The organism is Streptomonospora mangrovi, assembly GCF_027604915.1.
Lineage (GTDB): Bacteria > Actinomycetota > Actinomycetes > Streptosporangiales > Streptosporangiaceae > Streptomonospora > Streptomonospora mangrovi.
Genome location: NZ_JAJAQC010000005.1, coordinates 1 through 115343 on the forward strand (window position 1 = coordinate 1; position 115343 = coordinate 115343).

Annotated in this window: 98 protein-coding genes and 2 tRNA genes (1 of these 100 running past the window's edge); 26 read left to right on the top strand and 74 right to left on the bottom strand. The window is 74.7% G+C overall.

All coding sequences use genetic code 11. The features are described from left to right. Nucleotides 1-15: 15 nt before the first annotated feature. On the bottom strand, nucleotides 16-798 hold the full coding sequence (locus LG943_RS04080) for an SDR family NAD(P)-dependent oxidoreductase (protein WP_270070815.1): 783 nt from the start codon (nucleotides 796-798) through the stop codon (nucleotides 16-18). Nucleotides 799-851: 53 nt separating this feature from the next. On the opposite strand from LG943_RS04080, the gene LG943_RS04085 reads away from it, so the two are divergent. Then, entirely contained in the window at nucleotides 852-1199 is a 348-nt protein-coding gene (locus tag LG943_RS04085; RefSeq protein WP_270070816.1) for an ArsR/SmtB family transcription factor, read from the top strand. A 513-nt stretch (nucleotides 1200-1712) separates the two neighbouring features. Here LG943_RS04085 and LG943_RS04090 read toward each other — a convergent pair. Beyond that, nucleotides 1713-2198: a DUF4229 domain-containing protein gene (locus LG943_RS04090; RefSeq protein WP_270070817.1), complete on the bottom strand. Its 486-nt coding sequence runs from the start codon at nucleotides 2196-2198 to the stop codon at nucleotides 1713-1715. A gap of 390 nt (nucleotides 2199-2588) precedes the next feature. Between LG943_RS04090 and LG943_RS04095 the strand changes: the two genes are divergently transcribed. Then, on the top strand, nucleotides 2589-2789 hold the full coding sequence (locus tag LG943_RS04095) for a BldC family transcriptional regulator (protein WP_040275033.1): 201 nt from the start codon (nucleotides 2589-2591) through the stop codon (nucleotides 2787-2789). A 177-nt stretch (nucleotides 2790-2966) separates the two neighbouring features. After that, a complete protein-coding gene (locus tag LG943_RS04100; RefSeq protein WP_270070818.1) occupies nucleotides 2967-3311 on the top strand; it encodes a PLD nuclease N-terminal domain-containing protein in 345 nt (114 codons plus the stop codon). Nucleotides 3312-3413: 102 nt separating this feature from the next. Here LG943_RS04100 and ccsB read toward each other — a convergent pair whose 3' ends face one another. From ccsB to LG943_RS04150, 10 genes are all read right to left on the bottom strand, one after another. Next, a complete protein-coding gene (gene ccsB / locus LG943_RS04105) occupies nucleotides 3414-4505 on the bottom strand; it encodes a c-type cytochrome biogenesis protein CcsB (protein WP_270070819.1) in 1092 nt (363 codons plus the stop codon). Between the two features lie 3 nt (nucleotides 4506-4508). Then, nucleotides 4509-6134, bottom strand: coding sequence for a cytochrome c biogenesis protein ResB (resB, locus tag LG943_RS04110; protein ID WP_408648543.1), 1626 nt, complete (start codon nucleotides 6132-6134; stop codon nucleotides 4509-4511). After that, nucleotides 6131-6937, bottom strand: a complete 807-nt coding sequence (locus LG943_RS04115; protein WP_270070820.1) for a cytochrome c biogenesis CcdA family protein — start codon at nucleotides 6935-6937, stop codon at nucleotides 6131-6133. Before LG943_RS04115 ends, resB begins: the two co-directional genes overlap by 4 nt. Further along, entirely contained in the window at nucleotides 6934-7581 is a 648-nt protein-coding gene (locus LG943_RS04120; RefSeq protein ID WP_270070821.1) for a TlpA family protein disulfide reductase, read from the bottom strand. The genes LG943_RS04115 and LG943_RS04120 overlap by 4 nt, the downstream gene beginning before the upstream one ends. Nucleotides 7582-7791: 210 nt before the next feature. Then, the gene (locus tag LG943_RS04125; protein WP_443729142.1) at nucleotides 7792-7986 is read right to left on the bottom strand and encodes a helix-turn-helix domain-containing protein; all 195 of its coding nucleotides are present in this window, start codon (nucleotides 7984-7986) and stop codon (nucleotides 7792-7794) included. 243 nt (nucleotides 7987-8229) lie between these two features. Continuing rightward, nucleotides 8230-9027: a phosphatase gene (locus LG943_RS04130; protein WP_270071008.1), complete on the bottom strand. Its 798-nt coding sequence runs from the start codon at nucleotides 9025-9027 to the stop codon at nucleotides 8230-8232. 337 nt (nucleotides 9028-9364) lie between these two features. Continuing rightward, on the bottom strand, nucleotides 9365-10546 hold the full coding sequence (locus LG943_RS04135) for an acetoin utilization protein AcuC (RefSeq protein ID WP_270070822.1): 1182 nt from the start codon (nucleotides 10544-10546) through the stop codon (nucleotides 9365-9367). Between the two features lie 130 nt (nucleotides 10547-10676). Further along, on the bottom strand, nucleotides 10677-11471 hold the full coding sequence (proC, locus tag LG943_RS04140) for a pyrroline-5-carboxylate reductase (protein ID WP_270070823.1): 795 nt from the start codon (nucleotides 11469-11471) through the stop codon (nucleotides 10677-10679). Nucleotides 11472-11661: 190 nt separating this feature from the next. After that, nucleotides 11662-12597: a proline dehydrogenase family protein gene (locus tag LG943_RS04145; RefSeq protein ID WP_270070824.1), complete on the bottom strand. Its 936-nt coding sequence runs from the start codon at nucleotides 12595-12597 to the stop codon at nucleotides 11662-11664. Nucleotides 12598-12761: 164 nt separating this feature from the next. Then, nucleotides 12762-13487: a TetR/AcrR family transcriptional regulator gene (locus LG943_RS04150; RefSeq protein WP_270070825.1), complete on the bottom strand. Its 726-nt coding sequence runs from the start codon at nucleotides 13485-13487 to the stop codon at nucleotides 12762-12764. Nucleotides 13488-14992: 1505 nt separating this feature from the next. On the opposite strand from LG943_RS04150, the gene LG943_RS04155 reads away from it, so the two are divergent. After that, nucleotides 14993-16402: a serine hydrolase domain-containing protein gene (locus tag LG943_RS04155; RefSeq protein WP_270070826.1), complete on the top strand. Its 1410-nt coding sequence runs from the start codon at nucleotides 14993-14995 to the stop codon at nucleotides 16400-16402. Nucleotides 16403-16460: 58 nt separating this feature from the next. On the opposite strand, the gene LG943_RS04160 is transcribed toward LG943_RS04155, so the two are convergent. After that, on the bottom strand, nucleotides 16461-17393 hold the full coding sequence (locus LG943_RS04160; RefSeq protein WP_270070827.1) for a sugar phosphate isomerase/epimerase family protein: 933 nt from the start codon (nucleotides 17391-17393) through the stop codon (nucleotides 16461-16463). A gap of 176 nt (nucleotides 17394-17569) precedes the next feature. Here LG943_RS04160 and LG943_RS04165 point away from each other — a divergent pair, with 176 nt between their 5' ends. Next, entirely contained in the window at nucleotides 17570-18163 is a 594-nt protein-coding gene (locus tag LG943_RS04165) for a class I SAM-dependent methyltransferase (protein WP_270071009.1), read from the top strand. Between the two features lie 81 nt (nucleotides 18164-18244). Here LG943_RS04165 and LG943_RS04170 read toward each other — a convergent pair whose 3' ends face one another. Next, entirely contained in the window at nucleotides 18245-19141 is an 897-nt protein-coding gene (locus tag LG943_RS04170; RefSeq protein WP_270070828.1) for an SGNH/GDSL hydrolase family protein, read from the bottom strand. Between the two features lie 338 nt (nucleotides 19142-19479). Between LG943_RS04170 and radA the strand changes: the two genes are divergently transcribed. Then, nucleotides 19480-20844 (top strand): DNA repair protein RadA, encoded by a 1365-nt coding sequence (radA, locus tag LG943_RS04175; protein ID WP_270070829.1) that lies wholly within the window; start codon nucleotides 19480-19482, stop codon nucleotides 20842-20844. A gap of 153 nt (nucleotides 20845-20997) precedes the next feature. Here radA and LG943_RS04180 read toward each other — a convergent pair whose 3' ends face one another. Next, on the bottom strand, nucleotides 20998-21726 hold the full coding sequence (locus tag LG943_RS04180; RefSeq protein WP_333486323.1) for a hypothetical protein: 729 nt from the start codon (nucleotides 21724-21726) through the stop codon (nucleotides 20998-21000). A gap of 134 nt (nucleotides 21727-21860) precedes the next feature. Here LG943_RS04180 and LG943_RS04185 point away from each other — a divergent pair, with 134 nt between their 5' ends. Continuing rightward, a complete protein-coding gene (locus tag LG943_RS04185; RefSeq protein WP_270070830.1) occupies nucleotides 21861-22736 on the top strand; it encodes an HhH-GPD family protein in 876 nt (291 codons plus the stop codon). A 121-nt stretch (nucleotides 22737-22857) separates the two neighbouring features. On the opposite strand, the gene LG943_RS04190 is transcribed toward LG943_RS04185, so the two are convergent. From LG943_RS04190 to LG943_RS04205, 4 genes are all read right to left on the bottom strand, one after another. Further along, nucleotides 22858-23841: a DUF3105 domain-containing protein gene (locus LG943_RS04190; RefSeq protein WP_270070831.1), complete on the bottom strand. Its 984-nt coding sequence runs from the start codon at nucleotides 23839-23841 to the stop codon at nucleotides 22858-22860. 150 nt (nucleotides 23842-23991) lie between these two features. Beyond that, nucleotides 23992-26502, bottom strand: coding sequence for an ATP-dependent Clp protease ATP-binding subunit (locus tag LG943_RS04195; protein WP_270070832.1), 2511 nt, complete (start codon nucleotides 26500-26502; stop codon nucleotides 23992-23994). A 510-nt stretch (nucleotides 26503-27012) separates the two neighbouring features. Further along, nucleotides 27013-27351 carry a histone-like nucleoid-structuring protein Lsr2 gene (locus LG943_RS04200; RefSeq protein WP_179767786.1) on the bottom strand — a complete coding sequence of 113 codons (339 nt, stop codon included), beginning with the start codon at nucleotides 27349-27351 and terminating at the stop codon, nucleotides 27013-27015. A gap of 227 nt (nucleotides 27352-27578) precedes the next feature. Then, a complete protein-coding gene (locus LG943_RS04205; protein WP_270071011.1) occupies nucleotides 27579-27854 on the bottom strand; it encodes a hypothetical protein in 276 nt (91 codons plus the stop codon). A gap of 624 nt (nucleotides 27855-28478) precedes the next feature. Here LG943_RS04205 and LG943_RS04210 point away from each other — a divergent pair. Next, entirely contained in the window at nucleotides 28479-31946 is a 3468-nt protein-coding gene (locus LG943_RS04210) for a UvrD-helicase domain-containing protein (RefSeq protein WP_270070833.1), read from the top strand. A gap of 16 nt (nucleotides 31947-31962) precedes the next feature. On the opposite strand, the gene LG943_RS04215 is transcribed toward LG943_RS04210, so the two are convergent. The 10 genes from LG943_RS04215 to LG943_RS04260 all read right to left on the bottom strand — a co-directional run bounded on the left by LG943_RS04215 (nucleotide 31963) and on the right by LG943_RS04260 (nucleotide 43037). After that, nucleotides 31963-32508, bottom strand: coding sequence for an amino-acid N-acetyltransferase (locus LG943_RS04215; RefSeq protein ID WP_408648544.1), 546 nt, complete (start codon nucleotides 32506-32508; stop codon nucleotides 31963-31965). A 13-nt stretch (nucleotides 32509-32521) separates the two neighbouring features. After that, nucleotides 32522-32881: a LuxR C-terminal-related transcriptional regulator gene (locus LG943_RS04220; protein WP_408648538.1), complete on the bottom strand. Its 360-nt coding sequence runs from the start codon at nucleotides 32879-32881 to the stop codon at nucleotides 32522-32524. 631 nt (nucleotides 32882-33512) lie between these two features. Continuing rightward, entirely contained in the window at nucleotides 33513-35009 is a 1497-nt protein-coding gene (lysX, locus tag LG943_RS04225) for a bifunctional lysylphosphatidylglycerol synthetase/lysine--tRNA ligase LysX (protein WP_270070835.1), read from the bottom strand. Between the two features lie 108 nt (nucleotides 35010-35117). Next, nucleotides 35118-35897, bottom strand: a complete 780-nt coding sequence (locus tag LG943_RS04230; protein ID WP_179767790.1) for a type III pantothenate kinase — start codon at nucleotides 35895-35897, stop codon at nucleotides 35118-35120. A gap of 34 nt (nucleotides 35898-35931) precedes the next feature. Continuing rightward, complete coding sequence (locus LG943_RS04235; RefSeq protein WP_270070836.1) at nucleotides 35932-38520, bottom strand: L-aspartate oxidase; 2589 nt, start codon at nucleotides 38518-38520, stop codon at nucleotides 35932-35934. Between the two features lie 37 nt (nucleotides 38521-38557). Next, nucleotides 38558-39418, bottom strand: a complete 861-nt coding sequence (gene panC / locus LG943_RS04240) for a pantoate--beta-alanine ligase (protein ID WP_270070837.1) — start codon at nucleotides 39416-39418, stop codon at nucleotides 38558-38560. Nucleotides 39419-39460: 42 nt separating this feature from the next. Beyond that, on the bottom strand, nucleotides 39461-40351 hold the full coding sequence (locus tag LG943_RS04245) for a Rossmann-like and DUF2520 domain-containing protein (RefSeq protein ID WP_270071013.1): 891 nt from the start codon (nucleotides 40349-40351) through the stop codon (nucleotides 39461-39463). 339 nt (nucleotides 40352-40690) lie between these two features. Further along, the gene (locus tag LG943_RS04250) at nucleotides 40691-40933 is read right to left on the bottom strand and encodes a chaplin family protein (RefSeq protein WP_270070838.1); all 243 of its coding nucleotides are present in this window, start codon (nucleotides 40931-40933) and stop codon (nucleotides 40691-40693) included. A 534-nt stretch (nucleotides 40934-41467) separates the two neighbouring features. After that, complete coding sequence (locus tag LG943_RS04255) at nucleotides 41468-41710, bottom strand: chaplin family protein (RefSeq protein ID WP_270070839.1); 243 nt, start codon at nucleotides 41708-41710, stop codon at nucleotides 41468-41470. Between the two features lie 340 nt (nucleotides 41711-42050). Further along, entirely contained in the window at nucleotides 42051-43037 is a 987-nt protein-coding gene (locus LG943_RS04260) for a helix-turn-helix transcriptional regulator (protein ID WP_270070840.1), read from the bottom strand. 62 nt (nucleotides 43038-43099) lie between these two features. Here LG943_RS04260 and LG943_RS04265 point away from each other — a divergent pair, with 62 nt between their 5' ends. Beyond that, nucleotides 43100-43516: a VOC family protein gene (locus LG943_RS04265; protein WP_270070841.1), complete on the top strand. Its 417-nt coding sequence runs from the start codon at nucleotides 43100-43102 to the stop codon at nucleotides 43514-43516. A 78-nt stretch (nucleotides 43517-43594) separates the two neighbouring features. Here LG943_RS04265 and LG943_RS04270 read toward each other — a convergent pair whose 3' ends face one another. From LG943_RS04270 to dacB, 14 genes are all read right to left on the bottom strand, one after another. After that, a complete protein-coding gene (locus LG943_RS04270; RefSeq protein WP_270070842.1) occupies nucleotides 43595-44989 on the bottom strand; it encodes a PH domain-containing protein in 1395 nt (464 codons plus the stop codon). 3387 nt (nucleotides 44990-48376) lie between these two features. Next, nucleotides 48377-48994, bottom strand: coding sequence for a PH domain-containing protein (locus LG943_RS04275; protein WP_333486324.1), 618 nt, complete (start codon nucleotides 48992-48994; stop codon nucleotides 48377-48379). A 188-nt stretch (nucleotides 48995-49182) separates the two neighbouring features. After that, the gene (locus LG943_RS04280; protein ID WP_270070843.1) at nucleotides 49183-49653 is read right to left on the bottom strand and encodes a DUF5946 family protein; all 471 of its coding nucleotides are present in this window, start codon (nucleotides 49651-49653) and stop codon (nucleotides 49183-49185) included. A gap of 353 nt (nucleotides 49654-50006) precedes the next feature. Beyond that, a complete protein-coding gene (locus LG943_RS04285; protein WP_333486325.1) occupies nucleotides 50007-50630 on the bottom strand; it encodes a DUF3180 domain-containing protein in 624 nt (207 codons plus the stop codon). A 5-nt stretch (nucleotides 50631-50635) separates the two neighbouring features. Further along, the gene (gene folK, locus LG943_RS04290; RefSeq protein ID WP_270071016.1) at nucleotides 50636-51094 is read right to left on the bottom strand and encodes a 2-amino-4-hydroxy-6-hydroxymethyldihydropteridine diphosphokinase; all 459 of its coding nucleotides are present in this window, start codon (nucleotides 51092-51094) and stop codon (nucleotides 50636-50638) included. Between the two features lie 89 nt (nucleotides 51095-51183). Then, a complete protein-coding gene (folB, locus tag LG943_RS04295; protein WP_270070844.1) occupies nucleotides 51184-51555 on the bottom strand; it encodes a dihydroneopterin aldolase in 372 nt (123 codons plus the stop codon). Beyond that, the gene (locus LG943_RS04300) at nucleotides 51552-51998 is read right to left on the bottom strand and encodes a nuclear transport factor 2 family protein (protein ID WP_270070845.1); all 447 of its coding nucleotides are present in this window, start codon (nucleotides 51996-51998) and stop codon (nucleotides 51552-51554) included. Before LG943_RS04300 ends, folB begins: the two co-directional genes overlap by 4 nt. Next, nucleotides 51995-52846, bottom strand: coding sequence for a dihydropteroate synthase (folP, locus tag LG943_RS04305; RefSeq protein WP_270071017.1), 852 nt, complete (start codon nucleotides 52844-52846; stop codon nucleotides 51995-51997). Before folP ends, LG943_RS04300 begins: the two co-directional genes overlap by 4 nt. 285 nt (nucleotides 52847-53131) lie before the next feature. After that, on the bottom strand, nucleotides 53132-53728 hold the full coding sequence (folE, locus tag LG943_RS04310; protein WP_270071018.1) for a GTP cyclohydrolase I FolE: 597 nt from the start codon (nucleotides 53726-53728) through the stop codon (nucleotides 53132-53134). 19 nt (nucleotides 53729-53747) lie between these two features. Then, the gene (gene ftsH / locus LG943_RS04315; protein ID WP_270070846.1) at nucleotides 53748-55856 is read right to left on the bottom strand and encodes an ATP-dependent zinc metalloprotease FtsH; all 2109 of its coding nucleotides are present in this window, start codon (nucleotides 55854-55856) and stop codon (nucleotides 53748-53750) included. 380 nt (nucleotides 55857-56236) lie between these two features. Further along, the gene (hpt, locus tag LG943_RS04320; protein WP_270070847.1) at nucleotides 56237-56791 is read right to left on the bottom strand and encodes a hypoxanthine phosphoribosyltransferase; all 555 of its coding nucleotides are present in this window, start codon (nucleotides 56789-56791) and stop codon (nucleotides 56237-56239) included. 380 nt (nucleotides 56792-57171) lie between these two features. Beyond that, complete coding sequence (gene tilS / locus LG943_RS04325; RefSeq protein ID WP_270070848.1) at nucleotides 57172-58164, bottom strand: tRNA lysidine(34) synthetase TilS; 993 nt, start codon at nucleotides 58162-58164, stop codon at nucleotides 57172-57174. A gap of 28 nt (nucleotides 58165-58192) precedes the next feature. Next, nucleotides 58193-59302, bottom strand: coding sequence for a zinc-dependent metalloprotease (locus tag LG943_RS04330; protein WP_270071019.1), 1110 nt, complete (start codon nucleotides 59300-59302; stop codon nucleotides 58193-58195). 102 nt (nucleotides 59303-59404) lie between these two features. Next, nucleotides 59405-60655 carry a D-alanyl-D-alanine carboxypeptidase/D-alanyl-D-alanine endopeptidase gene (gene dacB, locus LG943_RS04335; RefSeq protein WP_333486326.1) on the bottom strand — a complete coding sequence of 417 codons (1251 nt, stop codon included), beginning with the start codon at nucleotides 60653-60655 and terminating at the stop codon, nucleotides 59405-59407. Nucleotides 60656-60847: 192 nt separating this feature from the next. On the opposite strand from dacB, the gene LG943_RS04340 reads away from it, so the two are divergent. Continuing rightward, nucleotides 60848-61369 (top strand): inorganic diphosphatase, encoded by a 522-nt coding sequence (locus LG943_RS04340; protein ID WP_270070850.1) that lies wholly within the window; start codon nucleotides 60848-60850, stop codon nucleotides 61367-61369. A 194-nt stretch (nucleotides 61370-61563) separates the two neighbouring features. Here the strand turns inward: LG943_RS04340 and LG943_RS04345 are convergent, their stop codons facing one another. Both LG943_RS04345 and LG943_RS04350 read right to left on the bottom strand, forming a co-directional pair. Then, nucleotides 61564-62241: an RNA polymerase sigma factor gene (locus LG943_RS04345; RefSeq protein ID WP_270070851.1), complete on the bottom strand. Its 678-nt coding sequence runs from the start codon at nucleotides 62239-62241 to the stop codon at nucleotides 61564-61566. Between the two features lie 202 nt (nucleotides 62242-62443). Next, the gene (locus LG943_RS04350) at nucleotides 62444-62968 is read right to left on the bottom strand and encodes a hypothetical protein (protein WP_270070852.1); all 525 of its coding nucleotides are present in this window, start codon (nucleotides 62966-62968) and stop codon (nucleotides 62444-62446) included. Between the two features lie 751 nt (nucleotides 62969-63719). Here LG943_RS04350 and LG943_RS04355 point away from each other — a divergent pair. Then, nucleotides 63720-64412: a hypothetical protein gene (locus LG943_RS04355; protein ID WP_270070853.1), complete on the top strand. Its 693-nt coding sequence runs from the start codon at nucleotides 63720-63722 to the stop codon at nucleotides 64410-64412. 116 nt (nucleotides 64413-64528) lie between these two features. After that, nucleotides 64529-64918, top strand: coding sequence for a hypothetical protein (locus LG943_RS04360; protein ID WP_270070854.1), 390 nt, complete (start codon nucleotides 64529-64531; stop codon nucleotides 64916-64918). A 432-nt stretch (nucleotides 64919-65350) separates the two neighbouring features. Here the strand turns inward: LG943_RS04360 and LG943_RS04365 are convergent, their stop codons facing one another. After that, a complete protein-coding gene (locus tag LG943_RS04365) occupies nucleotides 65351-65608 on the bottom strand; it encodes a hypothetical protein (RefSeq protein WP_270070855.1) in 258 nt (85 codons plus the stop codon). Nucleotides 65609-66004: 396 nt separating this feature from the next. On the opposite strand from LG943_RS04365, the gene LG943_RS04370 reads away from it, so the two are divergent. After that, nucleotides 66005-66856, top strand: coding sequence for an exonuclease domain-containing protein (locus LG943_RS04370; RefSeq protein ID WP_270070856.1), 852 nt, complete (start codon nucleotides 66005-66007; stop codon nucleotides 66854-66856). Between the two features lie 169 nt (nucleotides 66857-67025). Further along, nucleotides 67026-67187 carry a hypothetical protein gene (locus tag LG943_RS04375; protein ID WP_270070857.1) on the top strand — a complete coding sequence of 54 codons (162 nt, stop codon included), beginning with the start codon at nucleotides 67026-67028 and terminating at the stop codon, nucleotides 67185-67187. Nucleotides 67188-67244: 57 nt separating this feature from the next. Here the strand turns inward: LG943_RS04375 and LG943_RS04380 are convergent, their stop codons facing one another. Next, nucleotides 67245-68525 carry a carbohydrate kinase family protein gene (locus LG943_RS04380; RefSeq protein ID WP_270070858.1) on the bottom strand — a complete coding sequence of 427 codons (1281 nt, stop codon included), beginning with the start codon at nucleotides 68523-68525 and terminating at the stop codon, nucleotides 67245-67247. A 91-nt stretch (nucleotides 68526-68616) separates the two neighbouring features. Between LG943_RS04380 and LG943_RS04385 the strand changes: the two genes are divergently transcribed. Then, nucleotides 68617-69996 (top strand): 6-phospho-beta-glucosidase, encoded by a 1380-nt coding sequence (locus tag LG943_RS04385; RefSeq protein WP_270070859.1) that lies wholly within the window; start codon nucleotides 68617-68619, stop codon nucleotides 69994-69996. A gap of 66 nt (nucleotides 69997-70062) precedes the next feature. Here the strand turns inward: LG943_RS04385 and LG943_RS04390 are convergent, their stop codons facing one another. The 8 genes from LG943_RS04390 to topA form a co-directional block, all read right to left on the bottom strand. After that, a complete protein-coding gene (locus LG943_RS04390) occupies nucleotides 70063-70251 on the bottom strand; it encodes a hypothetical protein (RefSeq protein WP_270070860.1) in 189 nt (62 codons plus the stop codon). A gap of 5 nt (nucleotides 70252-70256) precedes the next feature. Beyond that, complete coding sequence (locus tag LG943_RS04395; protein ID WP_270070861.1) at nucleotides 70257-70658, bottom strand: helix-turn-helix domain-containing protein; 402 nt, start codon at nucleotides 70656-70658, stop codon at nucleotides 70257-70259. Nucleotides 70659-71204: 546 nt separating this feature from the next. Further along, nucleotides 71205-71555, bottom strand: a complete 351-nt coding sequence (locus LG943_RS04400) for a hypothetical protein (protein WP_270070862.1) — start codon at nucleotides 71553-71555, stop codon at nucleotides 71205-71207. Between the two features lie 145 nt (nucleotides 71556-71700). Beyond that, nucleotides 71701-71773, bottom strand: a tRNA-Thr gene (locus LG943_RS04405). A gap of 93 nt (nucleotides 71774-71866) precedes the next feature. Beyond that, entirely contained in the window at nucleotides 71867-73393 is a 1527-nt protein-coding gene (locus LG943_RS04410) for an alpha/beta hydrolase (protein ID WP_408648545.1), read from the bottom strand. Between the two features lie 169 nt (nucleotides 73394-73562). Then, complete coding sequence (locus tag LG943_RS04415; protein WP_270070863.1) at nucleotides 73563-74744, bottom strand: DNA polymerase III subunit delta'; 1182 nt, start codon at nucleotides 74742-74744, stop codon at nucleotides 73563-73565. 194 nt (nucleotides 74745-74938) lie between these two features. Beyond that, nucleotides 74939-77359: a dTMP kinase gene (gene tmk, locus LG943_RS04420; RefSeq protein WP_270070864.1), complete on the bottom strand. Its 2421-nt coding sequence runs from the start codon at nucleotides 77357-77359 to the stop codon at nucleotides 74939-74941. A 618-nt stretch (nucleotides 77360-77977) separates the two neighbouring features. Further along, the gene (topA, locus tag LG943_RS04425) at nucleotides 77978-80800 is read right to left on the bottom strand and encodes a type I DNA topoisomerase (protein ID WP_270070865.1); all 2823 of its coding nucleotides are present in this window, start codon (nucleotides 80798-80800) and stop codon (nucleotides 77978-77980) included. Between the two features lie 233 nt (nucleotides 80801-81033). Here topA and LG943_RS04430 point away from each other — a divergent pair, with 233 nt between their 5' ends. Further along, entirely contained in the window at nucleotides 81034-81219 is a 186-nt protein-coding gene (locus LG943_RS04430; RefSeq protein WP_179767822.1) for a DUF5703 family protein, read from the top strand. A gap of 340 nt (nucleotides 81220-81559) precedes the next feature. Here LG943_RS04430 and LG943_RS04435 read toward each other — a convergent pair whose 3' ends face one another. From LG943_RS04435 to LG943_RS04450, 4 genes are all read right to left on the bottom strand, one after another. Then, nucleotides 81560-83038, bottom strand: a complete 1479-nt coding sequence (locus tag LG943_RS04435) for a chaplin family protein (RefSeq protein WP_270070866.1) — start codon at nucleotides 83036-83038, stop codon at nucleotides 81560-81562. A 316-nt stretch (nucleotides 83039-83354) separates the two neighbouring features. Beyond that, nucleotides 83355-84170 carry a chaplin family protein gene (locus tag LG943_RS04440; protein WP_270070867.1) on the bottom strand — a complete coding sequence of 272 codons (816 nt, stop codon included), beginning with the start codon at nucleotides 84168-84170 and terminating at the stop codon, nucleotides 83355-83357. A gap of 165 nt (nucleotides 84171-84335) precedes the next feature. After that, complete coding sequence (locus LG943_RS04445; protein WP_270070868.1) at nucleotides 84336-85502, bottom strand: hypothetical protein; 1167 nt, start codon at nucleotides 85500-85502, stop codon at nucleotides 84336-84338. 440 nt (nucleotides 85503-85942) lie between these two features. Next, on the bottom strand, nucleotides 85943-87265 hold the full coding sequence (locus LG943_RS04450; RefSeq protein WP_270070869.1) for a M20/M25/M40 family metallo-hydrolase: 1323 nt from the start codon (nucleotides 87263-87265) through the stop codon (nucleotides 85943-85945). 138 nt (nucleotides 87266-87403) lie between these two features. On the opposite strand from LG943_RS04450, the gene LG943_RS04455 reads away from it, so the two are divergent. Continuing rightward, nucleotides 87404-87488: transfer RNA gene (locus LG943_RS04455), tRNA-Leu, on the top strand. Nucleotides 87489-87728: 240 nt separating this feature from the next. Here LG943_RS04455 and LG943_RS04460 read toward each other — a convergent pair. The 8 genes from LG943_RS04460 to LG943_RS04495 form a co-directional block, all read right to left on the bottom strand. Continuing rightward, entirely contained in the window at nucleotides 87729-88595 is an 867-nt protein-coding gene (locus LG943_RS04460; RefSeq protein ID WP_270070870.1) for an ABC transporter ATP-binding protein, read from the bottom strand. Between the two features lie 6 nt (nucleotides 88596-88601). Continuing rightward, on the bottom strand, nucleotides 88602-89387 hold the full coding sequence (locus tag LG943_RS04465; RefSeq protein ID WP_270070871.1) for a hypothetical protein: 786 nt from the start codon (nucleotides 89385-89387) through the stop codon (nucleotides 88602-88604). Next, nucleotides 89384-89980 carry a hypothetical protein gene (locus LG943_RS04470; RefSeq protein ID WP_270070872.1) on the bottom strand — a complete coding sequence of 199 codons (597 nt, stop codon included), beginning with the start codon at nucleotides 89978-89980 and terminating at the stop codon, nucleotides 89384-89386. The genes LG943_RS04465 and LG943_RS04470 overlap by 4 nt, the downstream gene beginning before the upstream one ends. Further along, the gene (locus LG943_RS04475) at nucleotides 89977-90876 is read right to left on the bottom strand and encodes a hypothetical protein (RefSeq protein WP_270070873.1); all 900 of its coding nucleotides are present in this window, start codon (nucleotides 90874-90876) and stop codon (nucleotides 89977-89979) included. Before LG943_RS04475 ends, LG943_RS04470 begins: the two co-directional genes overlap by 4 nt. Continuing rightward, the gene (locus LG943_RS04480; protein WP_270070874.1) at nucleotides 90860-91423 is read right to left on the bottom strand and encodes an RNA polymerase sigma factor; all 564 of its coding nucleotides are present in this window, start codon (nucleotides 91421-91423) and stop codon (nucleotides 90860-90862) included. The genes LG943_RS04475 and LG943_RS04480 overlap by 17 nt, the downstream gene beginning before the upstream one ends. A gap of 77 nt (nucleotides 91424-91500) precedes the next feature. Further along, nucleotides 91501-92199: an ABC transporter ATP-binding protein gene (locus LG943_RS04485; protein ID WP_270070875.1), complete on the bottom strand. Its 699-nt coding sequence runs from the start codon at nucleotides 92197-92199 to the stop codon at nucleotides 91501-91503. Then, a complete protein-coding gene (locus tag LG943_RS04490; RefSeq protein ID WP_270070876.1) occupies nucleotides 92200-93003 on the bottom strand; it encodes an ABC-2 family transporter permease in 804 nt (267 codons plus the stop codon). A 354-nt stretch (nucleotides 93004-93357) separates the two neighbouring features. After that, nucleotides 93358-94842, bottom strand: coding sequence for a serine hydrolase domain-containing protein (locus tag LG943_RS04495; RefSeq protein ID WP_270070877.1), 1485 nt, complete (start codon nucleotides 94840-94842; stop codon nucleotides 93358-93360). 78 nt (nucleotides 94843-94920) lie between these two features. On the opposite strand from LG943_RS04495, the gene LG943_RS04500 reads away from it, so the two are divergent. Further along, a complete protein-coding gene (locus tag LG943_RS04500; RefSeq protein ID WP_270070878.1) occupies nucleotides 94921-95565 on the top strand; it encodes a TetR/AcrR family transcriptional regulator in 645 nt (214 codons plus the stop codon). Nucleotides 95566-95793: 228 nt separating this feature from the next. Here the strand turns inward: LG943_RS04500 and LG943_RS04505 are convergent, their stop codons facing one another. Beyond that, entirely contained in the window at nucleotides 95794-96825 is a 1032-nt protein-coding gene (locus LG943_RS04505; RefSeq protein WP_270070879.1) for an aldo/keto reductase, read from the bottom strand. A 94-nt stretch (nucleotides 96826-96919) separates the two neighbouring features. After that, nucleotides 96920-97342, bottom strand: a complete 423-nt coding sequence (locus LG943_RS04510) for a VOC family protein (protein WP_270070880.1) — start codon at nucleotides 97340-97342, stop codon at nucleotides 96920-96922. Nucleotides 97343-97693: 351 nt separating this feature from the next. Here LG943_RS04510 and LG943_RS04515 point away from each other — a divergent pair, with 351 nt between their 5' ends. Further along, complete coding sequence (locus tag LG943_RS04515) at nucleotides 97694-98095, top strand: hypothetical protein (RefSeq protein ID WP_270070881.1); 402 nt, start codon at nucleotides 97694-97696, stop codon at nucleotides 98093-98095. Next, entirely contained in the window at nucleotides 98095-101286 is a 3192-nt protein-coding gene (locus LG943_RS04520; protein WP_270070882.1) for a DUF4132 domain-containing protein, read from the top strand. The genes LG943_RS04515 and LG943_RS04520 overlap by 1 nt, the downstream gene beginning before the upstream one ends. A gap of 66 nt (nucleotides 101287-101352) precedes the next feature. On the opposite strand, the gene LG943_RS04525 is transcribed toward LG943_RS04520, so the two are convergent. Together LG943_RS04525 and LG943_RS04530 are read right to left on the bottom strand one after the other, a co-directional pair. Further along, nucleotides 101353-102012, bottom strand: a complete 660-nt coding sequence (locus tag LG943_RS04525; RefSeq protein ID WP_270070883.1) for a response regulator — start codon at nucleotides 102010-102012, stop codon at nucleotides 101353-101355. Next, on the bottom strand, nucleotides 102009-103160 hold the full coding sequence (locus tag LG943_RS04530; protein WP_270070884.1) for a sensor histidine kinase: 1152 nt from the start codon (nucleotides 103158-103160) through the stop codon (nucleotides 102009-102011). The genes LG943_RS04525 and LG943_RS04530 overlap by 4 nt, the downstream gene beginning before the upstream one ends. A gap of 120 nt (nucleotides 103161-103280) precedes the next feature. Here LG943_RS04530 and LG943_RS04535 point away from each other — a divergent pair, with 120 nt between their 5' ends. Further along, nucleotides 103281-104351 carry a DUF418 domain-containing protein gene (locus LG943_RS04535; protein WP_270070885.1) on the top strand — a complete coding sequence of 357 codons (1071 nt, stop codon included), beginning with the start codon at nucleotides 103281-103283 and terminating at the stop codon, nucleotides 104349-104351. Here LG943_RS04535 and LG943_RS04540 read toward each other — a convergent pair. The 3 genes from LG943_RS04540 to LG943_RS04550 all read right to left on the bottom strand — a co-directional run bounded on the left by LG943_RS04540 (nucleotide 104333) and on the right by LG943_RS04550 (nucleotide 107561). Further along, a complete protein-coding gene (locus LG943_RS04540) occupies nucleotides 104333-105562 on the bottom strand; it encodes an FAD-dependent monooxygenase (protein WP_270070886.1) in 1230 nt (409 codons plus the stop codon). The two genes, LG943_RS04535 and LG943_RS04540, sit on opposite strands and share 19 nt — an antisense overlap. A 285-nt stretch (nucleotides 105563-105847) precedes the next feature. Then, nucleotides 105848-106870 carry a hypothetical protein gene (locus LG943_RS04545; RefSeq protein ID WP_270070887.1) on the bottom strand — a complete coding sequence of 341 codons (1023 nt, stop codon included), beginning with the start codon at nucleotides 106868-106870 and terminating at the stop codon, nucleotides 105848-105850. 85 nt (nucleotides 106871-106955) lie between these two features. Next, nucleotides 106956-107561: a helix-turn-helix domain-containing protein gene (locus LG943_RS04550; protein ID WP_270070888.1), complete on the bottom strand. Its 606-nt coding sequence runs from the start codon at nucleotides 107559-107561 to the stop codon at nucleotides 106956-106958. Nucleotides 107562-107671: 110 nt separating this feature from the next. Here LG943_RS04550 and LG943_RS04555 point away from each other — a divergent pair, with 110 nt between their 5' ends. The 5 genes from LG943_RS04555 to LG943_RS04575 all read left to right on the top strand — a co-directional run. Beyond that, the gene (locus tag LG943_RS04555; protein ID WP_270070889.1) at nucleotides 107672-108301 is read left to right on the top strand and encodes a class I SAM-dependent methyltransferase; all 630 of its coding nucleotides are present in this window, start codon (nucleotides 107672-107674) and stop codon (nucleotides 108299-108301) included. 135 nt (nucleotides 108302-108436) lie between these two features. Further along, nucleotides 108437-109786 (top strand): TIGR01777 family oxidoreductase, encoded by a 1350-nt coding sequence (locus tag LG943_RS04560; RefSeq protein ID WP_270070890.1) that lies wholly within the window; start codon nucleotides 108437-108439, stop codon nucleotides 109784-109786. A 347-nt stretch (nucleotides 109787-110133) separates the two neighbouring features. Then, nucleotides 110134-110823, top strand: coding sequence for a TetR/AcrR family transcriptional regulator (locus LG943_RS04565; protein WP_270070891.1), 690 nt, complete (start codon nucleotides 110134-110136; stop codon nucleotides 110821-110823). A gap of 308 nt (nucleotides 110824-111131) precedes the next feature. After that, on the top strand, nucleotides 111132-113699 hold the full coding sequence (locus LG943_RS04570; RefSeq protein WP_270070892.1) for an MMPL family transporter: 2568 nt from the start codon (nucleotides 111132-111134) through the stop codon (nucleotides 113697-113699). A 246-nt stretch (nucleotides 113700-113945) separates the two neighbouring features. Further along, on the top strand, nucleotides 113946-115343 hold the 5' portion of the coding sequence (locus LG943_RS04575; protein ID WP_270070893.1) for a peptide chain release factor 3. The gene runs 231 nt beyond the window's last position; only the first 1398 of its 1629 coding nucleotides appear in the window; the start codon lies at nucleotides 113946-113948; the stop codon falls past the right edge of the window.

A 115343-nucleotide genomic window follows, 5' to 3' on the forward strand; every position in this document is an offset into this window, starting at 1 on the left:
GGGGCGCCGCGCCGTTCAGGTGAGGTCGAGGCCGCCGTCGACGGTGAGGACCTGGCCGGTGAGCCAGGTGGCGCCCGGGTCGGCGAGGCGGAGGACCCATGCGGCGACCTCCTCGGGCTCGCCCCGGCGGCCCAGCGGGATCTGGCGGGCTTCGGTCTCCTTGATGCGGCGCACGGTGGCCTCGGGCAGCCCGGCCGCCGACAGCGCCTCGCTCTCGGTGGGTCCCGGCGCCAGGGCGTTGACGCGCACGCCCTCGGGCGCGAGTTCCAGGGCCCAGCAGCGCGTCAGGTGCTCGACGGCGGCCTTGGAGGCGGCGTAGTGCGCGGCGCCGGGCAGCGGCCGGTGGCCGTAGGTGCTGGACACGTTGACGATCGCGCCGCGCCGTCGGCGGAGGTGCGGCAGGGCGGCGGCGGCCAGGAGGCTGGGCGCGGTGACGTTGAGCGCGAACAGGTCGTTGACGCGGGCCGCCTCGGTGTCGGCCAACGGCATCATCGCCGTGGCACCGGCGTTGTTGACGAGCAGGTCGATACGGCCCCAGGCGGCGACGGCTGCCTCGGCGACCTCGGCGGGGGCGTGGGCGGAGCGCAGGTCGGCCGGGTGGATCTCGATGCCGGGGTGCTGGGCGGCGGTGGCCTGCAACGCCTCGGGGCGGCGTCCCACACCCAGGACGCGGGCTCCGGCACGGGCCAGGGCTATCGCGGTGGCGCGGCCGATACCTGAACCGGCTCCGGTGACGATCGCGACGCGGCCGCCGAAGAGCCCCTGCCCGCGCTGATCGTGGTACGGCGGTGTGGTCAACACATCCCCCTTGTTCGATGTTCGTCGAATGTCGAACAAGCTAGCATGGCGGCATGAGACGAGCGCACCACCCGGCGACAGAGGACGTGGCCCTGACCGAGGTGATGGCGGCGCTCAGCGACCCCGTGCGCATCGGACTGCTGCGGGTGCTGGCCGACGGCGGCGAGCGCGGGTGGGGGGAACTCCGGGCGCCGGTGGCCAAGTCGACGCTCAGCCACCACCTGCGGGTACTGCGCGACGCGGGGGTGACCCGCACCCGCCAGGAGGGGACCCGCTGCTACGTGCGGCTGCGGCGCGCGGACCTGGAGGCGCGCTTCCCCGGCCTGATCAGCGCCGTCCTGGCGGCGGCCGACGCCGACGAGGTAGGCAGCGGCGTCGGGCTCGCCGCCGAGGCTTCCTGAGTCCGCGACCCGCCGAGCCCGACCGGCCCGATTCCCGTTGGCGCCCGGTGCGGATTCACCGGCGGCATGGATTCAGGGCGCACCCCGATGCCGCTTTCAGCCCCGCGCGGGAAAGGCCGTCGTCGGATGTATACGCGCGGCCCGGTTCAGTGCTTTGCCGATTCACAATGCCACATGAGGAATTTCCGCAGCTCAGCCGGACGGGGAATCCATCGCCGGAAGACGAACCGCGCACAGGACGTCCGCTCTGTTCGCTGCGCCCTTTTTCGTGAGTGAAGGACGCGCTTTTTCAGCACAGGGACGAATGGCAGGCGCCTGATGTGGACGGGGGTCCGCGTTTTCACCTCGCGCGATGGAACGCCTTCGCGGCAGAAGTCCGCGATCCGTACCGGTGAGCGCTTTCCGAACACTTGCGGCCGACGGAGTCGGCTCGTCGGTTCCGGCGGTCCGGGCGGTCTCCCCGGCGCTTCCGAGGCCGCCCAGGTGGTCCGGGCGACCGGGCGGCCCTGCGGGTCAGCGCTCGGCGGGCTCGGTCGCCGCTGCGGTCGCGCCCGGGGCGCTCGACGCGCTGGACGCGCTCTCAGGAGCGTCGGCGGCACCCTCCGCGCCGCCCCGGACGGCCGGGCCGTCCGCGAGGCGCTCCGGGCTCTCAGGGCGCTCCTGGACCCCCTGCTCCTCCTCCGCCCCACTGCCGCCGGCGGTCGCGCCGGGCTCCCCCGCCTCTGCTGCGGCGGCCTTCGCCGCCGCCTGGGCGGCGTCCTCCTTGGCGGCTCCGGCCTCCAGGCGGTCGCCGATTCCGCGCATGTTGGCGATGCCTCCGGCGATGACGGCCGACACGGCGTCCCGCTGGCGGGCCAGGAGCACGTAGCTCACCATGCCGCTGATCAGCACCGCGAGGGCGGCGGCCAGCAGGCCCCGGGCGCCCAGGAGGTACAGGACTCCGAAGGCCACCGCGAACAGCAGCAGCCGGGCTGCGGTGTAGGCGACGACGCTACGCATGAAAACCGCCTCACAACGGATCAATCGGCAATAGATTGAGACGTGGGCGCGGCGCGCGGCCGGCGATCACCGGTGTGCGACCGCCCGCTTGAGGTGGCGTGCGGGCGCCTCCGCCCCGTCCTTGCCAGGGTAAGGGCTGGTCGGCGGCGCCTGGATCCGCCCCCGGCGGGAGGACGTGGAGCCGCTGCGGTCGGAAGGGCCATACCGATGATGGGACCTCCGAATCCGGCACTCCGAAATGAAGGTTACGTTCCGGTCACATATCGCGCACTCGCCACCTGTTCCTCTCTGTTTTTACGAAAACTAGGGAGGAAACGGACTAACTCATGCACACTAGGGGAGCAAACGCCCGCCTCCCCCAAACACACTTGGCGGGCCCGAAGGGGGATTGTGAAGGTGGAAAGAGGAAGCGAACGCTTGCTGACCCCTGGAGAGGTGGCATCCCTCTTCCGAGTCGACCCCAAGACCGTGACTCGGTGGGCCGCCTCGGGACGGATCAGCAGCATCCGCACACCCGGCGGTCACCGCCGGTTCCGCGAGTCCGAAGTCCGCGCCCTACTCCATGGAGAGCCAACCGAGTCCACGCCCTGAACCGGGCACCCGTAGGCCGCCCGCTCGTCGGAGCCCCTCGCGGCGACGCGCCCGTCCACCGCCACCGGGATCCTCGTCTCGCGCATGCGCCGGGGCGACGGAGCATCCCGCTCCCGCGTGGCCACCGGGCCAATTCGTTCCGGCGCGTTCGGAAACGATCCCGGATAGGCTGAAACCATGGTGTGGCTCGCTGGCCTTATCACGCTGCTCACGATCGTGCTCTGGGTGTACGCGTTCTTCGACGCGCTCACCGCTCCCGCCGCCGAGGTGCGCAATCTGCCGAAGATCCTGTGGCTGATCATCATCGTGCTGTTCACGCCGGTCGGCCCGCTACTGTGGATCTTCCTCGGCCGGCCCCGGAACACCCCGGAGCCGCTGGACCCGCCCGTCGAGGACCCCTCGCTGGAGCACCTGGACCCGGCGGACTTCGAGGACACGTCACCGCGCGACATCCCGCGCGGCCCCGACGACGACCCGGAGTTCCTGCGCATGCTGAACCGGCGCATCAACCCCGAGGACTAGCGCCGCACACCGCGCACACACGTGCGGGCCGCCCCCGACCGGGGCGGCCCGCACGTTCGCTTTTGTAGGTGTCGACGCGCGCCCGGGGGCGCGGCGCCGGGCTCAGGCGTAGCTGTGCAGCCCGCTGAACAGGTAGTTCACCGCGAAGAAGTTGAACAGCAGGCAGCCAAACCCGATCAGCCCGATCCAGGTGGCCTTGCTGCCGCGCCACCCGGCGGTGGCGCGGGCGTGCAGGTAGGCGGCGTAGGCCACCCAGGTGATGAACGACCACACCTCCTTGGGGTCCCAGCCCCAGAACCGGCCCCACGCCTCGTCGGCCCACACCGCGCCCGCGATGATCGCGAACGTCCACAGCGGGAACGCCAGCACGATGAAGCGGTGGGAGACCCGGTCCAGCAGCTCGGAGTCGGGCAGCTTGGCGGCCACCCCGCTGACCCGCTCCCCCGCCGCTCGGCGGATCTCGGTGCGCCGCGCCATCAGGTAGGCGATGGCGCCCGCGCCCGCCACCATGAACCCGCCGGTGGCGATGATCGCGGCCGACACGTGGATGGCGATCCAGTAGGAGTGCAGCGCGGGGATGACCGGCCCGGCCTCGCTGTAGAGCCAGCGCGCGGCGATCCCCAGCAGCACCAGCACCGGCAGCAGCACGAACGTGCCCAGGAACCGCGCCTGGTAGCGGATCGCGGCGTAGAGGAACGCGGCGACGCTGCACAGGCAGATCGCCACCACGAACTCGAACATGTTGCCCCACGGCCAGCGGTCGGCCGCCATGCCGCGCGTGGCGATCTGGCCGGCGTTGAGCAGCAGGCCCAGCGCGGTCACCACCAGCGCGATACGCCCCACCACGTGCTGGGCGGCGCTGGGCTCGGGCTCCTCGCGGCGCATCCGCACCCGCATGTCGTCCTCGGCGTCGAGGTCGGCCATGCCGCCGGTGCCCGGCGCCGCGCCGGAGCCCGCGGCGCCCGCGGACCCGGCGGCGCCCACGGCGGCGGGCTCGGCCGCGCCCCGCGCCGCGGCGGCGCCCGCCGGCATCAGCCGGTTGGCGCGCAGGCGCCGGCGCCGCCCGTAGGCCGCCTCCACGGCGAACAGGAACAGCGCGATCGCGTAGGCCACGATCATCGCGATGATCAGCGAGTCGCTGACCGCGGCGAGGTTGGTGTCCACCGCTGTCTCGGCGGCGAGCGTGTGCTCCACCGGCTACTCCTTCGTGCCTGTGTCGGTGGCGGGGGTCTCCCGCAGTCGGTCTCTCAGCGAGGTGGCGAACCGGTGGAACTCGGCGGTCAGCGCCGCGTTCTCCGTCTTGCTCAGCCCGGCGACCTCGACCACCGTACGCCCGTCCTCACTCGGCCGGGCGCGCACCCAGGCGCGGCGCGGGCGCACGAACAGGGTGGCCAGCAGGCCCAGGACCGCCGTGGCGGCCGCCGCCAGCGCGGGCACCCGCGAGGGGTCGCTGTTGACCTGCATGCTGATGTAGTCGCGGTAGCCGGTGAAGGTCACCGTTCCGGCGCCGTCGGGCAGCTCCCAGGTGTCGCCGGGCGACAGCTCCGGCGACTCGCCCAGTTCGCGCATGTCGTCGGTGTAGAGCTGGTACACCGACTGCGACCGGCCGTCGTCCATGCCCAGGTCGCCCTGGTAGCCGGTGAGCGTGACGACCGGGTTGCGGGGGTCGGGGAAGGTCGAGACGAGTTCGCCGTCGGACCCTTCGGCGGCCGAGGGCAGGAACACCGCCGTGAAGCCCAACTGCTCCTCGCCGGCGTCGGGGACCTTGATCACGCCGTCGGAGGTGAACGCGGTCTCCTCGCGGGCGATGAAGGGCACCGGCTGGTCGAACACCACGTCGCCCTCGGCGTTGGTGACGCGGAACTCCGGCGCGTAGCCGTGGCCGAGGAGGTAGACCTGGGCGCCGTCCACCGACAGCGGGTGGTTGACCGCGAGGTGGTGGCGCTGCTCGGGCGCGTCGGGCGCGGCCCGGTAGGACAGGTCGGCGGAGAACGCGGCGGCCTGGCCGCTGAGGTCGCCCTCCTCGATGAAGCTGGCCTGGAACTCCTCGACGGTGAAGGAGAACGGCTGGAGGTCGCCCTCGTCCACGGCGGTGCCCGGGAAGAACGCGTCGTAGGAGGTCAGCGTGTTGGCGAAACCGTCGCCCTCGACCACCAGCATGTTGCCGCGGTAGCCCAGGAACGAGCCCGCGCCCAGGGCGATCAGCAGTGCCAGCAGGGCCAGGTGGAACAGCACGTTTCCGGTCTCGCGCAGGTAGCCGGTCTCGGCCGCCAGCGCCCGGGCGCCCCCCGGCTCCTCGGCGGTGTCGATCCGGTGGCGCCGCAGCAGCGCGCGGGCGGCCTCCACCACCCGCTCGGGCGGCGCGGCGGTGGTGAACGTCGCCGAGTAGGGCATGCGCTCCAGGTTGCGCGGGGTCCGGGGCGGGCGCGCCCGCATGGCGCGGTAGTGCGCGGCGGCGCGCGGCAGCACGCAGCCGGTCAGCGACACGAACAGCAGCAGGTAGATCGCCGCGTACCAGGGCGAGGAGTAGACGTCGAAGAGGTAGAACCGGTCCAGCCAGGGCGCGAGGTCGGGGTGCTCCAGGAAGTAGTTGCGCACCTGCTCGACGCTGACGCCGCGCTGGGGCAGCATCGAGCCGGGGATGGCGCCCACGGCCAGCAGGAACAGCAGGATCAGCGCCGTGCGCATCGAGGTGAGGATGCGCCAGGCCCAGCGCGCCCAGCCCAGGGCCGACAGGCGCGGCGCCTCGGGGCGGTCGCGGGGCGGGCGTGGCGCGGCGGTGCCGGGCGCGGTGGCGGATGCGGATTCGGTGGGCACTGCTATATCACCGTCGTGTAGTCGGCCACCCAGCCCTGGAGAAGGGCGGTGAGATCGGTCCAGAGTCCGGTCGCCAGCAGCAGCCCCACCGCGACCAGCATCGCGCCCCCGGCGGCGGTGATGGCGCGGTAGTGCCGCTTGAGGCGGGCGAACGCGCCCAGCGCGCGCCGGTACAGCAGCGCCGCGGCGACGAACGGCAGCCCCAGGCCCACGCAGTAGACCAGGGAGAGCAGGGCGCCGCGCGCGGCGCTGCCCTCGGTGAAGGCCAGCGTCTGCACGGCGGCCAGGGTGGGGCCGATGCAGGGCGTCCAGCCCAGCCCGAACACCACGCCCAGCAGCGGCGCGCCGGCCAGGCCCGCGCTGGGCAGCCGGTGGATGCGCAGGTCGCGGTTGAGGCCGGGCACGACCCCCATGAACATCAGGCCCAGCACCACCGTGACCACGCCCAGCACGCGGGTGAGGACGTCGGCGTGGTCCAGGAGCAGGCCGCCGATGCCGCCGACGAACACGCCGGCGGTGACGAACACCGCGCTGAACCCGGCGATGAACAGCAGGCTGCCCGCGAGCATGGTGCCGCGCCGGGCCGCCAGGACGTCGTCGGCGGTGGGTTCGGGGGCGCCTGGCCCCAGGGCGGCGGCGTGGGCGCGGCGGCGCGCGGCGAGGTCGGCGCCGGTCATGCCGGTGACGTAGGAGAGGTAGCCGGGCACCAGCGGCAGCACGCACGGCGACAGGAACGACGCCAGGCCGGCGGCCAGGGCGAGCGGGACGGCCAGGAGCAGGGAGCCGTGGAGGACGGTGTCGGCGATCATGCGGAGTCCGCGGAGTCGCCGGAGCCGGCGCCGCCGCCGTCCTCGGCCAGCACGGTCTCGACCAGGCCGGTCAGCTCGTTGTAGCCGGTCTCGCCGATGACGCGGGCGGCGATGCGGCCCTCGCGGTCCAGCACCAGGGTGGAGGGGATCGCGGCGGGCGGCACGGTGTCACGGAACGCCTGGGGCACCGCGCCCGGCTGGTCGAAGAGGCTGGGGTAGGCGACCTCCTGGTTCTCCTGGAAGGCCGCGGCGGCGGTGCTGTTGTCCTTGATGTTGACGCCGAGGAAGCGCAGGCCGTCGTCCTTGTGCTCGGTGTAGACCTCGTTGAGGACGGGGGTCTCCGAGCGGCACGGGCCGCACCAGCTCGCCCAGAAGTTGACGACCAGGACGTGGCCGCGGTAGTCGGCGAGGTCGACGGGGTCGCCTTCGAGGGTCTCGCCGCTGACCTCGGGCGCGGGCTCCCGGTCGGCGGGCGCGAAGGAGGTGCTGGAGCCGTCGCCCTCGATGTAGCGGTCGTCCTGGGAGCCGGAGCCGCCGGAGGAGCCGTCGCCGCTGAAGCCGCCGGCGCAGCCGGTCAGCAGGAGCAGCAGCGCCGTGGCCGCGGCGGCGGAGCGGACGCGCGCGGGCGTGGTCTTCCAGGGCATGGGCGTCAACCTAGAACGCGAGGTGGCAAGGGGCGGTAAGCGGCAACATGCGTCAACGACGAAGTGTAGTAGACGCATGGCCGCGGCCACCGGCGCCCCGAGGCGGAGGGGGGCGCGCCCGCTCCGCGCGCCCGCCGGTCCGACGCCTCGTGCCCACCCGAGGGGCGATGGGCGGGGTTTCACCGCCCCGATCGGGTGGCGCCGTTGTGACTACCCGGCCTCGACGAATGCCTCGCGGAGGTAGTCGTGCACGGCGCGTTCGGGCACGCGGTAGGAGCGACCCACGCGGATCGCGGGGAGCACACCGGAGTGCACCATTCGGTAGACGGTCATCTTGGAAACACGCATGATCGTGGCGACTTCGGCCACGGTCAGGAACCGGACCTCGTCAAGGGGTGCCTTCACGTTCATTCTCCGACGCCCTCACTTCCGGACGTGAGCGTAGATGTCCCAGCCTCTGTCATCCGGCGCCTTGACCCCAACGCCGCGCCGGAGTGTTCTTCGGTAACTGCTGACACGTCCGGTTTCAGAGTAGGTCCGGGCCCACCGCTTTGAAAGGGCGGTTTTGCTGTCCCTGTGGCTACATGAGAGTCGGGGGGCCGCGTGAGGTTTAGGAAGTGGGTACCCGGGTCGCGCCGCAGATGGCCGCTAGTCGAGGCCGGCGCGGTGCAGCACATATGCGGCCAATGGCCGGTATTCGCGGGGCGGGTATCCGTCGTCCAGGGGAACCGTTGTGAGCAGTTTTCCCTCGCATTCGGCCAGGAACAATGCGGGATCGTTGCAATCCGCAAATCCGATTGTGGGGACGCCGGCCTCGCCGGCGGCGCCGGCGAATCCGTGGTCGGCGACGACCAACTGCGGCCACTCCTGGCCTTTCTCGGCGAGGTCGGCCAGCGCCGCGCGCATGGCGAAGGGGTGGTGGCTGTGCCGGGGGGTGCCGCCGTCCATGACGAACCCGACACCGTCCTTCCAGACGAGCACCCGCCGGCTGGGCGGGTGCTCGGTGGCGACGTCGTAGGTGTAGCCGGCGCCGCCGGTGACCACCTCGCAGCCGCGGGCCTCCAGGGCGGACTTCCAGAGGCGGTAGGTGTCGGCGAGGCTCTTGGGGTGGCCGGTGGCGAACATCACCCGCTGGCGGCGGGCGGCGGCCTCGGCCAGGCGGTCGGCGACGGCGTCGAGCGCGTCGACGGTGCGGTCGGGGTCGATGGTGTCGATGCCCCACTGGTGCCCGTGGTCGGCCACCACCCCGCAGCGCTTGGCCATGAGGTCGAGCACCTCGGGGAACGACCACTCGTGGTCGAAGGTGAGGCCGAACTGGTAGTAGGGGTCCTTCTGGCACAGCCGCCGGTAGTGGCGCAGGTTGTTCTGCCGCGGTGTGTCGACGTGCCCGGCGATTCCGGTCCGCACGAGATAGGCGACGAGTTCGGCGCGCGAGGGCGGCTGCACCACGATCCCCTTCCCCTCCGATGCGACGGCGCGCCGCCCGCGACCCGGTGCGGCGCGGGACCCGTGGCGGCCACGGACGATCCAAAAGGGCGTCATACCCTCTTCATGACGAATTCAACTCGGAACACCGCTGTCCATCGGCTGAACGCGGGGGTACCGCGCGGGGCGGGCGCACGGTGCGCACGGGGCACAGGGTGCGCGCGGGACGGGTGCGGCGCGGTTGCGGACGGGTGCGGCGGATTGGGGACGCGCGGACGCCCGCGCGCCGGCGGACCGAAACCCGGAGCGGGTCCGTCGCCCGGCGGCGGAGCGCTGCGGCGCGCCGCCGGGCGGCGGATCACAGGCTGGGGTCCATGCCGTGGCTGGGGAACACCGCCCGGCGGGTGGCCTGGATGGCCTGGTCGACGGGGTCCTCGGGGTCGAAGCCGTCCTCGAACGGGGTGAACTCGGGGTCGCGGCCGTCGGTCATGTACAGCGGCGGGAGTTCGCCGGTGCGCTCGCGCACGAACGCCCGCCAGGAGTCGGGGGTGGCCAGGGCGGGGTCGACCTGGCCGCCGGAGGCTTCGGCCAGCAGGTGGGTCCAGGCGCGCGGCACGACCTGCACGAGTTCGTAGCCGCCGCCGCCCAGCAGCAGCCAGCGCCCGCCGGCGGTCTCGCGCGCCAGGCGGTGCAGGGCGGCGTAGGTGCGCCGCTGGCCGTCGAGGCTGAGGACGAGGTTGGCCAGGGGGTCCAGGGCGTGGGTGTCGGCGCCCTGCTGGGTGACCAGCACCTCGGGCTGGAACTCGCGCAGCACCGGCGGCACGACGGCCTCGAAGGCGCGCAGCCAGCGGGCGTCGTTGGTGCCGGCGGGCAGGGCGACGTTGACGGCGTAGCCCTCGGCGCCGGGGCCGCCGGTCTCGGTGGGGCGGCCGGTGCCGGGGAACAGGGTGACGGGCGACTCGTGGAGGCTGATGGTGAGGACGCGGGGGTCGTTGTAGAACATCGCCTGCACGCCGTCGCCGTGGTGGACGTCGACGTCGACGTAGGCCACGCGCTTGGCGCCCTGCTCCAGCAGCCAGGCGATGGCCAGGGCGGCGTCGTTGTAGACGCAGAAGCCCCACGCGTGGCGCGGCATGGCGTGGTGCAGCCCGCCGGCGATGTTGGCGGCGTGGGCGGACTCCCCGTTCCACACGGCGGCCGCGGCCCGCACCGACGCGCCGGCGACGAGCGCCGAGGCGTCGTGCATGTCGGGGAAGACGGGGTTGTCGGAGGTGCCCAGGCAGTAGGGGTCGTCGGGCTCCAAAGTCTTGCCGGCGCGCTTGACGGCCTCGATGTAGTCGGGGGCGTGGACGAGCTGGAGGAGGTCGTCGGAGGCGGGTTCGACGCCGTCGATCAGCGTGACACCGGGGCGGTCGAAGATGCCGAACTCGCGGCTGAGCGCCATGGTGAGTTCGACGCGCACCGGCGCCATCGGGTGGTCGGGGCCGAAGTTGTAGGAGGTCAGCCCGTCGTCCCAGGCGACGTGCAGTGAACAGGCCATGTGCCCTCCCGGCCGTTGGGTCGCGTGCGTGCCGAGCACGCGGGGTGGTGTGTGCGGCGTCACCCGCGGCTCCAGCCTAGTCAACGGGCGGCGGGCGCGCGGGCGTCGGGGCCGCGGCTCACCGCCCCCCTCACCCCTCGGACAGCCGGCGGCTGCGGTCGCGGGCGGCCTCAAGGGCCTCGGTGAAGGCGGTGCGCACGCCGTGGCGCTCCAGTTCCCGCACCGCCGCGGCGGTGGTGCCCCCCGGCGAGGTGACGGCCTCGCGCAGCACCACGGGATGGTTGTCGGGGTCGGCGAGCATCTCGGCGGCGCCGGTGATGGTCTGCGTGACCAGCTTCCGGGCGGCGGCGCGGGTCATGCCCATGGCGACGCCGGCCTCGATCATGGTCTCGGCGATGAAGTAGAAGTAAGCCGGGCCGCTGCCCGAGAGCGCGGTGACGGTGTCCATGTGGTGCTCGGGCACCCGCACGACGTCGCCGACCGAGCGCAGCAGGGACTCGGCGTGGTCGAGCTGGGCGTCGCCGGTGTGGGAGCCGGCCGCGATGGCGGTCATGCCCTTGCCCACCAGCGCCGGGGTGTTGGGCATGGCCCGCACCACGGGGATGTCGGCGGGCAGGTGCTTCTCCAGCAGCGCGGTGGTGATGCCGGCGGCGATGGAGACGACCAGGCAGTCGGCGCGCAGGTGGCCGGAGAGGTCGTTGAGGACGTCGACCATGTCCTGGGGCTTGATGGCCAGGACGAGGGTGGACGCGCGCGCCGCGGAGTCCGCGAGCGGCGCGAGGGCCACCCCGTAGCGCTCGCGGAGTTCGGCGGCGCGGTCGGGGTGGGGCTCGGTGACCAGCACCTGGGTGGGCTCGTAGCCGGTGGCCAGCAGGCCCGCGAGCAGCGCCTCGCCCATCTTGCCGCCGCCGATGATCGCGATCATGTCCTCACACCTTTCCCGTCACTTCAACGGTAGCGAGGTGGCGGGGGTGCCGCATCCATGGCCTGGGGCGCTGTGGACGGAGGGGTGAAGGGGCGGGTGAGGGTGTGGGCGGGTCAGGGTGTGGGCGAGTGCGGGCCGCGGACGCGGGGTCCGGGCGAGGGCGCGTGTACGAGTACGAATTCGAGCGCGGCTAGTACCGGGTGAGCACCTGGCGGGCGGCGAAGGCGGCGTTGGCGGGGCGCTCGGCCACGCGCCGCACCAGGTAGCCGTACCAGTCGGTGCCGTAGGGGACGTACACCCGCACCCGCGCACCCAGCGAGGCCAGGCGGCGCTGCTCGGTGGGCCGGGCGCCGTAGAGCATCTGGTACTCGAAGTCGTCGTAGGTGCGCCCGTAGCGGCGGGCCAGCGTGGTGGCGATGTCGATCAGCCGGGAGTCGTGGGTGGCCACCATGGGGTAGGCCCGGCTGGTCATCAGGCGGCGCAGCGAGCGCACGAACGCGGCGTCGACCTCGCGCCGGTCGGTGTAGGCGCTGCCGCGCTCGGCCGCGTAGGCGCCCTTGCACAGCCGCACGCGCGCGCCCGGCTCGGCGGCCACGGCGGCGGTGTCTCCCTCGGTGCGGTGCAGGTAGGACTGGAGCACGCAGCCCACCCACGGGTAGCGGGCGCGCAGCCGGGCGACCACGCGCAGGGTCGCGGGGACGTTCCGGGCGGCCTCCATGTCGACGGTGACGGTGGTGCCGACCTCGGCGGCGGCGGCGCAGATGCGGCCCAGGTTCTCGACGGCCAGGGTCTCGCCCTCCTCGCCCAGCCCCAGGCCCATGGCGGTGGGCTTGACCGACACCTCGGCCCAGGAGGTCAGCCCGGAGTCGTCCAGCAGCCGCAGCAGCCGGAGGTAGCCCTTGGTGACGTCCTCGGTGCGGGCCGGGTGGTCGGCGTCCTCGCCGAGGTGGTCGATGGAGGACAGCAGGTCGTACTCCGCCAGCTCGCCCGCCGCGCGCACGGCGTCCTCGGCGCGCTCGCCCGCCACGAACCGGTCCACGACGCCGCGGGTGACCCGGGTGCCCGCCACTAGGGTGCGCAGCCGGTCGCTTCCCGATGCCGCCAGGAGAGTCTGCCGAAGGACCATGTCGCGCTCCTCGTTCACCGTCGTCCGGCGCCGCCCGCCGGATCCGCGTCCGATGAGTGCTACCCGCCTATCGGCCGCGGATGCCGCCCGCCCGCCGCTGTCCCCGCCGCATCCCCTATGAGGCTACGCCGAGCCGAGCTCGGCGGGCAGGGGCGCGCGGGGCGTCAGTCGGCGCAACCGCCGGGGCGGGCGGGTTCGGCACGCTCGGCGGGCTCGGCGGGCTCGGCGGGTCCGGTGGACTGGGCCGGGTCGGCGGGCAGCCGCGCCGCCAGGCCGTCCAGGAGCCGGTCGAGGCCGTAGTCGAAGTAGGCGTCGACGACCCGGCCGCTGTCGGTGCCGCGCTGGCCCGCGTAGACGGCGAGCAGGCGGGGGTGGTCGCGCATGGCCTCCTGGGTGACGGCCCACAGCCGGTCGGCCGCCGCCTTCTCGTCCATCCCGCCGCGCCGGACCACCGACAGCCAGGCTGCCTCGCTGGAGACCATGCCGATGACGAAGGGCAGCACCACGCTCATCGCGCGGTCGGCCTCCTCCAGGTCGAACCCGGCCGCCTCGAAGACCGCGAGCACGCCTTCGGAGAAGCGCGCGAGGTTGGGGCCGAGCTGGGACAGCCCCGCCTGGCCGTGCACGGCGACCACCCACGGGTGCCGCAGCGCGGCGGCGCGCAGGTCGCGCGCGCAGGCGGTGATGGCGTCGCGCCAGTGCGCGCCGTCGGCGGGGTCGGGCACCGCCAGTTCGCCGTAGAAGCGGTCCACGACCAGTTCGATCAGCTCGTCCTTGCCCGCAACATGCCGGTAGAGGGAGGCGGCCCCGGCGCCCAGGGCGGTGCCCAGTCGGCGCATGCTCAGCGCCTCGACGCCTTCGGCGTCGAGCAGCTCCACGGCGGCGGACACGATCTGGTCCCGACTCAGACCGGGCTGGGCGCGTCCCCGTCGTGGGCGTGCCCACACCGAGGGAATCGGCGGCTCCTGGCCTGACATGGCACTCCCTTCCGGCGGCGGCGCCACCCACCCTAGATCTTCGAGGAGGTTCGAGGGGCGAGAAGTGTCGCAGGGTGGCCAGCCACCCAGCGCAGCTCACCGGCGGCGGCGGATGGCTGGGGCGGGCGATCACCGGACAGCGCCTCGGCGGCTCGGGTGGGCAACGAGGCGCCGAGGGCGGGCGCGGGTCCGGGCGCGCGGTCATCGGCCAGCGAGGCGACGGGTTGGCGTGGTGACGGGGCAGCGACGGCGGCGGGTGGCCAGGGCGGGCGATCACCGGGCCGCGCCTCGGCGGCTGGGGTGGGCAACGGGGGCAGCAACGGCGGCCAGGGACGCGGGCAAGCGGTTCCCGTGCAGCGCGGCGGATGGTTGGGGTAGGCGACGGGGCGGCGACGGCAGCGGATGGCCAGTCCGGGCGGGACCGGCCCGGCGTGGCGGCGGCCGCGCGGCGGACGGGGCGACAGAGAGCGGGGGCCCGGGGCTCCTGGCCGCAGCTCCCGCCGTTGGTGTGCGATTGGCAGAGACCTCCTCGCCCCCAAACCGGACAGAACGGTCACCAACCCCTTGAGCTCTCACATGGTGAGACGAAAACGGCCTCTTTCGCCACGAGATGCGCCTACGCTTCGCCATTTTGAAGGGAAGAGCACTTTCGTCGGCCAGGAAAACCGGCATAACAGTCAAAACGGCTTGGCACGCGTCCCCGCGTCTCACCATGTGATCATTTGGGCCTCCGCGCACGCCTTCGAGCACCCCTGGGACGGCGCCGCGGAAGGATGAAAAGGACAAGACTCCACAAAGCACCTCCTTGTATACCGTCGACATGCGAGTTTCCTTCTCGGCCTCGAATCGACCGCCTCGCTGAGCCGCCTGGGGCGAGCCCAGCCCTTCTCGCAGCGCGACCCACTCCCGGCCGCGCCGACCGACGACCGCCCGCCCGCCCGGACCACCGGTCGCGTCGCCGCCCGTCGCCCACTCCAACCACCGCCGGGCGGCCCGATGATCGCGCACCTAGGCCACCGGCCGCCCTCGCCGCCCCGTCGCGACCCCGGCCACCCGCCCCGCCGACCGACCACCGCCCGCCCGGACCCACGCCTGGCCTCGGTGCCCCGTCGCCCGCCCCGCCACTGGTGAGCGGCCCGGTGATCACCCGCCCGGACCACCGGCCGCCCTCGCCGCTCCCGACGCCGCCCCCGCCACCGAGGCGCGGCCCGGTGATCACCCGCCCGGACCACCCGCTGCCGTCGCCGCCCCATCGCCACCTCGACCATCCGTCCCGCTGGACGACGCCCCTCCCCTTCCCCCTTGCCCCCTCGCCCCTCGCCCCTCGCCCCTCGCCCCTCGCCAACGAGCGTTGCGAACAACGTTCGCAACGGGTACGGTGTTCGCACCAACGGAACACTGTTCGCATAGGAGCGACCATGGCCTTCGATCCCGCCCACTGGCAGGCCCGCCTTGACGATCTGCGCGCGGCCCATCGCGTGCCCGGTGCCACCCTCGGGGTCCTCGCCGAGGGCCGTGTGCACGAACTGGCGTCGGGGGTGCTGCACCGCGACACCGGGGTGGCCGTCACCCCCGGCTCGGTCTTCCAGCTCGGCTCGGTGGCGAAGGTCTACACCGCGACCCTGGTCGTGCGGCTGGCCGAGGAAGGCGCGCTGGACCTCGACGCCCCCGTGGCCGACGTGCTGCCCGGCTTCGCGGTGGCCGACCCCCGGGCGAGCGCCGCCGTCACCCCGCGCCAGCTCCTCAGCCACACCAGCGGCATCAGCGGCGACTTCACCCTCGACACCGGGCGCGGCGACGACTGCCTGGCCCGCTACGTGGCGGCCTGCGCCGACGTGGGCCAGGACTGCCCGCCCGGCACCGCCGTGTCCTACAGCAGCACCGGCTACGCGGTGCTCGGCCGACTCACCGAGGCGGTCACCGGGCAGGTGTGGGACCAGGCGCTGCGGGACCGGCTGCTGGACCCCCTCGGCGCGCACCACACCCTCACCCTCCCCGAGGAGGTGCTGCGGTTCCCCGCCGCCATGAGCCACCTGGGCGCGCCCGGCGAGGATCCCGAGCCCGCGCCGGAGTGGACCGCCATGCCGCGCTCCGCCGGACCCTACGGCGGCGTGTGCGCCACGGCCGCCGACGTGCTGCTGCTCGCCCGGATGCACCTGGACGGCGGCACCGCCGCCGACGGCACCCGCCTGCTCTCCCCCGAGGCCGTCGCCGCGATGCGGCGGCCGGTCGCCGCCACCCCCGACCGCTGGACCGTCCACTCCTCGGCCTGGGGGCTGGGCTGGACCCTCTACGACTGGGCCGGGGTGCCCGGCTTCGGGCACGACGGCGCCACGCTCGGCCAGTACTCCTACCTGCGGGTCCTCCCCGACGCGGGGGTGGCGGCGGTGCTGCTGACCAACGGCGGCGGCGCGCGGCGGATGTACGAGGAACTGTTCGCCGAACTGCTCGGCGACCTGGCCGGGGTACGCCCGCCCGCGCCCTTCGGCCCGCCCGCGCCATCCGCCGACCCCGGCACCGGCACCGGCACCCACCCCGACACGTTCGACACCGCTCAGATCACCGGCGACTACCGGCGCGAAGGCGTGGAGATCTCGGTCACCCGCACGCCCGAGGGCACCGCGCGCATGCGCTACGCGTTCGTGGACGGCATGGCCGGTTTCGCGCCGCCGTTCGAGACCGACCTCGTGCCGGTGGAGCCGGGCGTGTTCGCGGTGCCCGGCATGGGCGCGTTCGCGGGCGAGTGGATGCCCGTGGTGTTCTCGACGCTGCCCGACGGCACCGGGTGCGTCTACATCGGCATGCGGGCCGCACCCCGGGTGCGCTGAGGCACGGGGTGCGGCGGGGACAGCGGGTTGAGACGGGCTGAGACGGGCTCAGCCGCCCTCAGGCGCGGCGGTCGACCGTGCCCTCGGAGCTGACCGCGAAGGTGCGCGGGGGCGGGGACTCGGCGTCGCGGCGGCGCAGGGCGATGCGCTCGCGGCGGTCGCCCCGGGGGTCGGCGGCGGGGTCGGTGTGGATTCCGGCGAAGTGCAGCCGGGTGAAGGCCAGCGCCTCGGCGAGTTCGAGGTGGCGGGTCTCGCGGTCGGCGGCCTTGCGGGTGCTGACCTCCAGCACGATCTGGCCCCGGTAGCCGGTGGTGGCCAGGTGCTCCAGCAGCTCGGCGCAGGGCTGGGTGCCCCGGCCCGGGATCAGGTGCTCGTCGAGGGTCTGGGTGCCGGTGCCGTCGGCCATGTGGACGTGGGAGAGCCGGTCGCCCAACTGCTTGGCCATCTCCATGCCGTCGGAGTGCGACATGGCGGTGTGCGACAGGTCGAGGGTGACGTCGGGGTAGTCGCGGTCGAGGGGGTTCCAACTGGGCGCGTAGGGCACGACCTCGCGGTCGCGCATGCGCACCGGGTACATGTTCTCGACCGCGAAGACGACGTCGGTCTCCTCCTGCATGCGCTGGACGCCCAGCTCGAACTCGCGGGCGTACTCCCGCTGCCAGCGAAAGGCCGGGTGGACGACGATGGTCTTGGCGCCCAGCGCCTCGGCCATCTCCTTGGACTTCACCAGCTTGCCCCAGGGGTCGCGCCCCCAGACGCGCTGGGTGAAGATCAGGCACGGCGAGTGGACGGCGAGGATCGGCACACCGTGGTAGTCCGACAGCCGGCGCAGCATGTCGATGTCCTGGCTCACGGGGTCGGAGGAGACCAGGACCTCCACACCGTCATAGCCGAGCTTGGCGGCGGTCTCGAACGCCGCCGGTGTTTTCTCCGGGTAGACCGACGCCGTGGAGAGGACAACCGGCGCGTCTGGAACCTGGATAGCGCTCACTCCACCAAGAGTATGCGCTGTTCGCCGATCGCGGCTCCCCGCCCGTCCCTATCCTTCCTCGGGTGAGAGCAGCAGCGTTGGCGGGCGCGATACCGAGCCCCAACATCTGGAACAGCCCCGGCACCTACGAGCTGGAGAACGACGCCGTCGACCCCGACGGCGTGATCGACGCCGCGATGCGCGCCGTGCGCGGCCCCGCCGGCGCGCACGTCCTCGACATCGGCTGCGGCACTGGCTACCACCTGCCGCGCTTCGCCCGCGAGGCCGAACGGGTGACCGGGGTCGAGCCGCACGCGGAACTGGCGGCGGTGGCGCGGGCGCGGGCGGCCGCCGCCGGGCTGGCCAACGTCGAGGTCCGCACGGGCGTGGCGCAGAACCTGCCGGTACCCGACGCCCGGATCGACCTCGCCCACGCCCGCTGGGCCTACTTCTTCGGCCCCGGCTGCGAACCCGGCCTGGCCGAGCTGCGCCGCGTGATGCGCCGGGGCGGTGTGGCGTTCGTCATCGACAACGACGCCACCCGCAGCACCTTCGGCGGGTGGTTCCGCCGCTTCCTGCCGCGCTACGACCCCGAGGCCGTGGAGCGGTTCTGGGCGCGGCAGGGCTTCGCGCGCACCCCGCTGACCATGCGCTGGAGGTTCGAGCGCCGCGCCGACTTCGAGGCGGTGGTGCGGATCGAGTTCGACCGCGCCCTCGCCGAGGAGATCATCGCCGAGCACCCCGGCCTGGAGGTGGACTACGCCGTCAACCTGTGGTGGCGCGAGTACTGAGGTGCCGGCGGTGATGCGGCCGCCGGTGCCGCCCCGGCCCCCGGCGCGCGGCTCCCCCGGCCCCTGCGCCCCGTCGCGCGCTCACACCAGCGGGCTGTCCGTGCGCACCCCCAGCGACGTGAGCACCCGGTCGCCGACCTCGGCCATGCCGTCGGCGTTGGGGTGCACCGGCGCGGTCGGGCGGGTGGGGAAGATCCCCTCGACCCAGCGCTGCGAACGCGGCGCGCACATGTCGTGGCCGGGGCCGGAGGCGTCCACGAACACCGTGCCCGCCTCGGCGGCCTCCTTCTCGATCACGGCGTTGAGGTCCTCCCACACGCCGTAGAGGTAGGGGATGTCGCCGGTGGCGTAGGGCACCTGGAGGCACCCCTTGTCGGCGGGCAGGAGTTCGAGGTAGCCCACGACCGCCACGGTGGCCTCGGGGCTGCGCTCGCGGATGCCCGCCAGGACCTCGCCGACCGCGTCGCCGGTCTCGGGGATGCGCCGGGCGAGTTCGTCGCGGCCCTGGGCGTCGGTGTAGTGGTCGCGGCACGGGTCGCCGGTGAGGTCGGTCACGCTCACCGCCAGGCACGTCAGCGCGATGTCGACGAAGCCGAGGTCGTTGCCGCCGATCCCGACCGTGACCAGGGTGGTGTCGGGGGTGAGCGCGTCGAACTGCGGCGGCGCGGTGTCCAGCGCGAGGGTCTGCGGCTCGGTCATGTGCCGGGTCTCGGCGCCCGAGCAACTGGCGTCCACGAACTCCGCCGCGCCCAGCGCCTCGGCGACCACGTTGGGGTAGTTGTTCCGCGAGCGCAGGCACAGCGCGGGGTCGCCGTACTGCTGGGGGATGAACGGCCCGGCGGTGAAGGAGTCGCCGAGCGCGACGTAGCGGGCGGAGAGGTCCTCGGCGTGCGCGGCGGCGGGACCCAGGAGGGCGCCGGCTCCGGCGAGCGCGGCGAGGGCGGCGGCGGTGCGGCGGCGGGCGGACGGTGCGGACACGCGGTACTCCTCGTGCTGGGCGCGCCGGTCCGGCGCGCGGATGCGAAGGACGCATGCGGGGATGCGAGGGGTCTGCGGCACCGGGATCGCGGCGGGGTGCCGCACCGAATGTCAGCGCGCGCGTGCGGGCGGTCAACCGCGCGGACCGCATCCGGCCAACGACTTGACGCGACCACGCTACTACGCAGGGTGTCCGCGGGCGGGCGGCACGCCGGAGCCGGACACGCGCCGCCGCCGGCGGGCGGCGCCGGTCCCCGCGACGGCCCCGCCGCTCCCCGCGCCGAGCCCCGCGACGGCGGCGGCGCGGAATGTCACCGCCAGCCGCTACCGTGCAGACCATGGCCAAGGCTGCGAAGACCACGTTCCGCTGCGCCGAATGCGGCTGGACCACGTTCAAGTGGGTCGGCCGCTGCGGCGAGTGCCAGGCATGGGGCACCGTCGAGGAGGCCGGCGCCCCCGCCACCACCGTGATCGCCCCGGCCCGGGTCACCGCCCCGGCCCAGCCCATCACCGACATCAGCGTCGAGGCCGCGCACGCCACCCCCACCGGTCTGGACGAACTCGACCGCGTGCTGGGCGGCGGCGTGGTGCCCGGCGGCGTCATGCTGCTCGCCGGCGAACCCGGCGTGGGCAAGTCCACCCTGCTGCTGGAGGTCGCCGCGCTGTGCGCCGAGGCCGGCCCGGTGCTCTACGTCACCGGCGAGGAGTCCACCGGCCAGGTCCGGCTGCGCGCCGAACGCCTCGGCGCGCTCTCGCCCAAGCTCTACCTCGCGGCCGAGACCTCGGTCGCGGCGCTGGTCAGCCACGTCGACGCGGTCGCGCCCGCCCTGCTCATCGTCGACTCCGTGCAGACCATGGTCTCCCCCGACGTCACGGGGGTGCCCGGCGGCGTCACCCAGGTCCGCGAGGTCGCCGGCGCGCTGATCCGGCTGGCCAAGGAGCGCGGCATCGCCACCGTGCTGGTGGGCCACGTCACCAAGGACGGCTCCATCGCCGGCCCCCGGCTGCTGGAGCACCTGGTCGACGTCGTGCTCCAGTTCGAGGGCGACCGCCACTCCCAGTTGCGCATGCTGCGCGCCGTGAAGAACCGCTACGGCCCCACCGACGAGATCGGCTGCTTCGAGCTGACCGACTCCGGCATCATCGGCCTGCCCGACCCCAGCGGCCTGTTCCTCACCCGCCGCAACGAACCCGTGCCCGGCACCTGCGTCACCGTCACCCTTGAGGGCCGCCGGCCGCTGATCGCCGAGGTCCAGGCTCTGGTGGCGTCGTCCAACCTCCCCCAGCCGCGCCGCGCCACCTCCGGCCTCGACACCGCGCGGGTGAACATGGTCATGGCGGTGCTGGAGCGCCGCGCGCGGGTGCGCATCGCCAACGCCGACGTCTACGCCTCCACCGTGGGCGGGGTGCGGCTGGGCGAGCCCTCGGTCGACCTCGCGCTCGCGCTGGCCGTTGCGAGTTCGGTACGCGACGAACCCCTGCCGCGCGGCCTGGTGGCCATCGGCGAGGTCGGCCTGGCCGGCGACGTCCGCGCGGTCAGCGCCGTGCAGCGGCGCCTGGCCGAGGCCCAGCGGCTGGGGTTCACCCGCGCCATCGTGCCCCGGCACAGCGAGGAGCCGGTGGAGGGCATCGAGACCGTGGGGGTCGACGACGTCGCGGCGGCGCTGCGCGCGGCCTTCCCCGCCCGCCAGCGCCAGGACTGAGCCGCCCGCACACCGCCCGCCTGGCCGGGCCGGCCCGGCCGGGCCGGCCGGCCCGGGGCCGCGCACACCCGCGCCCCCGGCGCCGGGGCGGTGACCCGGGCGGCGGGGGCGCGGTGAATCCTTCGGGGGCGGGGGACGACGGGGGACGGCGCGTCAGTTGAGCCGGAACACCTGGGGTTCGGCGCCCTCGTCGTAGTCGCTGTGCAGCGTGGCCACGTAGGTGCCGGGCCGCTTGGCGTTGACCTCGTCGTCGCGGCAGTCCTTCCACGAGCGGGTGCGGTCCCAGGTGAACGTGGTGGTGTAGGGCACCCCGCGCCGCAACTGCTGGCGCTCGGCGCCCGAGCCCTCCACGCAGTCGGCCGTCGAGAACACCCGGTCCTCGCCCGAGGTGATCCGGATCTCCATGGCCTTGCGGCCGGTGTCCACCGTGCACGTCTGCTCGGCGGTGTTGACCAGGGTCAGCTCGAACTTCGGCCGGTCGTTCCAGTCGTGGTCGGACTTGGTGACCTCCATGGTGACCACGATGTCGGAGGGCCGGCAGGGGTCCTCGGCGCGCACCGGGACGGCCACCGACCCGCCGCCGGATCCGCCGCCGTCCGAGCCGCCGCCGGAGTCGTCACCGGAACCCCCGGCGCCGCCGCCGGCGCCACCGGAGCCGGCCGCGCCGCCGGAGCCGCCGCCTTCGGCGTCCTCGCCGGCGCTCGGGGACGCGCTGGGCGAGGCGCTGGGAGAGGCCGAAGGTGAGACACTGGGGGACGGCGACTCCTCGGGTGACGCGCTGGGTTCGCCGCCGCCGGCCGCGCCGCCGTCGTTCTCCTCCGACGACGCGCGGGTGCACGCGTAGGTGATCAGCGCCACGACGACGAGGACACCCACCAGCACGAAGACACGCCTTCTCCAATACGTTTCGGGACTCACCGGTCCCGGATGTCCAGCACTTGACGCCATGGCGCGTAGTATTCCGGGTTTCCCCGCGCCGCACCTACTCAACCCGCCGAACCCCACACCGATTGCGCATGTTCGACAACCCTTACAGCACAGCGGTTCTCGCCTGGTACGAGACCAACGCCCGCGACCTCCCCTGGCGCCGCCCCGACGCCTCCCCCTGGTCGGTGCTGGTCAGCGAGATCATGCTCCAGCAGACCCCCGTCGTGCGGGTGCTGCCCGCCTGGGAGGCGTGGATGGCGCGCTGGCCCACCCCCGCCGACCTGGCCGCCGAGCCCTCGGGCGAGGCGGTGCGCATGTGGAACCGGCTGGGCTACCCCCGCCGCGCGCTCAACCTGCACGCCTGCGCCCGCACCATCGTGGAGCGCCACGGCGGCGAGGTCCCCGACTCCCACGCCGACCTGCTCGCGCTGCCGGGCGTGGGCCCCTACACGGCGGCGGCGGTGGCCAGCTTCGCCTTCGGCCAGCGCCACGCCGTGCTCGACACCAACGTGCGGCGGGTCCTGGCCCGCGCGAGCACCGGGGTGGAGTACCCGCCCAAGACCCAGACCCGGGCCGAGGTCGCGCTCGCCGAGTCGCTGGTGCCGCCCGAGCCGGCGGTGGCCGCCCGGTGGGCGGTGGCGGTCATGGAGCTGGGCGCCCTGGTGTGCACGGCCCGCTCGCCGGCCTGCGCCGACTGCCCCATCGCCGGGCTGTGCGCCTGGCGGCTGGCCGGCAAGCCGCCCTACGACGGCCCGCCCCGGCGCGGCCAGACCTACGCCGGGACCGACCGCCAGGTGCGCGGCCGGCTGCTGGCGGTGCTGCGCGAGGCCACCACCCCGGTGCCCAAGGCGGCGCTGGACGTGGTGTGGGACGAGCCGATCCAGCGGGAGCGCGCGCTGGACGCGCTGGTCGCCGACGGCCTGGTGGACCCCCTGGAGGACGGCACCTACGCGCTGCCCGGCTGAGCCGCGGTGCCCGGTGCGCCGGGCACGGAGGACACGATGAAGGGGGGCGGGCGCCTGGGCGCCCGCCCCCCTTCATCGTGGCTCCCGCCCCCGCGACCGGGGGGTGGACCGCCTAACCCGCCTAGACCGGCTCGCCGGTGATCCCGGTGCCGCCGCTGCACGGCGCGCCGGGCTCCAGGGTCTGGGGGCCCTGCACGTAGGTGTTGAGGAACTCGGTCAGCCGGGGGTCGTCCGCGGAGTCCAGGACGAGCTGCTTGCCCCAGGCCGAGGCGACGATCCGGCCGGGCAGGTCGTCCATCGGGCTGACCACCAGGTAGTCGCCGTCGCGGTAGAGCCCTTCGAGCGTGGCGAGGTCGGTGGCGGACACCGAGCCGCTGTTGTAGGTGATCCACACGGCGCCGTGCTCCAGCGAGTGCACGGCGTTCTCGTCGGGCACGGGCTGGGTGTAGACGCCGCAGTCCAGCCAGATCGGCGAGTGCGGGCCGCCCACCGGCGGGTGCACCGGGTACTCCACCGGCTCCTCGGTGTGGGTGGGGTCCAGGTTGTCGAAGGTGCGCACGCCCTCGATGTCGCCGGGCTCGACACTGCCGGAATCCGCGCCCGGGGGAGGGCCGGGCGGGCCGCTCATGGACATGTAGACGACCGCGCCGCCGCCGGCGACCACCAGCACGAGCACGACCGCCGCCGCGCCGAGGACCCACCACAGGGCGCCGCCGCCGGAGCGGCGCCGCGCGCCGCCCTGCTGCGGGGGACCGCCGTAGGGCGGTCCTCCGGGCGGTCCGCCGTAGCCGGGCGCGCCGGGGGGCGGTCCGTACTGGCCGGGCGCGCCCGGTCCGCTCGGCCCGCCCGCGGGTCCGTACTGGCCGGGGGCGCCGGGAGCGCTGGGGCCGCCGTGGGCGGCGTGCTCGCCCTGCTGCCCGGGGTGTCCCTGCGGGCCGGGCTGGCCGGGGTGGCCCTGCCGGCCGAACTGCCCGGGGTGCGGGCCGGTCGGCCCCTGGGCGCCCTGCTGCGCACCGGGAGCGCCGGCGTCGGGGGCGCCCTGCTGGTGCGGCCCCGGCGGTTGGGGCCGGTCGGGCTGCTGCGGGAGGTTGTCGGGAGAAACCACGGGCAAACCCTATCGGGCCGCGCCGCCGATCCGGGTCCCCGCCCGCCTGTCCCGCCCCACGCACGCGAAAGGGGCGGTCCCGTAGGACCGCCCCCTGGCCGCTCGCTCGGGAGCGCGGGCCGGAGCGTGCTCCGGCCGGTGCGCGCCGGGCTACTCGCCCTTGCCCGCCGCGGTCTCCTGCACCTGCGGGGTGTCGGGGACCGACTCGGGCTTGGGCACGCCCTGGAAGGTGAACTTGGCCTCGGTGCCTTCGCCCTCGACGTCGATCACGACGATCTGGCCGGCCTTGAGGTCGCCGAACAGGATCTTCTCCGACAGGGCGTCCTCGATCTCGCGCTGGATGGTGCGGCGCAGCGGCCGGGCGCCCAGCACGGGGTCGTACCCGCGCTCGGCCAGCACGTTCTTGGCCGCCGGGCGCAGCTCCAGACCCATGTCGCGGTCCTTGAGGCGCTCGTCCAGCTTCTCGACCATGAGGTCGACGATGTCGATGATCTCGGCCTGGGTGAGCTGGTGGAAGACGATGACGTCGTCCACGCGGTTGAGGAACTCGGGCCGGAAGTTCTGCTTCAGCTCCTCCTGGACCTTGGCCTTCATCCGGTCGTAGTTGGTCTTGGCGTCGTCCTCCTTGGCGAAGCCCATGGCCGCGCCCTTGGAGATGTCCCGGGTGCCCAGGTTGGTGGTCATGATGATGACCGTGTTCTTGAAGTCGACGTTGCGGCCCTGGGCGTCGGTGAGGCGCCCTTCCTCAAGAACCTGGAGCAGGGAGTTGAAGATGTCGTTGTGGGCCTTCTCGATCTCGTCGAACAGGACCACGGAGAACGGCTTGCGGCGCACCTTCTCGGTGAGCTGGCCGCCCTCCTCGTAGCCGACGTAGCCGGGAGGCGAGCCGAACAGCCGCGAGACGGTGTGCTTCTCCATGAACTCGCTCATGTCGAGCTGGATCAGCGCGTCCTCGTCGCCGAACAGGAACTCCGCCAGCGTCTTGGACAGCTCGGTCTTGCCGACGCCCGAGGGGCCGGCGAAGATGAACGAGCCGCCGGGGCGCTTGGGGTCCTTCAGGCCGGCGCGGGTGCGCCGGATCGCCTGGGAGAGCGCCTTGATGGCGTCCTCCTGGCCGATGACCCGCTTGTGGAGCTCGTCCTCCATGCGCAGCAGGCGGGAGCTCTCCTCCTCGGTGAGCTTGAAGACCGGGATGCCAGTGGCCGTGGCCAGGACCTCGGCAATCAGCTCCTCGGTGACCTCGGCGACGACGTCCATGTCGCCGGCCTTCCACTCCTTCTCGCGCTGGGCCTTCTTGGCGAGCAGGCTCTTCTCGTCGTCGCGCAGCGAGGCGGCCTTCTCGAAGTCCTGCGCGTCGATCGCGGACTCCTTGTCGCGGCGCACCGCGGCGATCTTCTCGTCGTACTCGCGCAGGTCCGGCGGCGCGGTCATGCGGCGGATGCGCATGCGCGAACCGGCCTCGTCGATGAGGTCGATCGCCTTGTCGGGCAGGAACCGGTCGCTGATGTAGCGGTCGGCAAGCTGCGCGGAGGCCACCAGGGCGGAGTCGGTGATGGAGACGCGGTGGTGCGCCTCGTAGCGGTCCCGCAGGCCCTTGAGGATCTCGATGGTGTGGGAGATCGTGGGCTCGTCCACCTGGATGGGCTGGAAGCGCCGCTCCAGGGCGGCGTCCTTCTCCAGGTACTTGCGGTACTCGTCCAGCGTGGTGGCGCCGATGGTCTGGAGTTCGCCGCGCGCCAGCATCGGCTTGAGGATGGAGGCGGCGTCGATCGCGCCCTCGGCGGCGCCCGCGCCCACGAGCGTGTGCAGCTCGTCGATGAACAGGATGATGTCGCCGCGGGTGCGGATCTCCTTGAGGACCTTCTTCAGCCGCTCCTCGAAGTCGCCGCGGTAGCGGCTGCCCGCCACCAGCGCACCGAGGTCGAGGGTGTAGAGCTGCTTGTCCTTGAGGGTCTCGGGGATCTCGCCCTTGACGATCTTCTGCGCCAGCCCCTCGACCACGGCGGTCTTGCCGACGCCGGGTTCGCCGATGAGGACCGGGTTGTTCTTGGTCCGGCGCGACAGCACCTGCATGACGCGCTCGATTTCCTTGTTCCGGCCGATGACCGGGTCGAGCTTGCTCTCGCGCGCCGCCTGGGTGAGGTTGCGGCCGAACTGGTCCAGCACCAGGGAGGTGGACGGCGTGGACTCCGAAGAGGCGCCGGTGGCCTGGGGCTCCTTGCCCTGGTAGCCGTGGAGCAGTTGGATGACCTGCTGGCGCACGCGGTTGAGGTCGGCGCCCAGCTTCACCAGCACCTGGGCCGCGACGCCCTCGCCCTCGCGGATGAGGCCGAGCAGGATGTGCTCGGTGCCGATGTAGTTGTGGCCGAGCTGCAACGCCTCGCGCAGGGACAGCTCCAGAACCTTCTTCGCGCGGGGGGTGAAGGGGATGTGGCCGGAGGGCGCCTGCTGGCCCTGGCCGATGATCTCCTCCACCTGCTGCCGAACCGCTTCGAGGCTGATTCCCAGGCTCTCCAGAGCCTTCGCGGCGACGCCCTCACCCTCGTGGATAAGGCCGAGCAGGATGTGCTCTGTACCAATGTAGTTGTGGTTGAGCATCCTGGCCTCTTCCTGGGCCAGGACCACCACGCGCCGTGCGCGGTCGGTAAACCTCTCGAACATGTCTCGTCGCTCCTCACAGAGCGGTCAGGCAGGGACGGAAGCTCCGACCCTCGCTTTCCGCATTTCGGCCCCAAGGGGAAAGTTCCAGGAGGCGCATCCGCACCCCGTCCGACCCGGCGGCCGGCACGCCGACGCGCCCGACGGACACACCGTGCACGGAGGCTGCTGAATCCAACCGCCCGTGCAAGAGACTTTCCCCGACGATAGGGCGTTCACCCTCATCCAACTACCGATCGGGGCCTTCGTGTTCCAAGTACGCCGCAAGCGAACGGCCCGCGCGCCCTCGTTGAACGGGGGCACGCGGGCCGTGGTGCGCATTCGCGCGGCGCTTTGCTTTCAGCGAACACGATCGGACGCGAGCGGGCGAGCGTGAGCGGGCACCGCGAGCACCGTGCCCCGGGAGAGCACGGTGCCGGCGGGGCGGGCCCGGCAGGTAATGGCCTTGCGCGGGTCTCTCGGGTCCGGAGGGCTCCGCGCAACCGCCACTCGTCAGCGGGCGGCGCCGCGCGCTCAGCGCTGGGCGGCCTCGTACTCGGCCACGATGGCGGCCGGGATGCGGCCGCGCTCGTTGACCTGCTTGCCGGCGGCCTTCGCCCACGCGCGGATCTCGGCGCTGCGCTCACGGCTGGGCGCGCTGCGCTGCTGGCGGCGGTTGGCCCGTCCCCCGCTCTTGGCCGGCGCCTTGCGGGCGGCCTCGACGTAGGGAGCCAGCGCGTCGCGCAGCTTGCTCGCGTTGGCGGCGCTGAGGTCGATTTCGTAAGAGGAGCCGTCGACTCCGAACGAAACGGTCTCCTCGGCCTCGCCGCCGTCGAGATCGTCGACGAGAAGCACCTGAACCTTTTGTGCCATAGATACAAACCTTTCCAGCAGAGCGGTGCGAGGGCACCTGAATGTAAAGCTAGCCGGAGAGAAGCGGAAAGACAATTCTCGGCGCGGCGGAAACCCGGCGGAGGTATGCCCTGGGACGGCTCCCGGTGCAAATGACCGGTCAACGGCTGATACGACTCCGGTCCCCTGCCCGGGGACCGGAGTCGTTAACGCGCGGGGCGGCCGGGCCCCTTTCCCATGCGTTGCCGTTAGCGGTCGGCGGAGTCGGGGGCATCGGCGGGGAGTTCCGTACGGGAACTCACCGAACCCTTTGCCCCGTCATCCGCTGCAACACCATCGGTCGCGGACGCGGTCGCCGTTGTGGCGCCCGCGGGCGCGCGGCCGGATGCGGTGTCGGTCTCGCTGACGAGGCGGCCGTCCGAAGTTCTCGGCGCCATCTCCTTACGGAGCAGCTTGATGACGAACGTGCAGAAGACCGTCGCGACAACAGCAGGGGGGATCAGCGCCGACAAAACTTCTTCCATCGAGCGCACACCCCTTCCTTGTTGTTACTTTATGCAGCAATTACCCCACGGAGGGACGCCGCGCGACACGGTTCGCCCGGAGGTGCGGCGCCCTCGCCCATACACGGGCGCGGGCAACAGCGGACATCGTCAAACACCAGCAGGCATCAGCAAACACAGCCATCATAGACACCGTGCGCACCGGTTCGGACCCCGCCCCGAAGAAGGCTTAGGAACGCACCAAAAGCCCGCCGTATAAGGCGTTCCGGGGCGGCCCGGCGGGTGTGCCCGGCCCGGGCGGCCGGCGACCGCAACCGAATCGCCGTTGAAATGACGGCGGTTCGCGACCGCGCGCGCCCGCGGATTGGCCCGCGCGGCGCGCGGACGGTTATGGGCCGCCGGTGCGCCGCCCGGTGGAGCGCCTTGGCCGGGGTGGTCCGAGCGGTGCGCGGACTTCCCCGTCCAATGCCCAGATTACCTGCTGCTATGTCCCGATCCCGCACCGCCTCCCGCCCCCGGGATAACCGGTGTGCGGGCCGTGGGGGTTGCCGGAACGTGGCACCCTGACTCGGGGCGAGTCCGACATCCGCGAGTTAGCACCGCCCCGCCGGAGACGGCGACCGTGGGCATTGGGAGGTCCTCATCGTGGAGTTCCACGCAGATCTGCATATTCACTCCAAGTACTCACGGGCCTGTAGCAGGGATTGCGACCTTGAGCACCTGGCGTGGTGGGCCGCGCGCAAGGGTATTCAGGTGGTGGGTACGGGTGATTTCACTCACCCTGCCTGGCGCGAGGAGTTGCGCACCAAACTCGTGCCGGCCGAACCCGGGCTGTTCCGCCTGGCGCCCGATATCGAGGCCGAGGTGCTGCGCACTCTGCCGCCCTCGTGCCGGAATCCGTGCCGGTTCCTGCTGTCAGTGGAGATCTCCACCATCTATAAACGGGGCGAACGCACCCGAAAGGTGCATCATTTGCTCTACGCCCCCACCATGGAGGCGGCCGAGGCGATCACGGCGGATTTGGCGCGCATCGGCAATCTCGCCTCCGACGGCCGCCCTATCCTGGGCCTGGATTCGCGCGACCTGCTGGAGATCACACTCGCCAGCGACCCGGCGAGCTACCTCGTGCCCGCGCACGTGTGGACCCCGTGGTTCGCCGTTCTCGGCTCGAAATCCGGATTCGACGCCGTGGCCGACTGCTATGGCGACCTCGCCGACCACATCTTCGCGGTCGAGACCGGGCTCTCCAGTGACCCCGAGATGAACTGGACGGTGTCCTCACTGGACGCCTACACCCTGGTCAGCAATTCCGACGCGCACTCCCCGCCCATGCTCGCCCGCGAGGCCACCCGGTTCGACACCGACCTGGATTACCACGCCATCCGCCGCGCGCTGGAGACCGGCGACGGATTCCGCGGCACCGTCGAGTTCTTCCCCGAGGAAGGCAAATACCATCTCGACGGGCACCGCAAATGCGGCGTGCGCCTGGAGCCCCACACCACCCGCGAGCACGGCGGGCGCTGCCCGGTGTGCGGGCGGCCGGTGACCGTGGGGGTGTCCCACCGCATCTACGACCTCGCCGACCGCCCGCTGGGCCACCGGCCCGAGGGCGCCGCCGGGTTCGCCAACCTGGTGCCGCTGCCCGAGATCGTCAGCGAGATCGTGGGCGTGGGGCCCAAGAGCAAGCGGGTCCAGGGCGAGGTCGGCCGGCTGGTGGCCGAACTGGGCTCGGAGCTGGACATCCTCGCGGCGCTTCCGGTGGAGGACGTCGCCCGTGCCGGCGGCACGCTGCTGGGCGAGGCGATCACCCGGCTGCGCGCCGGGCGGGTGGTGCGCGACGCCGGCTACGACGGCGAGTACGGCACCATCCACGTGTTCGAGCCGGGCGAGCTGGCGGCCGCCGCCGCGTCCGCGCCGGCGCTCTTCGACGAGTCCGAGCTGCGGCCGGCCGCGCCCCGCACCCCGCGCGCCGCCAAGTCGTCCCGCCGTACGCCCTCGGGCGGCGGCGCGGGCGGCACCGGCGGGTCCGGCGGGTCCGGCGCCACGCCGAAGGCGCCGCGCGCGGGTGCGGCCGGCACCACCCGCCCGGCCGCCGCCGAGGACGCCGCCCCCGCCGAGGGCGGCTCGGCACCCCGCCGCCCGCGCGGACCCCGCGCCGACACCGCCGGCACCGGCACCCAGACGCTCCTCGCCGACACCGACACCCTCCTGGTGGAGTCACCGGCCGCCGCCACCGCCGGGGCGCTGGCGGCCGCCTCAGCGCCGCCTAGGGCAAACCCGGCCGCCGCGCCAGAGGCCGAGGTCCCCGATGCGCCGGCCGAGGGTCCCGACGCGCCGGCGCTGTTCCCCGAGGCGGCGCCGCCGGCCCCCTCCGCACACGGCGTCCTCGACGGCCTCGACCCCGAGCAGCGCGCCGCCGCCGAGTCCCCCGGCGGTCCCCTGCTGATCGTCGCCGGGCCGGGCACCGGCAAGACCCGCACGGTCACCCGGCGCATCGCCCACCTGGTCGCCGAGCGCGGGGTGCCCGCCGAGCGGTTCCTGGCGATCACCTTCACCCGGCGCGCCGCCGAGGAGCTGGCCGAGCGCCTGGCCGACCTGCTCGGCCCGGCCGCCGCCGGCGTCACCGTCGCCACGTTCCACCGGCTGGGCCTGCTGATCCTGCGCGAGCACCACGAGCGCGCCGGCCTGTCCCCCGCCTTCCAGATCGCCGACGCCGCGCGGGCGCTGGAGGTCGCCGCCGAGGTCGCCGGCTCCGAGCGCGAGGGCCGCCGGCTGCTGGCGCGCCGCGACGCCCCCGGCGCGGCTCCCGAGGGCGCCGAGGGCCTTGACCCCGCGCTCGCCGCCTACGAGGCGCGGCTGCGCGAGCTGGACCTGGTCGACTTCGCCGGTCTGGTCGCCCACGCGGTGCGGCTGCTGGAGGAGGACCCCGAGCTGGCCGCCGCCTACCGCGCGCGCTGGCCGTGGGTGAGCGTGGACGAGTACCAGGACGTGGACGAGCGGCAGTACGCCCTGCTGCGGCTGCTGACCGGCCCCGAGGGCAACGTCACCGCCATCGGCGACCCCGACCAGGCCATCTACGGTTTCCGCGGCGCCGACGTGGGGTTCTTCCTGCGCTTCACCGCCGACTACCCCACCGCCGCCACGGTGCGGCTGTCCCGCAACTACCGGTCCAACGCCACCATCGTCACCGCCGCCGCCCAGGCCATCGCGCCGTCGTCGCTGGTGCCCGGCCGGGAGCTGCGGGCCGTCGGCGACTTCCTCGACCCGCCCCGCATCGGCCTGCACGCCGCCGCCGACGAGCGCGCCGAGGCGTCGTTCGTGGCGCGCGCCATCGACCGGCTGCTGGGCGGGACCTCCTGGCACTCCCTGGACAGCGGCCGGGTCACCGGCGAGGGCGACGGCGGGCTGTCCTTCAGCGACATCTGCGTGCTCTACCGCACCGACGCCCAGAGCCAGGCCGTCATGAGCGCGTTCAACACCGCCGGCGTGCCCTACCAGAAGCGGTCCCACGACCGGCTGCTGGCGCGGCCGGGCGTGCGGGCGCTGGCCGCCGAGCTGGCGCACCACCCCGGCGGGGCGGTGGCCGAGCGGGTGCGCACGGCGGTGGCGGCGCTGTGCGAGCGGCACTCCGGCGACCCCGACACCGTCGCCGACCTGCGCACCGCCGGCGAACTGGTGCTGCCGCTGGCCCGCCAGTGCGGCGACGACCTGCCGGAGTTCCTGTCGGCGCTGGCCCTGGGCGCCGAGGTCGACGCCCTGGACCCCCGGGCCGACCGGGTGGCGCTGCTCACCCTGCACGCCGCCAAGGGCCTGGAGTTCCCGGTGGTGTTCCTGGTGGGCTGCGAGGACGGGCTGCTGCCGCACCGCCTGCCCGGCGCGGCACCGCAGGACACCGACGAGGCCGAGGAGCGGCGGCTGTTCTTCGTCGGCATGACGCGGGCCCAGCAGCGGCTGTATTTGTCGCGGGCGCGGCGGCGCACCCGGCGCGGCGCGACGGCCGACGCGGCGCCCTCGGCGTTCCTGGACGCGATCGACCCCGCGCTGACGATGCCGGTGGACGAGGAGTCGGCCGCGCGCCGGCGGCCCCGCGACCGCCAGATGCGGCTGCTGTAGGGGCGGCGGGACCGGGTCAGCCCTCGCGGGTGTCGGCGGGCTGCGCCAGGTGGACCAGCATGCGGGTGTTGCCAAGCGTGTTGGGCTTGACCCGGTCCAGGTCGAGGAACTCCGCCACGCCTTCGTCGTAGGAGCGCAGCAGTTCCTCGTAGACGCGGGGGGAGACCGGGGTGCCCTGGATCGGCCGGAAGCCGTGCCGGGCGAAGAACGCGGTCTCGAAGGTCAGGCAGAACACGCGGCGCACGCCCAGGTCGCGGGCGCGGTCCAGCAGGACCGAGACGATGCGGTGGCCCACCCCGCGCCCCTGGACGGCGGGGTCGACCGCCACCGTGCGGACCTCGGCGAGGTCCTCCCACAGCACGTGCAGCGCGCCGCAGCCCACCACCGCGCGGTGCTCGCCTTCGCCGAGTTCGGCGACGCAGAACTCCTGGATGTCCTCATACAGGGTGACCGTGGTCTTGGCGAGCACCCGGCGTTCGCCGGTGAAGGAGTCGACCAGCCGCCGGATGTGGGGGACGTCGCCGGTGCGGGCGCGGCGGACGGTGACCTGGGTGGCGTGCATGACGCGCATCAGCTTACTTGAGCCCGCCCGGCCGGACCGGGCGCGCCGACGCGGACGGGCTGACGCGGACGGGCTGACGCGGACGGGCCGCCCAGACGACGGCCTCGATGGGGGTGTTCACGCCCAGTTGGTCGCAGATCGCGCGCAGGCGCCGCCGCAGGGTGCGGGCGCTCAACTCCAGCCGGCGCGCCGCGACGTCGGTGGTGACGCCGGTGGCGATCTCCGCCAGCAGTTGGAGTTCGTCGTCGGTCAGGCTGACCGGAAGGGGCTGGGCCCCCTCGGGTGCCGGCACCGGTGCCGGCACGATGCCCTCGCGCATCAGGGACACGCCGGGGTCCTTCACGGCACGACGTACGAGTGTGGCCTGTTCCACTCCGTCCTCCCTCATCCGTGGTGAGTGCGGAACATCAACTCGTCGCCGCAGCGGCCTGCACGGGGCGGAGGCGCGAGCCTCTTGGCGCGCGGGCGCCGACGTTCCCCGCGACCGGGTCCCGGCCTCCGGCAGGACCGCTTCTCTGGCACAGAAGCGGACACCGGCGGGCGCGAGGGCGCGCGGTCGCGGTCGGCGCGATCTGGGACGGACAGATCGCGCGCGGGCGCTCACGGCAAAGGACGACGGGAACGCGCCGAAGCCGTGCCCAGCCATCCTCACTCACCGTCAAGTCGATCCACTACGGCAAACCAGCGGAGGAATACTCCGCTTGCCTCGAAACGCTAAGCCGAGGAGCACAACCCGTCAAGGTGCCGGTGACTACACAAAGTGACGAGACGATCATCGCAGGTCACAGGCACATTTACGAGAAAATCTCAGAGCTGAGAATGACCTGCGAAAAGAACCTTCACTACCGGGGATTTCACGCGCTTTCGGGCCGCGGACCGGTATTCACAACATGGCCTGAAGGACAGCCCCCGCAGGCAGGGACTTTCGGAGACAACCGAATATCACGATCCCGCAACGAGGCGGCGCGGGGCGCCCGGAGCGTGCCGCCGGGCGCCCCGCGCGCTCACTCGGGCTTGACGAGCGGGAAGAGGATGGTCTCGCGGATGTTGCGCCCCGTAAGCGCCATCAGCACCCGGTCGATGCCCACGCCCACCCCGCCGCTGGGCGGCATGCCGTACTCCAGCGCGCGCAGGAAGTCCTCGTCGAGCTGCATGGCCTCGGGGTCGCCGCCGGCGGCCAGCAGCGACTGCTCGGTGAGGCGGCGCCGCTGCTCGACGGGGTCGACCAGCTCGGAGTAGCCGGTGCCCAGCTCCATGCCGAACCCGATGAGGTCCCACTTCTCGGTGAGCAGGGGGTCGTCGCGGTGCTGGCGGGTCAGCGGGCTGGTCTCGACGGGGAAGTCGCGGACGAAGACCGGCTCCTGGATGGTGTGCTCGACCAGCTCCTCGAAGAGGTGCTCGATGAGCTTGCCCTGGCCCCAGGCGGGGTCCCACTCCACGCCGCGCGCGTCGGCGAGCTTGCGCACGGTCTCCACCGGCGTGCGCGGGGTGACCTCCTCGCCCAGGGCCTCGGAGACCGTGCCGTAGAGGGTCACCGAGCCCCAGGTGCCGCCGAGGTCGTACTCGCGGTCGCCGCGCCGCACCACCGTGGTGCCGAACACCGCGCGGACCGCCTCCTGGAGGAGTTCGCGGGTGAGGTCGGCCATGGAGTCGTAGTCGCCGTAGGCCTGGTAGAACTCCAGCATCGTGAACTCGGGGTTGTGCGTGGAGTCCGCGCCCTCGTTGCGGAAGTTGCGGTTGATCTCGAAGACCTTCTCGATGCCGCCCACAACCAGCCGCTTGAGGTACAGCTCGGGCGCGATCCGCAGGTAGAGGTCGAGGTCGTAGGCGTTGATGTGGGTGGTGAACGGCCGCGCGGTGGCGCCGCCGTGCACCCGCTGGAGCATCGGGGTCTCGACCTCCAGGAAGCCCCGGGCGTCCAGGCCGTTGCGCAGCGCGCGGACGGCGGCCGAGCGGCTGCGCACCATGGAGCGGGCCTCGGGGTTGACGATGAGGTCGACGTAGCGCTGGCGCACCCGGGCCTCGGGGTCGGTCAGCCCCTTGTGCTTCTCGGGCAGGGGGCGCAGGCACTTGGCGGTCAGCGCCCAGGAGTCGACCATGATCGACAGCTCGCCGCGGCGGGAGGTGATGACCTCGCCCTCGACGCCGACGTGGTCGCCCAGGTCGATGTCGGACTTCCACGCGGCCAGGGACTCGGGCCCCAGCTTGTCCAGCGACAGCATGACCTGGAGGTCGCCGGTGGAGTCGCGCAGGGTGGCGAAGCACAGCTTGCCGCCGGTGCGGTAGAGCATGACGCGACCGGTGACGCCGACGCGCTCGCCGGTGGCCGAATCGGGCGCGAGGTCGCCGTGTTTGTCCCGGACGGCACCGATGGTGGTGGTCCGGGGGAACCCGAGCGGGAAGGGGTCGGTGCCCTCCGCGCGGATGCGGTCCAGTTTCTCGCGCCGGACCCGCATCTGTTCGGGCAGGTCGTCGTACGATTCGTCCAGCACTCCAGTCACGCCCCCGATCCTATCCGCGCCCGGAGGCCCGCTCGGCACACCGGGCGGGGCCGGGACCGGCCGGGCGGGACCGGGCGCGCGCGGTGCCCGCGCCCCGCCCCGCGCGGCTCAGGTGTTGCGCTGGAACACCAGCCGCAGCCCGATCAGGGTCAGCCAGGGCTCGTGCACGTCGACGGTCTCGCACTCGTCGACCACCATCGGCGCCAGCCCGCCGGTGGCCACCACGGTGACCTCGTCGGCGTCGTCGGTCAGCTCCTGGGCCATGCGGTCCACGATCCCGTCGACCTGCCCGGCGAACCCGAACACGATCCCCGAGCGCAGCGCCTCGGTGGTGTTCTTGGCGATGACGGTGCGCGGCTTGACCAGCTCGACCATGTGCAACTGGGCGCCGCGCCGCGACAGCGCCTCCACCGAGATGTCGATGCCCGGGGCGATGGCGCCGCCCACGTACTCGCCCTTGGCGCTGACGGCGTCGAAGGTGGTGGCGGTGCCGAAGTCGACCACCACCGCCGGGCCGCCGTAGAGCTGCACGGCGGCCAGCGCGTTGACGATCCGGTCGCTGCCGACCTCCTTGGGGTTGTCCATGCGCACCGGGACGCCGGTCTTGACGCCGGGCTCCACGATCACCGCCGGGACGTCGCCGAAGTGGCGGCGGAACATCTCGCGCATCTCGTGCTGCACCGAGGGCACCGAGCAGCACAGCGAGATGCCGTCGACGGCCCCGGCGCCGATCATCGAGCTGCCGCCGATCAGCCCCTGGAGCACCACCGCCCACTCGTCGGCGGTGCGCCGCGCCTCGGTGGAGACGCGCCAGTGCTCCAGCAGGTCCTCGTCGTCGAAGAGCCCGAGAACCGTGTGCGAGTTGCCGACGTCGATCGCGAGCAGCATCAGTGGGGCCTCTCCTGGTCCGTTCCGGAGGATCTCAGTGAATGTCCCGAAGATCGAGCGCAATGTCCAGAGCTGGGCTGGAATGGGTCAGCGCGCCCACCGCGAGGAAGTCCACACCGGTGGCCGCCACGGCGGCGGCGTCGGCGAGGGTGAGGCCGCCGCTGGCCTCCAGGCGGGCCCGCCCGGCCACCAGTTCCACGGCCTCGCGCAGCCGCTCCACGGTGAAGTTGTCCAGCAGGATCTCCTCGGCGCCGGCCGCCAGCGCGGGCTCGACCTGGTCGATCCGGTCGACCTCGACCTCCAGCGGCACGCCCGGGTCGGCCCGGCGCACGGCGCGCACGGCCTCGGCCACGCCCCCGGCGGCGAGCACGTGGTTGTCCTTGATGAGGGCGGCATCGGCCAGACCGAAACGGTGGTTCACGCCGCCCCCGCAGCGCACCGCGTACTTCTCCAGCGCGCGCAGCCCCAGGTGGGTCTTGCGGCTGTCGCGGACGCGGGCGCCGGTACCGGCCACGGCGTCGACCCAGGCGGCGGTGGCGGTGGCGATCCCCGACAGGTGGGTGAGGACGTTGAGGGCGGTCCGCTCGGCGGTGAGCAGGTGGCGGGTGCGGGCGGTGACGGTCATCAGCACGTCGCCCCGGCGGACACGGTCGCCGTCGGCCACGTGCCGGCGGACCTCCATGACGCCCTCGGTGACCTGGTGGAACACCAGCTCGGCCACGGGCAGACCGGCCACGACGCCCTCAGCACGGGCCACCACGTCGGCGGTGCGGATCTGGGCGGCGGGGATGGTGGCGGCGGTGGTGACGTCCACGCCCACACCCCCGCCGGGCAGCAGCAGGTCCTCGCGCAGCGCGGCCGCGACCCGGTCGGCCAGCGCCCGCGCCCCGCCCCCGGAGTGGTTGCCCGAGCGGACCACGTCGGCCAGCTCGGCGAGGGCCTCGGTCGGGGCGCCCACGGGGCCGCGCCGCTTCAGGGCGGTCCCCAGCGCCAGCCCCACCCGCACGTGGCCGCGCGCCGGCGTGCCCGCCGCCGCGCCGGCGGCCTCGGCGTCGGCGCGCAGGCGCCGCAGCGCCGCGCTCACCAGCAGGGTCGCCACGGTCAGCAGGTTGGCGGCCTCCCACGCGGGCGTGCCGGGCACGGCGTCGGCGTTGCGGGGGTCGGCGGCCACGGCCCGCAGCTCGGCCAGCGCGGCCTCCAGCCCGGCCTCGTCGCGGACGACCCCGGCGTGGCGGGACATCACCGCGCGCACGCGCGGCACCAGCTCGGGGGCGACCAGCCCGCCGGGGCCGTCGGGGGCGGCGGCCGGGCGGGCGCTGGCGGGCTCCCCGCCGGCGGCCAGGTCCTCGGCGACCCGGTGGGCGAACACCACGCTCTCCAGCAGCGAGTTGGAGGCCAGCCGGTTGGCGCCGTGCACGCCGGTGCGCGCGACCTCGCCCACGGCGTAGAGCCCGGCCACCGTGGTGCGCCCGCGCAGGTCGGTGCGCAGCCCGCCCGAGGCGTAGTGGGCGGCCGGCGCGACGGGGATCGGCTCGGTCACCGGGTCGATGCCGTGCTTGCGGCACGCCGCCAGGATGGTGGGGAAGCGCTCCTCCCACATGGCGGCGCCGAAGTGGCGGGCGTCCAGCAGCACGTGGTCGGCGCCGGTGTCGGCCATGGCCGCGGCGATGCCCTGGGCCACCACGTCGCGCGGCGCGAGGTCGGCCAGCTCGTGGCGGTCAGCCATGAAGCGGCGGCCCCGGGTGTCCAGCAGGAACGCGCCCTCGCCGCGCACCGCCTCGGAGATCAGCGGCTGCTGGCCGCGCGCGTGGGCGCCCAGCCACAGCACGGTGGGGTGGAACTGGACGAACTCCAGGTCCTCGGCCTCGGCGCCCGCGCGCAGGCCGGCGGCCAGGCCGTCGCCGGTGGAGACCTCGGGGTTGGTGGTGGCGGCGAACACCTGGCCGATGCCGCCGGTGGCCAGCACCACGGCGCGCGCGGCGACTCGCCCCACGCCGTCGCGCTCGCCCTCGCCCATCACGTGCACGGTGACCCCGGCGGCGCCGGCGCGGGGGCCGCCCGCCTCGGAGGCGGGGGCGACCGGCAGCAGGTCGGGCACGAAGGCGTGCTCGATGACCTCGATGCGGGGTTCGGCGGCGACGGCGGCGATCAGCGCGCGCTCGATCTCGGCGCCGGTGGCGTCGCCGCCGGCGTGGGCGATGCGGCGGGCGCGGTGGCCCCCCTCGCGGGTCAGCGCCAGGCTGCCGTCGGCGGCGCGGTCGAAGGCGGTGCCGCGCTCCACCAGCCAGCGCAGCGCCTGCGGGCCGGCGGTGACCAGGGTGCGCACCGCCGCGACGTCGCACAGCTCGCGCCCGGCCACCACGGTGTCGACCATGTGGGCCAGCGGGGCGTCGGAGGGGTCGGTGACGGCGGCGATCCCGCCCTGGGCCCAGCGGGTGGAGCCGGTGGAGAGCAGGTCCTTGGTGACCAGCACCACGCGCCCGTCCGGGGACAGCTCGGTGTAGCGCAGCGCGGTGCTCAGCCCGGCGATGCCGGAGCCCACCACGACCACGTCGGTCTCGACGGTCCAGCCCGGCGCGGGCGCCGCGAGTCTTCGCGGCAGGGCGAAGGGGTTGTCCGGCACCGGGGTCCTCCTTGTCCGCCGCCGCCCCTCGCCGAGGTCACAGGGTGAGCGGCACGTTGTCGATCAGCCGGGTGCGGCCCACCCGCGCCGCCACGAGCAGCACGGCGTCGCCCCGGTGGTCGCCGGCCACCTCGGTGAAGGTGGCGGCGTCGACCAGGGCCAGGTAGTCCACCGTCACCGGCGGAGTGGCCTGAGCTGCCTCGTCGAGGACCGCGCGGGCCGCACTGAGGATACCCACCGGTCCGGTGACCGAGGCGTCCGCCCCGGCCAGCAGCGCGCGGGACAGGGCCAGGGCGCTGCGCCGCTCCTCGGGGCTGAGGTAGGCGTTGCGGCTGGAGGAGGCGAGGTTGTCGGGGTCGCGCATGGTGGGCGCCGCCACGACGGTGACGGGCATGTTGAGGTCGCGCACCATGCGGCGGACCAGGGCGAGCTGCTGGGCGTCCTTCTGGCCGAAGACCGCGATGTCGGGGCGCACCAGGTTGAACAGCTTGTTGACGACGGTGAGGACCCCGCCGAAGAACCCGGGGCGGAACGCCCCCTCCAGCACGGCGCCCATGGGGCCGGGGTCGACCCGCACGATCTGCTCGCCGGGGTACATGTCCTCGACCGAGGGGGCGAAGACCAGGGCCACGCCCTCCTCGGCGCACACGGCGAGGTCGGCGTCGAGGTCGCGGGGGTAGCGCTCGTAGTCCTCGCCGGGGCCGAACTGGAGCGGGTTGACGAACACGCTGACGACCACGGCGTCGGCGTGCTCGCGCGCGGCGGCGATGAGGGAGCGGTGCCCGCTGTGCAGGGCGCCCATGGTGGGCACCAGGGCGACCCGTCCGAGCCGGGAGCGCAGCCGGCGGAGCTCCTCGGGGGTGCGGGCGAGCGCGGGGGCGGGGATGGGGTCGGTCATCGGGGGCTCTTTCGTGGGGTTCCGGGTGCGGGGCCGGCCGCCTCAGTCCTGGAGCACGTCCAGCAGGCGCTCGGCGTCGTGCGGCTTGAGCAGTCCGGCGGCCAGCGCGCGGTCGGCGGTCAGCCGGGCGAGCGCGATGTAGGCGGGCACGCTCTCGGGCGAGTGCCGCCGCAGCTCGCCGATGTGGGCGGCGACGGTGGCGGTGTCGCCGCGCAGCACCGGCCCGCTCAGCCCGTCCATGCCCAGGCGCAGCGCGTTGTCCAGCGCGGCGCCCAGCAGCGGGCCCAGCAGGCGGGCGGGGTTGTCCACCCCGGCGGCGCCCAGCAGGGCGGCGCTCTCAGCGACCAGGGTGACCAGGTGGTTGGCGCCGCCGGCGAGGGCGGTGTGGTAGAGGGTGCGGTGCTCCTCGGGGATCCACACGGGTTCGGCGCCCATCTCGACCACCAGGGCCTCGGCGATGGGGCGCAGGGTGTCGGGGGCGGTGACGCCGAAGGAGGCGCTGGCCAGCCGTTCGACGTCCTCGTCGCGGCCGGTGAAGGTCATGACGGGGTGCAGGGCCAGCGGCAGCGCGCCGACGGCGGTGGCGGGCGCCAGCACCTGGTAGCCGTGGGCGCCGCTGGTGTGCACCAGGAATGTGCCGGTGACGTCGGCGCCGGTCTCGACCAGGCCGCGCACGAGGGGTTCCAGGTCGTCGTCGGGGACGGTGAGCAGGACCAGGTCGGCGGAGTCCACGACGTCGGAGGGGTCGGTGATGCGGGCGTCGGGCAGCCGGGTCTCGGCCAGGCGGCGGGAGCGCTCGGACACCCCCGAGGCGGCCACCACCTCGTGTCCGGCCCGCGCCAGGGCCGCGCCCAGCGCGGAGCCGACCCGGCCGGCGCCGACGACGCCGACGCGCAGCCGCGCCGGGCGTTCGGTGTTCTCCTGGGGCCGCATCGGCATCGCACCTCGTTCCAGTCCACTCGGGTACCGGACATTGTGCGGCCAGCTTACTGAGCGTCCTCAACCGCCGGGGCCGCGCCACCCCGGTGCGGCGCGCGGGGCCGGGCGGTGCCGGGCGCTGTCCGGGGGGCGGTGCCGCGCGGGCGACCGCGCGGTGATGGGGCCGGCAGCGTGCCCGGTCGGGCGCCCTGTCGGCGGCGGGGCGGGGGCGGCGGGCCTGGCCCGGGGACGCGGCCGGCGCCGGCCCCGCTGAGGGGGCCGGCGCCGAAGCCCGCGTGCGGGCACGGATTCCGCGCGCGGGCGCCCGAGGCGCGCGCTGCGCCGCGCGGCGGCTTACTGGTTGCTGATGATGACGCCGGAGTTCCAGCAGTTGGCGCCGGCGTTGCCCAGCACGGCCACCGCGTTGCCGCAGCCGTTGACCGGGATGTCGGCGTTGACGACGGCCTGGTTGCCGGCGACGACGCCGCCGTTGCCGGCGCTCTGCACGTAGTCGGAGGCGAACGCGGGGGTGCCCATCAGGAGGACGCCGGCGGAGGCGGCGGTGACGATACCGGCGGCGAAAGTCTTCTTCAGCACGTGGATTCCCCTATTCCAGGCCGGACTGGGGTGGACCGGCCGTCGCGGTTGGTTCCTGAGCACGCGCTGTGCTCGCCACCCATCTACGCACACCGGGGGCGGTTCGCGCCGCCGCCCACCAGCAAGAATCACATTAAGGAACGATGATGCGACGCAGCGTCGCCGAACATTTCCGGATTCGACGCCGTGTACCCGGCGGTGTCCACGGTGACATGTGAGCCAGGACACATGCGGTGTGCCCGGTTTCGCCCGCCGCTTATCCGGCTTTCCGGCGGGAAGAGTACCGACCCGGTTCCGGCCGGGGCGAAAACCGCACAGGCGGACGCGCCTTGCGAATCCACAGCAACCTGGAACCGATGACCGCAGGATCGGACACATGTCGCGGGTCGCGGCTGTGGGAGCGGCGCCGGGGGCGGCCGACGCCAAGGGGCCGGCGCGCGGGGGCCGGCAACGCGAAGGGACCGGTGCCGCCGTGCGGCACCGGTCCCGACCGGGCGGCGGCTCACCGGGAGGGTAAGCCGCGGCTGACGTCGCTCAGTTCTTGACGACGGCGCCGGAGTGGTCACAGTCGGCGCCGGCGACACCGATGATGGCGACGCTGTTGCCGCACACGTTGACGGGCACGTTCAGGTCCAGGCCGAGCTGGTTGCCGCCGAGGATGCTGCCGTTGCCGGAGGTCTCCTGCTCGACCTCGGCGGAGGCGGCGGGCGCTCCGGCGATGAACGCACCGGCAGCGGCGGCGGCGATGGCGCTGGCGACCAGGGTCTTCTTCAGCACGTGGTTTCCCCTCCAGGCCGGTCGGACACGACCGGCCGGCGTCGTTGACTATGCGTAGGAACACGATCACACATCGCGTCCAAAACTCAATCTAGTCACACGCGGTTACGCGTGTCCCGGATTTCCACCAAACCCGCGAATGTGAATAACCAGGGGGAATCATTCGGCCACGTGCCTTGCCCGAGTTTGTCCGGACATTCCCTCCGATAACTCTGCGTGCTGACGGGGCCGCGCCTCCTCGCGCGTGATACACGCCACACCGAGCCGTGCCGCCGTGTGTCGGCGCTCCCCCGGCGGGCGGCGCTGTAGGGGTGCGGCCAGAGAGGTTCGCGCCGGCGGGTCACCTCCGCCCCGCGCCCTCGGGCTCCTCGGGCTCTTCGGCGTTGGCGGCGTACAGCTCACCGAGTCGACGCACCAGGGCCTCGCGCACGCTCTCGGGCGACAGGACGCGCAGCGGGACGCCCAGGCGCAGGAGATAGCAGGCCAGCCCGTCGGCGTCGGGGCCGCCGACCTCCACGACCGTGGCGTCGGGGCCGTCCGCGCGGCGGGTGCCGACCGAGTCCGGAACCAGCCGCGCGGCCCGCTCCGGCGGCACCGCCAGGCGCGCCACCGCGTGCACCGGGTAGGTGGCGGCGGCCCGCGCGCGCGAGACCAGCAGGCCGGGGTCGGGCGGTTCGGCCGGCGTCGCGGGCCGGCCGGTCGGCTCCACGACCTGGACCCGGTCGCCCCGGAAGGTCCGCCACTCGTCCTTGGCCGCGTCGCGGGCGACGAGGTACCAGCGCCGCCCGGCACGCACCAGGCGGTAGGGGTCGACCTCGCGGACCGTGGCGCGGCCCGCGCGGTCGCGGTAGGACAGGCGTGCCCGCTCGCCCCGGCGGCACGCGGCGGCCAGGTCCAGCAGCATGCCGGGGGCGATCTGCGGCTCGGCGATCCCGGGCACGTGCACCAGCGCGGCGTCCATCGCGCCCAGCCGCTCGGCCACGACCCCCGGCAGCACCTGGCGCAGCTTCAGCAGAGCCGACAGCGCCGCCTGGTCGCCGCCGAGGACACCGCTGAACGCGGCCTCGCGCAGGGCCACGGCCACCGCCAGCGCCTCCTCCTCGTCCAGCGCCAAGGGCGGCATCCGCCGGCCGACGCCGAGGCGGTAGCCGCCCCACGGCCCGGGTTCGGACTCCACCCCGTAGCCCAACTCCCGCAGCCGGGCGATGTCGCGGCGCACGGTGCGCTCGGTGACGGCCAGCCGCGCGGCGAGTTCGCCGCACGTCCACGACGGGCGCGCGGCCAGCAGCGCGACGAGGTGGAGCAGGCGGGCGGAGGTGCTGATCACGTTACGAGTGTGCGGCACGACCAGGACAGACGCCGTCCGGGTCGGCTTCTAGGGTCCCTCCCATGAGCATCGAAGCCGTATCCGCGTCCGTGTCCGCACCCACTCCCGCGCCCGCACCCGCCTTCCGCTACGCCGCCGTAACGTTCGACTGCGCCGACCCCGCCGAGATGGCCCGCTTCTACGGCGGTCTCCTCGGCCTGCCGGTCGTCTACACCAGCGACCACTTCGTCATGCTGGGCCGGGAAGGCGCGCCGGGGCTGGGGTTCAACCGCCTCGCGGACTACCGGCGCCCGACCTGGCCCGACCCGGCCCAGGAGAAGCAGGCCCACATCGAACTGGGCGTGGACGATCTGGACGCCGCGCAGTCCCACCTGGTCGCCAACGGCGCCGCCGCACCCCCGTTCCAGCCCGACCCGGATCGCTGGCGGGTGCTGCTCGATCCGGCCGGGCACCCGTTCTGCATCTCGACCATGGTCTGAGGGCGCGCCGTCGGCCGTCCGCGCCGGGGCGGGGACGGCGGACAGCCGGAGACGGCAGTCGGCGTCGGCCGGCGGCGGTCAGTCCCCGGAGGTGTCCGCGTCGCTGCGCGTGGCCCAGCGCTCGGGGCCGGGCGTGGTGCGCCTGGCCTCGTGGCCGTAGGCGGCCATGCCGTCCACCACGCGGCGCGCCTCGGTGATCTCGCGCCCGGTGGCGCGCGCCCGGATGGGCCCCGGCGGGGTGTCGACGTCGACCTCGGCCACCCCGCGCCGCCGGGCGAGCGGCCCGGCGCTCATCCGGATCGTCTGGGTGCGCGCGTGCGGCACGATCTCGGTCACCTCGCAGAACCGGCCGCGCCGGGCGACGTAGAGGTGCTCGTCCACGCCAAGGGCGCCGTCGCGGGGGCGGCCGGTCAGCGCCGGGTGCAGCGCCACGCTCCGGGCGTCGGTGCCGGGGAAGAGTTCGTCGACCAGGGCGTAGGCCAGTTCGCGCGGGGCCACCGGCAGCAGCGTGGAGGAGTCCATCTGGCGCTCGCCGACGTAGCCGGCGACGTTTGCCTCGACCCGCACCACCCCCAGCGAGCGCCACAGCAGCGGCTCCACGATCCGCACCGCCTGCACGCGGTCCGGCGGGACGGTCTGCATGCGCGCCTGGAACACGCCGTAGCGCAGGCGCAGGCCGTCCGGCGACAGGGACGCGTAGAAGTCGGTGTAGCGGGTGAGGGGCCCCAGGAAGCCGCGCATGAGGCCCAGCATCAGCGGGATGGCGCCGCCGAGCACCCCGGGTTCGGCCATGGCGAATCCGGTCACCACCAGGACGAGGAACAGCATGGAGGCGCCCAGGACCGGCAGCCGGAACGTCATGGCGGCCAGCAGCAGCCCGAACGGGAGCTTGTAGAAGGGCGACTCGGGCGCCTCGGGCGTGCTGCCGGACAGCCCGGCGGCGTGGGCGAGCAGCGCGGCGCGGAAGCGCTCGGCGGTCTCCCAGCGCAGGTAGCGCAGCCGGATCTCGCTGGCGTCGCCCCCGGCCAACTCGACCCGGAGTTCGGCCAGGCCGAGGACCTGCATCAGCAGCGGGCGGACGACGTCGACCGCCTGGAGGCGGCTCAGCGGGATCTCGCGCGAGGAGCGGCGCACCAGCCCGGAGTGGACCACGAGGTGGTCCTCGCGCAGGCCGAACGAGGACTGCCACCAGGACAGCAGCGCGAAGGCGGTGGTGCCGCAGGCCAGGGCGAGGGTGGCCAGGAACAGCCAGGTCAGGCCCAGTTCGCTGAGCAGCGGGCCGGGCAGGGCGAGGAACACCGTCGTCACCAGGACCACCTGGAAGGGGACGGCGGCCCAGTGGGTGCGGTGCGCGCCCCGGGTGACGTCGGGCTCGGGTCGGCGCGGCCGGTCGGGCTGGTGGGGCTGCCCCGGCCCGCCGGGACGGCCGTGGGGCGGCGTCGGCCCTCCGGCCGTGGGCGGCAGGAACCGCACGGGCCCACCGCCGTAGGCCCCGCCCGGGCCGCCGCCCGGCCCACCGGGCCGCGCGGCGGCGAACCCCGCCGGACTCGCGGGGTGGGCGACGGGGTGAGAGGGACCGTACGCGGCGGCGGAAGCCCCAAGGGGGTACGGCGAGCCGAGCGGGTGCGGGGTACCGGGCGGCGTGGGCGGCACGGGACCTGCTGGGCGCGGGGCCGGACCGGTCCGCCAGGAACCGGTGCCTATGGGGGCCGGTCCGGCGCCGCCGCCCGACGGCGTGGAAGGTGTGGGGTGCGCGGAAGGCGCGGAGTGCGTGGAGTCCCCCGACGACCGCCCCGCCCGCGGAGACCCGGCGGCCCAGGTGCCACCGGCGCCCGCAGGGCCACCGGAGGCAGGCGGTTCGCCGGAGAGGTCGGAACCCCCAGAGCCGGTCGTCCCCCCGGAACGCCCGATATCGGACGGCGAGCCGGGGCGTCCAGTGGCCACCGGGTTCCCGGCGTCAGGAGTGGTACCGCCGTGCCCGGAAGCCGGAGGGGAGCCGGGCCGCCCAGGGGCCACCGGACTCCCCTGGCCAGGCGTGGTGCCGGAGCGCCCGGAAGCGGGCGGATGACCGTGGCCGGTCCACGGCCCGCCGGGAACGGAGGGATAGCCGTGCGGCGAGGGGAAGCCGTAGGGCGTCGGCCCTTCCGGCGCGCCGGAAGGGCCGTTGGACGCCGGTTGCCCGGCCGCCGCCGGGCCGGTCCACGTGCCGGTGGCCTCCCCCGCTCCCGGACCACCCGGCGGCCGCACGCCCGGAGCGCCGGGCGGCCGCCCGGAGGGTTCGCCGGACGCGGGGTACGGTCCCGCGTACGCGGCGGGCACCGGGTAGGGACCTGCGATGGGGGGTCCGCCGGCGGCGGGCACCAGCCGGGGCCGCCGGGGCGCACCGGGCTTCGACGGACCGGCGCGGTCGAAGTCGTCGGCGGCCCACAGCCCGCCCGCGGCGTCGGCGGGACCACCCCCCGGGGTGCCCCGGTACCAGGTCACCTCGGCGCCGCCCTCGCCGCCGTCGTCGGCACCCCCGGCGGCCGCCCGGCCCGCCCGGGCGCCCTGGGCGGCGCGCGCACCGGCGTCCGCGTCTTCAGCGGGCACCCCGCGACCGCCGCCCGGCTCCGCCTCCGGAACGCCTCCGCCCGACGACGAGGAGGAGGTCCGACCCGCCCGCGGCCCTCCGGCCGCACGGGCGCCGCCATCAGCCGCGCCCGACGCGGGCTTCTCCCCCGAGGCCCCGCCGGCGGCACCACCGGAACCGCGCGGACCCCGCGACGCGGCGTCCGCCTTCCCGTCCCGGCGCCGCGCGTACGGACCGACCCCTTCATCTGAAGGGTCGGCACCGCTCTGCATGAACGCCTCAGCCGCCGGGGAGTAGAACGGCCGATCCACCACCGGCGGCGGCGCGGCCAGATCATCACCGTCCGCGCCGCTCTCCACGGCTCCAATCGGGCCGCCCTCGGCGTCCGCCGACGCAGCGGTCCGCTCGCCCGGAGCACCGCCGGTGCGACCACCCGGCGCGGATCTCAGCCCTTCGGCTGTGCCTCGCGCAGCGGTCTCAGCGGTCGGCGCCGACGGACCGTCAACGTCCCCCGCGCGGACCTTCCCCGCGCGGTCCTCCGCGTCCGCCACCTCGCGCGCTGGGACGGAACCGCGCCCCGACCGCTGATCGGCGCAAGCCCGATCGGCGGCCGACCCTGCGGCACCGCCGCCGGCGCCGTCCGCCCGCTCCTCGGCGAGCCCTTCGGCTGCGCCGGAGCCACGTCGGCGCTGCGCGCCCTCGGCGCCGGAAGGCGAAGACACCTCTCCACCTGGTGGCGCGGACCGGGCAGGCAGCCCTGTCCGCGACTCCTCGGGATCGGGGCCGCTCTGCATGAACGCCTCAGCCGCCGGAGAGTAGTACGGCCGATCCACGACCGGCGGCGGCGCGGCCAGATCGTCGCCGTCCGCGTCTCCAGCCGGGCCGGCCTCGGCGTCCGGCACCGGGAAGTCTTCAGCGGCCCCCGTGCGGCCCTGCCCCTCGCCGCCCTTCTCGTCCACCGCCTCGGGCGCTGGAACGGAACCGCGCCCAGCCGACCGGTCGGTGGAACGTCCGTCGCTCGCCCCGCAGGACGATCCCGTCCGTGGCTCATCGGGGTCGGGACCGCTCTGCATGAACGCCTCGGCCGCCGGTGAGTAGTAGGGCCGGTCAACGGCCGGAGGGCGGGCGATGTTCTCGGAGCGGTGGGTGTCGGTGGGTGCGGTGACCGGGCGCAGGCCCGAGGGGTCGGGCGAGCCCGGGCGGTCGGTGAACCATGCCAGGGATCCACCGCCGGGGCGGCCCTTCGCGTCGTTCCAGTCCGGGGCTTCGCCTCCGTCTCCGGCACGCCGCGCGCGGACGCCGCCCCCTGCCTCGTCCGTGGGGGCGGGCTCGGCCGCGTGTGCGGCGGCCGAGGGCTCGGCGCCGCCGGGAGCGTCCGGTGGCTCCACCTCCTCGGCGGCCGGGCCGGGCGCGGCGGTGTCCGGCGGACTACCGGGTTCACCCGGCGCCGACGCGCCCGGAGGGGTGGCCCGCGACTCGGCGCCGCGCCCGGTACCCGGACCGTCGGGCGCAGCCGCCTCCGCCCCGGCTCGCACCGCGCTCGGGTCGCCGGGGTCTGCGGCCTTCGTCGTGTTGCCGGACCGGGGGCTCTCGGGGCGCTCAGAACTCTCGGGCTTCGCCGGTGCCGCTTGCGGTTGCGCGGCCGGTGCCGCCTGGTCGGGCGCCTCCGGGGCGGCCGGGGCGGGCTCCTCCGCTCGCTCCTGGTTTCGGACACCAGGATCGCCCGGTTCCGGTTCGCCGGATACGCGGGCTCCGGTGGGGTCCGCCGGTTGTTCGCCGACGCCACCGCCGACGCCCTCGGGGTCGCCGAACCAGCGCGCGTCGGGCGAAGGCTCCGGCTCCCGCCCGCGTCCGCGCCCGCGCTCGTCGTCGGGTTCGCGCGGGTCGGACGCGGCGTTGTCCTTGGCGTCGCTCACCGTGGGCTTCCTCCCCGTACTGGCGGGCCTGCTCGGCGGCCGCTGGTCCTACCGGTCGGCGGCATCGGCGAGGCCGCTCCGCTCGCGCCGCGTCCGGGCCGACCGGCCCGGCGCGTGCCCGGGCACCTCTACCCGACCTGCCGCCCCGGCGGTGCCCCGCCCCTTCCGGACGGGAACGCGCGGCACCCCGCCCACGGTGCCCGATGAGGCGCCGCGATCCGGCGCGGCACGCCGCTCGGCCCCGCGCTCCCCGCCGCGACCGGCGGTCCCGCCCCCGTCCCCGTCCCCGGGTACGGCGGCGGGTTCGGCGCCCGCACGCGCCGTCGGCGCGGCGGCGCGTGCGCGGCGCGGCGACCCGGCGGCGGGCGGCACCGGCTACAGCCCCGTCGAAAAGGTCTCGCTGCGCGCCGCGAGGCGGTCGCGCAGGCGGACGGCGTCGTCCAGCGGCAGTCCGGGGATGCGGGTGTCGGCCGTGGTGGCGGCCGTGCGCACCCGCACCGTGGCCAACCCCAGCGACTGTTCCAGCAGGTTGGAGGTCACGTCCACGACCTGCATCCGACCGTAGGGGATGACGACGAGCTGGCGCGTGACCACGCCGTAGGTCAGGTAGAAGTCGGTCCCGCCCTCGGCGTAGCCCCACGACGCGCACACCCGCTCGGCGAGCACCCAGCCCCCGGCCGAGGCGCCCGCGACCAGACCGATCCACACCAGGCCCCAGGGCCAGCTCCAGACCCACAGCGCGGCGCCGCCCAGCAGGAGCGCGGGCACGGCCACGGCGAGGAGCACGATGCGCCGGTAGAGCGTCAGCGCGGCCGACACGCGGTTCCACGAGGTGCCCTCGGGGGCCGCGAAGGCGGTCTCCAGCGCGGCGCGCGCGGCGGCGGCGCCGTCGGGCTCCTCGGCGGACGCGGCCGCCGGGGACGCCGACGCGTCCTCGGAGCGCGGCTCGGATTCGGTCCGCTGCGATGCTGGCTCAGACGCGGCAAAGTCCACGATTCCAGTCAATCATCCCGATGCGTCTCCGTGGCGGCACGGCGCACATACGCCGCCGGACGGGCGTGTTCCGCCCGTGTCGCCGCCGTCCACGGCAGGCGACCCGGGTATGCGCACGCACCGCGTTGGCGGACGGGGAGCCGCGCGCGGGCGCGCGGGCGACGGCTCCCCATGGTCCGCCGCCGGGGTCAGCGGGGACCGGGGGCGAGCGCGCGCCACGCGGTGAGTGTGGCCCGTGCCCAGTCCGCCACCCGGTCCGCGTAGCCCTCGGCCGGGAACGTGCCGTCGCGGGCGACGTCGGCGATGGTGACGTCGAACGACGTGGGCGGCGCGGCCGCCACGGGCACGCTCGCACCCGGGTTCAGGGCCGGAAGCGCCGCGTCGCGGTTGCGGTGGGAGTTGGCGCGGCGGGCGCGCTCGGTGATCCGCGCGGCGGCGTCGAGGCCGCCGTCCAGGTAGGCCGTCAGGACCGCCCAGGCCCGGTTCCGCTCGGTGGCGGGCCACTGTCCAGAGTGCTGGAGCAGGTAGCAGGACACCGTGACACCGTGCAGCGGTCCCCAGGGCGGCCGACGCGCGTGGTCCAGGGCGAGCACGGCGTGGAACAGCTCCTCGCACGAGTGCGGCCGCGCCGGGGCGCCGCAGTGGGGGCACCGCGCCATGAGACACCGCCTCCGATCATCCGCCACGGGCTGCGCCGCCCCGCAAGCCCGGCCGCGCTGCCCGCCAGGCTAGAGCCTCCCCTCGCTGGAGGCTCAACCGGCGCAGGGGGCCGGACGGCCGGGGCCGATGGTCGGAGCCGACGGCGTGGGCGGGCGGTCAACGCGCCGCATCGCGGATGGCGGCGGTTGTGCCGGGGCGGCGACGGCGGCGGGCGGTCAACGCGCCGCATCGCGGATGGCGGCGGTTGTGCCGGGGCGGCGAAGGCGGCGGGCGGTTCAGGTCCGCGGCCGACGAGTCGCGGGGCGGACAGGTGTCGCCCCGCCTCGGCGCCCCGGCGCCTCCGCCGAGCCCCTTACGTCCGGGGGCCGCCCGGGGGCTTCTCGCCGGGGACTCGGCAGGCGTGCTCCAGGAACAGTGCCGCACCCAGCAGCAGCACGCCCGACGCCAGGGTGCCCGACGCCGTGATGGCGTCGGCGCGGACGTCGGTGGCGGTGAGGCGGTCGGCCAGGACCACCAGCATGCCGCCGAAGGCGCCGACCACCACCGAGGCGAACACGGCGCTGGCCTTGGCCAGCGCCACCAGGCGGGCCGCGCTCAGCGGGTCCATCGGCTCGGTGCCGGGGACGCGGCGGATGCGGCGGCGGGTGTGCACCGCCGTGATGCCCTCGCCCACGGCGAGCAGGCCCAGCGTGGGGATCGCCGTCCAGGGCAGCAGCGGGATGTCGCCGTAGAACCGGTCCACCAGCAGGTACCCGGCCAGCGCGCTGAGCACGATCACCACCACCGGCATGCGCCACCCCGTGGGCCGCACCCGGCCGCCGCCCGGCGGCTCGCCTCCCGCGCCGCCGCGCTCGGCGTCTGTGGACCCCGGCCCGCCCGGCTGCCCGGGCCCGCCCGGCTCGCCCGGCTCCCACGCGCCGCCGTGCATCGCGTGCCAGTGCCCGCGCGCGGCGCGCCGGTCGTCATCGTGGTACATACGCCTCAGTCCGGAAGCCGCAGTTCAAGGTCGTCGCGCCGCCGCAGCTCCTGGTCGGCGACGGCGGCCAGCAGGTCGCGCACCGCGCCGCGCCCGGGGATCTCGGCGGCGGGGTCGACGTCGGCCCACGGCGCCAGCACGAACGCCCGCTCGTGCGCCCGGGGGTGCGGCAGGGTCAACCGGGGGTCGTCGCTGCGCTCCCCCGCCACAGCGATGATGTCGATGTCCAGCGTGCGCGGCCCCCAGCGGACCTCGCGCACCCGCTGGAACGCCTCCTCCACCGCCAGCGCCCGCTCCAGCACCGCCTCGGCGGGCAGCGCGGTGTCGGCGGCCACGACCGCGTTCAGAAACGGCCCCTGCTCGGGCCCGCCCACCGGCGCGGTCTCGTAGACGGGCGACACCGCGCGCGGCACCAGCGGCCGCGCCTCGAACAGCGCGTCGACCCCGCCCTGGAGGGCCGCCATGCGGTCGCCCAGGTTGCTGCCCAGCGCCAGCACCACCCGCCGCACCGCCGGCCGCCCCACCGCGCCCCGGGCCGCCGCCGGCCCCGCGCTCACGCCGCGCTCCGCACGACCGTGACCGCCACGTCGTCGAAGGGGTGCGCGATGGGCGCGTGCGGCTTGTGCACGGTGACCTCGGCCTCGCGCACGCGCGCATCGGCCAGGCACACCTGCGCCAGCCGCTCGGCCAGCGTCTCGATCAGGTCCACCGGCTCGCCGCCGACCACCGCCACCAACCGGTCGGCGAGTTCGCCGTAGTGCACGGTGGCGGCGAGGTCGTCGGTGCGCCCCGCCTCGCGCAGGTCCAGGGCGAGCGCCACGTCAACCGTGAACTCCTGGCCCTCGGCCCGCTCCTGTGGCAGCACCCCGTGGCGGCCGAACGCCCGCAGCCCGGTGAGCCGGATGCGGTCGCCGCCCGCGCTCACGCGGGCTCCTCGTCGGCGTCCTCGTCGTCCAGCAGCACCGGAGAGGCGTGGTGGGACCACATCCGCCACCCCTGGGGGGTGCGCACGAACATGTTGGTGGTGACCACCTGGCCGCCCGCGACGAACCCCGGGGTGTCGTCCTCGGCGGTGAGGACGTTCTCCTCGCAGGTCACCATGGCGACCTCGCCGCTGACGCCGATGTGGGTCTCGGTCAGCACGTACTGGATGTAGGGGACGTTGGCCATGATCAGCGCCCAGGCGCGCATGATCTCGGCGCGCCCGCGCAGCAGCGGCCAGCCGGGGTTGACGCACACCAGGTCGGGGGCCTCGTCCTCCTCGGCCCACACCCGGCGCATCAGGTCGATGTCGCCGTTCTCGATGGCCTCGTAGAACTGCGCGTTGGCCTCGGCGACGCGCTCCATGACCTCCTGCCGCGATCTCACAGGCCGCCCCGGCCCACGAGTTCGCCGCGCCCGGCGTCGAGGTCGGCGCCGCCGCTGCGCCAGGCCGCCGCGACCCGCACCGCGTCGGCGTTGGGCCGCACGTCGTGGACGCGCACGCACCAGGCGCCCCGGTCGGCCGCCAGCGTGGTCAGCGCGACGGTGGCGTCGTCGCAGGCGGTGAAGTCGCGCGGGCGGTCCTCGGCGTCGCTGAGCAGCCGACCCAGGAAGCGCTTGCGGGACCCGGCGACGAGCAGCGGCCGGCCCAGGTCGGCGAAGCGGTCGAGGTGGGCCAGCAGCGCCCAGTTGTGCGCGTGCTCGGGCCGCTTGGCGAACCCGAGCCCGGGGTCCAGGACGATCTGGGCGGGGTCGACGCCCGCGTCCACCACGGCGGCCATGCGGTCGCGCAGCTCGTCGTGGACCTCCCGGACCACGTCGGCGTAGACCGCGCGGTCCTCCATGCGGTGGCTGTGGCCGCGCCAGTGCATCAGCACGTAGGCGACCCCGGTGGCGGCGACCAGCCGCGCCATGGCGGGGTCGGCCAGCCCCCCGCTGACGTCGTTGACCAGGCGCGCCCCGGCCGCCACGGCGCGGTCGGCGACCTCGGCGCGCATGGTGTCGACGCTGACGGCCACCCCCTGCCGGGAGAGTTCGCGGACCACCGGCTCGACGCGGCGCAGCTCCTCCTCGCCGGAGACGCGCTGCGCGCCGGGGCGGGTGGACTCCCCGCCCACGTCGACGATGTCGGCGCCCTGCTCGGCGAGTTGCAGGCCGCGCTCGACGGCCTTGCCGGTGTCGAACCACGCGCCGCCGTCGGAGAAGGAGTCGGGGGTGACGTTGACGACCCCCATGACCAGGCACCGCCGCCGCTCGGGCAGCCCGGGCAGGCCGCGGCCCGGCGGAAGCGGGGCGGCCGGGCCCCGCTCGGCCTCGCCGCGGTCCGGTGTGCGCCGTCCGTGCGCTTCCATAGCCGTGATGGTGTTCCCCTCCGCTCGTGCCGCGCCGCGTGACCGGCCGACCCCCTGCCGCGCCGAGGGGATCTTGCCGATCAGCCTACGAGACGCCCCCGCGCCGCTGCGACCCGCCCGGACGGTGATCTTGCGGAAAACGCGGCCGCGGCCCGGCGCCGGCCGGGGTCAGCCGCGCCCCAGGATGAGGCTCATGGCCTCGGCCCGGGTGCGGTCGCGGTTGCGGAAGTCGCCGCGTACCGCCGAGGTGACGGTCTTGGCGCCGGGCTTGCGCACTCCGCGCATGGTCATGCACAGGTGCTCGGCCTCGATGACGACGATGACCCCGCGCGGGTCCAGGTGCGTCATGATCGCGTCGGCCACCTGCGTGGTCAGCCGCTCCTGCACCTGCGGCCGGCGGGCGAAGACGTCGACCAGCCGCGCGATCTTGGACAGCCCGGTGATCTGGCCGGTGCTGTTGGGGATGTAGCCCACGTGCGCGCTGCCGTAGAACGGCACCAGGTGGTGCTCGCAGGTGGAGTACAGCTCGATGTCGCGGACCAGCACCATCTCCTCGTGGCCGGCCTCGAACACGGTGGTGAGGACGTCCTCGGGGTTCTGGTGCAGGCCGGCGAACTGCTCCTCATAGGCGCGCGCGACCCGCGCCGGGGTGTCGCGCAGGCCGTCGCGGTCCGGGTCCTCACCGATGGCCAGCAGGATCTCCCGGACCGCCTTCTCGATCCGCGGCTGGTCCACCGCCTTGTGGGTGGGGACCACCAGCGGGATCTCGTCGGGGCCTGGTCCCTCAGCGCTCACGCGGGTCTCCGGGGCCGTCCTCGGACTCGCCGACCTGGCGGCCGTTGAGGCCGCCAGCGGACCCGAGGTCGGTGTCGGTGCGCTCGGCCGGCTCGGCGGCGCGCTCGCCGCCGGGCCAGGAGCCGCCGGTCCAGCCGCTCTGGCCGTTGCCCGCCGCCAGTTCCTCGACGTCGCGCGGACCCAGCAGCGCCAGCTCCTTGGGCGTCTTGACCGGCGGCTGGGTGGAGGGCTGCCGCTTGCCGTAGCCGGTGTAGGACCCGCGCGCGGGGCGCTTGACCACCGGCGCGAAGACCTCCAGCACCTCCTCCTTGGACAAAGTCTCCTTGTCCAGCAGGCGCAGCACGAGGTCGTCCAGCACCTCGCGGTACTCCAGCAGGATCTCCCACGCCTCGTCGTGCGCGGACTCGATGAGGCGGCGGACCTCCTCGTCGATGACCGAGGCGATCTCCTCGGAGTACTCGCGGCTGTGCGACATCTCGCGGCCCAGGAACGGCTCGGTGTTGCCGCTGCCGAACTTGCGGGCGCCCAGCCGCTCGCTCATGCCGTACTCGGTGACCATGTTGCGGGCCAGGCTGGTGGCCTTGTCGATGTCGTTGGCCGCGCCCGTGGTGGGCTCGTGGAAGACCATCTCCTCGGCGGCGCGCCCGCCCAGCATCATGGCGAGCTGGTCCATCATCTGCGACCGCGAGGTGAGGAACTTGTCCTCCAGCGGCACAGACATGGTGTAGCCCAGGGCGCGCCCGCGCGGCAGGATCGTGATCTTGTGCACGGGGTCGGCGTTGGGCAGCGCGTGGCCCACCAGGGCGTGGCCGCCCTCGTGGTAGGCGATGACCTTCTTCTCGGCGTCGGACATGACCCGGGTCTTGCGCTCGGGGCCGGCCATGACGCGGTCGATGGCCTCCTCAAGGGTGGCCATGTCGATCTGGGAGCGCCCGGCGCGGGCCGACAGCAGCGCGCCCTCGTTGATGACGTTGGCGAGGTCGGCGCCGGTCATGCCGGAGGTGCGGCGGGCGATGACGTCGAGGTCGACGTCGTCGGCCACCGGCTTGCCCTTGACGTGCACCTGGAGGATGCCCTTGCGGCCCTCCATGTCGGGCCGGTCCACGACGATCTGGCGGTCGAAGCGGCCGGGCCGCAGCAGCGCGGGGTCGAGGATGTCGGGCCGGTTGGTGGCCGCGATGAGGATGACCCCGCCCTTGATGTCGAAGCCGTCCATCTCGACCAGCATCTGGTTGAGGGTCTGCTCGCGCTCGTCGTGGCCGCCGCCCATGCCGGCGCCGCGGTGGCGGCCCACGGCGTCGATCTCGTCGATGAAGATGATCGCGGGGGCGTTGGCCTTGGCCTGCTCGAACAGGTCGCGGACGCGGGAGGCGCCCACACCGACGAACATCTCGACGAAGTCGGAGCCGGAGATGGAGTAGAAGGGGACCCCGGCCTCGCCCGCCACGGCGCGGGCCAGCAGGGTCTTGCCGGTGCCGGGCGGGCCGAACAGCAGCACGCCCTTGGGGATCTTGGCGCCCATGGCCTGGAACTTGGCCGGGTTCTGGAGGAACTCCTTGATCTCCTGGAGTTCCTCGATGGCCTCGTCGGCGCCGGCGACGTCGGCGAAGGTGCTCTTGGGGGTGTCCTTGGTGATCAGCTTGGCCTTGGACTTGCCGAAGTTCATCACCCGGCCGCCGCCGCCCTGCATCTGGTTCATGATGAACAGGAAGATGACGATGATGATGACCAGCGGCAGGAAGCTGAACAGCAGCGACACGAACATGCTGTCCTGGGGGACCTCGACGTCGTAGGACTTGAGGTTGCCGTCCTGCTCCAGGTCCTCGAGCTGCTGGGCGAGCTGCTGCCCCTGGCCGGCGACCCAGTACGCTTCGTACACCTGGCCGTCGGTGGTGGTCAGCTCGATCCGCTGTTCCTTGTCGATCAGCCTGGCGTTGTCGATCTCGTCCTGGGCGATGAGGTCATAGACCCTGGAGGTGTCGACCTTCTCCGGCTCGGAGCCCGAGCCCAGCTCGGTGAACTGGAAGACGGCGAAGAGCAAGAGGCCGATGGCCAGGATCCACAGCCACGGCCCGCGGTACAAGCGCTTGAGATTCATCTATCCGGAACCCCGCTGGGTCCGTCCCTCCTGACCAGGCGGCCCGCGCACCGTGGAGCGCACGGGTGCGGCGGGGCCGCGGCTCCCGGCCCGGCGCGCGCGCCTTGCCGGACTCCACCGCCCCACCGGCGGGCCCATGCGGCCACCGGAAAGCGGAACCTATCGGACACTTCCTGTGCGGTCGGCCGCGGTGGACCCGCGCTCCGTCCGCAGTCTCCCTACTGCAACGCCGGGATATTCGACGGTACACCCCGTTCGTGACCGGGTGCACTCGCGCACCCCCGCGTTCGCTGCCGGTGTACAGCCGTTCGCCAGACCAACGCGCGGGACGGGTCGGGTTGTTCCCCGGACGCCCCGGGACGGGTCGCGCGCCGTCCGCCTCAGCGCTGGTAGACGTGCTGGGCGAGGGTGCCGATGAAGGGGAGGTTGCGGTACTTCTCGGCGTAGTCCAGGCCGTAGCCGACGATGAACTCGTTGGGCAGGTCGAAGCCGACGTAGCGCACCCGCAGGTCGACGTCCAGGGCGAGCGGCTTGCGCACCATGGTGCAGATTTCGACCGAGGCCGGACCGCGCGAGCGGAGGTTGCCCACCAGCCACGACAGGGTTAGGCCGGAGTCGATGACGTCCTCGACGATGAGGACGTTGCGGTCCTTGATGTCGGTTTCGAGGTCCTTGAGGATGCGCACCACGCCCGAGGAGGTGGTGCCGGCGCCGTAGGAGGACACCGCCATCCAGTCCATGGAGCAGGGGTGGTGCAGGGCGCGGGCGAGGTCGGCCATCACCATGACCGCGCCCTTGAGCACGCCGACCAGCAGCAGGTCGCGGCCCGCGTAGTCGGCGTCGATCTCGGCGGCGACCTCCGCCAGCCTGGCGCTGATCTGGTCTTCGGTGACCAGGATCTTCTCCAGGTCCGCGCCCATGTCTTTCGCGTCCACGCTGACTGACCTCGCTGATCGCACTCCGGGTTGGCAGAACGCCCCCAGAATAGACGCGCGCGGCGCCCGGCCCGCGCCTGGCCGCCCCCTCGGGCGGGGCGCGGTCGGGGGCGGGGTGCCCGGCTCGCCCTGCGGCGCCGGGGCCGAGCGCGCCGCGTCGCCCGTTCGCCGGTGGGCGCGGGTGTGAGCGCGATCATGCCCGCGCGGGCGCGGCGGGGCGGAGGCGAGGCGGCGCCGGAGCGGAGGCGGGGCGGGCCGGATGACCCGGGGCATGCGTTCGTCGGGGATGCGGAGGGCGGGCGCCCGCCGGGAGTCCGGGGTGCGCGCGCCCGGAGCGGGTGCGGGGTGCGCGCTTGCCGGGCAGCGGGGCGCGGCCCGAATCAGCCCTCGGGTTCAGGGGCGGGGGCGTCGATGAGCACCCGGCCCCCGGCGCGGCGCCCGCGCCGTCCACCCGGCAGGTCGACGTGGGCCTGGCCGCGCCACGCGGTGACCAGCCGGTCGAGTCCGGCCACGTGCACCGCGCCCAGCGCGCCCGCCGGGCAGCCCGCCGCGACGGCGGCGCGGCGCAGCAGCCGGGTGCGGACCGCGCGCGGCAGCCGGGCCAGCGCGGCGGCGTCCAGGCCGGGGCCGTCGGCGCGCGCCTCCGCCTCGGCGCGGTCGGCCCACTCCTCCAGGGCGTCGGCGTCGTCGCGCAGCAGGTCGGCGGTGCGGGCCAGGGACTCGGCGATGCCGGGGCCCAGCGCCTCCTCGAGCGCGGGCAGGGCCGCGTGGCGCACCCGCGACCGGGCGTAGGCGAAGTCGGCGTTGTGCGGGTCCGACCACGGGGTGAGCCCCATGTCGGCGCAGGCGGTGTGCACCTGGGCGCGCGGCAGCCCCAGCAGGGGCCGCAGGTAGCGCCCGCTGGCGGCGGGCATGCCCGCCAGCGAGCGGGCGCCCGAGCCGCGGGCCAGCCGCAGCAGCACGGTCTCGGCCTGGTCGTCGCGGGTGTGGCCGAGCAGGACGGCGGCGGCGCCGTGGCGGCGGGCGGCGGCCTCCAGCGCGGTGTAGCGGGCGGTGCGCGCGGCGCCCTCGGGGCCGCCTTCGGCGCCCACGCGCACGGCCACGTGGTCGGCGGGGTCCAGGCCGAGGTCGCGGAGGGTGGCGGCGACGGCGGCGGCGCGCTCGGCCGAGCCGGGCTGGAGCCCGTGGTCGACGGTGACGCCGCCGGCGCGCAGCCCCATGCGGGGTGCGGCGAACGCGGTGGCCCCGGCCAGGGCGAGGGAGTCGGCGCCGCCGCTGCACGCCACCAGCACGAGGTCGCCGGGGGCCAGCCCGGCCAGGGCGTGGCGCACGGCGCGGCGCACCGCCGCCACCGCGGGCGGGGGGCCGGTCACGGCCGGGCCCCCGCCGCAGCGGCGGGGCTCACTCCTGCGCGGATCCGCCCGCCGGCCCGGCGTCGGGCAGCGCGGCGGGCCGCACGACCCGGTCGATCCAGGCGCCGGGGTCGCGGATCTCCTTGAGGGTGGGCAGGTTCTCGGGGGACTCCCACACGCGGTTGAAGTCGGCCATGCCGACCTGGGCGACCACGTGGCGGACGAACGCCGAGCCTTCCTCGTACTGCTTCATCTTCAGCTCGATGCCCAGGAGCTGGCGGATGACCTTCTCGATGGGGTTGGCGCCCTCGCGGCGGCGCTGGAAGCGGCGCCGGATCTCGGTGACCGTGGGCACGACCTCGGGTCCGACGGCGTCCATGACGTAGTCGCCGTGGCCCTCGGCCAGGCTCATGACCGCGGTGATGCGGTCCATGATCTCGGTCTGCTCCGGGCTCTGGAACGCCTGGATGAGGTTGGAGTCGCCGCCGCGGACGGCGTCGGCCACCGCCTCGCCGGCCGCGCGCAGCCGGGTGAGCAGCTCGCCGGCGTCGACGTTGGCGGTGAGCAGCATCTCCTGCATCTGGGTCTGCACGTAGTCGCGCAGCCAGGGGCTGGCGGTGAACTGGACGCGGTGGGTCTCCTCGTGGAGGCACACCCACAGCCGGAAGTCGTGCGGGTCGACGTCGAGTTCGCGTTCGGCGTGCACGATGTTGGGCGCGACCAGGGTCAGCCGGCCGGTGGGCGCGGCGCCGCTGGGGTCGGGCGGAAGGAACAGCTCGTACTGGCCGAGGACGCGCCCGGCCAGGTAGGACAGCACGGCGCCGAGCTGGACCCCGGTGACGCGGGAGCCCACGGCCGTGGTGAGGTTGGCGGCGGTGCCGTTGCCGGCGCGCTCGCGGCTGAGTCGGTCGAGGATGGGTTCCAGCACGACCCGGAACCCGTCGACGTTGGCCTTGATCCAGCCCGGACGGTCCACGATGACCGCTGGTCCGGCCGGTTCAAGGGGTTGCAGACGGGTGAACTCGCGCACGTGCCCCTGGGCCACGGCGGACAGCTCACGGAGCTGGGCGACGGCCTGGCGCGCGTCGGCGAGGTCCACCTGCGGCCCGGGCCGCACGAGGCGGACACCGGTGTTGACGGCTACGTCCCAGTCGATCAGATTCACGACTTCACCGTACCCACTGATGTCGCCGGGGCGCGGGTGCGCGCGGCGAATTCCGGGATTCCTCAGGGATCGGCCCGAGGGGGGCGCCCGGGGCGGCTAGGAGCAGCCGCACTCGGCGAGGACGCTGGTGAAGGTGTCCAAAGTGCTGGCCATGGCGGCGGGGTCGTTGGCCATGAAGGCGAACGCCAGCAGCCGGCCGTCGGCGGTCTGGGCGGTGCCGGCCAGCGTGCTGACGCCGTTGAGCGTGCCGGTCTTGGCGTGCACCACGCCGGCGCCGGCGTAGCTGCCGCTCTCGGGGGAGTAGCGGCTGTCGAGGGTGCCGGTGAAGTGGGCGGTGGGCAGGCCGGAGAGGGTGGCGTGCAGGCCGGGGTGCTCGGGGTCGGCGGCCAGCAGGACGAGGTCGACCAAAGCCTTGGGGGTGATGCGGTTGTTCACCGACAGGCCGCTGCCGTCCTCGATGTGGACGTCGTCGACCTTCAGCTCGGTCATGATCTCGTCCACGGCCTCGGTGCCGCCCGCGGAGGAGGCGTCGTGGCCCTGGGCCAGGGCGACCTGGCGGAACAGCGCCTCGGCGATGTTGTTGTCGCTCTCCAGCAGCATCCACTCCACCAGCTCCGACAGCGGCGGGGACTGCACCGAGGCGATGGGGTCGGCGTTGTCGGGGGCCTCGCCGGGGGCGGGGTCGCCGGTGACCTCGATACCGGCCTCCTCCAACTGCTCGGCGAAGGCGTCGGCGGCAACCGAGGGCGGGTCCTCGACGCGCTCGCTGTAGTGCTGCTCGGGGTGGACGCGGCCGCCGTCGAGCATCAGGGCGTGCACGGTGGCGGCGCTGCCCTCGGTGACGTAGGTGGGCTTCCAGCCGGGGGGCATGTCGGAGCCGCTGTAGAGGGACTCGTCGTAGGCGAGGCTGACGGAGTCGGTCCCGGACTCGCGCAGCGCGGCGGCGGTCTCGATGGCGAGGTTTTCCATCGTGGCGGGCCGCGGGTAGTGCTCGAAGGTACCGTCGGTGGAGATGGTGGGGTCGCCGCCGCCCACGAGGACGATCCCGCCGTTGTCGTCGCGCACGACGTCGGTGGACAACCGCGCGGAGGGGCCCATGGCGTGCAGGGCCGCCACGGCGGTCACGATCTTGGTGGTGGAGGCGGGGACGGCGGTCTCGTCGCCGTCGCGGGCGAAGAGGCGGTCGCCGGTCTGGGCGTCGGCGACAAAGGCCGTGAGCCCGTCGGCGAAGCCCGAATCCGACATGGGATCATCGAGCTTGTCTGCGAGCCGCTCGGGGTCCACCCGGGGGGCGTCCTGCGGTGCCGCGTCGGGCGCGTCCTCGGCGAAGGCGACAGGGTAGGGCATGGTCGCCGGTGGCCGTGATCGCACCACGTCAAGGGCGACAAACCCCGCGACCAGCACGAATATGTTGAGGACGGCCAAGCAGAGCAGCGCTCGGGCCCGTACCTGCCGCACCCTGGACCTGCCTTCCATTGGCATGCGACGACCTTTGAGACTGATGTAGCGACACTAGCCGTAGAGGAAGCCGAGATCAGCATGGAATTCGACGTCACCATCGAGATCCCCAAGGGCGAGCGTAATAAATATGAGATGGATCACGAAACAGGGCGGATCCGTCTCGACCGGATGCTGTTCACGTCGACGAGCTACCCGGCGGACTACGGGTTCATCGAGGGCACGCTCGGCGACGACGGCGACCCGCTCGACGCGCTCGTCCTGCTGAAGCACCCGACGTTCCCGGGGTGCCTCATCCGGTGCCGCGCCATCGGCATGTTCCGCATGCGCGACGAGGCGGGGGGCGACGACAAGCTGCTGTGCGTGCCGGCGACCGACCCGCGCATGGAGCACCTGCGTGACATTCACCACGTCAACGAGTTCGAGCGGCTGGAGATCGAGCACTTCTTCACCGTCTACAAGGACCTGGAGCCCGGCAAGTCCGTGGAGGGCGCCACCTGGGTGGGCCGCCACGACGCCGAGCAGGAGGTCATCGCCTCGGTGAAGCGCGCCGAGGAGGCCGGGGTCCACGGCGACACCTCGCACATCAAGGTGGACGAGTAGCGGACCCCGACGACGCGGGCGACGGGGGCGAGCGGCACGACGGCCGAGCGCCTCCGGCACGCGGGAGGGGGCACGGCGCGAAGCCGCGCGCGCCGGCGCCGTCAGCCGGGTGGCCTCGGGCGTGTCGCAGCTCGACGCCGCCTCGGGCGGCCCGGTGGGCGCTCGGTTGGGTACCGCCTCGGGGCCGTCGCGGCTCAGTAGACGAGCGGCTGCGCGGGCGGCTGGTCGGTGCCGCGCCGGGACAGGTCGGCCCCGGTCAGGTGGACGAGGCCGATCAGGAGCAGGACCGCCAGGGTCACGGCCAGGGCGGGCGCGAGTTGGCGCAGCGCCCCGCGCGGGCCGGAGCAGGCGTGCCGGCGGGGGAACCCGTGGCGGTCGAGGTCGGCGGCGCGCGCCGCGACATGCCGGCGGTAGCCGTCGGTCCCGGGGCCGGTGACGGCGCTGAGGACGCGGACCCGCAGGGAGGCCGGGGGCACGGGGGGCACGGGAGCGGTGCGGGTCGGGGCGGATCCGCTGTGCACCGGCCGGCCGGGACGGCCGGGGTGTCCGAGGTTTTCGTTGCGGCCGGAGAGCGCCTTGCCGCCGGAGGCGGGGGCGTCGGCGGGGGCAGGGCCGTGGGCCGTGGGCACCCGGCGGCACTCGGCGCGGGCGATGGCCAGCAGCCACTCGCGCAGCAGGTCGGGGTCGGCGAGCCGGTCGGCGTGGGCGGCGGCGACCACCAGCGTGTCGCGCAGCGCCGCCTGGGCGGCCTCGGCGTCGCCGAGCAGCCGCAGGCACTCGGCGTGGACGTCGCGGCCGTAGGCGTCGAAGAGCCGTGCGCAGGCGCCGTCGGCGCGCGCACGGAGTGCGGCCACCAGCTCCCGATCGGTCATGTCCCCATGGTCGCGCGCCCGCCCCGCCGATGGCGGTGTTCCGCCGAAACACGTGTCCGCGCGGCGGTCGGGGGAGCCGTCCGGCGGCCGGGCCGGGGTCGGGCGCCCGATAGCGGGATGGTCGGACGTCCTTCGCCCGGGGGCGGTGCGGGAACGCGGGCCGGGCGGCGGGGCCGGCCCGGCGCCAGGGCCGGGTGCGGGGTCAGGAGCGGTGGCGCTCCACGAGTCTTCGGACGTCGGCGTCGTCCAGGGCCTCGGGTCTGCCCAGGATGTGCCGCACGGCGTCGCGCGGGCGCGCCACCAGCACGCGGCCCAGCCGCACCACCGGCTCCGGCAGGCGGCCGGTGACCAGGACCACCGGGACCACCTCGGTGCCCAGGACGCGCTCCTGGCGGGCGGCGTGGGCGGCGGCGCGTTCGGCGACCCGCTCGGCGGGGACTCCCCCGATGCGGCGGCTCGGCGACACGGGGTCGAGCCGCGCGAAGACGAGGTAGACGCCGCCGGGGCCGACCGCCAGGTAGCGGTGGGGGCCGTCGCGCAGCAGGCGGTAGCCGGCGCCGCGCAGCGACCGCAGGGAGCGGGCGCCGTCGGCGCGGGGGACGGTGTCCAGCAGCACATAGGTCAGCAGGGTCAAGCCCGCCACGAGCACGCCGGCCCGCCAGTCGAGGAAGCCCGCCGCCATCACCCCCAAGGCGGCCGCGACGGCGCCCCGGACGGCGAACCGCACCACCCGGGCGCCGGGCGCGGCGGAGGATGCCCCGGTTGACCCGGGCCGGCTGTGGCCCCCGCCCCCCAACGATCACCTCCGGCGCGATCCTCATCGGCAGACGCCCGCTCAGACCTGTGTTCAGCGCGCGGTTTTGGTCCCTGGCGGTTTCTTATGCCATCACCGAAACCCTCGGTATCGCAACGCGTTTGCCGAAATTTGGTCCGGACAGATCCCTGTATTCCGGGCACCGACCGAGGCCCTCGACCTCCACTCCCACCCGGTGCCACGACGATCGGGTGGCAGCGCCGGACCGGTGCCTGCAACGGGCGGGTGGGTGAGGGCGGTCTCGGGCGGAGGGGTTGGCTTGACATGGGGCGGCGGGGCTGATCTGCTGTGACGCATGCATCCGCGCACCCTTTCGGTTCGATCCACCATGGCTCGCAGCGCCGTCGGCGCTCGCCGTGTGGTCGGTGCGCCGTGCCTGTGTTGCTGTCCGCGCTGCCGCGACTGCCGCTGATCCCAGCGGTGCGCTAGGCGCCGCGCCCTCGGGGCGTGGGCGCGTGCACCGCGTCCCGCTTCCTTTTTTCCGGGTCCCCGGCTTCCGCGCCGCCGCGTCGTCTGCCTCCGGCCGCCCCGCTTTGTGCGCTCTGCTTCACGGTGGCCGGTGCCGACGCGCTGATGCGCGGACCCGAGCCGGTCGGCCCTTCTCCGACTCCGCGCCGCCGGTTCCCGCGTGTCCGGCGCCGCCCAGCCTGAAGGACCTCGACTCATGTCCTACGACGCCGCCACCGCGACCGCCGCCGCGAGCACCACGGCCACCTCCACCGCGACCGCCACCGCGACCGCCGCCGCGACGAGCACGCTCGGCCGCTCCTCACGCGCCCTCGACCGCACCGCTCTCACGGTCGTGGTGCCGATGGTGCCCAGCCTGCCCGTCACCGACCCCGCGCCGACCCCGGCGCCCGCGTCCCCGGCCGCGCGGCCCGCCCCCGCCGCGCCGTCGCCCGATGGCATCGGCGACATCGTCTCGGCCGGGGAGGCGTCGCCCTACCCCCACCTGCGCACCCGCCCCGCGCCCACGGTCGGGCGCCTGGTCTCCGCCGCGCGAGCGGCGGCCGACGCGCTGGAGCGGCACGCGCTGTGGCCGCAGCGGCACGGGCGCTGGCAGCCGGGGCCGCGTCCGGCGCGGCGCGGGGCGACCGGGCCGATGCGGGTGACCTCGCTCGTCCTGGCGCCGGGGGCCGCCGCCGACCTGCCCGCCCGGGGCGCGCGGCACGGGTCCGCCCTGCGGATCGCGCGCGGCCGGGTGCGCGTGGAGGCGCCGGGCGGCCGCGCGGCGGCATCGGCACCGGCCCGCGACCTGGAGTCCGGCCGCACCCGCGTGCTCGGCTCGACCGGCCGGTACCGGGTGGTCAACACCGGGAGCGAACCCGCGCTGCTCGTCCGCGTCAGCGGCCGCTGACACCCACGCGCCCTCGCCCGCGAACCCGCTTCGCCGCCGCGCCGACCGAGAGCCCGGGGAGCGACTGGGGACGATTCAGACCTTCGCCCCATCGAACGTTTGTACTACTGTCGGGTATGCTGGATTGCATGCCTGACCAGCAGTTATCTCCGGATTGGCCGGAGAGCGTGCATCCGCCGGGCTCGGAGTCGTTCGAGCAGACCGCCACCGTGTGGCTGTTCGACCAGGTGCCCGCCGACTACCGGCTGCACGGCGTTCTGCGCCGACACCCGGTCGCGCTCTCGCGGCTGGCGCGGCAGCATGTGGCGTCCACTCTGGAGGGCGCCCGCCAGGGGTACCGCACCGCACGCGTGGACCTGCGCGACCACCTTCCGCCGCACGCCCTCGACCAGGTGATGAACGCCTACCAGGCCGAGGGCAAGCGGATGGCGGCCGTCCTCCGGGCGATCGAGGCGGTCGACGACGCCCTGCGGGCGGCGGCGGGAGGCCCGGCGGCCTCGGCCTGAGCGGCTCCCCTCCGCCCGGTGCTGCTGGGCGGCGGCCGCCGACGGCACCCCGCCGACCACCACCTGGCAGCGCCGACGCCGCCACGCACGCGCGGGGCGCGCCCGCCCCTCTCGGCGCGGACACGCCCCGCGATGAACTCGCGACGACCCCCTTCGCAGACGGCCCGCCGCCAACGACCGCCGCAGGCGGCCCCTCGCGCGCGAACCGCCCCAGCGCGGCACCGGCGCGGACGGCCTCCCCGCCCGGGTGCGCCACCCTCGGGATACAGGGATACCGGGGTACAGATGTCGGCGGCGGCGCCGCTCCGGCGCCGTCCGCCTCGGGCGGTCTCGGCGATCTCAACGGTCTCGGGCGGCCTCAGCTAGACCCGGCTGGTCCCGGGCGGTGGGGCGGTGCCCCGCGCCCGCCGTCCCGTTCCCCGCGTGCCGCCCCTACTCGACCTGGCCCTCCGGTGAGGGCGCCTCGACCGGCCCCGGGGTGACGTCGTCGGTGGCGACCGGGCTCTCCCCCTCCTGCCTGAGGCGCTCGACCTCGACGCGGATCGCGTACTCGGCGGCGTCCACCGCCGCGCGGGCGGTGATGGCGTTGGTGTGCGCCCGTTCCAGCTCGCCCAGGGCGATGCAGTCGAACGACACGCGGGCGTCGTGGATGGCGGCCTCCAGTTGGCGTCCCGCTTCATCCAGGCTCATGGTCTCCCCTTCTCTGCGTTCGCGTCCGCTCGGCCGCGACGTTCGGGTTCCGGGTGCTCCATGCGCGAATCCACCGGGAGGAACCGCGCGTTACGGGTGTCTACCCACGTGACGGGGGCTCATGTCGCCGTCCTCCGCCCCGCCCGCTCCGCCGAACCCCTGACCTGCGTTTTCACCCCTCACGCGCTCCCCACACGCCCCCCGCACAGCGCGCACCGCCCCCGCGCCGCCGTCCCCGCCCCTTCCCCTTCCCCTCCCCCGCGCCTCCGCCTCTCCCGCGCCCGGCGCGGCGACCCGCCGCCACCCCCTCCGGCGTGCGGGAATCCCCTGAGCTGCGCGGGATCGTCAGTGCCCGCCGCTAGCATGACCGGGACTCGTAGAAAGCAGGGGGACACCATGCGCAACCGCTACCCGGGCACCTGTACCAACTGCGGCGCCTCCGTCGAGGCCGAGGCCGGGGTCGTCCTCAAGCAGGACGGCCGGTGGCGCACCTACTGCGCCGAGCACGAGCCGCGCCCCACTCCCCCTCCGCGCGCCGACCACCTCGGCTGGCACACCGGCGCCCTCGCCGGCTTCGACTGCGAGACCTCCTCCCGCGACCCCCGCGAGGCGTTCCTCGTCTCGGCCGCCATGGTCGACTCCTCCGGCACCGCGCGCACCTGGCTGGTCGACCCCGGCGACCGCCGCATCCCCGACGACGCCATCGCCGTCCACGGCATCACCAACGAACGCGCCCGCGCCGAGGGCATGCCCGCCGTCAAAGCGCTGGAGGAGATCGCCGAGGCCGTCTGCACCCACCTGCTCGCCCAGCGCGGGCTCGTCATCTTCAACGCCCCCTTCGACCTCCGGGTCCTGGCGGGCGAACTCCAGCGGCACGACCTCCCGCCGCTGACCGAGCGGCTCAGCGGCGCCGCGCCGGCGCCGATCATCGACCCCCTGGTCATCGACCGCGGCGCCGACCCCTACCGCCGGGGGCCGCGCAACCTCTCGGCCATGTGCGAGTTCTACGGGGTCGACCTCCACGACGCCCACACCGCCCACGGCGACGCCTCGGCGTGCCTGGCCCTGGCGTGCGAGATCGGCGCCCGCCGCCCCGAGATCGCCGCGTTGGACCTGCCCGTGCTGCACCAGCGCCAGGTCGAGTGGGCCGCGGCCTACGCGCGCGACCGCCAGGAGTGGCTCGACAGACGCCGCCCCGGCCACGGCACGGTCGTGGACGGCACCTGGCCCTACTCCCACACCGACTGACCCGCCCACCGGCCCGCCGCCGCGCCCGCCCGGAACCCCCGCCGGGCGCGTGCCCCGGCGGCGACGCGGAAAGCCGCCAACGCCCAGGTGGCGGGCGTCTTCCGCATGCGCGGCGGGGCGCGGGGTAGCGGATGCGGGGTCCGTACCCCGAGTGGTGAAGGAGTCCGCCGTGCTCCGCCTGGTCCTCATCCTGCTGGCGATCTGGCTCGTCCTGGCGATCCTGGGCGCGGTCGTCCGGGGCCTCATCTGGCTGACCGTGCTGGCGGCCGTCCTCTTCGTCGTCACCGCCGCGTGGGGCTGGTGGCAGCGCCGCCGCGGCGCGGCCCGCTGACTCCCGGCCGGGCACCCGCCGGCGGCCGGCCGCGCGGGCAGCCGGCGGCGCCGGCGGCTAGTTGCGCAGGCCGATGGTGGCGCTGGCGCGGCGGCGGTCGGTGGGCAGCCACGGCAGCGGCACCAGGTCGGCCAGGAACCCGTAGTCGCGCGCCAGCCGCCGGTCGGCCTCGCCGCGACCGGCGTGGACGCTGCCCCACCAGGCGGCGATGTCGGCCCAGCCCGGCGCCGACAGCGAACCGCCGGTGTGCTGGAGCGACAGCGCCGCCGCCAGGTTGGCGAAGCGCAGCCGCCGTTCCAGCGGCCAGTTCGCCAGCGTGCCGACGATGAACGCCGCGCCGAACACGTCGCCGGCGCCGGTGGTGTCGATGGCCTCCAGCACCAGCCCCTCGACCTCGGCCGACTCCCCCGTGCACTGGTCCACCGCGAGCGCGCCGCGCGGGCCGTCGGTGACCACCGCCACCGGCACGTACTCCGCCAGCGCCGACAGCGCCGAGGCGGGGCTGCCGGTGCGGGTGTAGGACATCGCCTCGATCGCGTTGGGCATGAACGCGTGGCAGTGCCGCAGTTGCTCCAGCACCGAACCGCTCCAGGCCCCGCTGTCGTCCCAGCCGACGTCGGCGAAGATCCGCGCCCCGTGCTCGGCCTGCTCCCGCGCCCACGCCGGCACCCCGTGGTCCTCGTCCAGGCTGACGAAGGCCGCGCGCGCCCGGGGCAGCGCGCATGCCATCTCCTCCTGCGGCACCGGCGAGGGGTGCTCGTGGGTCACCATGCTGCGGTCGCCCCGGTAGGCCAGGGAGACGGTGAACGGCGAGTGCCAGTGCGGGATGCGCCGCGACGCCGACAGGTCCACCCGCTCCTGGGTCTCCAGGGTCTCCCACACGAAGTCGCCGTAGACGTCCTCGCCGAAGGCGGCGGCGACCGCCGTGCGCAGGCCCAGCCGCGAGGCCGCCACCGCGAGGTTGGCCACCCCGCCCGGGCAGGAGCCCATGCCCTCGGCGCCGACCTCGGTGCCCGAGGCGGGCGGCGCGGCCAGGCCGGTGAGCACGATGTCGAAGAAGACCGTGCCGCTGAGCGCGAGGTCGATCGCGGGGTCGTCGGCCTCGCGGTTGCCGGCGAGGACGTCGTGGGGCTTGCCCACCAGCGGCGTCGACTCCAGCTTGCCGCTGGCCTTCCCCGAGGGGTGCGGCTTGCCCGGCCGGTGCGCCGTGCCCGCCCGGCGGGCCCGGCCCGCCTCGCCGCCCGCCTGCCCGTCCACGGGTGTGTGCGCGTCCACCGCCATGGTCATCCCCGCAATCGCCGGCCCCGGTACCTGTGTCCAGGTGTGCAGGTTACGCAAGTCGGACCCTCCTGGCACACCCGCGCCGCCCGCACCCGTGGGCACACTACGGTGATCATGACGGCGCCACCGGCGGAAAGGAGACACGAAGGTGCGGCTGGCGATTCTGGGCGGCGGCGGGTTCCGGGTGCCCCTGGTGCACCGCGCGCTGCTGGCCGACACCCTGCGGGGCGGCGCCGTGGTGACCGAGGTGGTGCTGCACGACACCGACGGGCACCGGCTGCGCGGTATCGGCGCGGTGCTGGAGCGCCAGCGCGACGCGCACCGCGCCGCGCACGGCGAGCCGCCGCTGGCGGTGCGCGTCGAGACCGACCTGGGCCGGGCGGTCGAGGGCAGCGGGGTCGTCTTCTCGGCCGTGCGGGTGGGGGCGATGGCGGGCCGCGTCAGCGACGAGCGCGTGGCGCTGGCCGCCGGGGTGCTCGGGCAGGAGACGGTCGGGGCGGGCGGGATCAGCTACGGGCTGCGCACCGTGCCGGTGGCCGAGCGCATCGCCCGCACCGTCGCCGAGCGGGCGCCCGACGCGTGGGTCGTCAACTTCACCAACCCGGCCGGGCTGGTCACCGAGGCGATGTCGGCGGTGCTGGGCGACCGCGTCATCGGCATCTGCGACTCCCCGGTTGGCCTGGGCCGGCGGGCGGCCCGCGCGCTGGGGCTCGACCCCGCCCGGGTCGAACTGGACTACGCGGGCCTCAACCACCTGGGGTGGCTGCGCGGGCTGCGCAGCGGCGGGCGCGACCTGCTGCCCGACCTGCTGGCCGACACCGCCGCGCTGGAGTCGTTCGAGGAGGGGCGGCTGTTCGGCGCGGAGTGGCTGCGCGCGCTGGGCGCGCTGCCCAACGAGTACCTGCACTACTACTACTGGGCGCGCGAGGCGGCGGCGGAGGCGGCGGCCGGCGCGGAGCGCGGTCGCACGCGCGGCGAGGAGCTGGCAGAGCAGCAGCGCGGGTTCTACCGGGAGGCGGCCGAGCGGCCGGAGGCGGCGCTGGAGCTGTGGGAGCGGGCGCGGCTGGAGCGCGAGCGGGGCTACATGGCCGACAACCGGCGGACGGCGGGCGGCTTGCAGCGGGCCGAGGAGGACCTGGCGGGCGGCGGCTACGAGGAGGTCGCGCTGGCGGTGATGCGCGCGGTGGCGCTGGACGAAACCGCGCGGCTGGTGCTGGACGTGCGCAACCGGGGCGCGCTCGCCGGCCTGGACGACGACGCGGTGGTCGAGGTGCCCTGCGTGGTCGACGCCAACGGCGCGCGGCCGCTGACGGTGGCGCCGCTGAGCGGCCACCAGCTCGGCCTGGTCCAGACGGTGAAGGGGGTGGAGCGCGACGTGCTGGCGGCGGTGCGCACGGGGTCGCGGGCGCGGGCGCTGCGGGCGTTCGCCACCCACCCGCTGGTGGGGTCGGTAGGGACCGCGCGCACCCTGCTGGAGGGCTACCTGGCGGCGTTCCCCGGGCTGCGAGAGGTGCTCCACCGCCCCTGACCGGGAACGGCACAGGCGGCGGCCGCCCGGAGGGGGACCGGACGGCCGCCGGAACTGGGTGAGCGGTCAGCGCTCGCTGCCGCGGCCGCCGCCGCGCGGGCGGTCGAGTCGGTCGATCGCCGCGCGCAGCGCGCCCAACTCGTCCTGGCGGCGGCGTTCGACCGCCACGGCGGAGTCGACGCGCATGCGGTGCAGGATGAGCAGGTAGGCCGCCGCCGGGGCGGCGGCGATCAGCACCTCGGTCATCGTCGTCATGCCCATCACGCCCGTTCGTCGGCCGGGTGGGCGGCGGCGGCCGCGCGCGCCTGGCGCTCGATGTAGGACTGGAGGGCGCGCCATTCGATGCGGCGGTTGCGCCGGATCTTCACCGAGGCGAGGTCGCCGTCGGCGATCAGCTCGCGCACCGTGCGCACGGAGACGTTCAGCGCGCAGGCGGTGTCGGCGACGGTCAGCAGCCACTGCGGGTGCTCGCCGTCGCGGCAGACGTAGACGGGCGCGTTGGGGCCGGAGCCGAAGAAATGGTAGGAGCGGCCCCGCCCGGAATCCGCGGCGCCGGGGCCGTGACCAGCGCCGTCGGCGGGGTCGGCGGCATTCCGGTGCGCGGTTCGGGTTCCCTCGGACTGAGCGGGAATGTTATCCTGGTTGTCGAACGTGTTTGACATGTATCCTTTTCCGGGCATTCGTGTTGAACGGTTCACTCCCCGGCTCTGGTGTGCCAGCACCAAGGCCGGGGTTTTTTCGTTCTCGGGCAGAAGAGCGACGAAGGAACGTAGCTCATTCGTACTTGAGAAGGCGAAAACACCGGCGGGAAAATCCCGCGTTTCCTGAGGTGGGTCCGGGCGAGCGGGCGGGCGCCTGGGGCGCTGCGCGCGGCCGAGGAGTCGTGAATCGCGTGCTCCTCCAGCCCGGTACAGCGAGATTACAGGATGATCACCGGCGGAGCAATCCACCGTCTGCCGTACCCAGCAGGCATCTTGATCAACTCCGCTGAAACGCGCTTTCGTGCACGTCAGCGCACAATCCCGCCGTTTCAACGGCGCACCGACCCGGGGAAATTCCGGTTTGCGATGAAGATGCCCGAAGCTACTCCCACGTCACCACAAAAACGGACAGGGGAGGTGAAATTTTTTCGGTGAAATGAATTCAATTACCGCTGCGGACGGCGTGTCGCGGCGGTCGCGGTCGGCCCTCACCGTCGCGGGCGGCCCTCACGGGCGGCCGGTGGCACGGATCCGCCGCACGATCCGCTCGGCGCCCTCCTCGTCGGCGCCGGTGGCGTCGCGCACCGCGCCGACCGCCTCGTTGCCGCGCCCCTCGGCGAGCAGCGCGCGCACCCGCTCCAGCGCATCCGCCGACAGCGGCACCGCCGGCGCACCCGGCTCCTCCAGCAGGGTGTAGCCGCCCGGAGGCGGCACGGCCCCGGCCTCCACGGCCGGCGCGGCGGCCCCGCCCTCCTCGACCGCGGCGGCCGAGCCCCGCAGCCGAGCGGTCACCCAGGTCCCCAGCCCCAGCACGGCCACCGCGCCCAGCAGGGCCAGCAGCATCATCAGCAGGCTCATACCGGGCCTGTACCCACGTCGGCCCACATCAGCCCCGCCGAGCCCGGCGGACACACCACGGGCCGGACCCGCCCCAAGGATCGTCGGCCACCGCATTGGCCCCCCATGCAAAACGCCGCCCCCGTCGGGGGCGGCGTTTGCGCTGAGCCGCCTGTCGGAATCGAACCGACGACCTATTCATTACGAGTGAATCGCTCTACCGACTGAGCTAAGGCGGCACTGCCCCGACCAGCGGGGCGTGCCCAGTCTAACGTGTTCCGGCGGCGGGGCGGTACACGGATTCGTGGGCCGCAGGCCGGTGCGGGCACGGGTTATTCGGGGCAGACGGTGCCGTGCTCAGGCGGCTCGGCGTGGAGGAGGTAGGTGTCGACGGCGGAGTCGACGCAGGGGTTGCCTTGGAGGTAGGCGGTGTGGCCGTCGCCCTCGCGGGTGAGCAGGACGCCGGAGTCGAGGTCGTCGGCCAACGCCTCGGCCCAGGCGTGGGGGGTGGCGTTGTCGCGCGTGGTGCCCACCACCAGGATGGGCGCGGCCCCGGGGGCGTCCAGCGGCTCGGGGTCGGCCACGGCGTCGCGGGGCCAGTAGGCGCAGGTGAGGGCGCCCCAGGTGAGGCCGGCGCCGAAGACCGGCGCGGCGTCCTCGGCGGAGGCGGCGGCCTCGGTGTAGGCGTCGACGTCGCGCGGGGCGGGGCGGTCGGAGCAGTTCACCGCCACCAGCGCCGAGGTGTAGTTGGCGTAGTGGTCGGGGTCGTCGCGGTTGTAGAGGTCGCCGGCCAGCCGCAGGAGCGCGGTGCCGTCGCCGTCGAAGGCGTCGGCCAGGGCGGTGCTCAGCCGAGGCCAGTAGGACTCGCTGTAGAGCGCCGAGAGCACGCCCAGCTCCAGCCACGAGCGGCGGGCCTCCAGGCCGTCGCCGAGGTCGTTGCGCAGGGGGCTGCGCCCGGCGGTGGCGAGCAGGTCCTCGACGCGCTCGACGGCGTCGTCGACGGAGTCGCCGCGACCGCCCAGCGGGCAGTCGGGGAGGTCCAGGCAGTGGGCGGCGAACGCGCGCAGCGCGGTCTCGGAGCCCTCGGCCTGCTGCATGCCGAGGTCGACCACGTCCAGGGAGGGGTCCATGGCGCCGTCGAGGACCAGCGCCCGCACGCGGTCGGGGAACCGGTCGGCGTAGTGGGCGCCGAGGTAGGTGCCGTAGGACTTGCCGAGGTAGGTCAGGCGGTCGTCGCCCAGGGCGGAGCGCAGGACGTCCATGTCGCGGGCGACGGCGGCGGTGCCCATGTGGCCCATCAGGTCGCCGGCGCGGTCGCGGCAGCCGGCGACGAACCCGCGGTTGACGGCGACGAGTTCGGCCACCCCGGAGTCGGTGAGTTCGGCGGGGTCGGAGTCGCCGTCGCGGCTGAGGTAGTCGACGCCGAGGTAGTCGTCCATGCCCGAGGGGTCCAGGCAGGTGATCGGCGCGCTGCGGCCGACCCCGCGCGGGTCGAAGCCGACCACGTCGAAGCGGTCGCGGACCTCGGCGCTGATGGCGCGGGGCGCCGCGCCGGCGTAGTCGAAGCCCGAGCCGCCCGGCCCGCCCGGGTTCACGACCAGGGAGCCCTGGGGATCGCCCGAGGCGGCGGGCAGGCGGCGCACCGCGATGTCCAGCCGGGCGCCGCCGGGGTCGGAGTAGTCGAGCGGGACCTCGAAGGTGCCGCACTCGAAGCCGTCGCCGCAGTCGGACCAGGAGATCTCCTGGCCGTAGAAGGCGGACAGCCGGCCGCCGCCGGGGGTGTCCTCCGATGGGCCGGGGCGGTCGGGGCCGCCGCAGCCCGCCAGCGCCGTACCCAGCAGCACCGCCGACACCACCACCGCGGCGGCCGCACGCCGAACGCCCGCGCCGCGCGAGCCCCGCCGCGCCGCGGGTTTGACCGCCGTTCCCGTGTCCACGCCGCAACCCTAGCCGCGCCGCGCCGGCCCGTGCGCCGGTTGTCCACAGGCGGTGGAAACCGCCCGGCCCCGGCCGGGCGGGGGCCGGGGATCAGCCCTGGTACAGGGCTGCGGTCATGGCCTCCATGGCGATCTGCGGGTGCACGTTGGCCGCGATGCGGGCGCGGCAGGCCATGACGGCGTCGATGCGGCGCAGCGTGGACTCCGGGGTGGAGGCGCTCGCCACCCGCTGGAGGTCGGCCCGGTGCGCGGCGGTGGACAGCTCCACCCGCGCCCCCACCTGCACGGCCAGCACGTCGCGGTAGAACGCCGCGAGGTCCATCAGCGCGAGGTCGTAGGTGTCGCGCTTGATGCGCGTGGCCCGCCGCTTCTGCTGCTCCTCCAGATCCTTGAGCGCGCCCGCCGCGCCCCGCACGGCCTTGGCCACGCCCTTGCCGGTGGAGCCCTCGCCGAAGGCGGCCTTGAGGTCGGAGCGCTCCTGGTCGTCGAGGCCGGCGGTGGTGGCCTTGGCCTCGGCCTCGGCGAGTTCGTAGAGCCGGGCGGCGGCGGCCACGCACGCGCCGGTGCCGTCCAGCCGCGCCGGGATGCCCAGCACCTCGGCCCGGCGCTCGCGCGCGGCGGGGTCGGTGGCCAACTGCCGGGCGCGCTCGACGTTGCCGGCGGCCGCCCGCGCGGCCTCGGCCGCCTGGCCGGGGTCGACCCCGTGGCGGTTGACCAGCAGGTCCACGACCGCGCCGGTGGGCGGGGTGCGCAGGGTCACCAGGCGGCAGCGCGAGCGGATGGTGACCAGCAGGTCCTCGGCGGTGGGGGTGCACAGCAGCCACACCGTGCGCGGCGAGGGCTCCTCGACCGCCTTGAGCAGGGCGTTGGACGCGGCCTCGGTGGCGCGGTCGGCGTCCTCGAACAGCACGACGCGGAACCGGCCGCCGGTGGGCCGCGACGCGGCGCGCAGCACGAGTTCGCGGGTCTTGTCGACGCCGAAGCTCAGCCCGCTGGGCCGGACGTACAGGACGTCGGGGTGGGTGCCGGCCAGCACCTGGTGGCAGGAGCCGCACCGGCCGCAGCCGGTGTCGGGGGACTCGGGGCACTGGAGGGCGGCGGCGAAGGCGCGCGCGGCCTCGGCGCGGCCCGAGCCCGGCGGGCCGGTGAACAGCCAGGCGTGGGTCATGCCCTCGCCGGCGCCGCCGGCCAGCAGGTGGCCGGCGCCGCGCACGGCACCGCGGAGCTGGTCGACCACGGAGTCCTGGCCGACCAGGTCATCGAAGACGCTCACCCGACCCAGCATAGGCAGTGCCGCCGACACCCCCGCCCGGCGACACCGCGCACCCCCGCCGGCACCGCACGGGCCTCCCCGCTCTCCCCCGGCGCCCGCTCCGCGCCCGGCCCGGATCCGCCCGCCGTCAACGTTCCCGGAAAACGCGGCGGCCGCCGAGGGGCGCACCCCCCGGCGGCCGGTCGACCGCGGCGCTACTCCTTGATCGTGGGCAGCATCCCGGTGATCGCCTCGGCGTCCTTGGGCACCGGGTCGGGCAGGATCGGCCGCAGCCGCCGCTGGATCGCGCGGGTGATCTCCTCGGCCGGCTCGCGGGCGTCCAGCACCAGGTAGCGGGCGGGGTCGCGGTCGGCCAGGTCGCGGAAGCCCTTGCGCACCCGCGCGTGGAACTCCGCCGACTCCGCCTCGATGCGGTCGGTGCTGCCGCCCAGCCGGGCCAGCCCCTCATCCGGCGGGATGTCCAGCAGCACGGTCAGGTCGGGCGCCAGCTCGCCGGTGGCCCACTCGTTGACCCGCTCCACCTCGGCGCGCACCAGGTCGCGCCCGGCGCCCTGGTAGGCCAGCGTGGAGTCGATGTAGCGGTCGCTGATGACGATCGCGCCGCGCCGCAGCGCCGGCAGGATGACCTTGGAGACGTGCTCGGCCCGGTCGGCGGCGTACAGCAGCGCCTCGGCCCGCGCCGACATGCCGGTGTGCTCGCGGTCCAGCAGCAGCGCGCGCAGCCGCATGCCCAGCTTGGTGGAGCCGGGCTCGCGGGTCGAGACGACCTCGAAGCCCTCCTCGCGCAGCCACACCGAGAGCTGCCCCACCTGCGTGGACTTCCCGGCGCCCTCACCGCCCTCCAGGACGATGAACGTGCCCGGCAGCCGCTTCTCCTCGGCGGCGTCGGCCGAGGGCAGCGGCACGCCGCGCAGCGCGGCGAACAGCTCGCGGCGCAGCGGGACCTCGCCGCCGGTGTCCACCCTCCGGGCGCCGAGGAACCCGGCGACCAGGACCGCCACGGCGGCGATCAGCAGCACCGCGCCGGTGCCCAGGAACTCGTAGGTGAGCTCGCCCAGCCGCAGCGAGTGGTCGCCGATGGCGGCGGCCAGCAGCGGCGCGGCCACCATGACCAGCAGCAACTGGGTGCGCGCCACGGCGCTGAGGTAGCCCAGCGTGCGGGTGCGGACGTCGTCCTCCAGCTCCTGGGCCATGAGGGTGAGCCCGGTGACCCAGGAGACGCCGGCCGCCACGCCCGAGGCGGCCACCAGCACCGCCGCCAGGGCCATGTTGGGGATGAGCCCGGTGACCAGCAGCGCGATACCGGAGGCGGCGATGGCCACGCCGAACAGCCGCGCCCGGCTGAGGTGGCGCAGGATGCGCGGCCCGGCCATCATGCCCAGCGCCATGCCCGCGAACGCCGCGCCGAACAGCACGGCGAACCCGGCGTTGCCCGCGCCCAGGCCGTCGGCGTGCACGCGGCCCACGCCCGCCACGGCGGCGACGGCCGGGAACACCCCGGCCATGCCGGTGAGCAGCCCGCGCACCAGCGGCGTGGTGGCGGCGAACCGGCCGCCCTGCCACAGCGTGCGCAGCAGGTTCTCGGGCTGGAAGCGCTCCTTGGCCGGGCGCCGCTCGCCGGGGCCGGGCGGCATTTCGGGGCCCGGCGGGATCTCGGCGCCGGCCGGTACCAGCGGCGCGGTGCGGTCGTCGCCGCCGGCGGCCGGCTGCCCGCCGGTGGTGGCCAGGGGCGCGGTGCGCTCGTTGCTGTCGGCGGCGTGCTCGCCCGTGGTGGCCAGCGGGGCGGTGCGCTCGTTGGCCGCCTGGTCGGTGGTGCGCAGCGGCGTGGTGCGCTCGTTGTCGGGCGGGGGCGCCACCGGGACCTCCCGGGTGGGCGCCGACCCGCTCGGCTTGGGCGCGGCCGTGGGCGGGGTCTCCAGGCTCTCGCGGCGCGCGGCCGGCAGCAGCCACGCCGTCACGGCGGCGGCGACGAACACCACCCCGGCGGCGTACAGCGCGGCGTCGGCCTGCGGGTTGAGGAAGGCGTCGGCGGCGGAATCGGCGGCATCGGTGCTGCCGCCCTGCACCGCCGCGCCGATGAGCCAGCTCACCGATGCCAGCAGCGCGAACAGCGCGGCGGCCACCGGGGCGGCGCCGTAGGCGGTGAGCAGGCCCAGGCGCGCGGCCTGCGGCAGCTTCTTCTTGGGGACCAGGTCGGTGAGGGCGGCGTCCTTGGCCGGGGACCACGCCAGGGCGGCGATCTCGGCGAGGAAGCCGGCGATCAGCAGCCAGTCCAGCCGCCCGGCGATGGGGATGGACAGGTAGAGGAGGCCGCGCAGGGCGTCGGTGGCGACCATGGTCAGGCGCCGGTCGAACCGGTCGGCGAGCAGCCCGCTGAGCGGGCTCAGCAGGACCGGCGGGCCGAGCTTGACGGCGGCGGCGCCCGCGACGGCGAAGGACCGCGTCAGCGGGTCGAGGTCGCGGGTGAGGACCGCGGCCAGCGCGACAAGGGCGAGCAGGCCGAGCCAGTCGCCGAGACTGGAGAGCGACAGCGAGATCCACAGACGGCGGAACGGCTTGATCGCGAGGACACCGCGCGCTTCGCCCGGCGCTCCAAAGGGGGCAGATCTGCTCATAGCGGTGAGGGTATCGACTGTTCTGATACGGGGACGTGGGCTGTGCGACGGCCGAGGCCGGATGGTGCGGCGGCCCGACGGGGCCGGACGGTGCGGCGGCGCCGGGACTCCAGCGCCAGCCTAGTGCGAAACGTGAGGACGGCGGCAGCGCGCTCAGCACGGGCGCGCGGCGCTCGCGGGCGCGGCCGCCCGGATGCGGTACGGCGTTCGCGAACTGTACTGCCGGTGCGGTGCGGGCGCCACCCCACGGCCCGCCGGGCGGACTACGGAGCAGCCCGGCGCGACCCCGCGCGGCACGGGACCTTCGCCCCTGGCGCACGGATCGCCGAAGCGTGACACGGCAGGCTCGGTCGGCCGCCGAGGGCGGGCGGCCGAGCCCGTCCACAGGTGTCCGCACCCTTGACCCGGCCACTCGGCTACCCGGTGCGCGCGACGCACGCCGGGCGCCGCGTGAGGCCGTTGGCCCTGGCAGACGGACCGCCGAGGCGTGACACGGCGGGGACGGCCGGCCGCAGGCGGCGGCCGGCCGGTCACGTGCACAGGTGACCGCACCCCCGACCCGGCCACCCGGCCACCCGGTGCGCGGCGCGCACCCGGTGCGGCGGCGGGAGCCGGGCTCTAGGAGCCCGACCCGCCCTTGGGGGTGCCGTCCTTGGCGCCGGCGCCCGACCGGGCCTTGGCCGCCGGCTTCTTGGTGGTGGCGGCGGGCTTCTTGGCGGTGGTCCGCTTGGCGGGCGCCTTCTTGGCCGGGGCCTTGGCGCGGCGCTCGGCCAGCAGCTCGGCCGCGCGGGCGTCGGTGATCGACTCCACCTCGTCGCCCTTGCGCAGGGAGGCGTTGGTCTCGCCGTCGGTGACGTAGGGCCCGAACCGGCCGTCCTTGATCACCATCGGCTTGCCGGTCTCGGGGTCGTTGCCCAGCTCGCGCAGCGGAGCGGCGGCGGCCGCGCGCCGGCCGCGCTGCTTGGGCTTGGAGAACAGCTCCCGCGCCTCCTCGATGGTGACCGTGAACATCTGCTCCTCGGTCTCCAGCGAGCGGCTGTCGGCGCCCTTGCGCAGGTAGGGGCCGAAGCGGCCGTTCTGCGCGGTGACCTCATCGCCGTCGATCTCGCCGACCACGCGCGGCAGGGACAGCAGCCGCAGCGCGTCCTCCAGCGTGACCGTGTCCAGCGACATCGACTTCAGCAGCGAGGCGGTGCGCGGCTTGGCCTGCGCCTTGGCCTTGGACTTCGCCTTGGTGCCGCCGCCCGTGCCACCGGTGCCGCCCGCGCCGGCGGAGTCGTCGGGCTCCTCCAGCACCTCGGTGACGTAGGGGCCGAACCGCCCGTTGCGGGCGACCACCCGGCGCCCGGTGTCGGGGTCGGTGCCCAGCTCGCGGTCGCCGCTGGGCTGGGCGAACAGCTCCTCGGCCTTCTCGGGGGTCAGCTCGTCGGGCGCGATGTCCTCGGGGATGTTCACCCGCTGGCCGTCGGCCAGGCGCTCCATGTAGGGGCCGTAGCGGCCGACCCGGATGACGATGTCGGTGCCCGCCAGCGGGAAGGAGCTGACCTCCTTGGGGTCGATCTCGCTGAGCTGGTCGCCCACCAGCTCCTTGAGGCCGGTCTCCTCCTCGGCGCCGAAGTAGAAGCGGCGCAGCCAGGGCACGCTCTCGGTCTCGCCGCGCGCGATGTCGTCGAGCATGTCCTCCATGCGCGCGGTGAAGTCGTAGTCGACCAGGTTGCCGAAGTGCCGCTCCAGAAGCTGCACCACCGCGAATGCCAGGAAGGACGGCACCAGCGCCGAGCCCTTCTTGAACACGTAGCCGCGGTCGAGGATGGTGCCGATGATCGAGGCGTAGGTGGAGGGCCGGCCGATCTCGCGGTCCTCCAGCTCCTTGACCAGGCTGGCCTCGGTGTAGCGCGCCGGCGGGCGGGTGCTGTGGCCCTCGGCCTCCAGGCTCTCGGCCTTGAGGGGGTCGCCCTCCTCCACGGGGGGCAGGCGGCGCTCGCGGTCGTCCAGCTCGGCGTTGGGATCGTCGGACCCCTCCACGTACGCCTTGAGGAACCCGTGGAAGCTGATGACCTTGCCGGTGGCGGTGAACTCCGCCACCTCGCCGGCGCTGGAGGTGCCCTCGACCTTCACCGTCACCGACTCGCCCACGGCGTCCTTCATCTGCGAGGCGACGGTGCGCTTCCAGATCAGCTCGTAGAGGCGGAACTCCGCGCCGCTCAGGCCGGTCTCGGCGGGCGTGCGGAAGGAGTCGCCGGCGGGGCGGATGGCCTCGTGAGCCTCCTGGGCGTTCTTCACCTTGCTGGCGTAGACGCGCGGCTGGGCGGGGACGTAGTCGGCGCCGTAGAGCCGGGTGGCCTGGTCGCGGGCCGCGGCCACCGCGCTGTCCGACAGCGTGGTGCTGTCGGTGCGCATGTAGGTGATGAACCCGTTCTCGTACAGCCGCTGGGCCACCTGCATGGTCTGCTTGGAGGACAGGTTGAGCTTGCGCGACGCCTCCTGCTGGAGGGTGGTGGTGCGGAACGGCGCGTAGGGCGAGCGCTTGTAGGGCTTGCTCTCGACCGTGCGGACCGCGAAGTCGCTGCCGTCCAGGCGCCGGACCAGGCCGCGCGCCGCGTCCTCGTCCAGGTGCAGCACGCCCGAGGCCGAGCGCAGCTCGCCGGCGCTGGTGAAGTCGCGGCCCACGGCGACGCGGGCGCCGTCGACCGACACCAGGTGGGCGGCGAAGGCGGCGGGGTCGTCGCCGCTGCCCCGGCCCGACACGGAGTCGAAGACGGCCTTCACGCCCCAGTAGTCGGCGGGGACGAACGCGATCCGCTCGCGCTCGCGCTCCACCACCAGGCGGGTGGCCACCGACTGCACCCGGCCCGCCGACAGCTTGGGCATGACCTTCTTCCACAGGACCGGGGAGACCTCGTAGCCGTAGAGGCGGTCGAGGACGCGCCGGGTCTCCTGGGCGTTGACCAGCCGGAGGTTGAGGTCGCGGGTGTTCTCGGCGGCGCGGCGGATGGCGTCCTTGGTGATCTCGTTGAAGACCATGCGCCGCACGGGGACCTTGGGCTTCAGCTCCTCGCGCAGGTGCCAGGCGATGGCCTCGCCCTCGCGGTCCTCGTCCGTTGCGAGGAACAGCTCGTCGGCCTCGGCCAGAAGCTCCTTGAGGCGCTTGACCTGCGACTTCTTGTCGGAGTTGACGACGTAGAGGGGCTCGAAGTCGTGGTCCACGTCAACGCCGAGCCGCGCCCACGGCTCGCCTTTGTAGCGCGCCGGGATCTCGGCGGCCTTGGTGGGCAGGTCGCGGATGTGGCCGATGCTGGACTCCACGACGTATCCCCGGCCGAGGTAGCCGGCGATGGTCTTCGCCTTGGCGGGCGACTCCACGATGACGAGGCGGTTGCCGCCCCGCCGCTCTGTGTCGTTCGAGCCGTTCCCGCCGGCGCTGCCCTTCTTGGGTGGCACGCTTTTCCCCTACATCTCGCCTTGCGCTGTCTGTGTGCGACCGGTCAACGCGGATCGCCGGCCGATGGATTCCCAGCCACTGACGGTAACCGACGCCACCGCGCCGCGCCTCCCGCGTCGCCGCGGCCGGGCGCTCCCGCGCCGCGGCGGGCGGCGGCCGGCCGCGGCGTCGCGGCGCTCACGTGTACGAACGGTATGGCACGAACGCGCGTGGCGGTCGCAGAATAAGAATGATGCTTGAGTACGAATACCGGGAGATCCGCTTCCCGCGCGGCACGTCGCGTAACGCCACCCGACAGGCGCTGACCGACCAGGCCGAGTACGGGAAATGGGAACTTGCCCGGGTACGCCTGTTCCCCGACGGAAGCCGCAAGGTGACACTGCGCCGGAAGATCATCCGACAACTCCGCTTGTTGTGATTTCCGACACACTCGTCTCGACGTGCGGGGGCGGTGGCCGGATCCGGTCCGCCGCCCCGCACAGCGGCGAGCCCCCTCGGAGTGTCCGAGGGGGCTCGCCGTCGTTGGCGTCGCGGTCCGCCGCCGCACCCGCCCGCCGGTCCACCACGACCGTTGCGGCAGGAGAGCGCGGCGCCGACCGGACGCCCTCGCACCGGTGATGACGCGGCCGATGTCCGTTGGCCGCCCGCCGGTCCACCACGACCTTGTGCGGCGGGACGGCCGCGGCACCGGCCGCACAGCCGGTTCCTTCAATCTGGCGCGGCCGACCCGCCCGAGGGGCGGGGCACCGCGCGCCGGGCTACAGGCCCAGCGACTCGGTGGCCTGGCCGACCGCGTCGAGGCTCGGCGCCTCGCCGGCGGGGACCTCGGGCAGGCCCGACAGCTCGGGCGTCCGCGGCAGGTCCACGGGCACCTGCGACTCCACGGCCTGGCCGCCGGGGATCTCGGCGGGCACCTCGGCCTGGAGCGGCAGCACCTGGGTGGGGTCGGGCAGCTCGTTGCGCAGCGGCAGCGCGCCGGTGACCTGGCCGACGACGTCGCCGGGCGCGGGCAGGCCCGACTGCTCGGGGGCGGAGCGCTCGGCCGCGGGGGCCGCCTGCTCGTGGGAGGTGTGGTGCACCCCGCCGCCGGAGCCCTCGACCACCGCGGCGCCGGTGTCCTCGGAGGCCGCGCCGGCCACGCCCAGCACCGCCGAGACGGCGTTGCCGGAGATGTTGACCGGGATGTCGCCGTCGACCACGGCCTGGTTGCCGCCCAGGATCGACGCGTTGCCCGAGGTGGAGACGTCGTCGCCGCCCTTGTCCAGGACCGCCGCGCCGGTGTCGTGGGAGGCCGCGCCCGAGACGCCGCCGACGGCGCTCACCGCGTTGCCCGAGATGTTGACCGGGATGTCCAGGGGCACCACGAGCTGGTTGCCGCCCAGGATGGACCCGTTGCCCGAGGTGGAGACCTCGTCGCCGCCGTGGCCGGCGCGCTGGTGCACGACGTCGCCGCCGGCGGCGCGCTGGTGCAGGATCGGGCCGGCGTCGATGCTGCGCGAGCTGATGTGGATGGGCCGGCCGAGGTCGCTCAGGGAGTCCACCAGGAACCCGGCGCCGGGCGCGGGAGCGGTCTGGTGGGCGCGGTGGTAGCCGTCGGTGCGGGTGCCCTGCGCGCCGTGGCCGTGGTGGCCGTGGTGGCCGTGGCCGTTCTCCAGGATCAGCGCGCCGGTGTCCTCCGAGGCGGCGCCGGCCACGCCCGCGACGGCCGCGACGGCGTTGCCGGAGATGTTGACCGGGATGTCGCCGTCGATGACAGCCTGGTTGCCGCCCAGGATCGAGCCGTTCCCGCTGGTGGAGACGTCGTCGCTCTGGTGGTGGCGGTGGCCGTGCTCCAGGACGGCCGCGCCGGTGTCGTCGGTGGCGGCGCCGGCGGTGCTCAGGACGGCCGCGACCGCGTTGCCGGAGACGTTGACCGGCACCTCGCCGTCGACGACGGCCTGGTTGCCGCCCAGGATCGACCCGTTGCCCGTGGTGCTGGGGCCCTCGGCGGCGTGGTCGTGGATGACCGCGCCGGTGTCGTCGGAGCGGGCGCCGGAGACGCCGCCGACCGCGCTCACCGCGTTGCCCGAGATGTTGACCGGCACGTCGAGGTTCCCGACGAGCTGGTTGCCGCCGCCGATCGAGCCGTTGCCCGAGGTGGTCGCCTCGCTGTCGGCGAAGGAGACGCCGGTGCCGAAGGCGACGAACCCGGCCGCCAGCGCAGCGGCCGTGGCGGAGGTGCGAACCCACTTACGCATGTGGGGGTTCCTTTCGAAACGTAGATGCAGCTAAGAGTGAGATGGATCGTGTACGGCGGCGGCCGGCGCGCTCCTGGCGGGAGCGGCGCGCACCGCGCCGAAGACGTCGTCCCGTGGCCGCGCACCTGGGGGGTACGTGCCGTGTGGAACGGAGGGCGGGCCGCGGGCCGCCGCGCTGGTTCGCGCGGAGGCCGGTGGCGCGCACCCGGGCAGCTCCCCTCCGGCTGAGGAGAGGCTGACGTGAGCCCCGCGGCGTGGCCGCGTCGCGGGACTCGCGTCAGCCCCCGGTCCGGGCGGACCGGGGAGCCGATGCGGGTCAGGCCGAGCCGCGGGCCCGGCGGCGGACCAGCAGGAGGATCCCGGCGCCGGCCGCCACGGCGGCCAGGGCGCCGGCCACCAGCGGCAGCACGCCGGCGCCGGTGAGCGGGAGCGCGTCGCCGCCGGCGGCCGGGCCGCTCGCGGCGGGCGCGGCACCGTCGTCGTCGGCGGCGGGGTCGACGCGGGCGGCGGCGGGCGAGGCGGGGTCGGGGGCGCCGGCCTCCCCCTTGGCCTCGGGCGGCGCGCCGGCCGGACCGGACGGGCTGGGCGAGGGCGAGGCGGGCGAGTCCTGCGGGACCGTGGGGTCCTCGGGGCCGGCCTGCTCCTGGGCCGGGGGCTGCGCCGCGCCCGCCGCGCCGTCGGAGCATGAGGCGCCGGCGGTGCCCAGCACGGCCACCGCGTTGCCGCAGACGTTGACGGGGACGTCGCCGTCGACGACGGCCTGGTTGCCGCCCAGGATCGACCCGTTTCCGCTGGTGGTGGTGTCGCCGTCGCCCTCGTGGACGTGGGCTCCGGAGCCGGAGCCGTGGCCGGCGCCGCCGCCGGTGCCGTGGCCGCCGTAGCCGTCGGGGTGGCCGGACTGGCCGGAGCCGGTGGAGGCCCCGCCGCCCTGGCACTGGGCGCCGGCGGCGCCGAGCACGGCCACCGCGTTGCCGCAGATGTTCACCGGCACGTCGGCGTCGGCGCCGAGCTGGTTTCCCCCTCCGATGGAGCCGTTGCCGCTCGTGGTGGTGTCGGCGTGGCTGATGGGAGCCACGGAGAAGAGGCCGGCCGCGATGAGGGCGGCGAACATCGTCATGCTTTTCCGGGACATGTGACGAATCCTTGAAATAGGTCCGATACGAGGAAGACAGCAGCGAATGCGCAGAGCGTCGGGCGGCGGGAGCCCGCGGCGGTGAGTGTGCGCGGTCCGAGTGCGGGCACGCCGAAGCGCGCCGCGAATCAGGCGTGCGCGGTCAGCACGCCGGTGCGGCGCGGACTAGTCAGGCGAGAACGACGGGTCGTCCGCCGTGTAGCGGACGACCACGGACGGGTCGTCCGGCAGCGCGACACGCTGCGCGATGAGCCCCAGCGCGTGGGCGCGGGTCATCAGGAAGCCCGCGGGAGCCGCGGGGAACGGAGAGGACGACACCGCGCCGGTGGAGTCGGAGGTGTCGGGCCAGGCGGGGGTGTCAACCGGAGCCGCGCCGCCGGCGGAGTCGGCCGAGCGCGCGGCCGCGGCGGTGTCGGCCGAGCGCGCGGCCGCGGCGGTGTCGGCGACGTAGCCGAACCGGAGGTCGGCGGGGTCGACCGGTGCCGGGCGCGCGGAGGCGGGCCGGGCGTCGGGTTTGTCCGTGGCCTCGCGGGCCTCGGGGTGCGCGGGCCGCTCGGCGCCGAGGGCGGCGGGCGGATCGGCGGGCGGGAACAGGGTGGCGCCGACGGCGCCGAGGTCGACCCGGGGTGCGGTGCCGACCGCCTGGCCGAGCCGGTCGTTGAGCCGGGCCGTCTCGCCGGTGAGGCTCTGGTGGACGGGGCCGGTGAGCCGGGAGTCGCGCAGCGAGCGGTCGGCGAACCCGCCGACGCGGCTGCCCGCCTCGACGGTGCCGGTGAGGACCTCGCCGGTGCCGCGGGCGGCCCGCTGGACGACGTCGCGGGCGCCGGCGCCGGCGGCTTCGCCGGTGCGGGCCACGGTGTCGAGGACCGGGAGCCGGCCGCCGCGCTCGGAGCCGCCGGAGGCGTTCTCGGCCTCGCTGAGGGCGGCGCCGACGGCGGAGGGCAGCGGGCCGCCGAGCGGGCCGCTGCCGCCACCGCGCGCGGCGGTGCCGGCGCCCTCGGCCGCGCCGCCGCCGACCGGACCGCCTTCGGCGGAGGTCGCGGGGGCGGGCGCGGAACCGGAGGTCTGGGCCGCGGCCTCCGCCTGGGCGGACTCCGCGTGGTCGCGCGCGATGGCCGCGCCGACCTGCTGGACGGGGGCGGAGTCGGTGATCTCGGAGACCGATGCCAGGCCGGGGCCGGGGAGGTCGTCGGCCGCGGCGGCGACGCTGCCGAGCAGCCATCCCGCGGCCGCGATGCCGCTCAGCACCCCCAGGCGCAGAAGGGCGTCGCCCACGGGACGGCAGCCCGCGAGGACGGGACGGACCCGCCGCTTGCGCACTCCGAGCACCATGGATGCCTCTTCCGCCGAACACGATGACGATCAGGTCCAGGAGCACCACTCCTGCCAACCGAACGTCACCGTAGCATCACCCAACGCGATGCCGCGCGAGAAACGAAGGAACCCCGCGGAATTTCCCGCGAGGCTCCTTCGGTACCGCCGCAAAGGGGACGATCGCCAGGTCAGACGGCACATCACCGCGCATCGCCGCGCACCGGACACCCGACCGCAGACCCCCGCACACCGCGCACCCGCCGCGAACGGGTCGCGCGGGCCGGTCGCAGCGGGTGACCGCGCGGCCGACCTGCGGCCGGTCGGCGGCCCGCCGGTGGCCGGCCAGGGCCGGTCGGGGTCGGTCAGGGCCGGAGGAGGCCGAAAGGGGCGGGCGCGAACGGTGCCGGCCCGGTGCCTTACGGCCTCGGTTCCGGTCCGGCCCGCCCCTACCTCAAGCCTCAGCTCAGGTCGATGAAGCGGTCGAGCACCCGGACCCCGAACTGGAGGCCGTCCACCGGCACCCGCTCGTCCACCCCGTGGAACATGCCCGAGAAGTTCAGCTCCGGGGGCAGCCGCAGCGGGGCGAAGCCGTAGTTGCGGATGCCCAGGGTCTGGAAGCTCTTGGCGTCGGTGCCGCCCGAAAGGCAGTAGGGCACCGCCTTGGCGCCCTCGTCCTCGGCCATCAGCGCCTGCGACATCGCGCTGACGATCCCGCCGGCGAACTCGGTCTCCACGGCGGGCAGGTGGTGGATGAACTCGCGGGTCACCTTGGGGCCGAGCAGGCGGTCGACCTCGGCGAAGAACTCCTCCTCCAGGCCGGGCAGGAACCGGCCGTCGACCTCGGCGACGGCCGTGCCGGGGATGACGTTGGCCTTGTAGCCGCCGTTGAGCACCGTGGGGTTGACCGTGTGGCGCAGGGTGGCGCCGATCATGCTCGCGACCGTGCCCAGGCGGGCGACGGTGGACTCGACGTCGTCCTCGTCGAAGGGGATGCCGAACTCGGCGCAGATCTCCTCAAGGAAGGTGCGCACGGTCGTGGTGAGCTGGACGGGGAACCGGTGCCGGCCGAGGCGGGCGACGGCGTCGGCCAGCTCGGTCACGGCGTTGTCGTCGTTGACCATGGACCCGTGGCCGGCGGTGCCGCGCGCCGTGAGGCGCATCCAGGCGATGCCCTTCTCGGCGGTCTCGATGAGGTAGAGGCGCCGGTTCTCGCCCACGGTGACGCTGAAGCCGCCGACCTCGCTGATGGCCTCGCTGCAATCGGCGAACAGCTCGGGGTGCTGGTCCACGAGCCACTTGGCGCCCCACGTGCCGCCGGCCTCCTCGTCGGCGAGGAACGCCAGCACGATGTCGCGGGGCGGGGTGCGCTGCTCGCGCAGCCGCTGCCGCAGGACGGCCAGGACCATGGCGTCCATGTCCTTCATGTCCACGGCGCCCCGGCCCCAGACGCAGCCGTCGGCGAGTTCGCCGGAGAAGGGGTGGTGCGTCCAGTCGGCGGCGTCGGCCGGGACCACGTCCAGGTGCCCGTGGATCAGCAGCGGCGCCCGCCCGGGGTCGGCGCCGGGAATGCGCGCGACCACGCTGCTGCGCCCCGGGTGGGACTCGTAGACGGTCGGCTCGACGCCGACCTCGTCCAGCTTCTCGGCCACGTACTCGGCCGCCGCCCGCTCCCCGGGCCCGGAGTGGTCCCCGTAGTTGGACGTATCGATGGCGATCAGCTCCCGACACAGGTCGACGACCTCGTCCTCGGCCACAACCCCCCGGTCACGCACGTCCGCCATGCGCACCCCACCTCCTCTCGAACCGCACTGTCGACACCGACCCTGCCATCCTCCCGCACCGGGCGAAAACGATGTCCGAGCGCCCCCAGACCTTTGCTATGGTTAACCCAGCCCACGCACCACGCGCGGGGCTGCCACGTCCGGGTGGCGGAATAGGTAGACGCGCTAGCTTGAGGTGCTAGTGCCCGTTAAGGGCATGGGGGTTCAAGTCCCCCCTCGGACACCGTCTGTGGAGGCCAGTTCACCACTGGCCTCCACTTCGCGTTTCAGGACGGCCGAGTGGCCCGGGCCCCCTCTTCCGGCCGAGGTCCACCCGCCGCGCAGCGGTCCGGCAGATCACCGCCTCGGCGGTCCATCCCCCGCGTACGCGGGGCGTGGCAGGCCGTCGCCGCGGGCGCCGACGCCATCGCCGGTTCACTCACGGGGCGCGCGGCCTTCCCCCTGTCCCCGCCGCGCGGGGGCATCACGTCGGGTGGATGTCCCGCATCAGGGCGGCGTAGCCGTCCTCCAGGGTGGCGGCGACGGGGACCGCGCCCGGGGGCGGCTCGTCGGCGACCACCCGGTAGCGCATGCCCTCGGGGGTCGCGGCGGCGTTGGTGACCGCCGCTCCGGTGGGCTGGGGACCGTCGGTGTCGACAAGGTAGGTCCGGTCTTGGGCGTAAGCGGTGAGCCCGGATGTGGCGCCTGTGTAGACCACGCGGCCCGCCGCCAGTACGGCGACCCGAGGACAGGTCTGCGCCACGTCGTCCAGGACGTGTGTCGACAGCACCACGGTGCACCGCTCCCCCAACCCGGCGAGCAGCGAGCGGAACCGCATGCGCTCCTCCGGGTCCAGTCCGGCGGTGGGCTCGTCCACGATCACCAGCCGGGGATCACCCAGCAGAGCCTGGGCGATCCCCACCCGGCGCCGCATACCGCCGGAGAAGCCGCCGAGACGCAGATCGGCGCTGTCGGCCAGCCCGACCCGGTCGAGCAGGCGGGCCACGTCCGCGCGACGGGTCCGCGCGTCGTCGACGCCCTTGAGGAGGGCGATGTAGTCGAGGAACTCGCGGGCGCTGAGATCCGGGTACAGGTCGAGGTGCTGCGGGAGGTAGCCGAGGACCCGTCTGGTGAAAGCGCGTCCGGCGCGGGTGCGGAGATCGTGCCCGCCCACGACGAGGGCGCCCGACGACGGCCGCAGCACTCCCGCGAGCAGGCGCATGAGCGTGGTCTTGCCGGCCCCGTTCGGGCCGAGCAGGCCGGTCATGCCGGCGCCGAACTCCAGGTCCACCGCGTCCAGCACCGTGCGGCGGCCGAAGGTCTTGGTCAGACCGGTGATGGCGACGTCCATCCCGGGTCACCTCTTTCCCATCATGATCAGGCGCGCTCCGCCGATGAGCAGAGCGGTGGAAAGCAGTACACACGCGAGGTTCGCCAGCCCGGTCACCGTGCCGTCGGCGGCCGGGCTGAGCCAGCCGACCTGGCCGTTCCCCGCCCAGGACGGCGTGGTTCCGAACCACGCCTGGGCCGGGTACTCACCGGAGGGGACCAGGAGGGTGCCGACCGGCGTGGGCGCCCACAGCAGCCGGGGGTTCCACGCCACCGCCCAGAACCAGGCGGGCACCACGAAAGCCCGGGCCAGCGGTGCCGGGAGGACGAGTGCCAGCACCCCGGCGAGGGCGGTGATCCACGCGCATGCCGGGAGGAGTACGACCAGGAAGGCGAGCGCCGTCCACGGCAGCGCCGCGGCATCGCCGGTGCGGACAGCGGCGGCCGCCCCGAGGACCGCGGTCACCGGCAGGACGGGGAGGAGCGCCACGGCGAGCCCGCCGGCGAGGACCGCGCCTATCCGCGCCGCGCCCCGCAGCGGCACGCTGTCGAGGAGGTCGCCCAGACCGGCCGCCGTCCCGCGGCGCAGGCGGTCGGCCAGCACCACGCCCACCCCGACCGGGACGACGAGGGTCAACGCCTCGGCCACCGCTCCGGCGTTGAGCCGGGCGGACTCCGCGCCGTCCAGGCGCCCCATGCCGACGAGCAGGGCCAGCGCGGCCATAGGGACCATGCCGATCCACACGCCCCGGCCGCGCGCCGCCATACGGGCCTCGTAGCACGCGACCGCCAGCAGCGCCGCCACGCCCTTCACCGCCCCTCCTCGACAACGCGCTCGGGTACCGCCCGCGGACCCAGCGCCGTCGCGATCAGCACCACCCCGAGCGCGGCGGCCGCCGGCCGGGCGACGGCGGGGGGCACGTGGACCGCCCAGAACAGGGCGTAGCCGAGCCACACCGCGACCGCCGCCCCCGACGCCGCCGCGGGCGAGTGCCGGCGGGCCCACACCCGCAGCGCGACCCCGCTCAGCAGCGCGGCAGGACACAGCGCGGCGGCCGCGGAGGCCGCGGCCTCAGGCGATCCCGCGCCGAGGGCGAGCGCCGCACCCACGAGCGCGGCCGCGACCACGGCCAGCCGGCGCGCCAGCAGCACCGGGAAGGGCACCGGGAGGGACAGGTGGAGTTCGAGCGCGCGGGTCCGCGCGAGTACGGCGATGACCGCCAGGGACGCGAGCCCCGCCAGCCCCGTCGCCGCGGCGGCGGCCAGGGCCGGCTGCGCCGCCGGTGGCGAGCCGGCGGTCACCGCGCCCCCGGCGAGCCCGGCGGCGAGCAGGGCCGGGGCGGCCATGCCGCAGTGGCGCGCCTCGTACCGCAGCAGCGCCGGCGGGACCAAGGTGCGCGCGCTCATACACCGCCCCGGAGGACGCGCGCCGGATACCCGGTCAGCAGCGCGGCGCACCCGATCAGCAGGAGGGACGCCGCCAGCGTTCCGGCGTTCGTCGTCCACACCGCGGCGAGCACGGCGGTGAACCGCCCCGGGACGGGCAGGACGCCCCCGACGGCCACCACCGCCCCGATGACCCACCCGCATCCTCCCAGCACCGCCCCCGCCGCCGGGGACTGCCACACCGCGCCGAACGCGGCGAGTGCGGCCGTGAGCAGGGCCGGCCCCAGCCACGACGCGACAAGTTGGGGGGCGTCCGCAGCGCCCTCCGCCACCCGGCCGACGGCGGCCGTGAGCACCAGGGCGGCGGCCAGGTCGACGGCCACGACGAGCGCCAGCCGGCACAGCCACACCGCGACGGGCGGCACCGGCAGGGAGTGGAGCAGTTCGCTGCGGGGATCGCGGCGCGGTTCGCACACGGCGAGGACCCCGGCCGTCAGGAGCAGGGTGACGCCGGGCCCCAGCAGCGGCTCCGCGATCGGCTCCGCGCGCCAGGCCGCCGCCAGCAGCAGGACGAAGCCCAAGGCGGTCAGCGGCCACAGCGAGCGGGGCACCAGACGCGCCTGCCGCCACACCAGCGCGGCGGTCAGCCGCCAGGACGCCGAAGCGCTCCACGCCGCGACGGGAGCCGGATCGGCGGCGGGGCGGTGCAGCTCGGGCAGGACGAGGGCGTCGAAGGAGGGGACCGCCGCGGGGGCGTTCTCCGCGTCGAGTGCGGCCGCCGCACCGCGCAGCGCCGACGCCGCCGCCACCCGCCTCCGGCACCGCGCGCACCGCACGAGGTGCCGCGCCGCACGGGCGTCCGGGGGTGCGCCGGGGCGTCCGACCGCCATGATCCGCTCGTCATCGAGGTGTCCCATGCCCCTCCTCCTCTTCCTCCGTCAGCAGCCTGATCAGGCGGGCACGGGCGTGCGCCATCCTGCTCTTGACGGTGCCGACCGGCACACCGAGCACATCGGCGATGTCGCGGTAGGGCAGTTCGTCGACGAGCGCGAGCCCGAGCACCTCGCGCGAGCGCGCCGGTAGCCGGCGAACGGCGGCCAGGATCGCATCGTGCCCGATCGTCGCGAGGACCTGCTCCTCGACGTCGACGCCGCCGTCCACGGGCTCCGGCGCGTCGTCGAGGTCGACGGTCGGGCGGGCGACGCGGCGCAGCCGGTCGTGGGCACGACGCCGGGTGATTCCCAGCAGCCAGACCCGCACGGCGGACTCCCCCCGGTAGCCGGCCGCCGACCGCCAGGCCGCCAGCCACGCCTCCTGGAGGATCTCCTCGGCCGTGCCGGTGTCGGAGGTGAGCCGGCGCAGGAGCCGCAGCATGGCCGCGGCGTGGCGCCCGTACAGGACGCGCAGGGCGTGCTCGTCCCCGTCGGCGACACGGGCGAGCAGCACCCGGTCGTCGGCTTCCACCGCGGACTCCTCCCTTCGACGGTGCCGTGTCAGCGTGCCGCGTGCGGTGGTGTGGGCGGTCATCGGTGTCCGCCTGTTCAGCCGCGGTCCAGCAGCGCGAAGAACCCCTTCTCCAGGTCACCGTCCCAAGCGAGACCGTCCAGGGGGCCGGCGAAGCGCACGGTGCCTCCGACGAGGACGGTGACCTCGTCGCAGGTCTGCGCGATCTGGTCGAGGTGGTGGCTGGAGACCAGCACCGCCACCCCGTCGGCGGCGAGCCGGCGCAGCAGCGCCCTCATGTCGCGCATGCCCACCGGGTCGAGGCCGTTGGTGGGCTCGTCCAGGACGAGCAGCCGGGGCCGCGCCAGCAGGGTGATGGCGATCCCCAGGCGCCACCGCATTCCCAGCGAGTATGCCGACACCCGGCGGTCGGCGTGGTCGGCCATGCCGACGTCCGCCAGCAGGCGGGGGATCAGGGCCGGGTCGGCACCGCGCAGGCGGGCGTGCAGGCGCAGGTGTTCGACGGCGGTGTAGCGGGACCACAGCCCGGGTTGGGTGACCAGCGCTCCGACGTCGCGCAGGACGCCGCGGGTGAAGGGGGCTCCGAACAGCTCCAGGGAGCCCGAGTCGGGGCGCGACAGCCCGGTGATGGTCTTGAGCAGCGTGGTCTTACCGGCCCCGTTGGGCCCGAGGAGGCCGTGGACGCGGCCCGTCTCCACCCGCAGATCCACTCCGGCCAGGGCCTGGGTGCGACCCAGCCGCTTGGTGAGGCCGCTGACGCGTACGGCGGTGCCCATTCACAGCTCCTTGCGGTTGACGTGGCGGGCGCCGATGGCCAGCAGTACCGCGGTCGACGCCAGGGAGAGAGCGACGGCGAGGGGGATCACCCCGGTGTCGGCCAGCGGGTCGCCGGGGGGCAGGGGGACCCCGTTGGCGCGGATCCCGGCGAGGGGCACGACCACCGTCATGGGCCAGCCCATCGGCACCGCCCACCAGACGCTCTTGTCGGCGAGCAGGGCACCGAACATCATCCCGGCGACGCCGACGCACACCGCCGGGGCGAAGCCCCACACCTCGGCGACGAGCACGCACAGCGCCACCGACGCCGATGCGGAGGCCCAGGGGACCAGGACCGCCAGCGCGGTCGGCCCGACGGTGTGCGGCCCCTCCAGAGCCACCCCGATCGGGGCGAGCAGCGCCAGCAGCAGGACTGCCTGGGCGAGGCCGAGTACGGTCAGGGCGGCGAACCTGCCGACCAGGTAGCGGTGCCGGGGCACCGCGTATCCGTAGAGGACGGCCCGCGCGCTCTCGTCCTGGCGCACCGCCATCGACGCGTACAGCGCGGCCGCCATGGGCAAAAGGACGCCCCAGAACATCACGACGACCCGGAACCAGGTGCTCCACACCTGCCCCGCCTGCCCCTCAGGCGAGGCGACCGCGATCACGCCGAGCGGGAGCACCAGGGCGAACGGGAGCCCCACGGTGAACCAGGCCGGGAAGCCGCGTCGCAACCGGGCGAGTTCGGTTGCGGCGACCGCGGCAAGCGACGGATCGTCGCGACGCGGGCGCCGCGCCCGAGCGGAGGGTGGAACGGCCGTCATGAACTCTCCTCGGACCGGTGGGATCGGATGCCGAGGAGTACGTAGCGGTCGAGAGCCCGCCCGGTTCACTCCGCGGTCACGAATCCAGGGGTCCGCTCCGCCGGACGCGCCCTCGTCCGGTCGGCCGGCCGGGGCCGCCGCATCGTGTGCGGCAGGTGCCGGCCGGGTGGGGGTTGCTGGGGGGCGGGGGTCAGCCGTTGTAGGGGGGCCGCGGTCCGGCAGATCACCACCTCGGCGACCTGGACGCGGTCCCGGCGGACCGGAACCCGACCGCACGAGACCTCCGTCATCCGACAGGGGTCCGTCGGCCGCGCCGCAACCGCCGGCTGAGCCGCAGGCAGGCACGGCCGCACGTCACGGCCGGATGCGGGCGCGCGCGGCGGCCACGGCCGCGGCGACTCGTACCGCGCCCAGGACGGCGCAGGCGGCCGCGATTCCGAGGAGCAGGCACCCCACGTCGGGCGTCCACAGCAGCAGGTCCCCCAGATCGACCCCGGCGGCGGCGGGCAGCCCCACCACCGCCGCGCCGCCCACCACCGCGCATCCCGCCAGCCACAGCGCCGTCTCAGCGGCCGCGCGGGCGGGCCGGGCCGGGACCGGGCGGCGGGTGAGGATCCGCACGGCGGTTCTGAGGCTGAGTACCGCGACCGTGATGATCACCGCGCACAGGCCGGCCAGCAGAGCGGGGTAGCCCAGACCGTTCCCGGCCGGTGCGGGCTCCCCGCCGGCGAGGACACGGGCCGCGCCCAGCCCGGTGGCGAGCAAAGCGCCGTCCTGGAAGTATCCGTGGGCGTTCTGCACCAGCACCAGTCCGCGCTCGCGCTCGGGCAGCAGCACCACCATGGCTTGGTATCCGCTGACCGCGCCGCCGTGCCACACGGTGGTGGTGCCGAGGTCGGCGTTGCGCTCGTCGACCCGCCATCCCAGCCCGTAGGAGTAGGTCGGGCTCAGCCGCGCCTGCGCGGTGTGCATGCGCGCCAGGGTCTCCCGCTCCAGCGGCGCGGCACCGTCGCCGGCCCGGCCGTTGAGATGCAGGGCGGCGAAGCGCGCCAAGTCGGTGACCGGGCCGCCGATGTAGCCGTAGCTGGGGCCGGCGGGGTCGTAGGGGGCGTCGGTGAAGGCCGTGGGTTGGCCGAACACGTAGCGGTTGCCGGGTGGGACGGCGGCCGCCTGGGCGGGGGTGGTCACGGCGTCGGCCATGCCCAGGGGGCCGAGCACGCGCTCGTTCAGGACGTCGGTGAAGGTGCGGCCGGTGGCGGCCTCCACCACCGCGCCCAGCAGCAGGTAGTTGGCGCTGCTGTAGTGGTGGCGGGCGCCGGGGGGATCGATGGGGTGGACCTGGTCGAGGTCGGCCACCGCCTGGGTGTAGGCGTCGGCGGGCGGCGCGGTGCGGTCGGTGATGCCGGTGTCCTCGGGCAGGCCGCTGGTCTGGGCGAGCAGGTGGCGCAGGGTGATGCCGCCTCCGGAGCCGTCGGCCAGTTCGAAGTCGGGCAGGTGGCTGCGCACGGGCTCGTCCAGGTCCAGGACGCCCTCCTCGGCCAGGTCCATGACGAGGGTGGCGGTGATCGGTTTGGCCACCGAGCCCCACAGCAGCGGGGTGGCGGTCTCCATCGGAGCGCCGTCGCCGTCGCGGCCCAGGGCCGCCGTGTGCTCGGTGCCCTCCGGGCCGATCACGGCGTAGGCCAGACCGGGGACGCCGGTGTCGGCCATGCGTTGGCGCAGGTAGTCGGCGACCTCCTGATCGGGGGCGGCGGGCGGGGCGGCGGCGGCCGCGCCGGGCGCGGCGAGGACCACCGCGACGGCGGTGGCGGCGCGGAGCAGAAGGGGAAGCGGACGCACAGCGGTCTCCTCGGGAGCAGAGATAACCGTATGGACATACGGTTATGGCCGCTAACCATACATTGATACGGTTATGGGGTGCCACGGACCGCCGACCACGACGCCCGCCGCCGCCAGATCGCCGAGGGGGTGCGCACGATCGTCTCCGAGGCGGGCCTGGACGCCGCGACGGTGGCACGGGTGGCCCGCGCCAGCGGGATGTCGGTGGGGCTGGTCCAGCACTACTTCCCCAGCAAGGACGCCCTGCTGCTGTTCGCTTACCGGCACGTCATGGACCGCATCGGCACCCGGGTGGCCCAGCGGGTCGCCGAAGGCGAGGCGGCGCGGGGCACCATCGCCGCCTCCCTGCGGGCGGCCCTGCGCGAGATGCTGCCGCTGGACCACGAGCGCCGCTCGGAGTACCGGGTCGCCCAGGCGTTCGCCGGCCGCTCCCTGGACAGCGCCGAACTCGCCGAGGTCGGCGCGCAGACCTCTCGGCGCCTGCGGGACCAGATCGCGGTGGCGGTGGGCAACGGCAAGGAATGCGGCGAGGTGGAGCCGGAGGTGGACACCGGTCTCGCGGCGGCGCGCGTCCTGGCGGTGACGGAAGGGCTGGCCGTGCAACTGCACCGCGAACCCCACGGCCGGGCGGGCACGCACCCCCTCGCCGAAGCCGCCGACGCGGTTCTCCTGCCGACCCTGGAGTCGGTCTTCACCGGCACGTGCCGCCAGTACTCCCGGTGAGGAGCGGCTTCCCGCCCGTGCCTCCACGCGAGTCACGGCACATCGCCGAACCGGTGTCGGACGCCGGCATGGTCCCCCTACCCCCGACCTGGTGGCGAGCGCGGGAATGGCCTGCCCGGTCCGCTCTATGGCGAGCACGGCGGCTGTCGTCGGCCGCCGACGGCCGAGGCGATGCCGCGGGCCGGTGAGGCAGCTTCTCAGGCAGGGGTCCTCACCGGCACGCGCGGGTCAGGCCGCGGCGCGGGAATCCGGTGGGCGGCGGCGCGAGGACGGGGTGGTGAGGGAGGGGGGCGTGTAGGAGATGTCCAGGGGGCCGAGGTCGGTGCCCGGGGGGACGATGGCGTCGATGCGGTCGAGGATCTCGTCGTCGAGGGTGCGGGGGGCGCCCGCCAGCAGGTCGGCCAACTGCTCCTCGGTGCGCGGGCCGATGATCACCGACGTGACGTCCGGGTGGGTGGCGGCGAACGCCATGGCCAGGTGGGTGAGGGACATACCGGCCTCCTCGGCGACCGGGAGGAGGCGTTCCACGGCGTCCAGCTTGCCCTCGTCGGTGAGGTGCCGGGGGACCCACCGCATGCGGGCGTTGTCCGGCGGCGCGGTGCCCTTGCGGTAGCGGCCGGTGAGCAGCCCCATCGACAGCGGACCCCACACCAGCACGCCCATGCCGTAGCGGCGGCAGACCGGCAGAACCTCCCGCTCGATGCCGCGGTTGAGGATGGAGTAGGTGGGCTGCTCGGTGCGCAGCCGGTGCAGGCCGCGCTGCTGGGACACCCACTGGGCCTCGACGATCTGCGGGGCCGGCAGGTTGGAGGAGCCGATGGCGCGGACCTTGCCGTCGCGGACGAGGTCGGTGAGCGCGGACAGCGTCTCCTCGATGTCGGTGTCCGGGTCGGGGTGGTGGATCTGGTACAGGTCGAGGTGGTCGGTCCCCAGCCGCCGCAGCGAGCCCTCCACCGCCCGCATGATCCAGCGGCGGGAGCTTCCCCGGCGGTTGGGGCCCTCGCCCATCGGGCCGTTGAACTTGGAGGCCAGCACGACATCGTCGCGCCGGCCCTTGAGGGCCTTGCCGACGATCTCCTCGGTCTCGCTGTAGCCGTACACGTCGGCGGTGTCCACGAAGTTGACGCCCGCGTCCAGGGCGCGGTGCACCATGCGCACACACGCGTCGTGGTCCCGGTTGCCGTTGGCGCCGAACATCATGGTGCCCAGGCAGTAGGCGCTGACCTCGATGCCGGTGGCGCCCAGTTGTCGCGTTCGCACGGTGGTGCGTCTCCCTGTGTCCGGTCGGCCGGCCGGGACCGCCGCATCTTGTGCGGCAGGCCCCGGCCGGGTGGGGGTTGCTGGGCGGTGGGGGTCAGCCGTTGTAGGGGGCGGCCACGTCGAGGACCCAGGTGATGCCGAACCGGTCGGTGAGCATGCCGTACAGCGGGGCCCACTGGGACGGCTCCAGGGGCTGGATGACGGTCGAGCCCTTCGCCAGCTTCTCCCACAGGGCGCTGATCTCGTCGGTGTCGTCGCCGCGCACGGAGACGAAGAACGGGTTGCGGCCCTGGTCCCAGGGCTGCTGGGAGGGGACGTCGTAGGCCATGACGTGGAAGCCGTTGTCGGCGGCGACCTCGCCCCAGACCACCCAGTCCGACTCGGCCTCGTCGGGCGCGCCGCCCATGTCCTTGTAGGTGATGACGGTGACGCGCCCGCCGAAAACAGACTGGTAGTGCTCCAGCGCCGCCCGAGCGTCGCCGCGGAAGTTCAGGTGCGTGGTGGTGGTGACGGACATGGCGTTCTCCTTGCTCGAAAAAGTCGGTCGGGGGCGCGCCGCAGCGGAAATGGAACCCCGCGGGCGGCAACCCCGCAGCCAGGGGCAAGGGCCTCTCTGGCGGCTTGTGGTGCCCACCATTCCAGGCATAGTGGCCAGGATGTGTCCTGTACTCCGGGGGCGAGGGGATCTTTCGCCACCGGTCGAGCGAGGCATCAGCCATCCCCGCGTGGGCGGGGAGCACCACCCTCCATCCCGCAAACCCGCCGGCCACGGCCGCGAGGGGAAGAGAGCCGGGGCGCCACCGTCCGGGGGCTCGGAAGCAGTTGGGGGCGCGGGCCGTTGTCGGTGGGCGGGCCTAGCATCTCGGGGGTGACGCGACTTATATGTGCGGATGAGACGACCTCGGGCGGGCGCGAGGCTGCGCTGGTGCTCGACCTGGCCGGGGAGCGCGTGAGTGTGCGCGAGGTGATCCGGCGGAGGGTGTTCCAGGAGGCCGCGGAGTACAACGCGCGCGCGTCCTCGGGGCCGTTTCGGGGGCTGGTGCGGCCCACCGAGGCCGAGGCGGTGCTGAACGGGCCGCGTGGGCCGGTGCATCCGCCGGTGCGGGTGGATCCCGAGGAGCAGTTCGCGGCCGCGGTGGCGGCGTTCTCCCGCAACGGGTTCCTCGTCCTGACCGGGGAGCGCCAGCTCACCGACCTGGACGAGGAGATCGAGCTGACCCCCGGCCTGGAGGTCACCTTCCTCAAGCTCGTCCCCCTGGTGGGTGGCTGATGCCCGACTTCGACGCGTTCCACGACTTCGAGACCGCGCTGCTGGCCGCCGCCGAGGGCGGCGACCTCGACGCGGCCTGCGAGACGGTGGTGGCCGCCGACGACTTCCCGGGGGCGGTCCGGCGCATGCCCATGCTGCCCCTCGACCTGCGCCGGCGCATGGCCGGCGCCTGCGTGGAGCTGTACCGGGCGGCCGACGACCCCGGGCGGCGCGACCGGCTCCGCACCGTGCACGCCGCGCTGCTGGCCCGCCAGACCGACCTGCTGGACTCCGACGGGTTCGAGGCCGCCGTCCTGGCCGCCATGCACATCGGCCGCACCGCCGACGACGAGAAGCGGGCCGCGCTGGAGACCGCTTTGGCCTCCGGCGACGTCCCCCGCATGGCCGACCGCCTGCGCGCGTTCGAGCCCGAGTTCCGGCGCCGGCTAGCCGAGCACGTCCTGGTCCGGATGTGGGACACGGAGACGGATCCGGCCCGCCGCGAGGGCATCCTGTGGCTGCACACCGTGCTGGCGCCCCGGCAGGGCCGCGTGGCGGGCGACTCCGCGAAGGCGCTGCTGGGCGAACTCGCCGCCCTCGGGTTCCCCGACGAGGCGATCGCGGCCCTCGGCACCGACTCCTCCCTTGAGGTGGCGGCCCGGCCCCTGGCCGAGCTGCCCCGCGACCTCCGGCGCCGCGTCGACCGGCGCTGCGCCGACCTGTACGCGGCGGCCCCCTCACCGGAGCGGCGCGAGGCGCTGGTGTGGCTGCGCGCGCTGGTGTCGGCGCGCCCGCTGGAGCAGTTGGACTACACCGACCTGGAGCCCATGCTGCGGGCCGCCGTCGAACGCGGTGACGCCGCCGCCGCGTGCGCCATGGTGCTCGGCGACCACGCCTATTCCAGCACGTCGGACAAGGTCGCCCGGCTGCCCCGCGAGACCGTGCTCCCGATCGTGGAGGAGTGCGCCGCCCGGTTCGCCGGCACCCCCGCCGCCCAGCGCCTGAAGGTGCTGCGGCTGCACGCGCGGCTGTCGCTGGCGCTGGACCGCCCCGACGACCTGCTGGCCGCCCCGCGCCAGGAGGCCCTGGCCGGCGCCGACCCCGGCGACCTGGTGCAGATCCTGACCTACCTGGAGATCGCCTGGCTGGAGCTGGCCTCCGGCCGCGACATCCCGCTCGGGTTCGGCGCCCGCGTCCGGCACGAGAGCCACGGCAACCACCCCTTCGAGGCCGAGACCTCCCGCAAGATCACCCGGCTGCTCGCGGAGCGCCACCCCCCGCTCAACGCGGGCGAGCCCTGGACCGACCTCGCCCTCGCCGAACTCGCCGACCTGCCCTCCGCCTGGACCGGACTCGTCCGCCACGCCGCCACGGCCGTCAAGGCCAAACCCGACGCCGCCTGGCGGAAGAAGGCCGGGCCGCTGCTGGCCGGGGTCGACGAGTCCGAGTTCCGCGAACGCGTCCTGGGCTGGTTGGCGCTGGTGGGCGGCGGCCGCATGCCCCACCAGTTGGACAACTACAACTACGACGCCGCCCGCGGCCTGGTGTGGCTGCTGTCCCTGCTGCCCGAGCACCCCCGGACCGTGCGCGGCCTGGGCGCCCTGCTGGAGCGGGCGCTGCGCCGGATGCCGGGTGTGGGGCCGGGCATGCCCAAGCTCGCCGGCGCCTGCGCCAACGCGCTGAGCGCGATGGAGGGCGAGGCCGCCCTGGCGGAGCTGGCCCGGCTCACCACCCGGGTGACCTACAAGTCCACCCTCAAGCTGCTGGAGGCCGGGCTGGCCGCCCGCGCCCAGGCGCTCGGGCTGGGCCGCGACGAGATCGAGGAGCTGGCCGTGCCCGCCTACGGCCTCACCGAGGTCGGCCGGCGGGTCGAGGACTTCGGCGCGGCGCGGGCAGAACTCCTGGTCGACGGCCGCCGGGCCGAGCTGCGTTGGTACAGCGCCGCCGGCGCCGAGGTGAAGTCGGTGCCGGCCGCCGTGCGGCGCGACCACCCCGAGGCGCTGAAGGAGCTGAAGGCCCAGGCCAAGGACGCCGCCGCGATGCTGACGGCGGTCGCCAGGCGCCTGGACCGCGGTTTCCTCACCGACCGCTCGTGGCCGGCGGCGGCCTGGCGCGAGCGCTACCTCGACCACCCCCTCGTCGGCACGCTGGCCCGCCGCCTCATCTGGACGGTCGACGGCACCTCCTTCGCCTGCCTCGACGGCGCGCCGCGCGACCTGGCGGGCGATCCCGTGGAGGTGCGGGGCGAGGTCCGGCTGTGGCACCCGGCGGGCCGCCCGGTCGAGGAGGTGCTGGCCTGGCGCGAGCGGCTGGAGGAGCACCGGATCACCCAGCCGGTCAAGCAGGCCCACCGCGAGGTCTACCTGCTCACCGACGCCGAGCGGCGCACCCGCACCTACTCCAACCGGTTCGCCGGGCACATCCTGCGCCAGTACCCGTTCCGCTCGCTGGCCGCCGAGCGCGGCTGGCGCGACCCCCGGCTGCGCATCTGCCACCACGACCACGCCTACCCGCCCGCCATGCGCGACCTGCCCGAGTGGGGCATCCGCGCGGAGTACTGGGTGCGCGGCGACGGCGCGCTCGACACCGCCCTGACCACCGACTCCGGCGCCTACGCGCTGCTGGCCGCCGACCAGGTGCGGTTCTACCCCGCCGACGCGCCGGAGCACGAGTTCAGCACCATGGGCGGCGGCGGGTTCGCCGCGCCCTCGGGCGAGCCGGGTCCGCTGCCGCTGGAGGAGGTCCCGCCCCGGGTGTTCAGCGAGGTCATGCGCGACGTCGACCTGTTCGTCGGCGTGACCAGCGTGGGCAACGACCCCACCTGGCAGGACGGCGGCCCCGGCGGGCGCCACCGGGAGTACTGGTCGGCCTACAGCTTCGGCGAGCTGAGCGAGACCGCCCGCACCCGCCACGACCTGCTGGTGCGGCTGCTGCCCCGCCTGGCCGTGGGCGCCCGCTGCCGGGTCGAGGGCCGGTTCCTGCACGTCGCGGGCGACCTGCACACCTACCGGATCCACCTGGGCTCCGGCAACATCTTGATGGACCCCGGCGACCGCTACCTGTGCGTCGTCCCCGACAGCACGCCCGCCGCGCCCGACACCTACCTGCCGTTCGACGGCGACCGGATGCTGTCGCTCATCCTCAGCAAGGCGCTGCTGCTGGCCGACGACACCAAGATCACCGATCCCGCGATCCTCAGCCAACTCAAGTAGCCCCCCGCCTGGACCCCGCCCTGGCCGGCGCCGACCCGCGTCGGCGCCGGCCAGGGGCGCGGCGGGCTACGGCGCGGGGTCCATCAGCCGGTGCTCCCACGCCCACACGGCGACCTCGGTGCGGTTGCGCAGGCCGAGCTTGGCCTGGATGCCCGACAGGTGGCTCTTGACGGTGCTCAGCGAGATGAACAGCTCGGCGGCGATCTCCTGGTTGGTGCGGCCCCGCGCGATCGCCCGCACCACCTCGGTCTCCCGCTCCGACAGCGGCCGGGCGGGCTTTGGCTCGGGCGGCGCCCCGGCCGCGGCGAAGCGGCGCAGCAGCCGCATGGTGACCGACGGCGAGATCAGGGCGTCGCCGGCGCTCGCGGCGCGCACCGACTCCACGAGCAGCGCGGGGCCGGCGTCCTTGAGCAGGAACCCGACCGCGCCGCTGCGCAGCGCGCCGTAGACGTACTCGTCCAGGTCGAAGGAGGTCAGCACCACCACCCGCGGCGGTTCGGCCGCGCCGGGGCCGGCCAGCGCCCGGGTGACCGCGATGCCGTCGAGGCGGGGCATGCGGATGTCGACCAGGCAGACGTCGGGCCGCAGCCGCCGGGCCGCCTCGACCGCCGCGGCGCCGTCGGCGGCCTCGGCGACCACGCTGATGTCGGGCTGGTCCTCCAGGATGATCCGCAGGCTGGCGCGGATCAGCGCCTGGTCGTCGGCCAGCAGGACGCGGATCGTCATCGGCGGCCCCGCGCGGTCAGGGGCAGCGCGGCGCGCACCGCCCAGCCGCCGCCGGGGCGCGGCCCGGCGTGCACCTCGCCGCCCAGCGCCGCCACGCGTTCGCGCATGCCCGCCAGGCCGTACCCGGCGCGGCGGGGACGGCCGCCGGAGCGGGCGGGCGGGGCGTCGTCGATGACCTCGACGGTGACGGCCGATTCGTCCTGCTCGACGCCGACGTGGACGGTGGCGGCGTGCGGGGCGTGGCGGGCGATGTTGGTCAGCGCCTCCTGCACGACGCGGTAGACGGTGCTGGTGACCTCGGGCGCCCACGCGGCCTGCCCGCCGGGCAGCCGCAGGTGCACCCGCGGCCCCCGCACGCCGAAGCGTTCGACCAGGTCGGTGAGGCTTTCGGTGCCGCGGGTGAAGGGCTGGGCGTCGTCGGTGTCGCGCAGCAGCCCCACGACGCGGCGCGTGGCGTCGAGCGCCTCGGCGCCCACGGCCTCGATCTCGGCGAAGGAGCCGGCGGCGGTGGCGGGGTCGCGGCGCGCGGCGATCGGGCCGGCCTGGGCCAGCAGCACGATCCCGGCGATGTGGTGGGCGACCACGTCGTGCAGCTCCCGCGCCAGCTCCATGCGCACGTCGCGGCGCGCCTGCTCGGCGGCGGCCGCGTTGGCGGCGTCGAGCAGCCGCAGCCACAGCCCGGCCGCGAGGGCGGCGAGGTAGGCCGCGCCGTTGACCTGGGCCACGACCCCGGTGGAGTCCGACAGCAGCGCGGCCGCCAGCCCGCCGGCGGCCACGGCGAACCCGGCCGCGCCGACGGCCGCGGCCGGCCCGACCGGCAGCGTCCGCACCGCCGAGGCGACGAGGACGGCCAGGCCCAGGGCCGTGGCGGGGCTGGGCTCGGCGGGCAGGTCGGCCGCCCATGCGGCCACCACGGCGGCCGCCGCCACGGCCAGGCCGGCCAGCGCCGCCCGCGCCCGGCCGGGCCGGCGGACCAGGGCCAGCCCGCCGACCACGGCGCCGGCCGCCAGGCCGAGCCACCAGGAGCCGCCGCCCCAGGTCGCGGCGAGCGCCGCCGCCTGGAACGCGAGCGCCGCGGCGAGGAGGGCGCCGAGCCCGGCCTCGCGGGCGAGCGCGAGGCGCCCGGCCGTCCTTCCCGCACCGTCCATGCCGCTCAGGCTAGCGACGCCCGCCGTCGTTCCGGATCAGCCGAAAGTACGGTCGCGGCGGGGGTTAACCGGCTTTTCGGCCGATGCCGCCGCCGGGCGGGGTGCCCAGGATGGGCTCCCATGCGAAACGACACCTCACCGCCGCCGCCACCGCCGCCTCCGGGGCCGGTCGGCGGCACGCCCTCCGCTGCCCTCCCCCGGCCCGCCCGCCCCCGGATCGGGGCCCTCGACGTCCTGCGCGGGGTCGCGCTGTGCGCGATCCTCGTGGCCAACGTCCAGTTGATCGCCGGCGGTGGCACCGCCGTCGCGACGCCGACCCTGGGCAGCGCGCAGGGCTGGATCGGGCTGCCCGTGTTCTCCCTGCTGTTCGGCATCGGGTTCGCGCTGCTGCTGGAGTCGGCGACCGAAACGGCGCGGCGCCCCCGGCTGGTGCTGCTGCGCCGGCTGCTGGCGCTGCTGGCGTTCGGCCTCCTGCACCGGCTGCTGTGGCCGGGCGACATCCTCACCGTCTACGCGGCCGTGGGCCTGGTGGTGCTGCTGCCGTCGTCGTGGCTGCCGCGGTGGGCCGTGGCCGGCGGCGCCGCAGTGCTGGTCCCGGCCGCGCTGGTCTTCGGCGTGGGCGGCCCGCTGCTGATCGCCGGGCTGTTCCTGCTGGGCTCGGCCCTGGTCCGCTACGGCGTGGTCGCCGGGATCGAGCGGTCCACCTGGTGGCCGGCCGCGCTGGGACTGGCCTTCGCGGCGGCGTCGGCCGGCACCGTGTGGACGGCCGGGCAGGTGGGGATCACCGGGGAGGGGCCGTCGCCGGTGCTGGCAGCGGCCGACCTGCTGCGCACGGCGGCCTGCGTGTGCGGGCTGCTGGTGCTGCTGCGGACGCCGCTGCGGCCGGTGCTGGCGGCGGTCTTCGCGCCGCTGGGGCGGATGGCGCTGACCGTCTACCTGTCGGCGACGCTGCTGGTGCTGGGCGCCGCGCGCGTCCTGGGCCTGCCGATCGCCCAGGACGTGCGGACGGCGCTGCTGGTGACGGGGGCGGTCCTGCTGGTGCAGTGGCTGTTCTGCGCGCTGTGGCTGCGCCGCTGCCGCCAGGGCCCGCTGGAGTGGGTGTGGCGCTGGGCGACCTGGGCGCGGCGCCCGCCGCTGCGGGTGCGCGAGCCGGCGGCCGGTGCGGCGGCGGGTCAGGCGGCCGGGCGGTAGTCCTCCAGGCTGAGGGAGCCGCCGTAGTCCCAGGCTGCGGGCAGGGACAGGTTCATCCGCCGGGCGCGGTGGGCCACGGCGAAGAAGGCGCGGAGCTGCTGCTCGCGCGCCCACACCCCCCACCTGCCCGTGCGGGGCGCGGCGAACGCGGTGCTGAAGTCGGCCACCCCCTGGCTGAACGCGACGAACCGGCGCATCGCGGCGTCGTAGGCGGGCAGGGCCCGGGTGTGGTCGCCCTCGGCGGCCTTGAGTTCGGCGGCGAGGATGTAGGCGCCGACCAGCGCGAGGGTGGAGCCCTGGCCGGACATGGGGTCGGGGCAGTAGCCGGAGTCGCCGACCAGGGCCACCCGGCCGCGGGTCCAGGAGTCCATGCGGATCTGCGTGGAGGGCGTGAAGACGAAGTCGCGGGAGTCGCGCATCGCCCGCAGCAGCCCGGGGACCTCCCAGCCGGCGTCGGCGTAGATCTTGTCGACCAGGCGCATGCGCTGGTCCACGGTGAGGTCGCGGACGTTGAGCGGGGTGGTGCTGCGGAAGAGGAACAGCCCCTCGAGTTCGGTGTTGCCGGGGAACGTGGTGATGGCGCAGCCCCGGTAGGGCCACATGTGCCAGGACATGGAGTCGCGGTGGCCGAGGTAGTTGTCGACGGTGAAGATGACCAGGTTGGTGCCGAGGAACCGGGTGAAGCGGTCGGCCGGGCCGAACACCTGGGAGCGGACGTTGGAGTACAGGCCGTCGGCGCCCACGACGAGGTCCACGCGGCGGGGCGGGGAGTTCTCGAAGGAGACGTCGACGCCGTCGTCGGACTGGCGGATCTCGGTGATGGAGTCGTCGAACACGTACTCCACGCCGTCCCGGGCGTTCTCGTAGAGGACCGTGCCCAGGACGCCGCGCTTGACGGCGAAGGGGGCGCGCTCGTACCGGGTCTCCGAGGGCGGACTCCAGGACGGCATGTCGACGCGGCGGTCCGCGCGCCCCAGGTAGAAGACGCCCTCGGGCGGCTGCCCGGACTGGGCGCGGATCCGCTCCAGCAGCCCCATGCGGTGCAGGGCCTCGGCGCCCACGCCCGACATCTCGATGCGCTGGCCGCCGGTGCGAATCTGCGGCGCGCGCTCCACCACGACGGGGGTGAATCCGTAGGCGCGCAGCCAGTAGGCCAGCGCGGGGCCCGCGATACCGCCCCCGGAGATGAGAATGGTCTTGGTCGGCCGCACGCTGTCTCCCGTCCCGCGAATCCGTCGCCGTCGCCACAATCTAACGACGGCGGCCGCGGGGGTCAGGGGGTTTTCCGGGGGTTGGGGGGACAACCGGGGTGCGGGGTAAGGGGGCGCTCAGGGGGCCGGTGAGGGAGTGGTGCGGGGGCCGGCCGCCCGGACCGACCGCGACCTGCGGCGGGCCGTGGCCGGGCGGCCGGGCGCGGGACCGGGGGGAGGGGAGGTCCCGGTTTGTTCCGCCCTGTTCCGTCCGGTACCGGTCAGCGGGGCGGGGGCTGGAAAGCGTTATCGGGACCGGAGGGCATCCCGCAGGCGGTCGTAGGTGGGGGCCAGGGCGCGCAGGGCGGTGGCGGCCGTCCCGAAGTCGCCGGTGGCCAGCGGGTGCTGGAGGGAGCCCACCAGGCGGGCCTGCCCGGTCATCACGGCCGCCGCTTCGGGCCGGCCGGCGGCGCGCAGGCAGGCGGCCGCGTCCGCCAGGCGGCGGGCGCCGACGCGGACGGCGAAGTGGACGAGGTGGTCGCGGAGGCCGTCCGCGCCGCCGGCCTCCAGCAGGTCGGCGAGCGCGAGGGCCGCATCACCGTTGCCGAGGGTCCCCGGCGGCACGGGAGGGGCGGGGTCGGGGTCCACGGCGCCGGGCGCGGGAGCGGGGTCGCCAGGGGCAGGGTCACCGGGGACGGGGGCGGGGACGGCGGGCGCGGGGTTGCCGCTCAGGCGGTCGACGGCGCCGGGGATGGCGGCGGCCACGGCTTCCTCGGCGCGGACGTGCGCGGTCCGGCGGAAGTTCGCGCGCACGGTGAACGGCGCGCCGTAGTCTACGGTGCGGGCGCTCCACGCACTGGTGAAATCGGCGAGCGGCAGCCGGGCGTAGGGGTATCCCTGGGGGTCGTGCAGGACGACGTGGTCGTCGGCCGTTCCCCACGCCATTTCCAGGACGACGGCGTAGTGGTCCGCGCCGATCGGTCCGGCCATTCCCGGCTGGTGGCTGAAATAGCCCATCTCCACGGGGCCGACCATGACCGGGCCGTGCTTGAGCAGGGCGGCGAGCCGGTCCAGCGCCGCGCCCGCGTCGCCCCCGCTGAACGTGTCGGCGGCCCACCCGAAGGCGGCCAGCGCACTGTCCACGCCGATCTCGGGGTTCCAGCCGAACGCGTCGAAGAACGGCAGCGTGCCGCCGACCAACTGCATGCCGAAGGCGCTTCCGGTGGCGGTCTCGACGATCCCGATCGGCGGCGCGTCGGCGCCCATCATCATGGCCAGGCAACTGGAATAGCAGTACGGCCCGGACCCGTGGTAGGGGAATTCGATCACCGCGCCATGGTGCCGTTTTTCCGGGGAATTCGCCACAAGATCAGCCGCGGTGCGGGGCCGGCCTTTTCCTGACGGCCGGGTGCCGTCAGGCGTCGCGGATGTGGATCTCCTCCCCCTGCGGGCTGAAGAGGATGAGGATTTCGGCGGGGCGGGTGGATCCGCTGGCGATGCCGTGGGGCCGGCGGGTGTCGAACTCCGCCGCCTCGCCGTCCTCCAGGACGGTCAACTCCGCGCCGAGCTTGAGGTGGAGCGGGCCGGTGAGCACGTACAGCCACTCGTAGCCGCCGTGGACGCTCTGCCGGATCGGCGCCTGCGGGTCGCGGCCGGGCAGGATCAGCTTGAACGCCTGCACCGGGGCGCCGCGTCCGGTCGTCAGGGGGATGTAGATCATCCCGTCGCGGCGCACGGGCTTGGGGTGGATGCGCGGATCGCCGGTGGCGGGCGCGCCGACCAGTTCGTCCAGCGGCACGCGGTAGAGCTGGGCGAGCGGGATCAGTACGTCGAGGGAGGGGCGCCGCAGGCCCGACTCCAGACGCGAGAGCGTGCTCACCGACAGGCCCGTGCGCTCGGCCACGTCGGCGAGTTTGAGCTGCCGCCGGGTGCGGACCTCGCGCAGGCGCGGACCCACCGTTTCGAGGAGGGCGTCGACGCCGTCGCCCGGTACGCCGCCCGGGTCCGTGTTCGTTTGCATGTTCCGCAAGTGTATTTGCGGAATCGCGGGGGCGTGCGGAGAGTGGAAGCCGTCTCCGCACTCCATCCCCTCTCCTCTCCATCCCCCCTCACCGCAGAAGGAGCAGCACCATGACCACACCCAGCGAGGACTTCTGGGAGCGGCACTACCTCGGCTCCGACCCCGGGTGGGGCACCCGGCCCAACGCCGTCCTGGCCGACACCGTGCCCGCCCTGTGCCCGGTCCCGGGAACTGCGCTGGACCTGGGGTGCGGGCACGGCGGCGACGCCCGCTGGCTTGCGTCCCTCGGCTGGCGCGTCACGGCGGTCGACGTGTCGGCCACCGCGCTGGCCCGACTCGCCGAGGCGGCCGCCGCCGACGGCACGGCCGACCGCATCACGACCGAGCGGCACGACCTGGAGCACACCTTCCCCGAGGGCGCCTTCGACCTCGTGACCGCGAGCTACTTCCACACGCCCCTGGACTTCCCGCGCGAGCGGGTGCTGCGCCGCGCCGCCGCCGCGACCGCGCCCGGCGGGCTGCTCCTCATCGTCGACCACGCCTCGGTGGCCCCGTGGAGCTGGAACGCCGACAAGCACCACGTCTTCCCCACCCCGCAGGAGACCGCCGATTCCCTGTCCCTCGGCCCCGCCTGGCACCCCGAACGCCTGGAGGCCCCGCAACGCACCGCCACCGGCCCCAACGGCCGGCAGGCCGTGGTGACGGACAACGTGATCGCCCTCCGCCACACCGCCCCCTGACCCTCCCCACGCCGAACCACCGCTCTCTGCCCCCGCGCCGGTCGTGGGTCGTCGGATGGGGGGTGGGTGGGTAGAGGGGGTGTGGGGTTGGTGTTCGGGAGGTGGGCTGTGGGGGTTGTGCGGTTCAGTGGTGTGGTGGACGCGCCGATCGGTGAGGTGTTCGCGTGGTACGGGCGGCCGGGGGCGATACGGCGGTTGACGCCGCCCTGGCAGCCGGTGCGGGTGCGGTCCGAGGCGCGCTCGCTGCGGGACGGGCGGGCGGTGCTGGTGCTGCCCGGCGGCCTGCGGTGGGTCGCCGCGCATCAGGCATCCGGGTACCGGCCGCCGCACCGGTTCGTGGACGAACTCGTGTCGCGCCCGCTGGCCTCGGCGCTGACCTGGCGGCACACGCACGCGTTCGCGCCTGAGGGCGAGGACGCCACCCGGGTGATCGACGCCGTCGAGACCAACGCCCCCGCGCGGCTGCTGCGCGCGATGTTCACCTACCGCTACGCCCAGCTCGCCGACGACCTCGCCGCCCACGCCCGCGCCCGCGCGTGGGGCGACGCGCCGCTGACGGTGGCCGTCACCGGCGCCTCGGGCCTGGTGGGCGGAGCCGTCACCGCGCTGCTGTCCACCGGCGGCCACCGCGTGGTCCGGCTGGTGCGGCGCGCGCCCCGCACGCCCGACGAGCGCCGGTGGGTGCCCGACGCCCCCGCGCGCAACCTGCTGGCCGGGGTGGACGCCGTGGTCCACCTGGCCGGCGCCTCGATCGCCGGGCGCTTCACCGAGGCGCACAAGGCGCGGGTCCGCGACAGCCGCATCGGCCCCACGCGGCGGCTGGCCGAGGTCGCGGCGGCCGCGCCCGACGGGCCGCGCGTCTTCGTCGCCGCCTCCGCCATCGGCTACTACGGCCCCGACCGGGGCGAGGAGGTGCTGACCGAGGCCAGCCCGCGCGGGGAGGGCGTGCTCGCCGACCTCGTGGCCGACTGGGAGGGCGCGGCCGCCCCTGCGCGGGAGGCGGGCCTGCGCACGGTCCACGTGCGCACCGGGATCGTCCAGACGCCGCGCGGCGGGACGCTGCGGCTGCTGTACCCGCTGTTCGCCGCCGGGCTGGGCGGAGAGATCGGCGGCGGGCGGCCGTGGCTGTCGTGGATCGGGATCGACGACCTGGCCGACGTCTACCTGCGGGCCGTGCTCGACGCGGACCTGGCCGGCCCCGTCAACGCCGTGGCGCCCGAGCCGCAGCGCAACAGCGACTACACCCGCGTCCTGGCGCGGGTGCTGCACCGCCCCGCGCTGCTGCCCGTGCCCGACCTGGGCCCGCGCGTCCTCCTCGGCCGCGAGGGCACTCGCGAACTCGCCCTGGCCAACCAGCACGTCGTGCCCGCGCGGCTGCGCGAGGCCGGGCACCACTTCCGCCACCCGAGGCTGGAGCCCGCCCTGCGGCACGTGCTCGGCCGCGCGGGTACGGGCGGCACCGTCCCCGACGAGGCAGGGATGTAGGCCGGAGGGCCGTCTGAGACCGGATGTGGGAGGGGCGGCGCCCGGCGCCGCAGGTTGGGCGGGCCGGCGGCCCGACCCCCGAGCGGAGGAGAACCGGCGGCACAACCCCGGAGCACAGGCGGGGCGGCGCCGGCACCGATGTCTAGGGGTCGCGACGGCCCCATGCCCGCCCTGGGCGAGTCGGCGGCCCCGCGCTCCCCCGCTCAGGAGGGTCGACGCCCGGCGTCGGCGTGTAGGCGTCGCGACGGCCCCACGCCCGCCCTGGGCGAGTCGGCGACCCCGCGCTCCCCAGCTCAGGAGTGAAGGAATCCTCAGTCCTGGGGTGCGGGTCGACTATTCTCGAACCCATGGCGAGCGCGCAGTCGGCTGACGGGCACGGCGGCTCCCCGCAGGGGGCGGGTGCCGCGGTGCCGCGCACCGCGCGGCGCAAGGCGCGTACGCGGCAGGCGCTGATTAACGCCGGCCGGGCGCTCATCGCCCGCAAGGGCGACACCGGGTTCAGCGTGCAGGAGATCACCGACGAAGCCGACGTCGGGCTCGGGTCCTTCTACAACCACTTCGCCGACAAGCACGACCTGGTGCGGGCCGCCATCGAGGACGTGCTGGAGGAGCACGGCCGCCTGCTCGACTCCCTCACCGAGGGCAGTGAGGACCCCGCCGCCGCGTTCGCGCTGGCCGTGCGCGCCACCGCCCGGCTCGGCGCCACCCACCCCGAACTCGCCCGCATCCTGGTGCGCAACGGCATGGCCTACCTGTCGGCCGACCACGGCCTGGCGCCGCGCGCGCTGGCCGACATCCGGCGCGGGATCGAGGCCGGCCGGTTCACCCTGACCAACCCCGACCTGGGGCTGGCGATGGTCGGCGGCTCGCTGATCGCCCTCATCCACCTGCAACTGGAGGAGCCCGGGCGGCTGGCCGAGGACGCCTCGGACGATCTGGCCGAACACGTCCTGACCATGTTCGGCGTGCCCGCCGACCAGGCCCGGGACCTCGCGCACGCGCCGCTGCCCGCCCCGGCCGCCACCCCGGCGGGCTAGCCGACCTCCGCTCCTCCTTTTCCCTCTCCCTCCTCGGTTCCCTGCGCCGGGGCGGCTCCTGCGCGCGCCCTCGTCCCGCGTGCGGGCTTTTCCGCCGTGCTTTCCCCCACGCTTCCCGGTGGCCACCCGAAGGCGCCGCCCTCTCCGTCACGGACGGTGACGGCAAGTGGGGGACGCCACATACGCGCAGGTGAACGGCTCTTTGCCGGCCGACTTATAGTCTGTTTTGACAGTTACATCAGAAATGAAGACTTCATCAGTCTTGCACGATGCCCCTCACGGCACCGCCAACCTTCGGGGAAGCAACCATGGCAACGCTCCTGTACCGCCTGGGCAAGTTCGCCTACCGCCACCGCTGGCCGGTCATCGGCGCCTGGGTCCTCCTGCTCGTGGCGCTCATCGCGGCCGCCGCCGTGTTCCGCGTGCCCGTCAACGACTCCTTCTCCATCCCGGGCACGGAGTCCCAGGACACCGTGGACATGCTCCAGGAGCGCTTCCCCGAGCGCAGCGGCGGACGGGCCACCGTCGTGCTGGAGGCGCCGCACGGCCGCGACGTGACCGGTGACCGCTACCGCCCGGCCGTGGACGCCACCGCCGAGCGCATCGAGGGCATCGACGGCGTCGAGTCGGTCACCAACCCCTTCGACCTCTACGACGAGGGCTACGACCGCGCGCTGCACAGCGACGAGGTCCGCCAGACCCTGGTGGACGAGGGGATGAAGCAGGCGCGCGCCGACTACGAGTCGCAGGTCGCCGACGCCGAGGACGAGGCCCTCGACCAGGCCCGCCGTCAGGTCGACCGGCAGTACCCCGAGGGCACGCGCGGCCGCGAGCAGGCGCTGGCGCAGGCCGAGGACCAGGCGCGCGACCAGGTCCGCGCCCAGACCCCGCCCTTCGACGAGGATGCCGCCCGCGCCCAGGTCGAGCAGCGGGTGGACCGCGCCATCGCCGACGGCGACCTCCCCGACGAAGCGGTCGACCGGATCGACCAGCAGGTGAAGGACCAGATCCCGCTGTTCTCCGAGGACGGCACCACCGCCCTGCTCCAGGTGCAGTTCGCCGACCCCGACGGCAGCGTGCCCGCCGCGACGGTGGACGACCTCCTCGGCAGCGGCGGCCAGGCCGAGGACGCCGGCCTGACCGTGGAGTACAGCGGCCAGTCGATCTCCATCGCCGAGGTCTCGGGCCTCCAGGGCGGCGAGGGCGTCGGCCTGCTCGTCGCGCTGGCCATCCTGGTGCTCAACTTCGGCGCGCTCGTCGCCGCCGGCATCCCGATCCTCGCCGCGCTGGCGGGCACCGGCGCCGGCATGGCGCTCATCTACGCGCTGTCGGAGGTGCTGGACCTCACCAGCACCGCTCCCCTGCTGGCCATGATGCTGGGCCTGGCCGTCGGCATCGACTACAGCCTGTTCGTGCTCTCCCGGCACCGGCAGCAACTCTTCGCGGGCATGGACCCCCGGGAGTCGGCGGGCCGCGCGATCGGCACCGCCGGCAGCGCGGTCGTGTTCGCCGGCACCACCGTGGTCATCGCCCTGCTCGGCCTGGGCCTGGTGCGCATCCCCTTCCTCACCGTGATGGGCATCGCCGCCGCCATCACCGTCGTGTTCTCGGTGCTGGTGGCCGTCACCCTGCTGCCGGCGCTGCTGGGCCTGCTCGGCCGGCGCGTCGGCGCCGGCCGGCTCCCCGGGCTGGGCGCCCGCGCCGAGCGGGCGCTGACCTCCACCGCCACCCTGGGCGCGCGGTGGGCGCGGCTGGTCACCCGGCGGCCGTGGCTGCCCACCGTCGCGGTACTGGCCGTGCTCGCCGCCGCCCTGCTGCCGCTGCCCGCCATGCGGCTGGGCCTGCCCACCGACGCCTCCAGCGCCCCCGACAGCACCCAGCACCGGGCCTACGACATCGTGACGGAGAAGTTCGGCGCGGGGTTCAACGCGTCGCTGCTGGTCACCGTGGAGTCCGAGGACACCGGCGACGCCGAGGAGGTGCGCGCCGACCTCGCCGACTTCGACGAGGTGGACAGCGTGCAGGCGCCGGTCTACAACGACGCCGAGGACACCGCCATGGTCGTGGTCGTGCCCGAGCACGGCCCCTCAGCCGAGGAGACCGAGGGCCTGCTGCACGCCATCCGCGGCGCCCGCGTCGGCTGGGAGGCCGACACCGGCGCCGAGATCTCGGTGACGGGGGCGACCGCCAGCAGCATCGACACCTCCGAGCGCATCGCCGACGCCATGCCGCTGTTCCTCGCGGTGGTCGTGGGCCTGGCCCTGGTGCTGCTGATGGTGGTGTTCCGGTCGATCGTGGTGCCGGTCAAGGCGGCGCTGGGATTCGTGCTGAGCATGGGCGCCGCGCTGGGCGCCACGGTCGCGGTGTTCCAGTGGGGGTGGGGCGCCGGCCTGCTCGGCGTGACCCCCACCGAGACGCTGCTGTCGTTCCTGCCGATCGTGCTGATCGGCACCCTGTTCGGCCTGGCCATGGACTACGAGGTGTTCCTGGTCAGCCGGATGCGGGAGGACTTCGTGCACGGCGACGGCGCCCGCGAGGCGGTCGTCACCGGCTACCGCGCCAGCGCCCGCGTGGTCGTGTGCGCCGCCGCGATCATGATCGCGGTGTTCACCTCCTTCGTGTTCAACGACAACACCACCATCCAGCCGGTCGCCTTCGCGCTGGCGGTGGGGGTGCTGGTCGACGCGTTCCTGGTGCGGCTGACCCTGGTCCCGGCCGTGATGGCGCTGTTCGGCCGCGCCGCCTGGTGGTTCCCCCGGTGGCTGGACCGCGTCCTCCCCGACGTCGACATCGAGGGCGCCGGCCTGCGCGGGGGCGGCGACCTCGGGGGCGAGGAGCCCGGCGGCCGGACCGGCGGATCGCACCGGCGGGCGTGAGGCGCCCCCGGGACGGCGAGACTGCGGGACGGCCGGGGGCCGCCGCGCGCCGAGGGCGCGGGGCGGCCCCGGGGTGTGTCGGCGGTGCGGGCGCCGGAATCCTCACGTGGGGGTAGGGTCGGGGCGGAGGTGCCTCGATGGGGTGCGGAGCACCTGCGGATCGCCGAGGCGGCCGGGGCACCGGGCCGCCGCGCGGCGTCCGCCACCGCACAGCCATCAGCGACAGGTGAGGAACGGGCGGCAACGGTGAGCACGACGGCCGAAGAGACCAACGACAAGTCCACCCGCGAGGTCGTGGCGGAGGCGGGCAGGCGGCGCACCTTCGCGGTGATCTCCCACCCCGACGCCGGAAAGTCCACGCTGACCGAGGCGCTGGCCCTGCACGCCGCCGCGATCACCTCGGCCGGCGCGGTCCACGGCAAGGGCGAGCGGCGCGGGGTCACCTCCGACTGGATGGAGATGGAGCAGGCGCGCGGCATCTCCATCACCTCGGCGGCCCTGCGCATCGACTACGCCGACCGGGTGCTCAACCTGCTGGACACCCCCGGCCACGCCGACTTCTCCGAGGACACCTACCGGGTGCTCTCGGCCGTGGACTGCGCCGTGATGCTGCTGGACTCCGCCAAGGGCCTGGAGGCCCAGACCCTGAAGCTGTTCGATGTCTGCCGGGCGCGGCGCATGCCCGTCATCACGTTCGTCAACAAGTGGGACCGCCCCGGCCGCGAACCCCTGGAGCTGCTGGACGAGGTCGAGCAGCGCATCGGGCTGCGCCCCACCCCGCTGAACTGGCCGGTGGGCATCGCCGGCGACTTCCGCGGCCTGCTGGAGCGCGACGGCACCACCTACACCCGCTTCACCCGCACCCCCGGCGGCGCCACCCGCGCCATCGAGGAGACCCTGACCCCGGAGGAGGCCGCCGGGGCCGAGGGGGACGCCTGGACCCAGGCCGTGGAGGAACTGGAGCTGCTCGGCGAGATCGGCGCCGACTTCGACCCCGCCTCGTTCATGGCCGGGGAGTCCTCGCCGGTGCTGTTCGGCGCCGCGCTGCCCAACTTCGGGGTCTCCCAGCTTCTGCGGGCGCTGGTGGACCTCGCGCCCGCGCCGACCGGCCCCGTGGACGCACGGGGGGCCGAGCGCCCCATCGGCGCGCCGTTCTCGGGCCAGGTGTTCAAGATGCAGGCCAACATGGACAAGGCGCACCGCGACCGCATGGCGTTCGTGCGGGTGTCCACCGGCCGGTTCGAGCGCGGCATGGTCCTGACCCACGCCGCCACCGGCCGCCCCTTCGCCACCAAGTACACCCAGGCGGTGTTCGGCAGCGAGCGCACCACCATCGAGACCGCCTACCCCGGTGACGTGATCGCGCTGGTCAACGCCGCCGCGCTGAAGGTCGGCGACACCCTGTACGCCGGTCCGAAGGTGGAGTTCCCGCCGATCCCCAGCTTCGCCCCCGAGCACTTCGCGGTGGCCCGCGCCCTGGACGCCGGGCGCTACAAGCAGTTCCAGCGCGGGATCGCCCAGCTCGACGCCGAGGGCGTGGTGCAGGTGCTGACCTCCGACGTGCGCGGCGAGCAGGCGCCCGTGCTGGCGGCGGTGGGTCCGCTCCAGTTCGACGTGGTGTCGCACCGCATGGCCGAGGAGTTC

What these genes read in the sequence shown, in the direction of transcription:
- LG943_RS04085 (WP_270070816.1), top strand. Translation starts at nt 852, where the DNA reads ATGAGACGAGCGCACCACCCGGCGACAGAGGACGTGGCCCTGACCGAG.
- LG943_RS04090 (WP_270070817.1), bottom strand. Translation starts at nt 2,198, where the DNA reads ATGCGTAGCGTCGTCGCCTACACCGCAGCCCGGCTGCTGCTGTTCGCG.
- LG943_RS04100 (WP_270070818.1), top strand. Translation starts at nt 2,967, where the DNA reads ATGGTGTGGCTCGCTGGCCTTATCACGCTGCTCACGATCGTGCTCTGG.
- LG943_RS04115 (WP_270070820.1), bottom strand. Translation starts at nt 6,937, where the DNA reads ATGATCGCCGACACCGTCCTCCACGGCTCCCTGCTCCTGGCCGTCCCG.
- LG943_RS04120 (WP_270070821.1), bottom strand. Translation starts at nt 7,581, where the DNA reads ATGCCCTGGAAGACCACGCCCGCGCGCGTCCGCTCCGCCGCCGCGGCC.
- LG943_RS04135 (WP_270070822.1), bottom strand. Translation starts at nt 10,546, where the DNA reads ATGGCCTGTTCACTGCACGTCGCCTGGGACGACGGGCTGACCTCCTAC.
- proC (WP_270070823.1), bottom strand. Translation starts at nt 11,471, where the DNA reads ATGATCGCGATCATCGGCGGCGGCAAGATGGGCGAGGCGCTGCTCGCG.
- LG943_RS04145 (WP_270070824.1), bottom strand. Translation starts at nt 12,597, where the DNA reads ATGGTCCTTCGGCAGACTCTCCTGGCGGCATCGGGAAGCGACCGGCTG.
- LG943_RS04155 (WP_270070826.1), top strand. Translation starts at nt 14,993, where the DNA reads ATGGCCTTCGATCCCGCCCACTGGCAGGCCCGCCTTGACGATCTGCGC.
- LG943_RS04165 (WP_270071009.1), top strand. Translation starts at nt 17,570, where the DNA reads ATGCGCGCCGTGCGCGGCCCCGCCGGCGCGCACGTCCTCGACATCGGC.
- radA (WP_270070829.1), top strand. Translation starts at nt 19,480, where the DNA reads ATGGCCAAGGCTGCGAAGACCACGTTCCGCTGCGCCGAATGCGGCTGG.
- LG943_RS04185 (WP_270070830.1), top strand. Translation starts at nt 21,861, where the DNA reads ATGTTCGACAACCCTTACAGCACAGCGGTTCTCGCCTGGTACGAGACC.
- LG943_RS04195 (WP_270070832.1), bottom strand. Translation starts at nt 26,502, where the DNA reads ATGTTCGAGAGGTTTACCGACCGCGCACGGCGCGTGGTGGTCCTGGCC.
- LG943_RS04200 (WP_179767786.1), bottom strand. Translation starts at nt 27,351, where the DNA reads ATGGCACAAAAGGTTCAGGTGCTTCTCGTCGACGATCTCGACGGCGGC.
- LG943_RS04205 (WP_270071011.1), bottom strand. Translation starts at nt 27,854, where the DNA reads ATGGAAGAAGTTTTGTCGGCGCTGATCCCCCCTGCTGTTGTCGCGACG.
- LG943_RS04215 (WP_408648544.1), bottom strand. Translation starts at nt 32,508, where the DNA reads ATGCACGCCACCCAGGTCACCGTCCGCCGCGCCCGCACCGGCGACGTC.
- LG943_RS04230 (WP_179767790.1), bottom strand. Translation starts at nt 35,897, where the DNA reads ATGCTGCTCGCGATCGACGTCGGCAACTCGCACACGGTTCTCGGGCTC.
- panC (WP_270070837.1), bottom strand. Translation starts at nt 39,418, where the DNA reads ATGACCGACCCCATCCCCGCCCCCGCGCTCGCCCGCACCCCCGAGGAG.
- LG943_RS04245 (WP_270071013.1), bottom strand. Translation starts at nt 40,351, where the DNA reads ATGCGGCCCCAGGAGAACACCGAACGCCCGGCGCGGCTGCGCGTCGGC.
- LG943_RS04265 (WP_270070841.1), top strand. Translation starts at nt 43,100, where the DNA reads ATGAGCATCGAAGCCGTATCCGCGTCCGTGTCCGCACCCACTCCCGCG.
- LG943_RS04280 (WP_270070843.1), bottom strand. Translation starts at nt 49,653, where the DNA reads ATGGCGCGGTGCCCCCACTGCGGCGCCCCGGCGCGGCCGCACTCGTGC.
- LG943_RS04285 (WP_333486325.1), bottom strand. Translation starts at nt 50,630, where the DNA reads ATGTACCACGATGACGACCGGCGCGCCGCGCGCGGGCACTGGCACGCG.
- folK (WP_270071016.1), bottom strand. Translation starts at nt 51,094, where the DNA reads ATGGCGGCCCTCCAGGGCGGGGTCGACGCGCTGTTCGAGGCGCGGCCG.
- folP (WP_270071017.1), bottom strand. Translation starts at nt 52,846, where the DNA reads ATGGGGGTCGTCAACGTCACCCCCGACTCCTTCTCCGACGGCGGCGCG.
- ftsH (WP_270070846.1), bottom strand. Translation starts at nt 55,856, where the DNA reads ATGAATCTCAAGCGCTTGTACCGCGGGCCGTGGCTGTGGATCCTGGCC.
- dacB (WP_333486326.1), bottom strand. Translation starts at nt 60,655, where the DNA reads ATGCCCTACCCTGTCGCCTTCGCCGAGGACGCGCCCGACGCGGCACCG.
- LG943_RS04340 (WP_270070850.1), top strand. Translation starts at nt 60,848, where the DNA reads ATGGAATTCGACGTCACCATCGAGATCCCCAAGGGCGAGCGTAATAAA.
- LG943_RS04345 (WP_270070851.1), bottom strand. Translation starts at nt 62,241, where the DNA reads ATGACCGATCGGGAGCTGGTGGCCGCACTCCGTGCGCGCGCCGACGGC.
- LG943_RS04355 (WP_270070853.1), top strand. Translation starts at nt 63,720, where the DNA reads ATGTCCTACGACGCCGCCACCGCGACCGCCGCCGCGAGCACCACGGCC.
- LG943_RS04360 (WP_270070854.1), top strand. Translation starts at nt 64,529, where the DNA reads ATGCTGGATTGCATGCCTGACCAGCAGTTATCTCCGGATTGGCCGGAG.
- LG943_RS04365 (WP_270070855.1), bottom strand. Translation starts at nt 65,608, where the DNA reads ATGAGCCTGGATGAAGCGGGACGCCAACTGGAGGCCGCCATCCACGAC.
- LG943_RS04370 (WP_270070856.1), top strand. Translation starts at nt 66,005, where the DNA reads ATGCGCAACCGCTACCCGGGCACCTGTACCAACTGCGGCGCCTCCGTC.
- LG943_RS04390 (WP_270070860.1), bottom strand. Translation starts at nt 70,251, where the DNA reads ATGACGACGATGACCGAGGTGCTGATCGCCGCCGCCCCGGCGGCGGCC.
- LG943_RS04395 (WP_270070861.1), bottom strand. Translation starts at nt 70,658, where the DNA reads ATGTCAAACACGTTCGACAACCAGGATAACATTCCCGCTCAGTCCGAG.
- LG943_RS04400 (WP_270070862.1), bottom strand. Translation starts at nt 71,555, where the DNA reads ATGAGCCTGCTGATGATGCTGCTGGCCCTGCTGGGCGCGGTGGCCGTG.
- tmk (WP_270070864.1), bottom strand. Translation starts at nt 77,359, where the DNA reads ATGAGCAGATCTGCCCCCTTTGGAGCGCCGGGCGAAGCGCGCGGTGTC.
- LG943_RS04430 (WP_179767822.1), top strand. Translation starts at nt 81,034, where the DNA reads ATGCTTGAGTACGAATACCGGGAGATCCGCTTCCCGCGCGGCACGTCG.
- LG943_RS04435 (WP_270070866.1), bottom strand. Translation starts at nt 83,038, where the DNA reads ATGCGTAAGTGGGTTCGCACCTCCGCCACGGCCGCTGCGCTGGCGGCC.
- LG943_RS04440 (WP_270070867.1), bottom strand. Translation starts at nt 84,170, where the DNA reads ATGTCCCGGAAAAGCATGACGATGTTCGCCGCCCTCATCGCGGCCGGC.
- LG943_RS04445 (WP_270070868.1), bottom strand. Translation starts at nt 85,502, where the DNA reads ATGGTGCTCGGAGTGCGCAAGCGGCGGGTCCGTCCCGTCCTCGCGGGC.
- LG943_RS04450 (WP_270070869.1), bottom strand. Translation starts at nt 87,265, where the DNA reads ATGGCGGACGTGCGTGACCGGGGGGTTGTGGCCGAGGACGAGGTCGTC.
- LG943_RS04460 (WP_270070870.1), bottom strand. Translation starts at nt 88,595, where the DNA reads ATGGACGTCGCCATCACCGGTCTGACCAAGACCTTCGGCCGCCGCACG.
- LG943_RS04470 (WP_270070872.1), bottom strand. Translation starts at nt 89,980, where the DNA reads ATGAGCGCGCGCACCTTGGTCCCGCCGGCGCTGCTGCGGTACGAGGCG.
- LG943_RS04475 (WP_270070873.1), bottom strand. Translation starts at nt 90,876, where the DNA reads ATGGGACACCTCGATGACGAGCGGATCATGGCGGTCGGACGCCCCGGC.
- LG943_RS04485 (WP_270070875.1), bottom strand. Translation starts at nt 92,199, where the DNA reads ATGGGCACCGCCGTACGCGTCAGCGGCCTCACCAAGCGGCTGGGTCGC.
- LG943_RS04490 (WP_270070876.1), bottom strand. Translation starts at nt 93,003, where the DNA reads ATGACGGCCGTTCCACCCTCCGCTCGGGCGCGGCGCCCGCGTCGCGAC.
- LG943_RS04510 (WP_270070880.1), bottom strand. Translation starts at nt 97,342, where the DNA reads ATGTCCGTCACCACCACCACGCACCTGAACTTCCGCGGCGACGCTCGG.
- LG943_RS04520 (WP_270070882.1), top strand. Translation starts at nt 98,095, where the DNA reads ATGCCCGACTTCGACGCGTTCCACGACTTCGAGACCGCGCTGCTGGCC.
- LG943_RS04525 (WP_270070883.1), bottom strand. Translation starts at nt 102,012, where the DNA reads ATGACGATCCGCGTCCTGCTGGCCGACGACCAGGCGCTGATCCGCGCC.
- LG943_RS04530 (WP_270070884.1), bottom strand. Translation starts at nt 103,160, where the DNA reads ATGGACGGTGCGGGAAGGACGGCCGGGCGCCTCGCGCTCGCCCGCGAG.
- LG943_RS04535 (WP_270070885.1), top strand. Translation starts at nt 103,281, where the DNA reads ATGCGAAACGACACCTCACCGCCGCCGCCACCGCCGCCTCCGGGGCCG.
- LG943_RS04550 (WP_270070888.1), bottom strand. Translation starts at nt 107,561, where the DNA reads ATGCAAACGAACACGGACCCGGGCGGCGTACCGGGCGACGGCGTCGAC.
- LG943_RS04555 (WP_270070889.1), top strand. Translation starts at nt 107,672, where the DNA reads ATGACCACACCCAGCGAGGACTTCTGGGAGCGGCACTACCTCGGCTCC.
- LG943_RS04565 (WP_270070891.1), top strand. Translation starts at nt 110,134, where the DNA reads ATGGCGAGCGCGCAGTCGGCTGACGGGCACGGCGGCTCCCCGCAGGGG.
- LG943_RS04570 (WP_270070892.1), top strand. Translation starts at nt 111,132, where the DNA reads ATGGCAACGCTCCTGTACCGCCTGGGCAAGTTCGCCTACCGCCACCGC.